General features: G+C 38.8%; 128 protein-coding genes, 7 tRNA genes and 2 pseudogenes (2 of these 137 only partly in view). 75 read left to right on the top strand and 62 right to left on the bottom strand.

Features of this window, described 5'->3' with window-relative positions; all coding sequences use genetic code 11:
• The 6 genes and pseudogenes from RE471_RS03255 to RE471_RS03230 form a co-directional block, all read right to left on the bottom strand.
• On the bottom strand, positions 1-12 hold the beginning of the coding sequence (locus RE471_RS03255) for an alkaline phosphatase family protein (RefSeq protein WP_309215353.1). The gene continues 1239 nt to the left of window position 1, outside the view; only the first 12 of its 1251 coding nucleotides appear in the window; the start codon lies at positions 10-12; the stop codon falls past the left edge of the window.
• A gap of 64 nt (positions 13-76) precedes the next feature.
• A complete protein-coding gene (locus RE471_RS03250; protein WP_309215352.1) occupies positions 77-1153 on the bottom strand; it encodes a glucose 1-dehydrogenase in 1077 nt (358 codons plus the stop codon).
• Between the two features lie 76 nt (positions 1154-1229).
• Positions 1230-1646 (bottom strand): annotated as a pseudogene (locus tag RE471_RS03245) (type II toxin-antitoxin system VapC family toxin); the annotation flags it as partial.
• A 30-nt stretch (positions 1647-1676) separates the two neighbouring features.
• Positions 1677-1895, bottom strand: coding sequence for an AbrB/MazE/SpoVT family DNA-binding domain-containing protein (locus tag RE471_RS03240; RefSeq protein WP_309215351.1), 219 nt, complete (start codon positions 1893-1895; stop codon positions 1677-1679).
• A gap of 70 nt (positions 1896-1965) precedes the next feature.
• Positions 1966-3105 carry a lactate utilization protein B gene (locus RE471_RS03235; protein WP_309215350.1) on the bottom strand — a complete coding sequence of 380 codons (1140 nt, stop codon included), beginning with the start codon at positions 3103-3105 and terminating at the stop codon, positions 1966-1968.
• Complete coding sequence (locus RE471_RS03230; protein ID WP_309215348.1) at positions 3102-3992, bottom strand: (Fe-S)-binding protein; 891 nt, start codon at positions 3990-3992, stop codon at positions 3102-3104. The genes RE471_RS03235 and RE471_RS03230 overlap by 4 nt, the downstream gene beginning before the upstream one ends.
• A gap of 122 nt (positions 3993-4114) precedes the next feature.
• On the opposite strand from RE471_RS03230, the gene RE471_RS03225 reads away from it, so the two are divergent.
• From RE471_RS03225 to RE471_RS03215, 3 genes are all read left to right on the top strand, one after another.
• Positions 4115-4256: transfer RNA gene (locus tag RE471_RS03225), tRNA-Trp, on the top strand.
• A gap of 389 nt (positions 4257-4645) precedes the next feature.
• Positions 4646-5824 (top strand): MFS transporter, encoded by a 1179-nt coding sequence (locus RE471_RS03220; protein ID WP_309215347.1) that lies wholly within the window; start codon positions 4646-4648, stop codon positions 5822-5824.
• Positions 5825-5847: 23 nt separating this feature from the next.
• Positions 5848-7113: an MFS transporter gene (locus RE471_RS03215; RefSeq protein WP_309215346.1), complete on the top strand. Its 1266-nt coding sequence runs from the start codon at positions 5848-5850 to the stop codon at positions 7111-7113.
• A 3-nt stretch (positions 7114-7116) separates the two neighbouring features.
• On the opposite strand, the gene RE471_RS03210 is transcribed toward RE471_RS03215, so the two are convergent.
• Entirely contained in the window at positions 7117-7308 is a 192-nt protein-coding gene (locus tag RE471_RS03210) for a hypothetical protein (protein WP_309215345.1), read from the bottom strand.
• Between the two features lie 97 nt (positions 7309-7405).
• Between RE471_RS03210 and RE471_RS03205 the strand changes: the two genes are divergently transcribed.
• A complete protein-coding gene (locus RE471_RS03205) occupies positions 7406-8038 on the top strand; it encodes a winged helix-turn-helix transcriptional regulator (RefSeq protein WP_309215344.1) in 633 nt (210 codons plus the stop codon).
• A gap of 5 nt (positions 8039-8043) precedes the next feature.
• Here the strand turns inward: RE471_RS03205 and RE471_RS03200 are convergent, their stop codons facing one another.
• The gene (locus RE471_RS03200) at positions 8044-9078 is read right to left on the bottom strand and encodes a tRNA (cytidine(56)-2'-O)-methyltransferase (RefSeq protein WP_309215343.1); all 1035 of its coding nucleotides are present in this window, start codon (positions 9076-9078) and stop codon (positions 8044-8046) included.
• Positions 9075-9575 carry an ArsR family transcriptional regulator gene (locus tag RE471_RS03195; protein WP_309215342.1) on the bottom strand — a complete coding sequence of 167 codons (501 nt, stop codon included), beginning with the start codon at positions 9573-9575 and terminating at the stop codon, positions 9075-9077. Before RE471_RS03195 ends, RE471_RS03200 begins: the two co-directional genes overlap by 4 nt.
• Before the next feature lie 81 nt (positions 9576-9656).
• Here RE471_RS03195 and RE471_RS03190 point away from each other — a divergent pair, with 81 nt between their 5' ends.
• A complete protein-coding gene (locus RE471_RS03190) occupies positions 9657-10037 on the top strand; it encodes a hypothetical protein (protein ID WP_309215341.1) in 381 nt (126 codons plus the stop codon).
• On the opposite strand, the gene cobS is transcribed toward RE471_RS03190, so the two are convergent.
• Together cobS and RE471_RS03180 are read right to left on the bottom strand one after the other, a co-directional pair.
• A complete protein-coding gene (cobS, locus tag RE471_RS03185; RefSeq protein ID WP_309215340.1) occupies positions 10023-10769 on the bottom strand; it encodes an adenosylcobinamide-GDP ribazoletransferase in 747 nt (248 codons plus the stop codon). The genes RE471_RS03190 and cobS overlap by 15 nt on opposite strands.
• Positions 10762-11274, bottom strand: a complete 513-nt coding sequence (locus RE471_RS03180) for a gamma carbonic anhydrase family protein (RefSeq protein ID WP_309215339.1) — start codon at positions 11272-11274, stop codon at positions 10762-10764. Before RE471_RS03180 ends, cobS begins: the two co-directional genes overlap by 8 nt.
• Positions 11275-11467: 193 nt before the next feature.
• On the opposite strand from RE471_RS03180, the gene RE471_RS03175 reads away from it, so the two are divergent.
• Genes RE471_RS03175 through fsa form a run of 3 tightly spaced genes read left to right on the top strand, consistent with a single transcriptional unit; the run spans position 11468 to position 13916 of the window.
• On the top strand, positions 11468-12295 hold the full coding sequence (locus RE471_RS03175) for a transketolase (protein ID WP_309215337.1): 828 nt from the start codon (positions 11468-11470) through the stop codon (positions 12293-12295).
• Positions 12295-13248: a transketolase family protein gene (locus tag RE471_RS03170; RefSeq protein ID WP_309215336.1), complete on the top strand. Its 954-nt coding sequence runs from the start codon at positions 12295-12297 to the stop codon at positions 13246-13248. The genes RE471_RS03175 and RE471_RS03170 overlap by 1 nt, the downstream gene beginning before the upstream one ends.
• Positions 13245-13916, top strand: a complete 672-nt coding sequence (fsa, locus tag RE471_RS03165; RefSeq protein WP_309215335.1) for a fructose-6-phosphate aldolase — start codon at positions 13245-13247, stop codon at positions 13914-13916. The genes RE471_RS03170 and fsa overlap by 4 nt, the downstream gene beginning before the upstream one ends.
• 19 nt (positions 13917-13935) lie before the next feature.
• On the opposite strand, the gene RE471_RS03160 is transcribed toward fsa, so the two are convergent.
• From RE471_RS03160 to RE471_RS03140, 5 genes are all read right to left on the bottom strand, one after another.
• Complete coding sequence (locus tag RE471_RS03160) at positions 13936-15309, bottom strand: APC family permease (protein ID WP_309215334.1); 1374 nt, start codon at positions 15307-15309, stop codon at positions 13936-13938.
• Positions 15310-15433: 124 nt separating this feature from the next.
• The gene (locus RE471_RS03155; protein ID WP_309215333.1) at positions 15434-17347 is read right to left on the bottom strand and encodes a beta-CASP ribonuclease aCPSF1; all 1914 of its coding nucleotides are present in this window, start codon (positions 17345-17347) and stop codon (positions 15434-15436) included.
• Between the two features lie 31 nt (positions 17348-17378).
• Entirely contained in the window at positions 17379-18011 is a 633-nt protein-coding gene (psmB, locus tag RE471_RS03150) for an archaeal proteasome endopeptidase complex subunit beta (protein WP_276935948.1), read from the bottom strand.
• Positions 18012-18148: 137 nt separating this feature from the next.
• Positions 18149-19762: a cation:proton antiporter gene (locus tag RE471_RS03145; protein ID WP_309215332.1), complete on the bottom strand. Its 1614-nt coding sequence runs from the start codon at positions 19760-19762 to the stop codon at positions 18149-18151.
• A gap of 112 nt (positions 19763-19874) precedes the next feature.
• Positions 19875-19974 (bottom strand) — tRNA-Tyr (locus RE471_RS03140).
• A 79-nt stretch (positions 19975-20053) separates the two neighbouring features.
• Here RE471_RS03140 and RE471_RS03135 point away from each other — a divergent pair.
• Together RE471_RS03135 and RE471_RS03130 are read left to right on the top strand one after the other, a co-directional pair.
• Complete coding sequence (locus RE471_RS03135; protein ID WP_309215331.1) at positions 20054-20977, top strand: acetamidase/formamidase family protein; 924 nt, start codon at positions 20054-20056, stop codon at positions 20975-20977.
• Positions 20978-21015: 38 nt separating this feature from the next.
• Complete coding sequence (locus RE471_RS03130; protein ID WP_309215330.1) at positions 21016-22764, top strand: ATP-dependent DNA ligase; 1749 nt, start codon at positions 21016-21018, stop codon at positions 22762-22764.
• 16 nt (positions 22765-22780) lie between these two features.
• On the opposite strand, the gene RE471_RS03125 is transcribed toward RE471_RS03130, so the two are convergent.
• The gene (locus RE471_RS03125) at positions 22781-23263 is read right to left on the bottom strand and encodes a single-stranded DNA-binding protein (protein ID WP_309215329.1); all 483 of its coding nucleotides are present in this window, start codon (positions 23261-23263) and stop codon (positions 22781-22783) included.
• Positions 23264-23383: 120 nt separating this feature from the next.
• On the opposite strand from RE471_RS03125, the gene RE471_RS09945 reads away from it, so the two are divergent.
• From RE471_RS09945 to RE471_RS03065, 13 genes are all read left to right on the top strand, one after another.
• Complete coding sequence (locus RE471_RS09945) at positions 23384-23575, top strand: tyrosine-type recombinase/integrase (RefSeq protein ID WP_375379261.1); 192 nt, start codon at positions 23384-23386, stop codon at positions 23573-23575.
• Between the two features lie 155 nt (positions 23576-23730).
• Positions 23731-23880 (top strand): hypothetical protein, encoded by a 150-nt coding sequence (locus RE471_RS03120; RefSeq protein ID WP_309215327.1) that lies wholly within the window; start codon positions 23731-23733, stop codon positions 23878-23880.
• A complete protein-coding gene (locus tag RE471_RS03115; protein WP_309215326.1) occupies positions 23877-24023 on the top strand; it encodes a hypothetical protein in 147 nt (48 codons plus the stop codon). The genes RE471_RS03120 and RE471_RS03115 overlap by 4 nt, the downstream gene beginning before the upstream one ends.
• Positions 24020-24271: a hypothetical protein gene (locus RE471_RS03110; RefSeq protein WP_309215325.1), complete on the top strand. Its 252-nt coding sequence runs from the start codon at positions 24020-24022 to the stop codon at positions 24269-24271. Before RE471_RS03115 ends, RE471_RS03110 begins: the two co-directional genes overlap by 4 nt.
• 2 nt (positions 24272-24273) lie before the next feature.
• Positions 24274-24432, top strand: coding sequence for a hypothetical protein (locus RE471_RS03105; protein WP_309215324.1), 159 nt, complete (start codon positions 24274-24276; stop codon positions 24430-24432).
• On the top strand, positions 24429-26432 hold the full coding sequence (locus RE471_RS03100) for an ATP-binding protein (protein WP_309215323.1): 2004 nt from the start codon (positions 24429-24431) through the stop codon (positions 26430-26432). Before RE471_RS03105 ends, RE471_RS03100 begins: the two co-directional genes overlap by 4 nt.
• Entirely contained in the window at positions 26429-26722 is a 294-nt protein-coding gene (locus tag RE471_RS03095; RefSeq protein ID WP_309215322.1) for a hypothetical protein, read from the top strand. Before RE471_RS03100 ends, RE471_RS03095 begins: the two co-directional genes overlap by 4 nt.
• A 250-nt stretch (positions 26723-26972) precedes the next feature.
• Entirely contained in the window at positions 26973-27524 is a 552-nt protein-coding gene (locus RE471_RS03090; RefSeq protein ID WP_309215321.1) for a hypothetical protein, read from the top strand.
• Positions 27525-27815 (top strand): hypothetical protein, encoded by a 291-nt coding sequence (locus RE471_RS03085; protein WP_309215320.1) that lies wholly within the window; start codon positions 27525-27527, stop codon positions 27813-27815. It abuts the gene before it with no gap.
• Positions 27816-28088, top strand: coding sequence for a hypothetical protein (locus RE471_RS03080; RefSeq protein WP_309215319.1), 273 nt, complete (start codon positions 27816-27818; stop codon positions 28086-28088).
• Complete coding sequence (locus RE471_RS03075) at positions 28085-28582, top strand: hypothetical protein (protein ID WP_309215318.1); 498 nt, start codon at positions 28085-28087, stop codon at positions 28580-28582. Before RE471_RS03080 ends, RE471_RS03075 begins: the two co-directional genes overlap by 4 nt.
• The gene (locus RE471_RS03070; protein ID WP_309215317.1) at positions 28579-29130 is read left to right on the top strand and encodes a DNA cytosine methyltransferase; all 552 of its coding nucleotides are present in this window, start codon (positions 28579-28581) and stop codon (positions 29128-29130) included. Before RE471_RS03075 ends, RE471_RS03070 begins: the two co-directional genes overlap by 4 nt.
• Positions 29127-29495, top strand: coding sequence for a hypothetical protein (locus RE471_RS03065; RefSeq protein ID WP_309215316.1), 369 nt, complete (start codon positions 29127-29129; stop codon positions 29493-29495). The genes RE471_RS03070 and RE471_RS03065 overlap by 4 nt, the downstream gene beginning before the upstream one ends.
• Before the next feature lie 44 nt (positions 29496-29539).
• On the opposite strand, the gene RE471_RS03060 is transcribed toward RE471_RS03065, so the two are convergent.
• The 3 genes from RE471_RS03060 to tnpA (RE471_RS03050) all read right to left on the bottom strand — a co-directional run bounded on the left by RE471_RS03060 (position 29540) and on the right by tnpA (RE471_RS03050) (position 30951).
• Positions 29540-30073: a transposase gene (locus RE471_RS03060; RefSeq protein ID WP_309215315.1), complete on the bottom strand. Its 534-nt coding sequence runs from the start codon at positions 30071-30073 to the stop codon at positions 29540-29542.
• Between the two features lie 213 nt (positions 30074-30286).
• On the bottom strand, positions 30287-30541 hold the full coding sequence (locus RE471_RS03055) for a hypothetical protein (protein WP_309215314.1): 255 nt from the start codon (positions 30539-30541) through the stop codon (positions 30287-30289).
• Positions 30538-30951, bottom strand: a complete 414-nt coding sequence (gene tnpA, locus RE471_RS03050) for an IS200/IS605 family transposase (protein ID WP_309215313.1) — start codon at positions 30949-30951, stop codon at positions 30538-30540. The genes RE471_RS03055 and tnpA (RE471_RS03050) overlap by 4 nt, the downstream gene beginning before the upstream one ends.
• 149 nt (positions 30952-31100) lie before the next feature.
• Here tnpA (RE471_RS03050) and RE471_RS03045 point away from each other — a divergent pair, with 149 nt between their 5' ends.
• Both RE471_RS03045 and RE471_RS03040 read left to right on the top strand, forming a co-directional pair.
• Positions 31101-31994: a glycosyltransferase gene (locus RE471_RS03045; protein WP_309215312.1), complete on the top strand. Its 894-nt coding sequence runs from the start codon at positions 31101-31103 to the stop codon at positions 31992-31994.
• Positions 31991-32341 (top strand): DUF3850 domain-containing protein, encoded by a 351-nt coding sequence (locus RE471_RS03040; RefSeq protein ID WP_309215311.1) that lies wholly within the window; start codon positions 31991-31993, stop codon positions 32339-32341. The genes RE471_RS03045 and RE471_RS03040 overlap by 4 nt, the downstream gene beginning before the upstream one ends.
• 316 nt (positions 32342-32657) lie before the next feature.
• Here the strand turns inward: RE471_RS03040 and RE471_RS03035 are convergent, their stop codons facing one another.
• Both RE471_RS03035 and RE471_RS03030 read right to left on the bottom strand, forming a co-directional pair.
• A complete protein-coding gene (locus RE471_RS03035) occupies positions 32658-33554 on the bottom strand; it encodes a site-specific DNA-methyltransferase (protein WP_309215309.1) in 897 nt (298 codons plus the stop codon).
• Positions 33554-35044, bottom strand: a complete 1491-nt coding sequence (locus RE471_RS03030) for a phospholipase D-like domain-containing protein (RefSeq protein WP_309215308.1) — start codon at positions 35042-35044, stop codon at positions 33554-33556. Before RE471_RS03030 ends, RE471_RS03035 begins: the two co-directional genes overlap by 1 nt.
• 392 nt (positions 35045-35436) lie before the next feature.
• Between RE471_RS03030 and tnpA (RE471_RS03025) the strand changes: the two genes are divergently transcribed.
• The 21 genes and pseudogenes from tnpA (RE471_RS03025) (at position 35437) to RE471_RS02920 (ending at position 51948) form a co-directional block, all read left to right on the top strand.
• Positions 35437-35850, top strand: a complete 414-nt coding sequence (gene tnpA, locus RE471_RS03025) for an IS200/IS605 family transposase (RefSeq protein WP_309215307.1) — start codon at positions 35437-35439, stop codon at positions 35848-35850.
• A complete protein-coding gene (locus tag RE471_RS03020; protein ID WP_309215306.1) occupies positions 35847-37232 on the top strand; it encodes a transposase in 1386 nt (461 codons plus the stop codon). Before tnpA (RE471_RS03025) ends, RE471_RS03020 begins: the two co-directional genes overlap by 4 nt.
• Before the next feature lie 69 nt (positions 37233-37301).
• A complete protein-coding gene (locus RE471_RS03015; protein WP_309215305.1) occupies positions 37302-37640 on the top strand; it encodes a hypothetical protein in 339 nt (112 codons plus the stop codon).
• Positions 37637-37921 (top strand): hypothetical protein, encoded by a 285-nt coding sequence (locus tag RE471_RS03010; protein ID WP_309215304.1) that lies wholly within the window; start codon positions 37637-37639, stop codon positions 37919-37921. Before RE471_RS03015 ends, RE471_RS03010 begins: the two co-directional genes overlap by 4 nt.
• Before the next feature lie 69 nt (positions 37922-37990).
• Positions 37991-39127, top strand: a complete 1137-nt coding sequence (locus RE471_RS03005) for a hypothetical protein (RefSeq protein WP_309215303.1) — start codon at positions 37991-37993, stop codon at positions 39125-39127.
• 1 nt (position 39128) lies between these two features.
• Complete coding sequence (locus RE471_RS03000; RefSeq protein ID WP_309215302.1) at positions 39129-39440, top strand: hypothetical protein; 312 nt, start codon at positions 39129-39131, stop codon at positions 39438-39440.
• On the top strand, positions 39437-39709 hold the full coding sequence (locus RE471_RS02995; protein WP_309215301.1) for a hypothetical protein: 273 nt from the start codon (positions 39437-39439) through the stop codon (positions 39707-39709). The genes RE471_RS03000 and RE471_RS02995 overlap by 4 nt, the downstream gene beginning before the upstream one ends.
• Positions 39706-40047, top strand: coding sequence for a hypothetical protein (locus tag RE471_RS02990; RefSeq protein ID WP_309215300.1), 342 nt, complete (start codon positions 39706-39708; stop codon positions 40045-40047). Before RE471_RS02995 ends, RE471_RS02990 begins: the two co-directional genes overlap by 4 nt.
• Before the next feature lie 50 nt (positions 40048-40097).
• Positions 40098-44741, top strand: coding sequence for a PKD domain-containing protein (locus RE471_RS02985; protein WP_309215299.1), 4644 nt, complete (start codon positions 40098-40100; stop codon positions 44739-44741).
• Complete coding sequence (locus RE471_RS02980; protein WP_309215298.1) at positions 44738-44875, top strand: hypothetical protein; 138 nt, start codon at positions 44738-44740, stop codon at positions 44873-44875. The genes RE471_RS02985 and RE471_RS02980 overlap by 4 nt, the downstream gene beginning before the upstream one ends.
• A gap of 5 nt (positions 44876-44880) precedes the next feature.
• Positions 44881-45144 (top strand): hypothetical protein, encoded by a 264-nt coding sequence (locus tag RE471_RS02975; RefSeq protein ID WP_309215297.1) that lies wholly within the window; start codon positions 44881-44883, stop codon positions 45142-45144.
• The gene (locus RE471_RS02970) at positions 45129-45308 is read left to right on the top strand and encodes a hypothetical protein (protein WP_309215296.1); all 180 of its coding nucleotides are present in this window, start codon (positions 45129-45131) and stop codon (positions 45306-45308) included. The genes RE471_RS02975 and RE471_RS02970 overlap by 16 nt, the downstream gene beginning before the upstream one ends.
• A complete protein-coding gene (locus RE471_RS02965) occupies positions 45305-45448 on the top strand; it encodes a hypothetical protein (RefSeq protein ID WP_309215295.1) in 144 nt (47 codons plus the stop codon). The genes RE471_RS02970 and RE471_RS02965 overlap by 4 nt, the downstream gene beginning before the upstream one ends.
• The gene (locus RE471_RS02960) at positions 45445-46281 is read left to right on the top strand and encodes a hypothetical protein (protein WP_309215294.1); all 837 of its coding nucleotides are present in this window, start codon (positions 45445-45447) and stop codon (positions 46279-46281) included. Before RE471_RS02965 ends, RE471_RS02960 begins: the two co-directional genes overlap by 4 nt.
• Positions 46282-46283: 2 nt before the next feature.
• On the top strand, positions 46284-47228 hold the full coding sequence (locus RE471_RS02955) for a hypothetical protein (protein WP_309215293.1): 945 nt from the start codon (positions 46284-46286) through the stop codon (positions 47226-47228).
• Positions 47215-48354: a helix-turn-helix domain-containing protein gene (locus RE471_RS02950; protein ID WP_309215292.1), complete on the top strand. Its 1140-nt coding sequence runs from the start codon at positions 47215-47217 to the stop codon at positions 48352-48354. Before RE471_RS02955 ends, RE471_RS02950 begins: the two co-directional genes overlap by 14 nt.
• Before the next feature lie 7 nt (positions 48355-48361).
• Positions 48362-48811, top strand: coding sequence for a hypothetical protein (locus tag RE471_RS02945; protein WP_309215291.1), 450 nt, complete (start codon positions 48362-48364; stop codon positions 48809-48811).
• Positions 48789-49184 carry an ASCH domain-containing protein gene (locus RE471_RS02940; protein WP_309213899.1) on the top strand — a complete coding sequence of 132 codons (396 nt, stop codon included), beginning with the start codon at positions 48789-48791 and terminating at the stop codon, positions 49182-49184. The genes RE471_RS02945 and RE471_RS02940 overlap by 23 nt, the downstream gene beginning before the upstream one ends.
• A gap of 576 nt (positions 49185-49760) precedes the next feature.
• Entirely contained in the window at positions 49761-50420 is a 660-nt protein-coding gene (locus RE471_RS02935; protein ID WP_309215290.1) for a site-specific integrase, read from the top strand.
• Positions 50421-50513: 93 nt separating this feature from the next.
• On the top strand, positions 50514-50825 hold the full coding sequence (locus RE471_RS02930) for a hypothetical protein (RefSeq protein WP_309215289.1): 312 nt from the start codon (positions 50514-50516) through the stop codon (positions 50823-50825).
• A 280-nt stretch (positions 50826-51105) separates the two neighbouring features.
• A pseudogene (locus RE471_RS02920) lies at positions 51106-51948 on the top strand (DNA-methyltransferase).
• On the opposite strand, the gene RE471_RS02915 reads toward RE471_RS02920, so the two are convergent.
• The 3 genes from RE471_RS02915 to RE471_RS02905 are packed head-to-tail and all read right to left on the bottom strand — an operon-like array spanning position 51924 to position 53919.
• On the bottom strand, positions 51924-52598 hold the full coding sequence (locus RE471_RS02915) for a hypothetical protein (RefSeq protein WP_309215286.1): 675 nt from the start codon (positions 52596-52598) through the stop codon (positions 51924-51926). The pseudogene RE471_RS02920 and the gene RE471_RS02915 overlap by 25 nt on opposite strands.
• 54 nt (positions 52599-52652) lie before the next feature.
• Positions 52653-53273, bottom strand: a complete 621-nt coding sequence (locus RE471_RS02910) for a hypothetical protein (protein ID WP_309215285.1) — start codon at positions 53271-53273, stop codon at positions 52653-52655.
• 13 nt (positions 53274-53286) lie between these two features.
• On the bottom strand, positions 53287-53919 hold the full coding sequence (locus RE471_RS02905) for a zinc-ribbon domain-containing protein (RefSeq protein ID WP_309215284.1): 633 nt from the start codon (positions 53917-53919) through the stop codon (positions 53287-53289).
• A gap of 104 nt (positions 53920-54023) precedes the next feature.
• Between RE471_RS02905 and RE471_RS02900 the strand changes: the two genes are divergently transcribed.
• From RE471_RS02900 to RE471_RS02880, 5 genes are read left to right on the top strand one after another with little or no spacing between them, the layout of a single operon-like run.
• Entirely contained in the window at positions 54024-54182 is a 159-nt protein-coding gene (locus RE471_RS02900; RefSeq protein ID WP_309215283.1) for an AbrB/MazE/SpoVT family DNA-binding domain-containing protein, read from the top strand.
• Complete coding sequence (locus RE471_RS02895) at positions 54179-54364, top strand: hypothetical protein (protein WP_309215282.1); 186 nt, start codon at positions 54179-54181, stop codon at positions 54362-54364. Before RE471_RS02900 ends, RE471_RS02895 begins: the two co-directional genes overlap by 4 nt.
• Entirely contained in the window at positions 54361-54555 is a 195-nt protein-coding gene (locus tag RE471_RS02890) for a hypothetical protein (RefSeq protein ID WP_309215281.1), read from the top strand. Before RE471_RS02895 ends, RE471_RS02890 begins: the two co-directional genes overlap by 4 nt.
• Complete coding sequence (locus tag RE471_RS02885) at positions 54552-54734, top strand: hypothetical protein (protein WP_309215280.1); 183 nt, start codon at positions 54552-54554, stop codon at positions 54732-54734. Before RE471_RS02890 ends, RE471_RS02885 begins: the two co-directional genes overlap by 4 nt.
• Positions 54727-55659: a tyrosine-type recombinase/integrase gene (locus tag RE471_RS02880; RefSeq protein ID WP_309215279.1), complete on the top strand. Its 933-nt coding sequence runs from the start codon at positions 54727-54729 to the stop codon at positions 55657-55659. The genes RE471_RS02885 and RE471_RS02880 overlap by 8 nt, the downstream gene beginning before the upstream one ends.
• Here the strand turns inward: RE471_RS02880 and RE471_RS02875 are convergent.
• From RE471_RS02875 to RE471_RS02860, 4 genes are all read right to left on the bottom strand, one after another.
• Positions 55641-55714, bottom strand: a tRNA-Ile gene (locus RE471_RS02875). The two genes, RE471_RS02880 and RE471_RS02875, sit on opposite strands and share 19 nt — an antisense overlap.
• 3 nt (positions 55715-55717) lie before the next feature.
• Positions 55718-55790: transfer RNA gene (locus tag RE471_RS02870), tRNA-Asn, on the bottom strand.
• Positions 55791-55911: 121 nt separating this feature from the next.
• A complete protein-coding gene (locus tag RE471_RS02865; protein ID WP_309215278.1) occupies positions 55912-56304 on the bottom strand; it encodes a hypothetical protein in 393 nt (130 codons plus the stop codon).
• Between the two features lie 40 nt (positions 56305-56344).
• Complete coding sequence (locus tag RE471_RS02860) at positions 56345-58213, bottom strand: ATP-dependent DNA helicase (protein ID WP_309215277.1); 1869 nt, start codon at positions 58211-58213, stop codon at positions 56345-56347.
• Between the two features lie 168 nt (positions 58214-58381).
• On the opposite strand from RE471_RS02860, the gene RE471_RS02855 reads away from it, so the two are divergent.
• Entirely contained in the window at positions 58382-59698 is a 1317-nt protein-coding gene (locus tag RE471_RS02855) for an MFS transporter (RefSeq protein ID WP_309215276.1), read from the top strand.
• Here the strand turns inward: RE471_RS02855 and RE471_RS02850 are convergent.
• Both RE471_RS02850 and rnhB read right to left on the bottom strand, forming a co-directional pair.
• Complete coding sequence (locus RE471_RS02850) at positions 59689-60351, bottom strand: glycosyltransferase family 2 protein (protein ID WP_309215275.1); 663 nt, start codon at positions 60349-60351, stop codon at positions 59689-59691. The two genes, RE471_RS02855 and RE471_RS02850, sit on opposite strands and share 10 nt — an antisense overlap.
• Before the next feature lie 33 nt (positions 60352-60384).
• A complete protein-coding gene (gene rnhB, locus RE471_RS02845) occupies positions 60385-61002 on the bottom strand; it encodes a ribonuclease HII (protein ID WP_309215274.1) in 618 nt (205 codons plus the stop codon).
• A 178-nt stretch (positions 61003-61180) separates the two neighbouring features.
• On the opposite strand from rnhB, the gene RE471_RS02840 reads away from it, so the two are divergent.
• The 4 genes from RE471_RS02840 to RE471_RS02825 all read left to right on the top strand — a co-directional run bounded on the left by RE471_RS02840 (position 61181) and on the right by RE471_RS02825 (position 65130).
• On the top strand, positions 61181-61714 hold the full coding sequence (locus tag RE471_RS02840) for a GNAT family protein (protein ID WP_309215273.1): 534 nt from the start codon (positions 61181-61183) through the stop codon (positions 61712-61714).
• 124 nt (positions 61715-61838) lie between these two features.
• Positions 61839-63515: a radical SAM protein gene (locus RE471_RS02835; protein WP_309215272.1), complete on the top strand. Its 1677-nt coding sequence runs from the start codon at positions 61839-61841 to the stop codon at positions 63513-63515.
• Between the two features lie 38 nt (positions 63516-63553).
• Positions 63554-64234: a DUF47 family protein gene (locus tag RE471_RS02830; protein ID WP_309215271.1), complete on the top strand. Its 681-nt coding sequence runs from the start codon at positions 63554-63556 to the stop codon at positions 64232-64234.
• Entirely contained in the window at positions 64231-65130 is a 900-nt protein-coding gene (locus tag RE471_RS02825; protein WP_309215270.1) for an inorganic phosphate transporter, read from the top strand. Before RE471_RS02830 ends, RE471_RS02825 begins: the two co-directional genes overlap by 4 nt.
• Here RE471_RS02825 and RE471_RS02820 read toward each other — a convergent pair whose 3' ends face one another.
• Positions 65131-65898: an SDR family oxidoreductase gene (locus RE471_RS02820; RefSeq protein WP_309215268.1), complete on the bottom strand. Its 768-nt coding sequence runs from the start codon at positions 65896-65898 to the stop codon at positions 65131-65133.
• Positions 65899-66000: 102 nt separating this feature from the next.
• Between RE471_RS02820 and twy1 the strand changes: the two genes are divergently transcribed.
• Positions 66001-66975 carry a 4-demethylwyosine synthase TYW1 gene (gene twy1 / locus RE471_RS02815; protein ID WP_309215267.1) on the top strand — a complete coding sequence of 325 codons (975 nt, stop codon included), beginning with the start codon at positions 66001-66003 and terminating at the stop codon, positions 66973-66975.
• An 11-nt stretch (positions 66976-66986) separates the two neighbouring features.
• Here the strand turns inward: twy1 and RE471_RS02810 are convergent, their stop codons facing one another.
• The 6 genes from RE471_RS02810 to RE471_RS02785 form a co-directional block, all read right to left on the bottom strand.
• The gene (locus RE471_RS02810) at positions 66987-67175 is read right to left on the bottom strand and encodes a hypothetical protein (protein ID WP_309215266.1); all 189 of its coding nucleotides are present in this window, start codon (positions 67173-67175) and stop codon (positions 66987-66989) included.
• 9 nt (positions 67176-67184) lie between these two features.
• On the bottom strand, positions 67185-68345 hold the full coding sequence (locus tag RE471_RS02805) for an ArsA family ATPase (protein ID WP_309215265.1): 1161 nt from the start codon (positions 68343-68345) through the stop codon (positions 67185-67187).
• A complete protein-coding gene (locus tag RE471_RS02800) occupies positions 68345-69337 on the bottom strand; it encodes a polyprenyl synthetase family protein (protein WP_309215264.1) in 993 nt (330 codons plus the stop codon). The genes RE471_RS02805 and RE471_RS02800 overlap by 1 nt, the downstream gene beginning before the upstream one ends.
• Before the next feature lie 81 nt (positions 69338-69418).
• Positions 69419-69691: a DNA-binding protein Alba gene (albA, locus tag RE471_RS02795; RefSeq protein ID WP_298274906.1), complete on the bottom strand. Its 273-nt coding sequence runs from the start codon at positions 69689-69691 to the stop codon at positions 69419-69421.
• Between the two features lie 54 nt (positions 69692-69745).
• Positions 69746-70135, bottom strand: coding sequence for an Lrp/AsnC family transcriptional regulator (locus RE471_RS02790; protein ID WP_309215261.1), 390 nt, complete (start codon positions 70133-70135; stop codon positions 69746-69748).
• 49 nt (positions 70136-70184) lie between these two features.
• Positions 70185-70439 (bottom strand): hypothetical protein, encoded by a 255-nt coding sequence (locus tag RE471_RS02785; RefSeq protein ID WP_309215260.1) that lies wholly within the window; start codon positions 70437-70439, stop codon positions 70185-70187.
• A gap of 87 nt (positions 70440-70526) precedes the next feature.
• Between RE471_RS02785 and RE471_RS02780 the strand changes: the two genes are divergently transcribed.
• From RE471_RS02780 to RE471_RS02770, 3 genes are all read left to right on the top strand, one after another.
• A tRNA-Leu gene (locus RE471_RS02780) sits at positions 70527-70611 on the top strand.
• 102 nt (positions 70612-70713) lie between these two features.
• On the top strand, positions 70714-72450 hold the full coding sequence (locus RE471_RS02775; protein ID WP_309215259.1) for a thiamine pyrophosphate-binding protein: 1737 nt from the start codon (positions 70714-70716) through the stop codon (positions 72448-72450).
• Between the two features lie 346 nt (positions 72451-72796).
• Positions 72797-72870, top strand: a tRNA-Arg gene (locus tag RE471_RS02770).
• Between the two features lie 216 nt (positions 72871-73086).
• Here RE471_RS02770 and RE471_RS02765 read toward each other — a convergent pair.
• Entirely contained in the window at positions 73087-73776 is a 690-nt protein-coding gene (locus tag RE471_RS02765) for a hypothetical protein (RefSeq protein WP_309215256.1), read from the bottom strand.
• 209 nt (positions 73777-73985) lie between these two features.
• On the opposite strand from RE471_RS02765, the gene RE471_RS02760 reads away from it, so the two are divergent.
• From RE471_RS02760 to RE471_RS02740, 5 genes are all read left to right on the top strand, one after another.
• Positions 73986-74936, top strand: coding sequence for a DUF5305 family protein (locus RE471_RS02760; protein ID WP_309215254.1), 951 nt, complete (start codon positions 73986-73988; stop codon positions 74934-74936).
• Positions 74933-76132: a signal peptidase I gene (locus RE471_RS02755; RefSeq protein ID WP_309215253.1), complete on the top strand. Its 1200-nt coding sequence runs from the start codon at positions 74933-74935 to the stop codon at positions 76130-76132. The genes RE471_RS02760 and RE471_RS02755 overlap by 4 nt, the downstream gene beginning before the upstream one ends.
• 39 nt (positions 76133-76171) lie before the next feature.
• Positions 76172-76810 carry a winged helix-turn-helix domain-containing protein gene (locus RE471_RS02750; protein WP_309215252.1) on the top strand — a complete coding sequence of 213 codons (639 nt, stop codon included), beginning with the start codon at positions 76172-76174 and terminating at the stop codon, positions 76808-76810.
• Between the two features lie 345 nt (positions 76811-77155).
• Positions 77156-77764 (top strand): winged helix-turn-helix domain-containing protein, encoded by a 609-nt coding sequence (locus RE471_RS02745; RefSeq protein ID WP_309215251.1) that lies wholly within the window; start codon positions 77156-77158, stop codon positions 77762-77764.
• 144 nt (positions 77765-77908) lie between these two features.
• The gene (locus RE471_RS02740) at positions 77909-78502 is read left to right on the top strand and encodes a hypothetical protein (protein WP_309215250.1); all 594 of its coding nucleotides are present in this window, start codon (positions 77909-77911) and stop codon (positions 78500-78502) included.
• A 68-nt stretch (positions 78503-78570) separates the two neighbouring features.
• Here RE471_RS02740 and argF read toward each other — a convergent pair whose 3' ends face one another.
• The 4 genes from argF to RE471_RS02720 all read right to left on the bottom strand — a co-directional run bounded on the left by argF (position 78571) and on the right by RE471_RS02720 (position 83818).
• A complete protein-coding gene (gene argF, locus RE471_RS02735; protein WP_309215249.1) occupies positions 78571-79476 on the bottom strand; it encodes an ornithine carbamoyltransferase in 906 nt (301 codons plus the stop codon).
• A 24-nt stretch (positions 79477-79500) separates the two neighbouring features.
• Entirely contained in the window at positions 79501-80466 is a 966-nt protein-coding gene (locus RE471_RS02730) for an FAD-dependent oxidoreductase (RefSeq protein ID WP_309215248.1), read from the bottom strand.
• A gap of 69 nt (positions 80467-80535) precedes the next feature.
• Positions 80536-82185 carry a thermosome subunit alpha gene (gene thsA / locus RE471_RS02725; protein ID WP_309215247.1) on the bottom strand — a complete coding sequence of 550 codons (1650 nt, stop codon included), beginning with the start codon at positions 82183-82185 and terminating at the stop codon, positions 80536-80538.
• Between the two features lie 79 nt (positions 82186-82264).
• Positions 82265-83818 (bottom strand): FAD-dependent thymidylate synthase, encoded by a 1554-nt coding sequence (locus RE471_RS02720; protein ID WP_309215246.1) that lies wholly within the window; start codon positions 83816-83818, stop codon positions 82265-82267.
• A 105-nt stretch (positions 83819-83923) separates the two neighbouring features.
• Here RE471_RS02720 and RE471_RS02715 point away from each other — a divergent pair, with 105 nt between their 5' ends.
• The gene (locus RE471_RS02715; protein WP_309215244.1) at positions 83924-84769 is read left to right on the top strand and encodes an NAD(P)H-binding protein; all 846 of its coding nucleotides are present in this window, start codon (positions 83924-83926) and stop codon (positions 84767-84769) included.
• Here the strand turns inward: RE471_RS02715 and RE471_RS02710 are convergent.
• Both RE471_RS02710 and RE471_RS02705 read right to left on the bottom strand, forming a co-directional pair.
• Entirely contained in the window at positions 84761-85228 is a 468-nt protein-coding gene (locus RE471_RS02710; RefSeq protein WP_309215242.1) for a DUF1940 domain-containing protein, read from the bottom strand. The genes RE471_RS02715 and RE471_RS02710 overlap by 9 nt on opposite strands.
• 49 nt (positions 85229-85277) lie before the next feature.
• Positions 85278-85350, bottom strand: a tRNA-Gln gene (locus tag RE471_RS02705).
• A 60-nt stretch (positions 85351-85410) separates the two neighbouring features.
• Here RE471_RS02705 and aroC point away from each other — a divergent pair.
• Positions 85411-86481 carry a chorismate synthase gene (gene aroC, locus RE471_RS02700; RefSeq protein WP_309215241.1) on the top strand — a complete coding sequence of 357 codons (1071 nt, stop codon included), beginning with the start codon at positions 85411-85413 and terminating at the stop codon, positions 86479-86481.
• Here the strand turns inward: aroC and RE471_RS02695 are convergent.
• The 4 genes from RE471_RS02695 to RE471_RS02680 all read right to left on the bottom strand — a co-directional run bounded on the left by RE471_RS02695 (position 86476) and on the right by RE471_RS02680 (position 90794).
• Positions 86476-88206, bottom strand: a complete 1731-nt coding sequence (locus RE471_RS02695) for a DUF2070 family protein (protein ID WP_309215240.1) — start codon at positions 88204-88206, stop codon at positions 86476-86478. The two genes, aroC and RE471_RS02695, sit on opposite strands and share 6 nt — an antisense overlap.
• Positions 88207-88309: 103 nt before the next feature.
• Complete coding sequence (locus RE471_RS02690) at positions 88310-89374, bottom strand: ATP-NAD kinase family protein (RefSeq protein ID WP_309215239.1); 1065 nt, start codon at positions 89372-89374, stop codon at positions 88310-88312.
• The gene (locus tag RE471_RS02685; RefSeq protein WP_309215238.1) at positions 89371-90075 is read right to left on the bottom strand and encodes an MBL fold metallo-hydrolase; all 705 of its coding nucleotides are present in this window, start codon (positions 90073-90075) and stop codon (positions 89371-89373) included. The genes RE471_RS02690 and RE471_RS02685 overlap by 4 nt, the downstream gene beginning before the upstream one ends.
• Positions 90076-90122: 47 nt before the next feature.
• Complete coding sequence (locus tag RE471_RS02680) at positions 90123-90794, bottom strand: HAD family hydrolase (RefSeq protein ID WP_309215237.1); 672 nt, start codon at positions 90792-90794, stop codon at positions 90123-90125.
• A gap of 213 nt (positions 90795-91007) precedes the next feature.
• Between RE471_RS02680 and RE471_RS02675 the strand changes: the two genes are divergently transcribed.
• Positions 91008-91727, top strand: a complete 720-nt coding sequence (locus RE471_RS02675; RefSeq protein WP_309215236.1) for a DUF92 domain-containing protein — start codon at positions 91008-91010, stop codon at positions 91725-91727.
• Between the two features lie 204 nt (positions 91728-91931).
• On the opposite strand, the gene RE471_RS02670 is transcribed toward RE471_RS02675, so the two are convergent.
• Positions 91932-93500 carry an APC family permease gene (locus tag RE471_RS02670; protein WP_309215235.1) on the bottom strand — a complete coding sequence of 523 codons (1569 nt, stop codon included), beginning with the start codon at positions 93498-93500 and terminating at the stop codon, positions 91932-91934.
• A gap of 146 nt (positions 93501-93646) precedes the next feature.
• Here RE471_RS02670 and RE471_RS02665 point away from each other — a divergent pair, with 146 nt between their 5' ends.
• Positions 93647-93958 (top strand): hypothetical protein, encoded by a 312-nt coding sequence (locus tag RE471_RS02665; RefSeq protein ID WP_309215234.1) that lies wholly within the window; start codon positions 93647-93649, stop codon positions 93956-93958.
• Positions 93959-93970: 12 nt separating this feature from the next.
• Here the strand turns inward: RE471_RS02665 and acs are convergent, their stop codons facing one another.
• The 6 genes from acs to RE471_RS02635 form a co-directional block, all read right to left on the bottom strand.
• Complete coding sequence (acs, locus tag RE471_RS02660) at positions 93971-95896, bottom strand: acetate--CoA ligase (protein ID WP_309215232.1); 1926 nt, start codon at positions 95894-95896, stop codon at positions 93971-93973.
• An 88-nt stretch (positions 95897-95984) separates the two neighbouring features.
• Positions 95985-96302: a DsrE family protein gene (locus RE471_RS02655; RefSeq protein ID WP_309215231.1), complete on the bottom strand. Its 318-nt coding sequence runs from the start codon at positions 96300-96302 to the stop codon at positions 95985-95987.
• 172 nt (positions 96303-96474) lie between these two features.
• Entirely contained in the window at positions 96475-97353 is an 879-nt protein-coding gene (locus tag RE471_RS02650; RefSeq protein WP_309215230.1) for an electron transfer flavoprotein subunit alpha/FixB family protein, read from the bottom strand.
• Positions 97350-98081 (bottom strand): electron transfer flavoprotein subunit beta/FixA family protein, encoded by a 732-nt coding sequence (locus RE471_RS02645; RefSeq protein WP_309215229.1) that lies wholly within the window; start codon positions 98079-98081, stop codon positions 97350-97352. The genes RE471_RS02650 and RE471_RS02645 overlap by 4 nt, the downstream gene beginning before the upstream one ends.
• 93 nt (positions 98082-98174) lie before the next feature.
• Complete coding sequence (locus tag RE471_RS02640; RefSeq protein ID WP_298276334.1) at positions 98175-98450, bottom strand: hypothetical protein; 276 nt, start codon at positions 98448-98450, stop codon at positions 98175-98177.
• Positions 98451-98502: 52 nt separating this feature from the next.
• Positions 98503-101913 carry an ATP cone domain-containing protein gene (locus RE471_RS02635; protein ID WP_309215228.1) on the bottom strand — a complete coding sequence of 1137 codons (3411 nt, stop codon included), beginning with the start codon at positions 101911-101913 and terminating at the stop codon, positions 98503-98505.
• Positions 101914-102137: 224 nt separating this feature from the next.
• Here RE471_RS02635 and RE471_RS02630 point away from each other — a divergent pair, with 224 nt between their 5' ends.
• Genes RE471_RS02630 through RE471_RS02620 form a run of 3 tightly spaced genes read left to right on the top strand, consistent with a single transcriptional unit; the run spans position 102138 to position 105686 of the window.
• Entirely contained in the window at positions 102138-102734 is a 597-nt protein-coding gene (locus RE471_RS02630) for a cyclodeaminase/cyclohydrolase family protein (RefSeq protein ID WP_309215227.1), read from the top strand.
• A gap of 45 nt (positions 102735-102779) precedes the next feature.
• A complete protein-coding gene (locus RE471_RS02625) occupies positions 102780-104390 on the top strand; it encodes a formate--tetrahydrofolate ligase (protein ID WP_309215735.1) in 1611 nt (536 codons plus the stop codon).
• Positions 104391-104444: 54 nt separating this feature from the next.
• Entirely contained in the window at positions 104445-105686 is a 1242-nt protein-coding gene (locus RE471_RS02620) for an MFS transporter (protein ID WP_309215226.1), read from the top strand.
• Here RE471_RS02620 and RE471_RS02615 read toward each other — a convergent pair.
• Genes RE471_RS02615 through RE471_RS02605 form a run of 3 tightly spaced genes read right to left on the bottom strand, consistent with a single transcriptional unit; the run spans position 105683 to position 108522 of the window.
• Positions 105683-106132, bottom strand: coding sequence for a Zn-ribbon domain-containing OB-fold protein (locus tag RE471_RS02615; protein WP_309215224.1), 450 nt, complete (start codon positions 106130-106132; stop codon positions 105683-105685). The two genes, RE471_RS02620 and RE471_RS02615, sit on opposite strands and share 4 nt — an antisense overlap.
• A gap of 1 nt (position 106133) precedes the next feature.
• Positions 106134-107402 (bottom strand): thiolase domain-containing protein, encoded by a 1269-nt coding sequence (locus RE471_RS02610; protein ID WP_309215223.1) that lies wholly within the window; start codon positions 107400-107402, stop codon positions 106134-106136.
• Positions 107383-108522 carry an acyl-CoA dehydrogenase family protein gene (locus RE471_RS02605; RefSeq protein WP_309215222.1) on the bottom strand — a complete coding sequence of 380 codons (1140 nt, stop codon included), beginning with the start codon at positions 108520-108522 and terminating at the stop codon, positions 107383-107385. Before RE471_RS02605 ends, RE471_RS02610 begins: the two co-directional genes overlap by 20 nt.
• A gap of 112 nt (positions 108523-108634) precedes the next feature.
• On the opposite strand from RE471_RS02605, the gene ilvA reads away from it, so the two are divergent.
• Positions 108635-109840: a threonine ammonia-lyase gene (gene ilvA, locus RE471_RS02600; protein WP_309215221.1), complete on the top strand. Its 1206-nt coding sequence runs from the start codon at positions 108635-108637 to the stop codon at positions 109838-109840.
• Positions 109841-109843: 3 nt separating this feature from the next.
• Here the strand turns inward: ilvA and RE471_RS02595 are convergent, their stop codons facing one another.
• Complete coding sequence (locus RE471_RS02595; RefSeq protein WP_309215220.1) at positions 109844-110110, bottom strand: acylphosphatase; 267 nt, start codon at positions 110108-110110, stop codon at positions 109844-109846.
• Between the two features lie 34 nt (positions 110111-110144).
• Positions 110145-110768, bottom strand: a complete 624-nt coding sequence (locus RE471_RS02590) for a helix-turn-helix domain-containing protein (protein WP_309215219.1) — start codon at positions 110766-110768, stop codon at positions 110145-110147.
• Positions 110769-110880: 112 nt separating this feature from the next.
• On the opposite strand from RE471_RS02590, the gene RE471_RS02585 reads away from it, so the two are divergent.
• Positions 110881-112347: a cytochrome ubiquinol oxidase subunit I gene (locus tag RE471_RS02585; RefSeq protein ID WP_309215218.1), complete on the top strand. Its 1467-nt coding sequence runs from the start codon at positions 110881-110883 to the stop codon at positions 112345-112347.
• Positions 112348-113403, top strand: coding sequence for a hypothetical protein (locus tag RE471_RS02580; protein WP_309215217.1), 1056 nt, complete (start codon positions 112348-112350; stop codon positions 113401-113403).
• Between the two features lie 89 nt (positions 113404-113492).
• On the opposite strand, the gene RE471_RS02575 is transcribed toward RE471_RS02580, so the two are convergent.
• On the bottom strand, positions 113493-114433 hold the 3' portion of the coding sequence (locus tag RE471_RS02575; protein ID WP_309215215.1) for a GTP-binding protein. 142 nt of this gene lie beyond the right edge of the window; the window shows 941 of its 1083 coding nt (coding positions 143-1083); its start codon lies off the right edge, out of view — the gene reads right to left on this strand; the stop codon is at positions 113493-113495.

Genomic DNA, 114433 nt, shown 5'->3' with positions numbered 1-114433 from the left:
ATCGTTAATCATTGCATTTATATTACTAAATTATATTAACGTATTACTAGAATAATTCCATCTTACACAGAAATTACTACCATTTGATAATTGATTTTATTTCCCCTTCCGGTTTTTTCAGGAAAATTTCAGTGTTTTCAGGGGAATATGTCCCGGTTATTAGATCACCGATCACGGAATTATGGGCATGGTTCCATTTCTCAATGTATCTCAAAGCATCAAGATAATGCTTTTTGGATCCATCAACTGAACCTACCATGCTTATGTTCCTCTCTATTATATAATCTATATCCTCTCCGTTAACCTGTGTTCCAGGAGCATTTCCCTTTGTTCCAAATAGTATTGCAACTCCGTTGTTATTCATCGTGCGAACAAATCTGAATATTGTGGCCGGATCCCCGCTTGTATCTATTAGCAGGTCTATACCCTTAAGGGGAATGCCGCTTGTATAATCAAAAAATATGCTTCCTGTTTTTTCCAGAATGGATAATTTTGATTCTTCGAGGCTATGCCTGTTTGTCATATATACATTAAACCTGTATTCATTCGCCATCATCGAATATAGGAATGCCTCACTTCCAGAACCGATAATAAGGCAGTTTTTTCCGATAAATGTGGAATCTTTATTCTGAAATATGGATCTTCTCGATACAGTGTCAAAGACCTCAAATGCCTTCATAACATTTTTTGCCGGTTCTGTGAGAACTGCTTCTCTCACCATGCTTCTATCATTGACCTTTACAAGATTCTCCGGCATATCAAAAAAATAATCCCGCATAAACCCATGAAGGCCGGTTATTCCTGCCTCGTTCTTCTTTCCATCAGAGCAATTGTCCTCCCTTCCTATTCTGCAGTTCACACACTCCCCGGGCCTTCTCACAACAGGGACAACATAATCACCGGTTTTTATCCCGTATTCATTTTCCTGAGCATCTATTACCTGGCACACAGCCTCATGCCCCAGAACCAGGAAATTATATCCAGGATGGTTGTATGCAAATGATAGGTTTCCATGAACCTCCCCACGATCTGTACCGCATATTCCAGTATACAGGGGTTTGAGCTTGACCTCAAAATCTTTCGGGTCTGAAATCTGTACATTATGGAATTCAATGCCACCGGATGGTGCATTTGTGGTCAAAGCATTTACCATAGAGGCGTAATTTCATTTTTGATATAGATTTTATGGTTAACACAATTTACATTACATTCAATTTTATTTTTAGGGTCTATAAGTTATTTATTATTTTCATTAGTTTGTTGGAGTTGACCACTTCGATTCCATAATTTGTTCTGTATATTATATCGGTATCACTGGAAACAAGGTAAGTTGATTTGCTCAGTATCGCTGTTGCTAAAATTATGGCATCCGGGAGCTTTATTTTGCCTCTAGATCTAATTTTGGCGGCCAGATCAGCAATTTCGTTATTAACAGGCATAATAATAAAACTACGTGATTCAATAAGAGATTCTTTTAACATTTTAGAGCTTTTAATATCATTATTCATATAAAAACCGGTTAGAACCTCAGATAATACAACAGTAGAAATTACTCCCTCTAATTCCCCATCAGATATTCTATTTAATAGTTGCCGGGATGAATAAAAAAATAATTCTTCTATGTTGATAACATTCAGAATTACATTGGTATCTAGGAAATCCTAATGCCACTCATTTCATATATTTTTAATTGATTCTTTTACATTAGCATCATATGGCTTTGCAGATGTGCTCATATCTGCTAATTTTTTACTGTAAGCCTTTTTTATTATTATTCCGTCTCTAGAAGATTCAAAGTATATGTGATCGCCCTGGCGTACATCCAGATATTCACGAATTTCTTTCGGTATTGTTACCTGACCTTTTACAGTTATACTACCAGTTTTAATTATCATTACAAAAATATAATATTATTATATATAAGTATTACTTTTCTACAAATTGCTATTGAATATTGATATATTTTTACGATTCATCCATGTACCGGAATTTTATTTTTTCTATCATTCTGGGTATATTTATATCCATAGGGCATACCTCCTTGCAGCCTCCAGAATGCATGCATAGCATAGACTTGTCATATTTTTTATTTGTTATTGCAGACCACATTATCCCGGTAGGCCCGGTGTAAGGGCTGTCTCCGAAGTCTTTTCCATAAAGCTTGTAGGATGGGCAGGAAAAATAGCATCTCCCGCATCTTATGCAGAGCAGTGATTCACGTATCTCGGAGTTGATTGCTTCCTTCCTTCCATTGTCCAGCAGTATTAAATGGAATTCTTTCGGGCCTGTGGCTGGTGATACCCTCTGGAGCTCTATATCTCCTGTAGCACTGGGACCCGACGTTACGTTTATATACGTTGGTGGGTAATATCCGGCGTATGATGCCTGTACTATGACCTCATTGAATGCATCCTTCAATGTGGGGACAATCTTATCTATGCCAGTTATGGCTATATGTGTTTGTGGCAGAACTGTATCAATCCTGATATTCCCCTCATTTTCTATTAGAAGAACAGAACCCGTATCCGCTGCAATGGCATTTGCACCTGTTATGCCAACATCAGCCGCAAGGTATTTCTCCATAAGAAACTTCCTTACCCTGCTCACCATTTCTTCAGCCGATGTGTTTTCATTTATGCTGCTATCAAGGTTTTCATTCAATAATTTACCGATTTTATCCTTTGTCAGATGGATTGCGGGGGCAACTAGATGCGATGGCATATCCTTATTGAGCTGAACAAGGTATTCACCCAGATCTGTTTCCCAGATATCCATGCCCTCATTTTCCAGTTCCTCCCTGAGCTTTATTTCATAAAGTACATTGGATTTAGAAACTACTATTTTTCTCTTTTCACCTAATATCTCCTTTACAATTTCCATAGCCTCTACGCTATCCTTTGCGATATGGACATGCCCACCAAGTTTTTCAACACTTTTTTGAGTTTTTGATATGTAATTGTCCATATCATCCAGCACCTTATTTTTAGTTTCCCTCAATTCTGATGCCACATCCTTTATGTAAGGATTTTCTTCAAGTATTTTATGAACTTTTGGTGAATTGTTCAGTATTGCCTTATTTATTGCAACATCCCATTCATAGGTCATGAAACCACCTCAGCCAGATCCTTTATATTGTTAATATATGGAGATAAATTTTCATAGCACAGCGGGCACATAACCAGAACATTTTTATTTACTGATAGAAGTTTATCTGCCCTTGCCCGTGATACCTCTTCACTGTCCTGTGCTGAAACAAGTGAGAGTGGGCCACCACAGCAGCTTCCCATTTCCTTACTTGTTATGAGATAATTTTCATCTATGGCAAGACCTGAATTATTTACCTTATTCCTTATGTCACCGTACATTCCCATGGCACGTGAATAAAGGCAGGAATCATGTATAACATAGTTCCCTGAGCCCTTGAAATTTACTATCTCTAGATAGTTCTTAACATCTATGTCGAAATCTATAAAATCCTTATATCGTTTCAGGGCGTTGGTGGTGTGCGGATCAACGGTTATGATATTTTTTACTCCTTTAGATTTAAAAAAGCTGTATAATTTTTCTCCATATTCCTTATACTCCTTTATGAAGCCAGATTCTAGGAGGAGTGCACCTGAATAGGGCTCCTGGTCATACAGGTATCCGAATTTTACTCCGGATCCAGACAGCATGGATGTTATGCTTTTAAGTATTCTGAATGCCCTTTGCAATTCTTCATCCTTTGGTTTTATAAGAAACTTCGATGCTGTCATCAGCCTTTTGGGTATATTCAGGCGGTATATTTTTGGGAATAAGGCTTCGTAACGCTTTAAAATACCAGAAATCTGGTACATGTAGGAAGTATAAATTACAGTGTCTCCACCGTCTGCAATGTTATTTGCCCATGATGAATATAATTTTGTGTCCAGTGGAAATGGCAGGTAGCTGTCCATCAAATTCTGGAAAATCAGGTCCCTCATTTTCTCTATGCGTTTTTTGTTGATATCCATAAAAATAAAGGCATTGATTGCTAATAAATTTATTTGCAAACATGTTTCAATCTTTCCAGCATTCCAGCAATTCCCCCTACTATGCTATAGATATTTATATCAAAAAATAATACTGTTAGTGAGGAAGCATGGGGTAGTCAGGTATCCTAGAGGGCTCCAGTCAGTTTGTGATTAGCTAAAGGTCATCTGAATATATGATGAGTGACTGGAACAATGAAACATGGAAGAGACCCTTAGATCTGGGTTCAAATCCCAGTGCTTCCACATATTCAAATGCATAATCCCTTTTAGATATCATATCAATTTTCTCAGTCATATACTATCTCCTCCTCGATTCGAAAAAATCCAGGCATTCGAACCCAGCTGTATAACTCGTATATATCCTCCTGGACAGCACTTGATATCATATGCGTGTACATGGTAGTGGAATGGATATCTGAAATGCCAATATGAATCTATAATCCCTTAGGGTATATTTTAAATTATATATTTATTTGGAAATACTTTACCTGTCACAATTTCTAAACAGTCTCCTGGATAAATGGCATGGTAATTCTAGAAAATAACTGCTACAGAAATACATTTATTAATTCATATATAATAACTAGGAAAAAGTGGTGCATATACCTAAATCAAACAGTTATTTATTCAAAATGAATGCAATCCATCTGGGCACTAATTATCTATGGATTTCCTATGAGTCATACATACTTCCAATAGAGTTATTATCGTATAACAGAAGTAGTTTATTCCTGGGAATCATAGCGTTTCTGGGAACCGCGCTGGGTGTGTCTATCGGCCTTTTCTTCGGTACGCTCAGTGATAAATATAATTTTGGGTGGGGTCGCCGGGGGCCATATATCCTTGCAGGTGCTGTGTTCATAGTGCTTGCAATCTTCCTGAATAAAATTCTGACAATTACCCTGGCAGGTGTACTTCTGGGGTATATAATGATACAGGTTTCCTCCAACATTGCGGTAGGCGCGTATCAGCCACTGTATGCAGATATCCTCAAGGAGGACGAACGGGGCGGGGGAACCGGAATAGGAGGTATATTCAGGCTTCTTGGGTCAGCCATGGGTTATGGAATAACAGGATTTCTCATTGATACCAGATACAGATCATATGTGCTTATTTTAATTGCCATAGTAGTTATGATAACTGCATCGCTTACTGCAAATACTATAAAGAAATCAGACGTTATAATAAAACAAACCAGGCCAGGAATAGGGAAATTATTCCTGGATATGTTCAATTTAAAACACGGCCTGAAGGATTATATATACGTCGTTCTGGGCAGCTTCATGGTTTTTTCCGGTGTAATAGGGCTATCTTTTTTCGAACTTTATTTTTTTAAATTTATTCTGAATTACAAAAATCCTGCTTACTATGTTTCTATTGTGGGCATAGCAGTTCTTATGACATCGGCGCTTGCATCCTTCATTTTTGGTATACTGTCGGATATAATCGGAAGAAAAAAAATACTTGTTTATGTTACAATAATTGGGGGAATAGCCATGGTTCTTATCCCGGAATTCGAAAAATTCGATTTTTTCCTGATTCTTGGATCTGTTATAGGCATGTCCTATGGGATATTTATGAGTGTTTCCAACGCACTTGCCAGCGATATGGCACCTGCAGGTGAATCTGGTAAGTTTATGGGTTACTATAACATGGCAACAGGTGGTGCTTCAACGCTTTCACCGCTGATTTATGGATTGATTTTATACTTTGCCAGTTCCTACTCCCTGGGATTCCGCTATGTCTTTTACATAGCAGGTATGTTCTTCTTCGTGGGATTTATCATGTTCTATAAAATACTGAAGGATTAATTTATAAGCCCTTTACGCATTTAATGGCAATGGGAAAATACTCATTAAAGCCTTTCAGGTATATTTTCGGGATGAATTCTGTATATCTCGGAAATAATTATCTATGGACATCCTTTGAATCATTATTTTTGCCCTATGAAATAGAGTTATTCCTTCCCCCTGCCCTTCAGACAGTTTATCTGGGCATCATAGCTTTTTCCGGCATAATGATAGGAATTACATTCAACTTTCTTTCAGGCACCCTGTCAGATAGGCTGAGTTCCCGGCTTGGAAGAAGAAGGCCCATGATACTTATTGGATCCATCATTGTTATTTTATCGCTCATGGCATTTATCTTTATAAGAAATGGCATTCCTGCGATATTTCTTATTTATATCCTCATTGAAATAGGTTCAAACATTGCATATGGATCCTACCAACCACTAATAAGGGATGTAATACCATCATCACAGAGGGGTACATCCTCAGGAATTGGGGGATTTTTTACACTGATAGGCTCCGCCTTAGGATTTGGGCTTTCTGGACTTTTACTTGGATCAGGAAGAATAGAAATGGCAGTAATTCTTATACTTATCACTGTGGCTGCAGGCGCATCTGTTACGGTTTTAACAATAAAGAAGGATGACTATATCAGCAATTCTGAAATTATAAGCAGGAGGATTCTGGGAACAATCCGCAGTGTGGTACGTTCAGGGAAATTCAAGTGGATGGCCACTGCAAATTTTTTTATTACTGTTGGCAGTTCTGGCCTGGTATTTTTTGAGTATTATTATTTCGAATATTCACTTGATTTGAAAAATGCAGCAATATATGTGGCCATAGCCGGCGTTACAATTTTAATGATATCCGCTGTATCAACAGTTGGAATAGGAATACTGGCTGATAAGGTAAACAAAGATCTTCTTTTATTAATATTCCCTCTTTTGAGTGGATTGAGCATCCTTTTCATTTCTTTTATCCATGCATTTTATATGTTCCTGATTCTCGGAGCACTTATAGGCATAGCCTATGGAAATTATTTTACGATCACGAACTCTTATATGAGTTTCATAGTCCCACATGGGAGTGCCGGCAAATACCTATCCATATTCCTGGTATCCACAGAGATAGGAGCGGCATTTTCACCGCTGATTTATGGTCTGGTTTTATTTGTTTTTAAATCAGCAGGGCCCCTGGCATATTCCAGGCTCTTCGAACTTTCGGCAGTGCTGTACTTTGTTGGGTTCATCCTGATACTATTGAAAGTTGTAGATAGGAATTCCATGATGGGGCATAGAAAGGTTGGATAATAACTATTTCCTACCTTTAATGTATAGGAAGAACCTCCTAATGAGCATAGGGTGTTTCAGGCGGTTATCCGCTGTTTCTCCTCTATTATATAAAAAGGAAATATCACCTTTATATTCATCTATTATGTATTTTTCTAGATCAGCATTCCTTTGCGGCCTTAATAGCCAGATATCCCTCGGATCTATAGGCATCATAATGTTAAAAGTGAATAATATTATATATAGATAATAATTTATAAACTTTATAAATTATAATAGATATTTATTTATAGTGATAGGTTATTATTAGATCATGGAAGAATACCCTACTCCCGTCAGGATAATACTCCTGTTAAAGAAAAATAATTATATGTCCCTTGAGGAAATGGCGTCCAGCCTGGGCATAACAAAGATGGCTGTTTTGAATCATATTACAGTTCTGGAACAGAATGGTTCCATTGGAAGAAAAACAGTGAAAAAGAATGTTGGCAGACCATCCTATGTTTTTTATGCAACAGAGAATGCGGACAGAAATCTCGGAAGTATTTCGGAAACAATGCTCGATGATTTTATGAATTATATGAAAATGACGGGGCGCGAAAAAATAATTGAAGAATTTTTGAAGGATCGTTATTCAAAGGTGAGGTCAGAATATGCTGCAGACCTGGCAGGAAAAGACTTTGATGCAAAAGTGAGGAAACTGGCGCTGCTCAGAGAGGGGTCGGGCTACTACCCAGAATTAAAGAAATCCCAGGAAAACTACGAGATGGTTGAATACAATTGCCCGATACTCGCCATATCAAAACATTTCGGCATTGCATGTTCAATGGAAACCGGAATGTTTGAAAACGTTCTTGATTCTGAGGTCAAATCAACACACAGGCAGGTAAATGGATACGGTGCATGCAGGTTTATAATATCAAGGAGGGAGGAGAACCACCACTGAATCATTTATAATTCCCTGGCTATCTGGTCAGGATCCTTTCCACATGCTTCAGAAAGCTCTTTGTGAAGTTTTTTGATTCTTTCAGCGGGCTCCTCCAGCCCCTGGCGCCGGTATCTCTCAACAGTTTCTTCCAGGGTTACTATGGTTTTTCCAGATACCAGGTTATCAGCCTGTGCCACTATTTTCTCCTCCAGCGTTTCAGGAATATAATTTCTATCTGGCAGTCCGAGTTTTTTTGCCTCATGGGGAAGTATGCCCGCACCTGTATGCCTTTCAACAATCCTTACAATGGATTCGTCTATGTTTCTCTCCCGCAAAATATCTGCCCCGGCAACGGCATGCCCAATTCCATTGGTTTTCGTTCTGCCGATATCATGAAGAAGGGAACCTGCTGCTATAACTTTCATATCTGCATTAGAATATCTGCCCATAGCCATGGCTAAATTATAAACTGTTGTAACATGGGATATTATTCTCTCATCCGCGCCTGATTCGTACAGAAGTTTCATTGATTGCTGTTCATCAGGGATAAATTTTACCAGTTTTCCGTGATCCATGGGAATAACATTCATTTTCCCTTCATATTTTTTTTCAAGCTCCTGTCCCCTATAGAAGCGGTCCAGGAATATGGCAAGCGCTGAGACCTCACTATGGGGTTGATTGGATACTGCAATATTGAAATCAGCCATATTGTATGCGTCTATGGGAACCTTTTCAGCACCCACAAGGATTATCATATTCTTCCCCTCAGAGGCTTTTCTTATCTCATCGATGCGGTTATCCACGTTTATGCCATACATTGAAAGATTTACCTTTATGCCACTGAAATCCCTGAATTCTTTTTTCCAGTTTACCCCGGATTTAATTGAAAAATTGCCCCCAAAATTTTCTGTTACTTTATTTATCGTACCTTCCAGCGTTTCATCCTTTTCATCCACAAGTATACGATCTGCCCCGAATGCCCTGGATACCAGTGCAACATGGGTTGTTATCCTTTTATCCCTGAAGGGCCTGTGGCCTATTCTTATTACAGTAATCATGCGCCGTTTTCCATCTCTATTCTGTAACCCTTTATTATAAGCACCGATGACCTGCTAACTATTCCCTTAAGAAGTGTTTGGGAAATACCAAGGGAATCTGCAACATCTCCTACAAAAACACCTCCGTTGGTCATCATTCCCTTTATTTTATCTTCATATTCCTGAAGCTGTTCATCGCTCAGGGTGGTGGCATATATAATATCTGAAAGGTCTGCCATGGAACCTATCAGGTTGATTTGAACGTTTGTATAATAGGTATGGTATGCTTTTTCCGGTCCCTTGTTACCGGTAATCCACTGGCTTTCTATCATTCTTATTTTATCGAGATAATGCAGTGATTTTTTACCTTCAACGCCGTATTTTTCATCGATCTGGGGCATTGTAACCCATCCTGTGGAAAGGTCTAGGAGTAGCTTCCGTTTAACATCGGTATCGGCAGCATGGAACATTGTAACAAGCTCTCCGACATCATTTATGACCTTAATCCTGTTAACCATTCTATACCCTATCACCAAATAAAATATAATAATTTCTAAGGGCAAAGAAAAACTTAATGTATAATCTATATATCAGTATTTGTGAAGAATTACAGCGGGCATATCATATTTGAGGATAATTTCCAGTGGAGAGACCTTGAGAAATATTTCCCGGATATATGGGAAATTGTTGAGAGCGAGTCAAAGCTCAATGCTGAAGAAAAACAGTATGATGACATACTTCTTGAACTGAACATGGAGGAGATCAGAAAGAATAAAAAACCCTTTGGCTACAGGAGGGAGAATACAAGGTTCAAGATGATTTTTCCACAGGATAAAAAAGAGCTGACCATATACAGAAACATAATATCCGAGGAAATCGAGGATCTGACAGAAAAGGTTGCCCATGAAATAAGGAATAAGAAGATTAAGTATACAATAGAATACGATCAGCTCCTATCATCAAAATTAAAGAAGAAATAGATTAAGGTGAAGTATAACAAATATGAATGACAGAAAATAAAACAGCGTTCTTGATATCTCACCTACGCTGCCAATCAGGTCTCCATTAATTCCACCATACTGTTTTTCCATTCCGCGTTTTATTGCGTATGCCGTGATAAGCACCCCCGATGCTATGCCTATATTATAAAGGTTAAAGAATGCGATTAGGGCTAGAGGTATTAGATTTAACAGTACTGACCATGTGCCAACCAGGGATATGAACATGCTACCTATTCCAGTTCCGAATGGCTTTGATCTGTACATGGATATTAGGGTTGCGTACTTTGACACCATCTCACCGGATATTATTACCATGAATCCGGATAAAGGATTGAAAAATGTGAGGAATGCGATAGCTGGCACGTATATAATGAAAACCATGCCAATTCCACCAGAACCGGTGTACCTGTCCTTTATAACTCTCTGTTTGGCCTCGGTGCCCCTCACCATGAAGGAATCCCCGAAATCCATAATTGAATCAAAGTGGTTGAATCCGTAGATAATTACTATAATAGAAACGGCAATGGCCGAGGCTATAAATGGGCTGTAAGGGCTTAACAGCAGGTATGGTATGCCCGCGATCAATCCTGTAACAAGCCCGGCAATGGTAAAGAAGTACATTGTATGCCTACTGATTTCATATTTTCCCCCTGCCGGAATCAGAGTAAAAAAAGAAATTGCGGATAAGAATCCCTCAATATATTTATTCATGCATGCTTCCTTTTACGATCTGGTATTTGCCTTCCCTGAATTCTTGGTTCAATCTGATGTATTCCATTGAATTGAGGTATGCCATGTTGAGGTATTTTTCACCCTCACGCTTTACCTTTCCCGGTATACCTGCAATCATGCAGTTCCCCTCAGATTCGAAATTTTCAGGTATTACTGTGCCTGCTGCAACTACTGTGCCAGATCTCAGATGGGCGTTATTCAGGACTATTGCCCCCATGCCAATTAATACTGTATCATCAACCGTGGCGCCGTGCACTATGGCATTATGCCCAATAGAAACATTTTTACCAATTTTTGTGCCATACTGGAGATTTACATGTATAGTCGCATTGTCCTGAATGTTTGTATTGTCTCCTATAGTTATGCTATTCTCATCCCCACGTATAACAGCAGAATCCATTATGGTTACATTGTCGCCGATAGTTACATCGCCTATGGCAACAGCGCTGTCCGCCATGTAAACACCCCTGCCTATTTTAATCATATAGTGTAATAATGCCTGCATACATAGACTTTATGCCAGTTCAGGATGTTCCTATGCCTAATGAAGGCGGGTTCTCTGGAAAGTAGAGTCTCTTCACAGCAAGAGAAAGTAACCCTAATTTGGTTTAATTTTAATATAGAATTTAAAACTGAAAAGATTTTTAAACATATAGTTAATACATTAATGAGGATGGATGGAAAGCTATACTGTTAATGACCTTGCACCTGTAGCAAGGCAGATTAGAAAAGAAATTATAAAAATGGTTTACAGTGCAAAAAGTGGCCACCCGGGGGGGTCACTGAGTATCACGGATGTGCTCACAGCACTTTACTTCAAGGAAATGAATATAAATCCAGAGAAACCGGATGACCCGGACAGGGATATACTTGTTATGAGCAAGGGACATGCTTCCCCTGCACTTTATGCAACTCTTGCCCTAAGGGGATATTTCCCTGTTGAACTTCTAGGTGGTTTCAGGTCCATAAATTCAAAACTCGAAGGCCATGTTCACAGGGGAATCCCGGGAGTTGAATCCTCAACCGGTTCACTTGGCCAGGGACTGGGAGTTGCCATAGGCTTTGCACTTGCATCAAAGCTTGATGGAAGAAGCAACAAAATCTATGCAATACTTGGAGACGGAGAGATGGAGGAAGGAAACATATGGGAATCCCTCCTTGCGGCTTCTAAATATAAGCTGGGCAATCTCACTGCGATACTGGACAGAAACCGTATACAGCTCGATGGATTTACCGAGGATATAATGCCGCTGGGAAATATTGCAGAGAAGGTTGCACCATTTGGATGGGATGTAATAACCATAAACGGAAATATCCTTAATGAGGTTGTCAATGCCATTGAACAGGCGAGAAAACCAAGGGAAAAGCCACTGTTCATAGTTGCAAACACAGTAAAGGGAAAGGGGGTCAGCTATATGGAAAACAATCCGAAGTACCATGGTTCCCCTCCTGCTAATGAGGAGGAATACAGGCAGGCACTGAAGGAAATTGAGGAGATGCAATAATGCAAACAACAGAAAAAATGGAAAGCCTGAGAGAGGCTTATGGGAAGGAACTGGCTGCCCTTGGAGACAAAAATAAGGACATAGTTGTTCTGGATGCAGATTTATCATCATCGACAAAAACAGGAATATTCGGTAAGAAATTCCCAGATAGGTTCTATAATATGGGAATATCGGAACAGTCCATGGTTTCAACAGCAGCCGGGTTGTCACTATCTGGAAAAACCGTATTTGCGTCTACATTTGCGGTTTTTCTTTCAAATACGTACAATGTAATAAGGCAATCGGTATGTTACAATGAGGCACCGGTAAACTTTGTTGTCACCCATTCTGGAATCACAGTAGGAGAGGATGGGCCCACCCATCAGATTCTTGAGGATGTGGGCATAATGTCCGGACTGCCAAATATGAAAGTTATAGTTCCTGTAGATTCGATTGAGACTATCAGTGTTACAGATTATCTTTCTGTTAAAAAAACATCACCATACTACGTGAGGCTTACAAGAGAAAAATTCCCTGTGTTGAATGACAATGATTATGAATTCCATGAGGGAAAATCGGTTACTTTCAGGGACGGGTCTGATATAACAATAATGGCATATGGCATAATGGTTTCCTTTGCACTTCAGGCTGCAGAGATATTAAAGGGAAAGGGCATAGACGCCAGGGTAGTCAACATGTCATCCATCAAACCCCTGGACCGTGCAGCCATAGTAAAGGCCGCAAGGGAGACAGGTAAGATTATAACTGCAGAGGAGCATTCCATATTCAACGGACTTGGATCAAGGGTTGCGGAGATTACAGGAGAGGAGTATCCCGTACCCATACTCAGAATCGGAATGCCAGATATATTCGGAAAGAGTGGAAAGGGAATGGACCTATTTGATTATTTTCATATAGGCGTAAACGATATAGTAGAGAAAGCAGACAAATTCTTCAAGAGGGATTACATATGAAAATATTTATAGATACAGCAAATATTGATGAAATTAGGGAAGCCAATGAGTTTGGGCTCATAGATGGAGTGACAACAAACCCGTCTCTGATGATGAAGGCCGCCAAGGGAGGGAAAAGTTTCAAGGAAATAGCCACAGAAATACTAAGGGCCGTGAATGGCCCTGTAAGCCTTGAGGTCGTGGCAGAGGATGCAGAAAAGATGGTGGAACAGGCACTTAAACTGCATGCGCTTGGAAGCAATGCCGTTATAAAAATACCCATGACCCTCCAGGGATTGAAGGCAATGAAAGTTTTGAGGGAGAAGGAGATAAAGGTCAACACAACACTCATATTTAATGCAATACAGGCCCTTCTGGCAGCAAGAAATGGAGCAGCGTTTGTCTCTCCATTTGTGGGAAGGCTGGATGACATAGGGGAGGATGGTATGGCCATAATAGACCAGATTAAAACTGAATTCACAAATTATGGATACAAAACAGAGGTACTTGTTGCCTCAATCAGAAATCCTGTACATGTCCTCAGGTCGGCTCTTATGGGTGCTGATGCCGTAACCATTCCCTATGATGTTATAAAGAAGCTGGCAATGCATCCAAAAACAGATGAGGGGCTAAACAGGTTTCTGGAAGACTGGAAAAAGGTTTCTCCGGATGGGTCCCTGCCATTATAATTTTATATATTTTAAAAATTTACGGTACATTTTCATGAACCAAGTATTTTCTTGATACGCCAGAATAGATCAAACCAACTATTACCCAGGCAATAAAGCTTATGGATGCTATAATGACAATTCTATCAATGCTTATGAAACTACCATAGAAAACAAAGGCAAGTATAACAATTGAAATCGCCGGGATAATTATATCCATTACGGTGTTAATTTTCAGTTTCATTTTGCGTACTATACCTGCTAATGATGCATTTGCAAACATGTGTACAAGAAGGGCGCTGAGTGTTGCGGCTATACCTGTATAAAGGAATGCATTGAAGCCACCAAGGGAAACAACTGATATGGCACCTATGGCGAATGCAATTATCACCATTAAGCCGGCAGCCACATGTGGTGTCCTCCTGCTTGAGTGTATGCTGGACAGTATTCCTGGAAGCACGTTATCCCTGCTCATGGAGAAAACAACCCTTGATAGGGAATTTGTGAAAACAACAGCATCTGTAAATAGGCTGTTCACGAACAGTACAGTGATGACTATTGCTCCGATTATCCCAAGATAACTTTTGGTAAGTATTATTCCAGGTACCAGTTCCTTTGAGTATTCCAGCATTCTCGTTGGACCCCAGCCTACAGTAAATGCGTATGATGCAAGAATAAAAAAGAGCCCGAGAACGATAACAGAGATCAGAACGCCGTGGCCTATTACCTTATTGGCATTCTGTGCCTCCTCGCCCAGCGGGGTTGCTGTCCCGAATCCTGAGAATGCAGTGTACATGAAGAGTACACCAAGCATAACTCCTGTGAAGCCATTTTTGGCATATACAGGTGTAAATACAGATACGGTGTTTATTGAGGGCTTTGCAGTGATTATAATTACGCTTATTGCCGCTATTATTATAACCTCGATGGTTGCCATCACCATTGCATACCTGACTGAATTCTTCACACCGGAAAATGATACAAAATAACCAAATGCAAGGATAACTACTAAGAGAAGAGCCCACGAATAAAATGGAATGGCAATTCCGAATATTTCCTGGAGCAAGGCTGGAAGGAATATGGCAACACTGAGCCCTATGAATGCCAGTGACATTATCTGGTACATGATATACATCCATCCTGTGAATATTCCTGCAAATCTGCCAAGTCCCTCTCTGCTATATGCATAATAGCCACCTGCACCTGCAACATGCCTTGAAATCCTGTTAATTATAAACGCATTGATGAGTACTATTACAAATGCAACAACTGCGGAGAGTGGAAGAGATCCAAGGGCGAATGCCGCTGATCCTGTCAGTGTTGCAACTGCAGCACCAGCAGGTGCAGAACCGGCCACGCCCTGAAAAATAACATTATAAAGGCTCAACGAATCTTTTTTAAGGCCTGTATTCATGATATCATATATCATTCTATTATTTAAAATTATCCAAAAAATCTATGATAATAGGGTGACTTTTCTGGAAATACTATATTATTGGTGAATATTTATCATATTATATAAAAATTATCGTAAAAAATTAGTATAACCTGGTTGTTTCCAGATTTTTCATTGAAATAGCCTCAACACCGAACTTTGTATGTATCAGCCGTGCGAAATCATAGCACTTATTCCCATCACCGTGGTTAATAAGTATTCTCTGCGGTTTTGGCTGCATCCCACCAACAAAATTCAACAGTTCCCTTTTTGTTGAATGCCCTGAAAATCCCTCGGCGTTTTCAACTGCCATGTTGATTTCAAATTTTGTGGATTTGCCCCCCTCAGAAAGAGTTATGCTTGTTGCACCTGATTGTATCCTTCTACCAAGTGTACCATCTGCCTGGTAACCCACGAATGCCAGCGTATTCTTGCTATCTGATGAAAGAGTTTTGAAATATTCAAGAACCGGGCCTCCGTTCATCATCCCTGCCGTGGCAAGTATAACCTTGCTCTCGGGAGAATCGCATATATCTATTCTTTGATTTCTTGTTTCAACACTGGTGAATATGGGGCTCAGAAATGGATTGGCACGCTTTATCATAATCTGATCCCTCAGGTCCCTGTTAAGAAATTCGGGATATGCCGCATGTATTGCGGTGGCCTCCATGATCATCCCATCGAGGTAAACCTTCGTGTTTTCTGGAATCATCTTATTCCTGTAGGCGTCCTCCAGAACCAGCATAACTTCCTGGCTTCTGCCCACAGCGAATACCGGAACCAGGACAGAACCCCCGCGGTCAAAGGTTCTGTTAACAACATCTATAAGGGTATTTGTTGCTTCATTCCTGGTGTAGGAATAATCATCCCTTCCTGCGTATGTGGATTCCAGCATAAGTGTTTCTACCCTGGGAAAACGGTTTACAGCGGGATTGAACAGCCACGTTTTTTCATATTTCTGATCCCCGCTTAGTACGACATTATATAAACCCTCACCTATATGCAGATGAACTGCAGCTGAGCCCAGTATATGCCCTGCGTTGTAAAATGTAAGCCGGATATCCGGTGTAATATCCGCAGTTTCATTGTATTTCAATGCTATTGTATGCTTGAGCTCGTCCCTTACGTGCTTTGACTCGTATGAAAGCTTGTGATTCTCACTGTGAGACACTTTCAGGTAATCATTCTGAAGCAATGCTGCCAGATCCCTTGTGGGCGCGGTGGAATACACAGGACCGTTGTAACCGTATTTGAAAAGCAGTGGCAGCAGACCTGAATGATCCAGGTGCGCATGTGTAAGCACAACAGCATCCAGGGATGTGAATGGCTGAATTTCCGGTGCATAAAGATATGGGGCTTCCTCCCATGGGTGTTCCGGGTCATTTATATTTATCATGCCACAGTCAACAAGAACTTTTGAATTGTTTGTTGATATCAATGTTGCACTTCTACCTACCTCCCTGTGCCCGCCCAGTGCTGTTATTCTGATCCATGTTTCGCCTGGCATGAGAGGGGTTGTGAGTTTTATACCGAGATTGTGGAGAAATTCCTTTCTTTCCTTCTTTACATCACGGAGGTACTCCCTAACCTCCTTAACTGTCCTTGAGTACATTGGAGGTGCCCTCACTATCCTGGGAGACCAGTTTGTTTCGGACTTTATTGCCTTTATGATTTCAGGAGTTGCAACAGTGGGCTCATCAACCTCTATTACTGCCTCGCCTGTATCAGGTTCAAAATATATATCCTGGAGCCCTGCATCTGCAGGAATGATTTCCCTAATCTTCCCATCTGCATCCTTCTCATCTGACATTATACTGGGATCAGGCCTTATGGCAATTCTTCTCCTTAATTCCTGGGCAATCTGCCTTGCCAGATCGTCCCGGTCCGAGAATAAATTCTGATCCTTAGTATATACCACTATGGTTGAACCTTCGTAATCTATCTCCGTTATCTTGTTATCCGGATAAAGCCTGTCAAAAATAGACCGGGCTTCGCTTAAATAATCTCGAAAAGACATATTATAACACCTTAAACATAAAAAAATAAATTTATAAAGTTAATTTTAATTTTTTAATCCTGGACAGTATATCGTCCTCGGAAAGATAATTGAATCCCTTTTCTGGATCTATAACACCTATCTGAAGCATGTTTCCAGATGCTGAGTCTCTCTGCTTTGCAACGCTTATGGCCTTTACAGCCAGATTAATGGCATCATCAAGCTTCATATTGGGCTGGTATTCTGCCTCAAGCACACCATAAACAAATGGAGAACCTGATCCTGTACTGGCATATTCATCCTCTACAGAACCACCTGCTGCATCTATGGAGAATATATGGGGCTTTTTGTCATATCCACCAACCAGCAACTGGACCATGTATGGATAGTACTTTGACTGGTTGAGCATATTGGATAGGAGTGTTGCAGCTGCCTCTATGGGCATGTTTATCTTTCTCTGAACCCTGTAAAGCTCCATTTCTGCCCTCATGTACCTTACCAGTGTCTGGGCATCTCCCACCAGGCCGGCTATTGTCATTCCGGCATATGTGTCTATTTTATAGAGTTTCTGAGCATTTTTATTTGAAATGAAATTGCCCATGGTTGCCCTGCTGTCGGTACCCATAATAACGTAATTGCCTGCTGTGATTCCGAGTGTTGTCGTTCCAGTTTTTAATACTTCCATATAATCCCTCTAAACAATTATTATTTCTAGATAACAAATAATATATTTAAATTTTCTACATTACCTAATTAACCTTATGTTTATATATTTTGTTATTTAATCATTTATTGGGAATAATGTAACAGGTAATCATATTCTCATGATTTTGCCGGTTTATCCGATTCCAGTATACTGGATATATGCTTCAGTATTTCCCTTTCCAGTATTGTCCCAACAAACTTCCCATTCTTGTCCACCACCGCAACAATCGGTGGATCTGATTCCCTGAATATGCTTATAAGGTGTGTGGCGGGAGAATCACAGCGTACTTTAATCGCAGGAATGATTTTTCCCTCATAGACAGAAAGTGTCCTCAACTGGTTATGCCCCAGTGTGACCATATCGCTCAGCATAAGCTCTCCCAGAACACGGGATTTTGAATCAGTAACTATCACAGCTCGTGCATTCAGATCAGTGCACATTTTAAATGCGAGGCTAATAGGATTCTTGCTGTTCACGGAAACAGACTGGAAAGAATTTGCAATATCGCATGCCTTGAGGTTTTTAAACTCTGCATTGACCATTTCCCAGACATACTTTGATTTTTTTGTCTGAACCACAGGAGCCCGTATATTGAACATGAGGGGTATTACCAGGGTCAGCAGGGTAATTGCTATCATGATAACAGAGTAATCGTACCTGCCAACAAGCGTAAGCCCTAGGGCAACTACAAGCAGTGCCGCATCTACACCGCCATTAACTGAGGTGCCAAGGGCGTTTTTGAAAGAGTCTACGTGTATAAACCTGGAAGAAATAAAACCTGCAATAGGCTTAAATACAAGGGCTATTAGAAATATTGCAATGCCCAGCGCCAGTATGGTAATATTGATTCTTACAAAATAAAGCCCCAAGCCTATAAAGAACAGTGGTTCAAAAAAGCCATAGGTTATGGTGGAAACCTTTTCCGCCACCAGGGGGCGTTCCCCTATAAAATCACGTAGCATTATCCCTATAAACAGTGCAACTATGGCAGAATTGAAACCGTACAGCTGTCCTATAAACCCCAGAAGAAGTACGAACCCCACTATTACAGCGATTACGGTTTCATGGGCCCTGGAACTGTAATCAATTTTTACCAGGAGCCGGGTAAGAACATATCTTGAAAACAGTATTATGGCCACAAGTGAAATAATAAGCTCTGCCGCTATTTTAAAGAGAATATAAAATGTGATTGCCTTTCCATGCAGGTCGCTGAGGAATGAAAACAGTATAACTGCAGATATTTCTATGGTAACGACCTGCTGGAAAATCTTATTTCCCTCTTCGGTATTGTTTAATCCTGTATCGCTGAGAAGCCGGGTTAAGGGACCTGCACTGCTCATGCCTGTGACAATTCCCACAACGAGGGCTATGATAAAGCTATGGAATATATAATAAACTGCAAATGATATCAGGCCGAATGGCAGTATGAATTCCAGTATCCCAAGAATTATATTGGAAGGTTTGAGCAATTTTTTTGTCTCAACGCCCTTAAATTCAAGCGCCCCACCGGTGAACAGGAGGAAGTTTATACCCAGTGATATGAAAAGAGTTATATTTGGGAGTATTTTAATGAAACCCAGTACCCCGGGCCCTATTAATATTCCTATGCCTATGGCTGCGACATATGGAACAAGCCTTAGCTTTTCAAATATTTCCTCTCCGAGCTTTGCAAGAAGTAATAGCACACCTAGAAATAGAAGTGCAAGAAGAGAGTCGGCTATTCCATACATTATGTTATAATACATGGTATATATATAATATTTTTGTCAAAAATACGTTATTTTTTGTTTTTTATTTAACATAATTAAGAATTTTGCAATGATTAATGTTCCATAACAAAAATCCCGGCTTCCGGATTCGAACCAGAGACCTATGGATAACTGCGTTTTCTGGCAGTAGTTCACTCTACAGTCCATCGCTCTACCAACTGAGCTAAGCCGGGTAACAGATAATTCTTACAACGGATATAAATTTTAACATTTTTGCCGTAATATTAATATGTGGTGTATATTTGTCTGTGCATGAAGATATTGGACGGATATCAGGAAAAGAATTTACATTTCAAATGGTCGCCGGAAAATAAGCCGGTCATGGATATAGACCCGGGAGAATCAGTTATTATAAGGATTCCAGACTCCTCAACGATGCAAATAAAGAGGGATTTTACATCATCAGATATGAAAAATATAGACAATTCCAGGGTAGACGCAGCAGTAGGGCCGATTTATGTCAAAGGTGCGGGGCCAGGGGATGTGCTGAAGGTCAAAATTGAAAAACTCACGGCAGGGAACTGGGGATGGAGTGCCATAATAGATAACTTCGGAGTACTGAGCAACGAATTCCAGGAAAGACTGGTCATATGGAATCTTGATAAAGACAAAGCAGAAACACGGGATCCAAAATTTCTGGTTGGTGTGAAAATCCATATTGAACCATTTTTGGGTATAACAGGAACGGCCCCGGCAGAGGGTTCCTATGGGATGATACCACCTCAAAAATTCGGTGGGAATATGGATAACAGATTCCTGAAAGAGGGCTCTGTTCTATATCTGCCTGTGAATGTAGAGGGAGCTCTGGTTTCATTTGCCGATCCACATGCTGCCCAGGGGGATGGAGAGGTTTGTGGAACTGCCATAGAAACCTCCTGTGAGGCTACAGTAAATATTGATTTAATACATGGAATGGATATAAAGTATCCACGGCTGGAGTCATTCGAATCAGTAAAATCTGATTATATAGTTTCAATGGGTATAGGAAACAGCATGGAGGGAGCAGCCAGGGATGCTATAAGGGAAATGATCGCCATTCTTGGTGACCATGGGTTTTCGGCTGAGGAAGGGTATATACTGTGTAGTGTTGCCGGAAAGCTACGGATTTCTGAAATGGTGGATATGCCAAATTTTGTTGTATCCATGGCCATGGATAGGGATCTTATAAACAGATAGACAACAAAATATTATAATCAGCTTTATTATCATTATACATGCAATTTTCCGAAGTCAGTAAAAAATTCATGGAAATGGAAACCACCACCAAAAGGCTTGAACTTACTTCCATCCTGGGTTCACTCCTGAGTGATGCAGGTGAAGACCTGAAAGAGCTTGTTTATTTAATACAGGGAAAACTTGCGCCTGATTATGAGGGCATAGAGTTCGGTATTTCTGGCAAATTAATAGTAAAATCGCTGGCTACCGCCTCAGGCCGGAGTGAGGAGGAGGTTAATAAACTCTTTTTTAAAAATGGAGACCTTGGCACCACTGCGGCAGAGTTGAGGGAAAATATCAGACAGGCCCCACTGGTAAGTGAGGAGCTCACCTTACATTATGTTTACACAAAATTGCTTGACCTTGCAAACTCATCAGGACACGGAAGTGTGAAGGGAAAGATTGATATATATTCTGACCTGTTTATGAACTCCAACCCAAATGATATAAAATATATCACAAGGATAATAATGGGAAAACTCAGACTCGGAGTCGCAGATTCAACCATTCTTGATTCCCTCGTAAGTGCATTTTCAGAAAAAAAGTATGCAGATATTATAGACACTGCGTATAACTTCCACCCAGATATAGGGCTTATAGCAACATTGCTTCAGAAAAGGGATATAAAAAGCATAGAAAACATAGGGCCAGAACCACTTGTCCCTTTCAAGGTAATGCTGGCTGAACGTCTAAAATCCATAGATGACATAAGGGAGAAAATGAACCACATGGCCGCTTATGAATACAAATATGATGGACTGAGAACAGAACTGCATAAAAAAGGGGAAAAAATCAAAATATTTTCCAGGGGCCTTGAGGAAACCACGGATAATTTCCCTGACATCGTTTCAAATTTCAAAAAGAATTATAATTTTGATTCTATAATTATCGATGGTGAATCCGTACCCTATAATCCTGAAACCGGGGAACTATTTCCCTTTCAGATGGTCTCAAAACGGCGGGGGAGGAAATATGAGCTTGATGAGAAATCACTGGAAATCCCACTTGTCATGTTCATTTTCGATATACTTGAACTCAACGGGAAATCACTGGTGAACACTCCCTATCAGGAAAGAAGAAAAATACTGGAAGAAAATTTTAAGGATAATGAATATTTCAGGCTGGCCACAAGGTTAGTCTCTGATGATAGGGAAGAAATAAACAAATTTTTCGAAAAAAGTATTGAGGATGGATGCGAGGGAGTCGTTGCAAAAAACACATCCAGCGAATCTGTTTACCGTGCCGGTGCAAGGGGCTGGCTCTGGATCAAGTTCAAAAGAGATTATCAAAAGGAACTTGCAGATTCCATGGATCTTGTTGTAATCGGCGCCTTCAATGGCCATGGAAGAAGGGCTGGTGCTTATGGGGCACTTCTCATGGCATCATATAATGAGGAAACACAGGAATATGAATCATTTACCAAACTGGGAACAGGATTCTCTGACGAGGTTCTTTTTTCCCTGCCAAAAATGTTTTCAGAACTAAAGGAGGATCACAAACCTGCTATGGTTAACTCAAAAATGGTTCCGGATGTCTGGTTCTATCCGGAAATAGTAATGGAGATACAGGGGGCTGAAATTACAGTTAGCCCAATACATACATGCGCTTACGGCAAAATTGAGAAAGACTCCGGACTTGCACTGAGATTTCCCAGACTGGTTAAAATCCGTGATGATAAAAAAGCTGATGACGCAACAACCACAAATGAAATTATAGAATTATATAAAATGCAAAAAAAGACTAAGTGAAAATAATGAAGAGATCTTACTCTTCGTTGTCATCATTTCTGTTATAACTGCTTCTTCTGTTATTGTTTCCATAGCCACGGTTTCCGTTTCCACGTTCTCCATTTCCACGGTTTCCGCCGTATCTGTTGTTATAATTGTTATACTGGTATTCGTATTCCTTCTCACTCATATCCAGCTCTTCGTTGGGCTCTATCTCCTCATCAGACTCTGCCATTGAACCGTACTTTCCGACGTTCAATCTCATATGCCCTCTAAGAAGTGAAATGTAACCGTTATCGATTTTGAGTGTTTCTCCGTCTCTTATATCCTTTGTCTGGTCATCCCAGAGTGTAAGGGTAATTTTACCGGTATCATCAGCTACAATAACTTCGCTGACTGATTTGTCTTCTCCAAATCTGGTTTTTATCTCTTTTGGCTCTCCTAGTACTACTACCTTGCCTACAACGTTGACACGTCTTGAGGAAGGTGTTAAATCCTTAATTTTGGTTATTTCGTCCATATTATTACTTCCTTTAATCCTTTCGGACCCATAATAATAATTAAGGTGTATTTAAACATGCGCATTGGTTTTGCCTGTGCATTTAATTTAATCGGAAGTTAGGATTTTCTCCTGCCAGGCATGGCAATAGCATGGGGATATAACTTAGGTGGTTGGAGTCAGCACCGGGCCTTAAAGTTCCATGCACATAGTGCAGGGCATTACTGCGCAACGGCTCTACTGCTAGCTGGCATGGACATCAGGAGAGCCCAAACCTATCTCTGTCATCGTGCCTTGAGATCTACCCAGAGGTACACGCATCTATCCAGTTGAGAGGTGGCAAAAGATATGAAAATAAAGCTTGAGGAACTTTTTCGGGAAGATCAGAGTTTGAATAAAAAGGTTCAAAAAATGCCCGAACCTGCACATATACTTAATGGGGCTGGCCGGAGTTGCATATTTTTGTACGAATCGGGGGTGGCTTGCCCATGCTGAAAACTGCCTTCTCAGATTTATTCGAGGAAACAAGAAGATACGGGATAAATGACGGGCTTGTTTCCGAGCTGATAGAGGACTATGAGGAAGAATATGGATCTGCCCCGAGAAGCTATGCAGACTTGCTGGAGGTGCTGGAATGAAAGCCGTTAAATCATTCCACAATGATGAGTTATCCGGGATCAAACTGAGCACATTGAGCAGGATTGTTGATGCCGTCACAGTTCCCGAGCTGAAGGCAACGGAGAACGATGTGAAGCGGGTGTTCAAGGGGTGGGGGAAATGAATAATCAAATTTTTGATAATAAGAATTTCACCACATCATCATATGACATATCTTCCTGCTTTTCTGCTTCCAATCTGAATTTTAATTTTTTAAGTTCAAAATATGTTGATTTAGAAACACGGATCTGCGGGAAAGATGTGGACGGTGTAACCATGGTCTACAATTCAAAAGAAAATAATAAAGGTTATGTCACGTTTGTGTATCATGTAGATGACATCGACATATTTATTAGGAAGGATGTGATATAATCATGTCAACTAAATCGACGGAGGGGAAAATAATGCAGATAAGAGTGCATGAAAAAACATACAAAGCATTGCTGGAAGCAAAGGCACAAGCCGAAAAGATCAAAGGTAAAAGTGCATCTTTTGATGATGCTGTACAGTATTTACTGGAGGCTTCACAATGATATCCGATCTCGAGCTGAACGATATCCAGAAAACGGCAAAAGACTGGGTGTGGGAAAACAAGGAGAAATATATGCTCATGATGGATAAGTACATCCAGAGAATTGATTTCCGCTTCCCCCTGGATATCAAGGATCTCCATGATATATCAGAACTCAATCCCGCAGATGTGGAGAGGAATTACCAGGCTATTTACAGGGAAGTATTCAAACTCCAGGCGAAAGAGAAAATCAAGGCGCTGGATCAGCTAGATCCTAAATATACAGCTGAGGCACACAGGGCTTCACTGCATGGCATAGCCTCGGATATTCTGAAATTCCTTGAAGAGAAGCCTGAAGAAATGATCCAGGCATTGAATTCTATTTTATATGACCTCATGGTCCAGGCAGGAGATGAAGAAAAAGAGGACTTTTACCCGCCGGAATTCACCCTTGTCAATTTCAACAAAAAGGTCAAGATATCAGACCTTGAGCCATCAATGATAGGGCGGATGAGGCTGTTTTCGGGATGGGTTGCATACTTTTCAAAAGTCACAATCGAATATCTGAAGAAAGTATTCAAATGCCCGGCATGCGGAGAAGAGGAAGAAGGCGAGGGAAAAGTTTGCCCTCAATGTGGATATAAAGGCAAACTACAATTTTTAGAGGAAAAATCAACCGGCAGGGCTGTCCAGACTATCGGGTTGATGGAAAATTATGAAGAATCCAGGGGGAATCCTTCCATCCTGGATGTCCGCATATATGGGAAGGATATCAATGCATTCTTCCCCGGCGATAGGGTGCAGATAATTGGGATAATAGATACAGAAAGCAAGAAGTCTCAATCTGGGTTCAATATTTATTTTGTTTTAAGGTCAATGGAGGTCTCCAAAGTAAAAGAACAGTATCTTCCTGCTGAAGTCCGGGAGAAATTTATTAAATCCCCTATTCCGCTTGAAAAGCTCACTGGGGCATTTGCGCCTGATATCATAGGCCCTTACTCAGATATAAAGAAAGCACTTTTATTGCAGCTGGTAGGTTCTGACAATGTCAAGAGGAATAATATACATATATTATTAATAGGAGACCCTGGTCTTGGCAAATCAGAGCTGTTGAGGTTCTCAGCTGAAACGTCTTCCAAAGGGATGTATATCAGCGATGCATCAAGTGCCGGCTTGACTGCATCCATAATGGATATCAACGGGAACAGGGCTATGGTTCCGGGAGTCCTTGTGCTTGCAAACCACGGCATTGCATGCATAGATGAAATCGAGAAGATGAAGAAGGATGACCGTGAGGGCATCCATCCTGCTATGGAGCAGGGGCAGTTCACAAAGAGCAAGGCAGGGATAACCCAGACATTCGAGACCAAGACAGCCATTCTTGCAGCAGCAAATCCGGTTGGTTCAAAATGGGATCCTTCCAGAACCATAGTAGAACAAATAAGCATTGAGCCTTCCCTGCTTGACAGGTTCGATGCCATATTCATCCTGGAATCACGCATGATAAATGAGATTGACCCGGCAGATATGCTCAGGCAGGATCATAAAAACCAGGAACTGCCATTATACATAAAGGCAGCAAGGGAATTCAAGACAAAGATGCCGGATGGCATATTCAGGGAAATTTCCAATCTCTACAAGGAAATAAGGAAGATTTCCGGAGACCTGAGCATAAACATAAGGACTTTTGAATCCATGCTCAGGTTCACTGAGGCATGCGCCAAGCTTGCCTTCCACCCTGAATGCACTTATGAGGATTTCGTTGAAATGAAGGGGGTTATGGATTCCTGGCTGAAGCAGTTCAATTACAGCACGGGAAATATAAAAGGAGAAAGCCCGTCATCCGTCAGATGGATGCAGGATGCCTATTCTGTGCTTAAGAAGGCAGGCCATCCAATGAAAATTGACGAGCTCAAAAAAGAGATAGCCATTGACGAAGAAAACTGGAAGAAGGTCAGTGCATTGATGAGGAATTCAGGGGAATTCTTCTTCCCTGATGACAAGAGGGTGGCGATAATATGATAAGTATAAAAAATAAGGTTGGTAGGCCATTAAAAATTGATAAAGAAATCAAAATAGCTGAGCATTTTATGCTCTCGCAGGAAACAGATGCAGCATTAAGAGGATATGCAAATACCCGTGGAATTCCTATTTCAGAGGTGTTAGAAGAGAGTGTTAAGGCCTATGTTGGTGATCCAAAATCTGAGAAGAGATTGGAAATAGAGAAACAGATGCTTGATTTTAAAATGAAAATGCTGGATTTAAAAAAAGAGCTTGATAAAATCAACAAAAATGGTGGTAAATATGAGTAAGGTATCAGTAAATAATTTCTTTGTATCAAAGAATTTTTTCGGAAATTTAGAAACCATTGAAAATACTGGATTTGTAGATGGTAAAAATTTTAATAATTTTTTGATACAAAGAAATTTGATACAAAGAAATTTTTTGAGCCAGTGTTTTCAAGAGTTTAAAAAAATTTTAGAATTAATTTATATATATAATTATATACAAAATATTTTTTTATACATATTTTCAAAAATACAATAATAGGAGGAATATAAAATGACAGCAGGAAGGCCTAAAAAAATGGTATCCATAGCAAAGGTTCAGGAACATTTCCTGACCGATACGGATCATGCGCATGCATTTGATGAGACAGCGGAAGAATACGGAATGACAAAGGTAGAGTTCTTCAACTTTCTCATAGATATGGTAAATCAGAATGACAAGCTCAAGACGGCAATGTCCAAGCTTGACCTCCAGAAGAAGGCAATAGAAGCACAGAAAAAGGCAGATGAGTACAGGTCACAGCTTGCCCAGATTGAATTCGAGGAAAGGCAGAGGGAGGAAATAGCAGCGCAGATTAAACGGACAAATGCCTATCTTATTTCTGCATTCGAGGCAGTTGCAGGGAAAGGCAGGGAGATAACGATGTATCCTGATGCAATAGAAAAGCTATACGGCATTTCCCTGGACATTGACAAATACAATAGGAACAGGCAATCGGTCATGGAGATGGATGAGCAATCCATCATCCGGTACCTGGGAATAAAACGTGTGGCAGGCCATGCAAAAAAAGAGGAAGAAATATTAAGAAAAATAGGAGGAATCTAAATGAAATCTGAAAAGACAGTCATAACTGGTCTCTGGCACAACCCACTGGACAATGTAATGGAAAAGTATGATGGTATGAGTATCCTGGCGACCGATATAATGTTTGAGAGGGGCATAGACGGTGATCCAGTGCTGGCAGAGCAATACCTTGAGAACTGGATGAAAAGGCATCCTTCTAATTATTTCTTGGTAGGAGACCGGGTAAAAATTGTAATGACCAGGAAAAGTGAAGACAAACAAAATAGGAGAATCCATGAAATGAACAGCAGAAAATGGAGGGTGAGAAAATAAATGTTATCGTTATATAATAAGGAAAAACTAATCGAGAGATTAAATCTTATAAAGTATGAGGAAAATGTTTACAGGCCTGAAAAAATAATATCAATCAGGAACGGGGAAAACTATAAAACGGTTTTCGAGTCACAATTCTTATATCTGGATAATCAGAGAATGTTTATCTTAAACAGCATATTTGATTCTCCAGGTCCATATAATTTCATATGCTGGTTCAGGGATATAAGAGACGTTTTCAACTATACTGTTTTGGTTGGTGATGATGAATGATATTATATTTTCAAGAGCTTCAGGATCTCGGAAAATATAAAATAGAGAAAGCGGAAGACTATGACGATGCAAAGAAGGATGGCTTAGACACCTCTTTTTACGAAATGATACGAGTAAGGGGATCTAAATCCGAGCAGGGATTTCCATCGCCATCGGCGGTGTCAAAATACTCAAATGACAGTCTAATCTTATATCTGAAAGATCATAAAAGGTACTGGGGCCGTATTTCAAGAATTTTGAATCAGGAGATAGATCTTGATGGAGAGGAAGCTGTGTTTGTATTCCCATACCAGAAATTCTACCAGATCGATAAAATATTACATTTTGTCCGTAAGAGATCCAGGCAAACCGAGATGACTATAGATGAGAAGGAAAAAGCCAGGCAAAACATGGCTAAAATTAACTCAAATAAACGGCACATAATTGAGAATTTTAATCAAAATTTAAACGAAAAGAGACTGGATGATTATTTATGCGTTGAGGTGGAAAAATGAGGGTGCTTGATCTTTTCTGCGGACTGGGCGGATGGGTTCAATCATTCCCAAAAGACTGGGATATAACAGGTTACGATATTGTTGATTTTTCTCGTGAATATCCTGGAAAGTTTGTTCAATGCGATTTATTAAATTTTAATGATTTCCCAGATAATATAGATATAGTGGTAAGCAGTCCACCATGCACTGAATTTTCTAAAAGTTCACTGCCAAAATCCTGGGCATGCAACAGGAAAAAAGAGCCGGATATAGAAACGGCATTAAAATTATTCAACAGGGCAAAACAAATAATCAACCAGGTAAAGCCAGAATACTGGGTAATCGAAAATGTAAGGGGGGCGCAGAAATATGTGGGAAAAGCAGATTTTCATATCGGGAGCAGATATTTCTGGGGCAATTTTAAATTTGAATACACAGGCAACGGAAATGACGTATATGGAAAATACAAACTTCCACCAGGAAAAAATAGACCTGCAATAAGAAGCAAAATACCGAAAAGTATCTCGGAAGACCTTATGAGGATTATAACGGTTGAGGTGGAAAAATGAGCATGAGGACAGGCACAGCATACGAAAGCAAGGCAATCAAGGAATTCCGGGAATGGGGCATATACGCAGCAGGTCTGCAGCCCAACTCATCACCTGATATAATACTCCCCAAATTCAACATCGGTATAGAGGTGAAATCAACTTCAGGGAACAAATACTACGCCTCAAAGAATCCGGAACAATATGAATATCTCAAAAACCAATTTGCAGAAGACTTCCCCGGATGGTCAGCATACTATATGATATATTTCCTTAAGAAGCATAACTGGCAGATATTCTCAATTACCTCTAAATCGCCGTTTAAGGTATCTGCAGGCATATCCATATATGATTTTATATCAGGTCTGACATACTCTCCTCGCTAAAGCATCGGAGGTTCTAAGGTCGCTATCACTCATAACGTTGCCTCTCAAGGGATATCAGTGTTCCCTTTGCACGCATCACTGTCTACATGCAATCGATCTATGCCTTTCTCAAATGCTGGACGCAACGCTATGTTGAATGAAGCGTTGGCATCGGCATGATCAACGTGCCCACACTGCGAACACTCAAAACTCTTACCTGAACGGTTGCCTATCTGCCTACATCTCGAACAGTCTTTCGATGTATTATATGGGTCAACATAGACAACGGGTATTCCAAGTAGTCTGGCTTTGTATTCTATCATCTGTTCGAGCTGATAGAATGACCAGCTATTCAGGGAATACCTGAAATTCCTGCCCGATTTTGCTTTCCTTATGCCTTTTAGGTATTCGAGCTTGATTCCCATTCCATTCTGTTTTGCTTCCTGCACTATTTTTTTCGAGACCTTGTTATTGATATCTTTCTCTATTCTACTTTCTCTTCTCTTTGTCTTCTTCACCTTCCTGTATTTACCACGCTTCTGAAGATTCCTTCTAATGCTCTTATATTTCTTATGAACATGTTCAAGCTTGTTTTCCAAGTTTTAACACTTTGCCTGTTTTGGGGTTGCCTACTACGGCAATATGACTCGTGGCGTTCCGATCAATGCCAAGGTAACCGACCGGTTCGATCATGGCTTTCTCTGGAATTAATACCGAAACGTATGCAAAATCCCTGTCCAGTTCAATCTGGCTTATTTTCTCAAAATCGTTCCTGAAATAATAGCCCAGTTCCAGTCCAAGCGAAGTTATTGTTATTGTCCTGTTTCTATGATCGAACTTAATCCCTGTGCAGGTACTGTGAGTTTTACCGATTTGACCTTTTTTGCACGAAAGTTCCTGCTGTATTTCCGGAGAATCTGGTTGGCTATAACGGATTTAAGTCCAAACTGCTTGACATTCTTTGAGGAGAGTGTTCTGTGCTCTATTGCATACTGTGCTACCTGTTTCGCTTTATTCAGTTCATCGGAGAAATCCCTGTTATGCTTAATTTTAAATGTTAATATCATACCCCTTTCTGCTCCTCTATGTATTTTTTTACAACCTCAAGTGTTACTGCACCCACGGAAGAAATGAATTTCGAATGTGTCCACAGGGTTGGAAGCTTTCTCTTAAGTTCTGGGAACTCATTTCGCAGGACGAACGAACTGTACCCCTTAATCTGATTGACAACGTGATATACACCACACTTTGGATTGATGTCTATCAAGAGATGTACATGATCGGGCATAACTTCCATTTCAAGTATCTTGTACTGGTATTCATCCTGCTTCTCCATAATTAGCTCTTTTAGTCTCAGATCGATGCCATCCTTCAGGACGCTTCTTCTGTATTTGGGACAAAATATTACATGGTATTGACAACTGTACACCATATGCGACTCATGATGATATTCCTTTTCCTTATTACTTATTTCCATCTATCAAATATGATATACTATTCTTGTTAAAATACTTATCGCAATTCATCTCCTCTCTAAAGATCGGAGCTTTCTTGCTCATAAATTTGTAATTTTAACCCCTGAAATCGTTTATATAAACACAAAAAATAAAAATGAGGTAATAAAAAATGAATAAAATAAGTGTAGTTTTGATGGTTTACAACAGGAAGGAATATTACAGAGAGGCACTGGACAGCCTCAAAGAACAGACAGACAAGGATTTCGATGTGGTTATAGTCTCCAATATCGAAATAGAATATGATTTATCTACATTCAGGAATGTGCTGATTATCCCTGCACCTGTGGATATTCATGAAGAGTATATAGATGGAAAAGCCCCAAGCAATCTTCTCGAATCATATATTTACGGCCTGCATGTATGCAGTGGGGAAGTGGCCGCCTTCATGGACGATGATGACAGATTCATTCCAGAGAAGGTTGCATATCTCAAGCAGAAGAATATCGAAGGATATTACCACAACGATTATTTCGACTTCGGCTCACAAGAGCCACATAATAATGGCAGGGGATTCAACGCTTCCTGCATAGCAGTCAATAAATCAGCATATAAGGAGATATTGGCGTTCGTGGAAGAGCATCCCCTTCTCGGCTACATGCCCGATTCAGCAATATACTGGTATGCCCTTGAACATAATCTGCCTGTCCTAATAGATGATACGAAATTAACTTATTACAGGCACAAACCATTGAAAAAAATGTATTCCAACCTCCTTGATTCTCTGAATAGCCGGATGTCTGCACTGGGTGAAGCCGAAAAAGCATTCAAATCGGATGAGGTTAAGGACATTATCAGGGAAGGCAAAATCCAGAACCAACTCTATCTCAATACGCTGGGGCATTATCGCCATATACCTATCACTGATATGCTCTGGCTGATGAAGAGGCCTGTAATAAGCAAGGGGAAAAAGCTCATGTCGTATTTTCTCTCATTCCCTGTCTGGCGTGGAATTGGATTGAAGCTCATGGCTAATTTCAGGGCAACGAAGGAGGTGGAAAAATGATTCTGGAGCTTAAGATCCTTCCGGAGTATTTCAACGCAATAAAATCCGGTCAAAAGACCTTCGAAATTAGATTCAATGACCGTAACTATCGTCCAGGAGATGTTTTACTCCTCAAAGAATGGAATGGCATTTTCAGCGGGAAAGAAATATTTGTAAGAATAACTTACATAATTGATAATTTTGACGGGATAAAACCAGGCTTTGTGATTATGTCCATAAAGAAAATCAAAAAGAAAATTTATATATCTTATTGCGACAAATATTCCACAAATTCTTATATATTTCTTCTTTACATAGTTCCGATTATGCTTTTAAATTCTTGCCTTAAAATTATAAGACATCCATAGTCTAAAACCGGTTAAATGTAATCTGATTATATACGGTCATACGCTTCGAGAATGCCATTATTTTAATCGAAATATGGTTCATGGTAGAATTATGCCTTACGGTTAAGAATCAACTATAAATTTCCACTTTTAATTTTACATAAACACATAAATGATAAACTGCCTATGGTTGATATGCCTTAAACGATGCCAGAATGCCATTATTTTAATTCAAATTGATATCAATGCATAATTATGTCATTCATACCTTTTACGTTAAATATGGCACAAAAACAATATTTTTATACATGGTAATCTCAAAACCAATTTTTTAACTTCAATGTGATACTAAGTTATCATCCGACTCTTCATTAAATAAAAAACCTTCGTCAATTCTTTTTTCCTTTGAATGCCATATTTTATCAAGGTTCTCAGTAAAAATATAGTCCTTGCGGTATTTCTCTATGTTATCGCTATTTTTTAATTTGCTCAATCTATTATTTATCGCTTCAACGTTTTTAGGGTCAATTTCTACCCCTAGATACCGTCTCGATAATTGTTTTGCAACTATTAACGTTGTTCCAGTTCCAGCAAAGGGGTCAAAAACCAAATCTTCATCATTAGTAGAAGATAAAATTATCCTTAACAATAGGGCTATGGGAGCCTGTTGTTTGTGGAATCTCTCTCCATTTTCCATTCTTAACGCTTCATCACCTGCAAAATATCCAGAAGTTAACTCTCTTATATCATCCCATACATCGGTAACATACATTCCATTTTTCCTTTCATATTTCTCTGTTACCAGTAGTGGCGGGTTTATCCTCAGTTTGTTAAAAACTCTTGGCTTGTTTCCCTTAGTAGCAAATACTATTACCTGGTAGTGCAATCCAAATCTATTATTCTGTGGAACGGCGGACGATTTCTTTTTCCATATTATTAGATTTTGATATGTCCACCCTGCTTTTTCAAGAACGTCCATAACATGCTTTGCATTTTTCTCTCTCTGCATAAAATATATTGCTCCGCCATCAGAGGTTCTATTGTAGATTAATTTACAAACTCTCTGCATGAATGCCCAGTACTCATCTTCCGGCAGATTGTCATCGGCACTTCTGTAATCCTTACCCTGGTTGAAAGGCGGGTCTAAAAACGATAAGTCTATCTTAAGATTTCCTTTCCTGGTCTTTTCCAGGTATTTTATGCAGTTTCCCTCTATTATGGCATTCTCATTCATCATAATTCACCCAGCAATGTTTTCAGGTCCAATTTGAAAAACTCATCTTCTTTTGTTATCAGTTTAAATTGCAATAGCTTATCAAGTATGCTTCCAGTATCAATTATGGAATATATTTCAGATATTTTTTCCTTAAGCTCCGGTGCAGTATGTTTCCTATCAGATAAATAATAAAGAACCATTGCACACAAAAAATCAGAAGTTTCAACAATCGGTTTTCTTTTGTTAAATTTTGTAACCAGTATTGAAGCGTATTTGCCTATCTGGTAAAGATTTCTTTTTAATTTTATATCGCTCTTTACAATCACATGGCTAAATAAATTCTTTACATTCTTATCCGGCTTTACACCATATACGGCAAATATTGATACTGCGTAATTTTCTTCCTTTTCAGATAAGTAATTTACCAGTGGAATAGAATTGTTAAAAATTTCATCATAATCTGCTTTAGCTTCTGCAATGGCGTTTTTATTAGACTCAACAAGTATGGTCTCTGTGTTTGCTCTCCATAGAGCCTTAGTGCCGGCAAATCCCAGATTCATTTTATTGAGATTTACGGAGCTAACAACGAGTCTCTTCTCCGTAATTAAAAGTTTTGCATGAAGGGGGTGTTTTGGTTTAACCATCTCTATGCCATTTGCCAGCAATCTTGGGTACAGCTCTCTAATCTTTACATCGAAGTCCTGGCTTTCACTTCCAGTGAGTATTTTTATCTTTTTCCCCTGTATAGAATTAGCAATTAAAAATGGCATTATATCAGTGTCTGTAAAGCTCTCTGTGGATATGTAAACATATTCGGTTGCTTCCGTTATTATCATTTCCCAGAGTTTTCTCGCCATGCATTGAATAGGAGAAATGTAAAGCCTATTTTCAATATCTGTAATGTTTCCACACATTTCTACAGGATAATCCCGAATCCAGTGTGATGCAACATCCGGTTCGGATATGCTCTTGGGTGCAGTGAATAGTTTTTCCTTATCTGGATATGCCGTTTGATTTACCATGTTCTTTATGCCATCTCTTCCAAATAAATCCAGCAAAAACTCAAACTCCTTATTGAATTCGTTTATTTTCTCCTGTTCCCTGTATAATAGCATGGCATCTAATTCTGACTCTTCTGTGAGGTTGGCAGAAAGAGATATTGCCACACTTTCGGTTACTAAAATTTTGCCATGTAAAGAATACCATCTACCCACTGCAGTTGTTGTTCTCTGGGGATCACCTATCCCCCATTTTGAAAAATATACTATTGCTCCATCTGCCTTTATTCTCTCAATCCTTTTCTTTACCCTTTCTCTAACGTTCTCATTGATACTATCATATGGCAGAGTAAGAATTTCCACTGAAATACCATTTTCTAAAGCATACTCAATAGCATCATATACAGTATCATTATGAATTTGAAAAATGGCTATTCTAACGTATTTCTTTGCATCCTTAATCTTTTGAACGACGGTCTCGATTACACCCATGTTAAACATAAATTCCATATACTATCCCTCTCGTATGGCAGCATATGTTAGTTAAATATTTATCTTGCCTATATTTGATATTCATTAACTATTTATTTGCCCACTAAAATAGTATGATTCTATATTACATAAAAGTAACTATGAGATAAACGTTAAATCTATTTTTTGTTTTTAAAATGATTAGTAATTACAAATCTATCTACCAGAAAGAAAGCCACTGAGTTTACGACGTGGATGAATTTCTGGAATTGTTAAATATTCAATAATTAGTTAATATTTAAACAATTTTCAAATCCTATGAATGGCATATTTTTTAAAACAACAATAAATTAAATATTTTTAAGATAATTATAACAGAGAGCCATATATAGCAAATGTTATATAATAATATTATATACTTTATTTGATATATGGAAATAACACAGTATAAGAAAGAATACAGAGCATACGATCATCTGGTGTTTTCATGCCAGTATCATGTGATATTCACACCTAAATACAGAAGAAAGGTGTTAATAAACGGTATAGATGAAAGGCTGAAGGAACTCATAAGGGAAAAAGAGGAAGACTACGGATATAAAGTGATTGAAATGGAAGTGATGCCAGATCATGTGCATTTATTGATCGATCTAAAACCTAGAATAGATGTTATAAGATGTGTTAATTTAATAAAAGGCTCCACATCACATATATTGAGAAATGAATTTCCAGAATTGAGAAGAAAAATACCAACATTATGGACAAGGTCAAAATTTATAGCAAGTGTTGGTGCAGTAACACTTGAAGTGGTTGAAAAATACATAGAGGAACAGAAGAAAGTATGATAGAAACAAAGAGAAATAAAATTAAAAATTCATTAAGAATAACAAGAGAAAGAAGAAAAACGCAGGATGTAATAATACTTAAACTAAAAATAGACAATGATAAATTAAATAATAATACTATAAAGGCATTAAACACAATTTTTTTAGAAGCTAAATGGCTATATAATTATATTTTAGACAAAGAATTCAACAATGATATTTTTAATATAGACCCTAAAATAAAGAATGTAAATGTATATGTAAAAGACCATTATGAAACAAGGGAATTAACATATTTATCATCACAGATGAAGGAGGAAATTATTAACAGGGCAATGGACAATATAAGAGGCCTCCATAAATTAAAAGAGAATGGCTTTAAAGTTGGAAAATTGAAATTTAAATCATTTATAACATCAATACCATTGAATCAATATACTATAACATATAAAATAATAAATAATAATTATATTAAAATACAGGGCATAAAGCAGTTATTAAAAGTAAATGGATTAGATAATTTAGAATGCTATTATGAACCGGCAAGTGCATTGTTAATCAATAAAAACAGTGATTATTATATCAACATAACAGCATACAAAAACAAATACATTTTAGAAAAACCTGTTAATAATCAAAAAATAATATCATTTGACTTAGGAATAAAGAACCAGTTGACATGCTCTAATGGCTCAATATTAAACTATAATATACCAAAATCCAAAAAAGAAATAAGATTGCAGAGGTCATTATCAAGAAAAGCTGAATATGTGGAAGGTTCTAAGAATAAACTCAGTAAAAAACAATCCAAGAACTATTATAAAAATAAAAACAGATTAAACAAAGAACAGAATAAGACAAAAAACAAAAGAAAAGATACTATAAACAAAATAGTCCATTATCTGACATCTAATTATGATATAGTAATAACACAGAACGACAATATATCCGGATGGAAGCATCTCTTTGGCAAAAGGATAGAATCTACAGGTATAGGTGGGATAATAGATGCACTTAAACATAAGGCATCAACACTTATACTTATAGATCGTTTCATTCCTACAACAAAGGAATGTTCTAATTGCCATAATAAATATAATATAAAATTGGATGAAAGAATATATAAATGCCCTAATTGTGGTTTTATTATAGATAGGGATTATAATTCTGCATTGAATATGATTTATTATGGAATAATAAAATTAAATGAATTATTAAAAATTAAAAATAGAAAATTAAATAATTATTTTAAGAAATATAATATAAATTTAAATGTACCTATGGAGCGTAGGGAACTAACGCCTGTGGAGATTATTGCCTCTGGCTTTGAAGGGCTTAATATAAGCCCCTATGTGAAGTTAAGCATGGTCAATGAAGCAGGAAGCCTCTATGCTTTAGCATGAGGTAGTTCACCATCTGACTCATTGCCAAGAATGCAGGCAGATACGTAAGGATTATGAGGATGATCACAAATGACATCACGACGTACCTGGAAGATAAGGGAGGGAAAGATAGCAAAAGACTTCGGGACAAAGAGGAATCCGTTATCCGGATCAATGTCAGGCCACTCATCATCTGATTCATTGTCAGATACATTTTACTTAGAATCAAAGTTAAGGGCGAATCCTCCAGGTTGGAATTTATTCCTTGACACAAGGGACAAAGCGAAAAAAGAGAAGAAAATCCCCATAGTTATCCTATCAAAGAAGCACCAGAAGGACAAGATCGCAATGGTGGATTATGATTTTCTTCTTGAATTGTTGAGCAAATCAGGATATTTGAAAGAAAATTTGGAGGAGGTAAAAAGATGAAAGAAAAGATAAAAATACCAATTATGTGCGAACTTGATGATATAGATTTAGAGCTTTTATCGGTTCTTAAGAAGTCCGGTGCGCCTCTTTCAATCCACCAGATTAAAGTTATTTTAAGATTCCACCATATAGAAATTTCATCAATGAAGATATGGGTAAGGCTTTCAAATTTATTTATTCTGGGCCTGGTTAAGAAAGATGAAAAGGGCAACGTTTACGAATATTATGTTGATTCTGATGAACTTGAAAGTTTAAATAAAATTCTTACACATATTATGTAGACTATTTATATACCCTGCCTTGCAATCCTGCTTTTATTTATTTTTATTTTGCTTATAATATTGAGCATAATGGTTAAGACAAAATTAATAAAAAATAAGAAGCATTCAAAGCGCTGGGCAACAATTACAGCAGGTTTATTCCTGTTTTTCCTGCTCTTGATTACATTTTTATCACGCCCGGTTCTGTCGAAGGTTCACGGAGAATTTTTAATCTCACAGGGAATTTTATTCCCTGCTGTTGTCATGAGTGCGGTTTTCTGGGCATTAATTGAACTCTTTACACCTCCGGGAAGGACATACACCGATTTATTGGTCAGGTATATTCCCGCTTTGATCATTGGATTGATAGTCGGCGGTGCACTCGGTTATTTCTTCAACTTCGGCGAGCTTGTAATAGTTCCTGCTTATAATGGCAATATAGATGCAATATTCTTTTTGATAATCGCATTTTTATCAGGAACTGGAATCATAGCCGATGCGGTCTGGGAGCACGATAAAGGATTTTTAGGCCAGCACGGAGCACACATAAAAAAGACAAATTACAATGAATCAGGAAAATCAAAGGGCCGTAGGCTCATAATTGTATCAATCATACTCTTTGTATTCATATTCATAGCACCTTTTATCGGTTCATCAATAGGCCATGACCTTGTATCAATTCATGATAATAATGAGGTTTTGTCCTCATCATCCGGCGTTGTCTATGTTTACACAAATTCAGGAGCGGTCCCATTTGCGGTTTCGAATAATACAGCAACATACGATGCAAACTCATCAACAGTTCACATTGTTTCAGGAATGACACTAGCACAGATGAACCAGTATGCTGTTTCCCATATTGAACTGAAAACATCATTTTCGAAATATAATCTAACACTAGGAACCGGAACAGACTCCTCTTTTTCACCTCTTGCCGAATTCCATGTGAATTCAACATCGTTCAATATCCCAATATCAGAATCATATTTAACAGGCAACCAGAGCAATCATTTGGTATTAAAAATCCAGACACCTGTAATAGAATCAGAATCGATTTCAATAATGGCATACGGGGATTCATCCGCAGGATCCCTGTTCGGCCCTGCTGTTCTCCTTGATGGAACATACATAGTCGGTGGAATTATAGCAGGGTTATCAACAATCTTCGGGCTTGGTTTTGTCGATATAGATATATCGAGGATAAAGCCTAAAAGGAGGGTGAACTAAAATGATATTAATATTTATTGCATTTGCATCGCTTGGGCTTACGGATCTGTTTAAGGGGATAATATCTCTTTTGCTCAAATTCCTGGGCGTTATAATGTCAGGAATATCAGGGATGTTCGTTGTTATCTTCGGCGGCCTTGGAAATTCCGTTGTGATAATGCTTCAGAGCTTTGGCTTTTCAACAGCGCAGTACGGAATTCTCGGTCCTATGGTCTTCGTTGCAGGCCTGGGCGGTGCTTTTCTGGTCGGCTACTTATTCCTTGTGCCAACAAGGGCAGAGGAGGATGTGGTTCAGGCTGAAGATGACATATGAGAATGATAAATTTTTCAATTTTATCAACAATCCTCTCGATTTTTGTATCTGCCCTGGCCCAGTTCCTCTCAATTATAGAGGGGAACATCACATATTTAATGAATTATACGGCATACCAGATTTATTTCTTAGAGTATTCCTGGGCCTCATCATTCCACGGCATCTGGGGGCCTGTAATATTCTTCGCATCATCAGGTGCGGCCATGATTGGCATATATGCAATATTTGATCTGACAAGCGGTGCGCATGTTGTGGAGGAATCATTATGATATTATCATATCTAATAGTATGGTTTAGTTTATCCGAGTTAAATCCACTTAACTGGGGGAAGGATTTAAAAAACTCATTCATAAAAAATTTTGAGAATGCTTTCTTTTATTTCCTATCATTATTATTAGAGGAAATTTTATCAGCATTTTCAGCACTATTCGGATTATTTGATAGTGGATATATGCAGGTAGTTTCATCAATAGTATATTCTGTTTCATTGTTAGGGCCTGCGTCCTTCCCTATATTCATTGTGATTCTTACAGCAATATTTGCCGGATTGTTCCTCCTTCTCGGATTGGTAAAGGATGCGCCTGTTGTAGGTGCAATTGTCGGGTGATTTAAATAATTAATAAGAAAAAAACAATAGCATATACATTCGTTGCGATAATGATTATTAGTGCATTCGCAGGCATAGCTTCTATAATCCCATCAAATGGGTCAAACACTAATATTCATATTACCAGTGCAGACGGCTCTGGCTCATCTGAAACAGTCAGTGCCACAATACTATCTAGTAGGCTTGAGAACAAGGCAACAGGCTCTGTCCCCCATTCAACCTACGATGTTGGGCAGCAAATTACATTCAGTCTGTCTTTTACTGGTTCTGGAACTGCCTATCTCTATGTTGATGGCTCACAAGTTACATCAACAGGTGGAAGTGTAACATATTCATGTTCTCCATCATCTACTGGGACAATATCATGGTATGTTGAGCTTCAAACTTCATCAGGAAGCACAAAAGACTCCTCAACAGATGACATTACAGTAAACTCAGACCCATCAGTATCCGTATCATCTTCACAGAGCCCTGTGGATGCTGGCCAGTCTGTATCATTTACCTCAACCGTCTCAGGTGGCACAGGTTCGTATAGTTATTCATGGACAATTTATGATGGTAACTCAAGATCGGATTCCGTACTGGAAACAAACACATCATCATCATTCTCATATTCCTTCTCCCTCTCCTCATCCGGGTCTTATCTGGTTTATCTTACTGTTACTGATGGTTCAGGCTATTCATCATCGGCATCATTGACGCAGGCAGTAGACCCTGAACTGACCATATCCATATCGGCAACCCACAATCCAAGCGATGTGGGCCAGGATATAACCTTTGACACCTCTGTTTCAGGTGGCAGCGGCGATTATACCTCATACTCATATGTACTCTATGACGGCACATCGACATCGGATTCACAATTAACCTCGGGATCAACATCATCATTTTCATATACTTTTGATTCAACAGGCTCTTTTCTCCTTGACTATTCAGTTACCGATAGCAATGGATATACAGCATCGACATCACTGGCAGAAACAGTAAATCCTGATACCACAGTGGGAATATCAAGCTCACAGAACCCAACGGATGCTGGAAAAACGGTAGAATTTAAATCAAGTGTATCAGGAGGCACTCCTCCAGATAACTATACATGGACTGCAAATGGAAATACGTACTATTCAAAAGATATCAACGTAACATTTTCATCATCGGGTTCATATACAATAGACCTTACAGTTCGTGATGCTGCAGATTACTCGGTATCCACATCAATGTCAGAGACCGTTAATAGCGATCCTGTTGTTTCAGCCTCATCAAATGTATCCAGTGCGGATGTGAATTATCCGATAGAATTCTGTTCAACGCCAAGCGGAGGAACCGGACCATATAATGAATCCTGGGCCCTGAATGGAAATGTAATATCGACATCGCAGGATTTCTCGCATTCATTTTCATCATCGGGGTCATACACTTTAACTGTAACCGTGACAGATGGTGTTGGTGTTACATCATCGGCATCGGTAACTGTGACAATAAACCCGAATCCATCCGTTACGATATATTCAAGCCAGAACCCAACAGATTCCGGAAATTCTGTTACATTCACCTCATCGGTATCGGGCGGTACAGGAGCAGATACGTATAACTGGACAGTGAACGGTGTTCAGGAATCCACAGCGTCATCATTTCCCTATTCATTTTCAACTTCTGGAGTGTATTATGTAAACCTCACTGTAACCGATAGCGACGGTCATACAGCATTTTCTTCTTTAAAGGAAACTGTAAATCCTGATCCTTCAGTATCAATAAAGGTAATTCATAACCCAACAGATGCATATGTATGGGCAAATTTCTCCGCAGTAATATCAGGAGGTACCGGCCCATATAACAAGACATGGACCATAAACGGAGAAAATTTCTATTCTGATTATGTGAATTATACCTTTACATCCCCAGGAACCTTTACGGTTTCACTAAAAATAACTGATGCAAATGGAAATACCGCATCCGCATCAGTAAGTGAGGTTGTAAATCCTGATCCCAGTGCCAAAATAAATTCCGAATTCAATCCTGTTGACCAGGGAGTTAATGACACATTGACAGCAGTAATATCAGGAGGTACCGGCCCATATAATACAACATGGTCTGAGGGCTCAGAAATCCTAAATTATTCCTCTTCCTTCCATATGGCTTTTTCCAGCACGGGAACATATGTTATAAACCTCACCGTTGTTGACTCACTTGGGGAATCATATAAAACATCAATATCTATAAAGGTCATTGAAAAACCATCTGCACTTATAGAAGGGCCTAATGAAACAGATGTTTCCACAGAGACATACTGGGAGGCCTTCGGCTCATTCGGTACTGCCCCATATGATGATTACTGGTATATTAATGGTGTTAATACAAGCTCGGGCCTGTATTTAGAATATGCTTTCCCAAATACCGGGAAATTCAATATTACCCTTCTTATAGTTGATAGCCAGGGTGCAAAGGCCTATACTTATCTTAATGTAACTGTAAACCCTCTTCCAAAGGTCTCCATATCAGTATCATCATCCACTACAGATACCGGTCTCCCAGTGGCGATATCCGGAATTGTGTCAGGCGGGACAGGCCCATTTAATTATTCGATTTCAGTCTCATCAATAGGCATAGTGGGTTACTCCAGTTCACTGGATTATGAATTCCCCTCAGGACAGTATAATATTACAATAACAGTTTACGATGCAGACGGCAACAGTGCCCATGCATCTATCTCAATAATAGTAAATTCACTTCCTTCCGTATCGATAACTTCAAAATATCCAAATATAGATGTAAACACCACAGACGTCTTCAATGCAACAATTTCAGGTGGCACGGCGCCATATGTAAAGGCTTTATGGTATATCAACAATTCATACCTTGAAAACGGGACGTCAATATCATACTCATTTTCATCACCAGGAGTGTACTCTTTAAAAATAATAATATATGATTCATTGAATGTATCGGCATCAAATATAATAGATATAACTGTTGTAAAATATCCCGAATCATCGATAATAGCATCGCATAAAAATATAGATGCACATGTCCCAGATTCATTCAGGGCCGAGACCTCTGGAGGAATAGGCCCCTACAAAGATGAATTCCTGATAGCCGGACATATATTTTACAATTCATCAATACCATATTCATTTACAACTCCTGGAACTTATACTGTTGAGTTAATAGTTTCAGATTATTTTGGCAAGGATGCAAATTCATATATAAACATAACCGTTTATCCAGATCCAGAAATAGATGTTTACTGGAACGGGACGCCAACAGTATCAGAGGGTTTCAAATTATACTCAAATGTAACTGGGGGCATAGGTCCGTACTCTGTATCCTGGATATTTTCTGACCAGGACGAGTCAGGATTTAATGTATCCCATATATTTTCATTGTCAGGACCCAACACCTTCGAGGTGAAACTATCTGATTCGTCAGGCTACACTGTAACAAAGAATTACACAATATATGTGAATTTATATGTCTCAATAGCGGCTAATACCACAAGAGGCCTTGGTCCACTATCAGTCCAGTTTTCATCCAGTGTTTTAGGCGGCTCAGATTATTCATTCAACTGGACGTTCTCTGCCGGGCATTACTCACTCGAACAGAACCCGCTTTATACATTCCCGGCAGGAAATTATACGGTGCATTTCACAGTGACATCGGCAAACGGTGCGAAAGGCTATGCCAATATATCAATATTCAGCCTTCCACCTCCAGTATCAATAACTTACAGTACTGACAGGAATATAACTCAGTATTTCTATTTCAACGCCACAGCAAACTGGGACGCAAAATCTCCCTTCAATATGACATGGTTTATGCCAAATGGCCAGAACATTAATGGAATAGATATAAAATACAAATTCCCCGTTTACAATGAATTTAACACAATTGTGGCCACATTTTCCTACAGCAATAAAACCTACACTGAAACATTCACAGTAAGAATGATACCGGCAATTCCGTCGATAACATTCAATCCGTCCAGGGAAATAGCAACAGGCACGCTTTTGATACTTAATGCAACTGTAACAGATCCGGATAGCAGTTCCTTCACATATCTATTTAATGTGAATGGAACAGATTATCCAGGAAATGATGCCCAGGTATTATTCAACAATCCAGGAACATATCCTGTAATTTTGACCGTTACTGATTCCCTGGGGGCATCAGCATCTGTTGAGAGGAATATAACAGTGTTAACTCCGGGCCATTCATCAACGATAACAATATCTATATCAAAAGCAACATCAGGGCCTTATATAGACTTTTCAGTGCATGTCCAATCCCTAGTTCCGGTATCATACGCAGAGGCCTATATAGACAATTCACTTGTTGATATGAATCTTGTAAAGGGCAACTCAACAAACGGATATTATAATATATCGGTTGATCAGCGTGATTATTCCGCAGGCCTTTATTCAATGAAAATAGTTGTCTTCAATTCAAATGGTGGAAGCAACTCAGCAAGCACACAATTTTCAGTGTCATCCCAGTATGCAAAATCCTCGTTTAATCTAATAGCATTTTTCGGGGGCATAGATGATTTCATAACGATAATCCTGACAATAGCAGGAATAATCATAACATACCTGGTTGCAAGGCCCAAGCCCACAGACATAGATATAGATGGAACAACCCTCGTCGGCAGGCCAGGAAAGCCACTTGTATTGAAAAAAGGAAAGAAGGTGAAAAAGTGAATGGAAAAATAGTTGGAAAAATAAATGAAAAAAGAAAGCCAGGGTACCTTTACTACGTAAAGGGTGAGAACGTGATAAGGAAGCCCATGAGTTGGAATTCTCATAGGGCTAAAAGTAAAAAGGTGAAAAGGTGAAAACAATGAGTATAAAGAATAAAAAAGGAAATAGCATAAATAGAAAGGCTGCAAAGAATAAACCGGTTGACTGGGAAAAGGGATTAAAGAAAGGTAGAGTAAGAAGATACATAATGAGGAAGGACGGCAGTTCAGGATTTAATAAAAATGGGACCTTAAAGGTATCGGCAATAAAAAATGCAATGAAGAATACAAGGGATAAGAGCATGAAGAAAGCTTTGGGTGCCGCTCTGGCATTAAAGAGAATCGCATCATGGAGGAAAAAGTGATAAAAATGGGGAAAATTCTTGATATTGTTGCAGCAGTTATTGTTGTATTATTTTCAATTTATATATTTACAAGAATGGGCATAACACTCGGGGATTTGGTTCATGATATAAAGCTCTTTATCTACGGCTCAAAGTCATCTTTCATTTTAGGAGGATTTCTATGAAGAATATAAGGCAGATAATAGAAAGGGAGATACATATAACAGAAATAGAGCTAAAAAATCTTAAGAAGGGTGAAGCAAAAAAAATCCAAAAACTTCAAAAACTGAAGGAGGAGCTCTCAAAACTGGAGGAAACACAATGAAATATTTAATTCTTGTAATAGTATTTCTTATGATTTTTTCGATTGTTTCAGAGGTTCCTGCCAATTCTGCATTTGAACCAGACTCAACGGCACCACCTGCTTTATCTGTAACATCGCATATAGGCCATGAAATTCTAGAGCTTCCCGAGAATTCATCTAATTTGGATATGTTTTATATCTGGAATATAACAATATTTCAAAATAAAGCATTTATTATATCTGTAAATGGAAAAACAGTAAGCACAGGTGCAGGGCCTATTACTATATCAGAAAACATGTCTAAATATACAGAGGTAAACGTAACCATAAAAATTGGATCCATAATATATTCATATTCTAATATATCAATAATTGGTGTGCCGCCGCAGATAGGAATATACAATGTTGTTGTTACATCAACATATCCTGGCCAGGACCAGATACTGGCACTCCAGCCGGGTAAATCGGGAGAATTATCATATCCGGAATGGAATATATTGCTTGAATCATCAAACAATGAATCATACAATATATATGAAAATGGACTTAAGGTTGCATCCGGGAATGTCCTGGGTTCAAAGGCAGTATATTTGAATGTTACAGGAAACACAACATCGGTTATTGTAAGCCTTGGAACACATGTATTCAATTATAAAGATGAATTGGTTGCGCATATACCAATATCTCAGTATTACAAGCCGAAGCCACCACCCTTGGTCGCCACCGCACTGGATGTCGCAATTTCATTTGTCCGTGGTATAGTGATAGTGTTCCTTGCGATATTATCCGGTATGATGCTTTCAAGGCGCTATATCATGGCCAAGAAGGATATGGAGCCCCAGAGGAGGTGGTAAATATGTTTGAGAAAAGGAAATTGAAAAAACTTGAAAAACTCCGTGAGATTGAAAAGGAATTATCCGCAATTCCTGTTGAAAGGCAGGATGATGAGGACAGGCCTGAAAAAATAATTTCAAGGAAAAAAGAGAAGAGGAGGAGGATCCTTAGATCTGTTGCACCTGGATTAATCATATCAGCAGGCCTGGGATTCATAATATATTATATATCATCACCGTTAGGTGCAATTGCAGCCATAGCAACAACATTAGGTGTTTTAATATCCGGAAATGTAATCATGTATGTTTATACGAGCAGGATATATATCCCTCCTGGAATAGATTTTTTGCAGTTCGGGCCACTGGACCCGGATGATGAGAATTCCCCAGATTCCTTTGGAAGATGGCGTGTTCCTATGTCATTGATAGGAAATATCAGAAAGGATTTGCCGGTTCCATTAAAGAGCATACTGGTTGTTCCTGCAAATGAGAATGAGCCGAATTGGCATTACTTCCAGTCGGTAAGGGATAAGGATGGGCACGAAATAAAATTATATTACAATCAATCGGAATTAAACAAAATGGAAACTGCAGTATCAGGAGGCGAGATGATGTACGAGGTTAATAGCTTTTACTGGGATGGGGACACCGGTGAGATATTTATATCTCCGACATTATTCTATGGGAAGGGAGCTGCAAATACAAAGAAGGTTGTATTTTATGAACTCCAGAAGGATATTTATCATCTGAACAGGGCATACACATTTTTAAAGATGAAACTGCCATTATTGGTTGAGAAAAGGATCAGGGAATTAATGCCCAATGCAATAAAAAGGATGATGAATGCAAAATATGACGAGCCGGAAAATTCGGATAATGATTTAAGCGAGGCAGAAAATGAGATATTAAACGAGGAAAGGCAGGTCTCAAAGAATGTAATGGGGGATGATGACCATGGACAGCGATGAGGCAAGAATAGCGAGAGCATTAGCTGCGGATGTCGGTAATCAGTATCTCAAGAGAAGAAGGGAGAGGGATGAGCCCGGGAATGATCCGAGCCTTTTCGGTGTAACCGACTGGGAGACGGAATATCTCTTTGAAGATTTAGCCATAATGGATCCTGGGCTATCAAATAATAAATACTTCAAACATTTATATGGAACTTTCAGGGATAAACAGGTTTCAACGTTTTTACAGAACGGCGGAAAGGATTCTCTAGGCGGTCTGGCAATATTATATACAAAAGAGATCCAGGAAAATTACATGAATATTATTTCATTCTGGGACTATTTAAGATTGAAGGGGGCTGAGAGGCAGGGCGATGTCATGGAGATATTCGGCCCAATGGGTGCCGGAAAATCAAATTTCATGGTCTGGCTCATGAAGACATCGGAGCATTATGGATTTTACATCCTGTCAAACATAAAGCTCTTTAATCCTTTTGAGAGATATAAGGAGGTGCATTCATTATCTGAGGTGCTTTTAAATCTTTCAATGATTAGAAAAAAAGACAGAAATGCAATGATTCTAATAATGATAGATGAGCAGGCTGCCTCAAGGGGCTCATCTACGAGAACAGCAACGACAAGGGAGACAAGGTGGAGCGATAAATTTTTAACGCTTATAAGGAAATTCGGTGCATCTCTGTGGAGGTCCAGGCAGTTTGATTCCAGGATTAAGGAGCAGATGGTATTGACAACAATAGAATTCACAAAGGATTCATCGCATCTGGACCAGGCCCACGGCGAAATAAAGCAGGGGGTATATTCAGGAACAGAAATATTCTTTAATAATATAAAAAACATGAAAAATGAATATGATACAAATCAGATATCGTCCTTCAGCTTCGATATTGATATGGAGCTCTTTGATGCTATGACATCGAGGCTTGAGGGAAAAATTTCAGATAAATATTCAATGGAGGATATGGTTATTGACATAGTGAAAAAAATGAAGAAAAATGAAAGCAAGAAAACTCCGGATCATGTCCTGGAACTGGCTGATCAGGGTCTAACTCCAGAGGAAATAGCGAATAAAACAGGATATTCCAAAATGCAGGTCTACAGAATCATTAATCAATATACATCAGATTAATTTATTTGTGCAAAAAAATAATATACAAACGCTGATTACTGAATTTTCTGGTGAACCAATAACAGAAAAAAATACAATAGAAAAAGCATATATTTCAAATTCAAGAATAAAAAACATAAATCCTGGAGATGTAATAATGTTTTATCGTTCTGAGGATAAAAAGAGTTTGTTAAATATTGGTATTGTTGAAAAAGCATATAGACTTAATAATAGTGATGATATTATAAAAGTGATAGGAAAGAGAAGCGTTTATAATAAAAAAGATATTAAGAATGGAAATCAGCTAGTTATTATGTTTTTATATAATTTTACATTTAAAAAGGGTTTAGATTTAGATTATTTGATCAAAAATGAAATATTAAAAGGGGCTCCGCAATCTATAATGAAAATAAACAATGAAAAATATAATAAAATAAAAAAGCATGTAGGTATAGATGGATGTTATACTTTCAATTAAGCCAAAATATACTAAAAAAATTATAAAAGGTAAAAAGAAATATGAATTCAGGAGAAAAATTTTTAAAAATAAAAATGTAAGATATGCAATTATATACTCTTCAAGCCCGGACAAAAAAATTATAGGATATTTTATAATAGGAAGTATTATTAGTAAAGAACCGAAAGACCTTTGGGCAGAACTAAAAAAAGAATCTGGAATATCCAAAAAAGAATTTTTTAGTTACTTTAAAGATTCAGAAATTGGCTACGCAATTAAAATTACAGATTTACAATTATTAAGCCAGCCAAGAGCATTTAATGAGATATGCCTCGGTTCTAGACCTCCACAGTCATATATGTATGTAGATAATTTATTAACCTTAACTGGCTAATTCTTAGGTAATATGTCCATGTTTATTAACATTTTAGTAACATAATATGTATTAGTCTATAATTTCAAAATCCTTTATTTTTAGTATTTTTGTATAAATTAAAATTAGGAAAAATAACATTTTAAGATGGGTATGGCCCAAAGGGAGAGAGGTATTAGGAATATCAGGATCGGACAATTTTCTTTATAAAGTATTTAAATAGAGAAAATCTTTAAATTTATTGTAATATGGTTTAATGGATAATGATAAATTGAAATCAGTATTATTTTACGCTCTTACTGGAATAATGTTTTCCATCCTTATTCTGCTTGTTTTTTACAATGATTATAATTATGGCATGACCGCCCTCATAATATTTATTTTAATTATTATCCTGGCCACTTCTTCAGTTTGGATCTCTATTTTGTACTGGTAGATAGTGAGAAAGGAGAAATAATATTCAAATCCATTGCTTAACAAAACAGAGTGGATTGCAATATAGTTTTAAATACCCTATTTTTGAATTGAATTTTAATCCAGCATGAAGGAATAAATTTATATTTAAAAATGACTAACATTATACACAGGTGTAAAGAAATGTCTGAAATAGAAAATAAAAATTTTAAAAAATTCCAGGAGGTTATGAGGGTGAAGGATGAATATGACCTTCCACCGCATATAAGCTATAATGATTACCAGTCCCTGTTGAATACAATAGACAACGAGGAATACCGCCATTATTTGAATAAAAAGCTAGTGCCTTTCTTAAAGGCAAGGGATAAACTTCTTGTAATGATGATGTGGGAGCTAGGAGGCAGGGTATCAGATATTATCAGCATTCAAACAAAGGATATCGATTTTTCAAAAAAGGAAATTGTCTTAACAGTAAAGAAAAGGCACGGGTATATTAACAGGATACCAGTATCAGATTCATTATTGCTTGAGGTCTCCAATTTTCTAAGGATGTTGAACATTAATTCAGGTCCGATTTTCTTTAAAATGGATAATCAGAATAAAGATCCTATAACCAGGCAGAGGGCATGGGAGATTGTAAGCAGATATGGCAATAAAATCGGATTAAAATTGCATCCGCATATGTTCCGCCACGGATTAGCCATATATTTATTGCAGCATGGGGTAGATGCAAAGATTATAGCCAGGAGACTTGGCCATTCAAGTGCTGCAACCACATTAAAATATTATCTGGTGATTACGCCGGAAATTGAAAGGGACGCCTTAAAGGGAATATTATTATAATTTCCATAATACTATTTTATATAATTTTACTTACATATTTCTAAAATAAGAAAGATATAATAATAAAGTCAAAATATATATTTAGTGGTATAAATGGTAGGAGAGCGTGAAAAAATATTGTACAAGGGATCGTTGGAGGAAAAATTTTGGGAGAATATGAATTTACGAGAAAAATACAAAAACTGCACAGATTTTATAAATGAGATTGTACATGGATATGAACATCTTAAAAGTATGTCGAATTGGGATAAAGAACATTGGAAAGAGAATGATAATGAATTTACGGTATGGCTTACTAATGAGTTAAAAGATCCAGAACTTCGGCAATGTTACGAAAAGAGTGAAAATAAGAAGTTAAAAGAAGTAAATATTCCAATTGCTATCTATATTTTTACGTTCTTCTAAATTGTCTACAGACATGAAAGTTAACTAATAGAAGTATTTAAAAAATTGCATGAAATCGCTTATAATTTATTGGAATTATTATTTATATCGTTTTGTTATTACTAAATTTTATAAAGTAATTAATAATGCTATTATAATATGATAAAAATACTAAAATTAAATTTAGGATTATTTAATATGGTAAGAAATAGAAGATTAAGTAATTATACATTAGAAATGAAAAGCAACAAGTTAATACAGAATAGATTAAAGAGCAGGTTTGGTATAAAGGAGTGATTAAATGGTAGAAAATCAAGAACAAAAAAATGATTTTATTAACAAAATTTATAATACGGATTGCATATCAGGAATGAACTCTAAAATTACAGATAACAGCATCGACATATTTATTAGGAAGGATGTGATATAATCATGTCAACTAAATCGAGCTAATTACCATAGAACACAATCATCAGTTATGGAAGGATATAATGAAGTAAAAAAGGAGGATTATTATGAATTTACTTATAAATGGATGAAAGAGGCATATAGAGTTTTAAAGGACACTGGAAGCATGTATGTTTTTTCTGGTTGGAATAACCTTAAAGATATATTAAACGCATTAGATGATATTGGATTTATAACTGTAAACCACATTATATGGAAATATCAATTTGGAGTTGTTACAAAAAATAAGTTTGTAACTTCTCATTATCATTGTTTATATGTATGTAAAAATCCGAAAAAACGTGTATTTTATCCTTATTCAAGATATAATAAAGGTATGGTAGTAAATAAAAGGGATTTACGTTATCATGATATAGAAGATGTATGGGAGATTAAAAGAGAATATTGGCATGGTATTGCTAAAACTCCAACAAAATTACCATCAGAATTAATAATAAAAATATTGCAATATTCAAGTAAAGAAAATGATATTATATTAGATCCATTTTTAGGTTCAGGACAGGTAGCAGTAGTAAGTAAATTATTAAACAGAAATTTTACAGGATTTGAAATTTCAGAAGAATACTATAATTTTATACAAGAAAGGCTTAAAAATAATGATTATAAAATTAATTTTAATAATAATCAATTAGATCTATTTGAATTAACAAATCAACAAAGTTCAAAGCAAGAATAATGTTCAAATGAATTTATATCATTTAAATCCAATTCATATTTTGGCATTCGCTCATTACCATTAGAATTACGCCCTTGCTTATATATTCCTAATTTGTCTAATTCTTCATTTGATATTTTTATAAACAATATGTCATTCAAATCAAATGATACTTTTCTTAATCTTGAACTTGCACCTCTTTCTATTCTTTCTATTTCATACTCACTTTTCCCACCTTTTAATTCTTCAACCCATTTTTGAAATGTCCTATTTTTATCATTCCATTTAGCATAGCCTACTCCTATTATTAATCCAATATATCCATACTGCTTAATAGCATTATCAATGGCCGCTTTATCATTAATTATTATAACTGTTTTTTCATTTCCATCCTTATCATTTTCAATATGACTTTTGAAATCCCATGGAACATTTTTAAAAGCATCAAAGGTTACATTTCCATATCTATTACCTGGAATTTCCATTAAATCTTGTAAATTTTTTTCACATAAAAATTGAAAATACCAACCTATCCATTCCATCTGCTTCCATTGATTATAATTCTGATTTTTCATTTCTAATATAGAAGTTTTACCATCCCATTTTTTATTTAATAACTTTAATTTACAAGCAATTTCTTTTGCAGTATTTTTAAATTCGTTTTCCTCCATTTATTTCACCTTTTTATTCCAGCTTCGCCCCGCAATTATAAAATAAACAAAATTTCATTCTTTATACCTCTTGATTTCATCTGCGGTTATTGCTATTGCCCTGGCATTATCTGATAATATGAATACCATATTATCTGAATATTTTCCATCGTTTAACATTGTTTTTAGTGTTTCTAAAAGAATGTTCATGGGTTTATATTCATAATAATTACCTGGATATCTGGTCATATTTACTATTATTACAATTCCGTTTACCGGAACCAGATTATTATAATCCATAAGATTCTGCAACTTTTCGATATCCTCATAAAGATATTTTTTAACATTATTGGTGGATATAAAACTTTCTGATTTATATTGATATCCAAAGGTCTTAACTTCACAAATAAAATCTTCCATCTCATTTTCCCTGAAAACGTTTTTTATTACAAAATCTGCACTTAAATCGTCATTTGGATATGGATACTCCATATATATATCATTAAAGGAAAAATAACTATCAGATACCAATTCATGGTATATCATAGCATTTAAGAAATTTTCATGTTGAAAATTTCTAGAATTGCTGTTTTCCTTATTTTCAGCCATTATATTTTGATCATTTATTACAATAATCTTCTTTGTAGCTATCTCCACCGCATTCCTTATTTTTTCTATTGCCATTTTTTCTTCCATTCATTCCACCTATTTATTCTAATTTAGCCCCGCAGTTCATGCAGAATTTAGCATTTTCCGGATTCTCAAAATGGCATACCGGGCATATTTTTGTTTTTCCTTTATAACGCATCATCATTGCCTGGACCTGAGGATATCCCCATGCCGCACGGACATGCCAGCAATCATAACTATTATCCTGCTCGCACCATAATCTAAAATTACCGCCGCCGTTCTGTTTTATATAAATATTGAAAATCCTCGGATTTTTACCTGGAACAACCTCCTCAACTGTTATATGGTCATCGAGGACATTGACATGGAACAAAAACCTGAGATTCTTTGATTTTTCTATTTCCTCCGTGGATAATTGAATGTTTATCTCATCATCGCCGTTTATCCTTATTCTTCCCTCGGAGACTTCCTCAGCATTTTTAAGATTCTGTGCTACCTCTCTGCCTTTCTCAGTTAACGATACAACATATTTTCTATTATTGTCTCTAGATTCTGTTTTAGTGATATAGCCTGAACTTTGCAACTCCAGTATATTGTATCTTAAAACATCATAACTAGAAATTACACTCTTTAATTCAGTCATCATTTTTGGGCCGGATAAAAGAAAAACTAAAATTTTCCCTTTTTTTGTTCCAAGTAAATTTTCATTCATTTAATCCATATTAATAATAAGGAATGAATAAAAATTTCTATTATTCTTAATTCCATATATGGAATTATAATAATATTTATATATTATAATGTATTATTCCATATATGGAAAGAGTAATAAATAAAAAAATAATTCAAAAAGTAGAGCAAAATGGAAGGATAACTTTCCCTGCTGATTTTAGAGAAAGATTTGAAATCTTAAAAGGCGACTATGTGGAGATTACAATCAATAAAATAATCAGATATGACGAGGTGTCGGCATGATATCAGCATACGATGTTGATGAGAAATATAAAAAATTTTATGACAGGCTTAACAAGGACCTTGACGGCATGGCAGACGCACTCGTATATTTAATCGAGGATATGGATGACAATGAAATATATGATTTTAAAAGCGAGTTAAGACAGAAATATAATGAATTAAAGGAAGAGGGCGAATTATGATAGTTCACTGGAATGGCCATAAGTATTACATATACTTAACTGCAGAGAAATACTTGGAAATTGAAGAGCATAATTCAGCTTACAATGATACAATATACAAATGCATACAATGCAAAGTAGACGGAACAAAAAAAGAGATTATAAGGCACATAGAGGAGTGCCATAAAAATAGTCTGAGGTTGATAGAATGAGTGAAAAATTTAAGGGTATTGACAATCCAAAAATTGTATTTCCTGTTATAGGACTTCTTGGCTTAACAGGGCTGGCCAGGATAGCAGGAATACCAGGAACAGGCTATCTTGCAGGATTATTCGCAGGCATTCTTGTTTCATTCATTTTCAGGCATGCATTGGAGGTGAAACATGAGTAACAATAATGAACTTGAAAACAAATTATTAGAATACGAGCAATGGGCCCTTACACTCGGCGGTTATTCTCCGTCAACAACAGAAAGGGCAATAAGAAGGATGCGCTTTATGTCAAAGAAAATAAACGTTTTAAATCCGGACCAGAGGGAGATATTAAAATTCTTTTCCAGGGAGGTAAAAAACGGCAAAAAGGCCTCTGCGTTAAATGACACAGCAAAGGATCTCAGATCATGGTTCAGGTTTCTTCATATAGATGTGCAGGTACCGCATTTCAAGGAGCCGCCTGCACCTGAGCCTTTTATTCCGAGTGACGAGGAGGTGAGAAAAATAATAAACACAGCTGGAAGTTATAAGAATAAGGCAATAGCCTCAAGAAATAAAGCCATAATGGAGATATTATTCCAGGGCGGCATAAGAATCGGTGAATTGGTAAGAATAAATATCGAGGATGTTTCCGATGATGGGATAAAAATAAGGTCTGAGAAAAACGAGGCGCCTAGAATAATATCACTAACGGATTCGGCAATGAGGAATTTAAATGATTATATAAAATACTACAGGCCTGCAACAGATGCTTCAGCTTTGTTTACAACGACACATGGAAGGATGACATATCAATATCTAAGGAATACAATAAAGGAAATAGCAAAGGAGGCAGGGGCCCCAAAGTTCCATGCCCATTCTGCAAGGCATTACTGCGCAACCGCTCTTTTACGTGCCGGCGTGGATATCAGAAGGGTGCAAACCTATCTGGGCCATAGGTCCTTAAGATCAACCCAGAGGTACACACATTTATCAAATATGGAGGTGGCAAAAGATATGAAAATAAAGCTTGAGGAACTTTTTCGGGAAGATCAGAGTTTGAATAAAAAGGTTCAAAAAATGCCCGAACCTGCACATATACTTAATGGGGCTGGCCGGGTTTGAACCGACGACCACCTGGTTATGAGCCAGGCGCTCTACCTAGCTGAGCTACAACCCCTTGCGCCGTCAGTCGGGCTTGAACCGACGACCGCTCGGTTAACAGCCGAGTGCTCTACCAACTGAGCTATGGCGGCTTACTACGGTTATTGCATTTTTGCTTTTAATATTTTGCCTAACCGCAATATCATTAGCAACAACAAGCGCATCTTATGCAATACAAATTAAGATAAATATTTTATGATTTTAAGGCCGAAATTATTGCGTGATTTCAATATTTTCCCCTACTGGCTTTTCTCCAATGCTGAATATCTCCAGCCTTATTCTGTACTTTTCTGGAATAAGTGAATGCGCATCAAGTGCCCTATATGCCAGCCTGGAAAAGAAAATGCCATCGTTTGGGCCACAGCCAGCCGGATTCAGGTAAAGCCTCACAGTCATACCATCAAGGTCTCTCAAATCATCGGTATTGAGATAGTCTTCAGTACCAGTGACCTTCAGTATGCGGGCTTCCATTTCAATTTCATGTTCGAGTCCCAGTTTCCCGGAAAATTGAAGGGACTTAACCGGAAGGTAATAATTTGAGGCATCAGGATTAACGGGTTTTACAAGTTTTTCGTTTTTCAATAATGAATCGATTACAGCAACCATGATGTTCAATAGGAATAAGGCTTATAAATATTTTATAATTTTAATGTTGATTATTCTCCAGCAGGTTATCCCGCCAGAACCTATCATTAAACCTATCATCACATAACCAGATATTTGATTCGTCCTGTGGCGACCGGGTGGACCGTCCGGCTGCCTGCTTTATTTTTATGAGTGCAAATTCAAAGTAAAGCAAATTATATGCATTTCTTTTCAGTGTTTTTTCAAGGTATTTTATCTTGTCCCTTCTGTAGTCATCAAGCGGTATCAGAGGAAGCCCGGCTATAATTACATCGCTGATCAGGCTCTTTCCATTGCTTACCAGCTGGATTCCCTCCAGAAGCCTGCCCCCATGAACAGAGAATATGATAATCTTACCCTCAGTGGCCCTTTTCTCTATATAAGAATATGAAATTTTCTTGCTCTCAAATATGCTTTTTGATCGCATGCTCTCAGGAAGGAAATTTGCCAGGCCCGGAACTTTTGTATAGGTATCACCGAAAATTATTTTATATGATGGGACGGCGACAAGCACGCTCTTTTCTGATTCAGAATATTTTTTTATAACAAACTGCATGTATTTTTTCAGCATCAATGCCCATTCTTCTACGTTATCACGGTAACGGCCGAGGGTTGTGTATCCTTCAACTATCCGGTAGTTCTTTACACCCCCTGCATTGCTGAATATACTATCAACCTTAAGGTACAGCACGTCCTCCATATTCCATACCTTTGATATATGGTCCACCGATGGAAGTGTGCCGGACATGAATATAACCGGATTGGGTTTTAAGAAGGAAAGATAGCCAGAGGTATCATAATACATGAGCTTTAATTTAAGTTCTTTCTTCTCTGTGCTATTAATCGTGGAATATATGGCGCCGTTCTCCATCCTCTGGTAATCATAAAGGAAATTATAGACAGTCTCAAGATAATTCCTGCTCCTCTTTTTCAATGGCCGGTTCTCGTTTTTCTTCTCAAATTCATCACTAAATGTTTTCAAGGGTTCCAGGTCTGATATTCTGGACTGAAAATCATTTGAAAATTTAAATGATTTCAGGTTTTCTGTCCCCCGTGTTGAGCTCATGTTGGAAAGCAGGTTTTCCAGTATGAGGTTAGCCTGGACTCTCTCATATGAATTATAGCTTTCTATGGGGAAGTCCTTTACAAGGAGGTCTATAGCCTTTTCAACTGTTTTTATCTGCAGGGTTCTGCCAAAGTTTTCAATCACAGAATCCAGATTATGTGCCTCGTCAAAAACTATATAATAATCATCAAGGTGGATCATTTCTTCCCCATCAGTGCCCTGAAATACATTGAAACGTATGGATGGATTCAACAGGTAATTGTATGTCATGGCAATAATCTGGGCATCCACCATGCTGGCCCGTACGGAATAATATGGACAGTAGGATTTCATATTTTCCTTCTTTATGGCGACAAGGTTTCCCTTTGTATCTCTTCCCAGAGCCTTTGAAGCAATATCTTGCCTTATAAGCTCTGTGGAATCCTCTTCCATATCTGACAGAAAATCCTCCGGACTCCTTATGGACTTTAGTTCCAGTTTAACGGTTTTATCCTTGAGCGGGCACCCCTTGCATACGTTCTTCTGACCATCCTCCTCTGAGTCGTACCAGCGTTCCTTGAGAGGACACAATTTGTTTTTCCCGAACATATACAGTGTTGGTATATGGAAATATTTCTCATTGTCCTCATAAAGCCTTGTAAATTCATTATGTGTCCTGGTAAGATAAATAAGTTTTTTTCCAGTAAGTAATGCCAGATAAAGTATGAAACTGGTTTTTCCTGACCCGGTTGGGGCTTCCACTGCAATTTTATTTTTTTCCTCAAGGTTTTCGGATACTGTGCTGATTAGGGCATCCTGCCATTCCCTGGGGGTAAATTTTTCCATCATGTTATATTGATAAATTGTATAATTATGTATTCATTTAATTTTTATTTAATAATTGCCATATCTGCGGGCACCCTGTGTTAACAGGAGAATTCCTGTGAGACGCACACCCTACTTAGGTTATTAATCCAGTTTTATAAACATTCAAACAGTAAAATAAATATACACATGAAACATAACGAATTTCAAAGTGGTTGCACGGACAATAGATGGTTTATAGGCTATGTTTTTTCAAATCTTGCAGCAGGGCTTACCACGCCACTGATCCCATTATTCATAGTATTTTATCTGAAAAGCAATGTAGAATTTGTTGGGATTGTATCTGCCATATCCTCACTGGCATCCGTGCCTGCACTTATAATGTGGGGAAACCTATCAGATAAAGTCAAAAGAAGAAAAATATTTATTATAATAGGATTCATGGGATCTTTTCTTTCTCTACTAATGGTGCTTTTTGTACACAACATGCCATCCTATATATCCATGCTAATAATGTTTCAGATTCTTGCAATGGCCAGTGTACCCGTTTCAACACTGCTAATCCTTGAAAATTCTGAGCAATCGGCTTGGCCAAAGGTTATGGGAAAATTCAACAGCTACAGTGCCGTAGGAACAGTAATAGGGCTTGGAGTGGGTGTGGTGATACTGACTCTGTTCAGTGGAATAGGGGATATTCTGATGCCATATCTTTATGTTATTGCCGCCTGGTTTTACCTGATTGCCGGGGTTATCTCCATAATAGTCCTGAAAGAGCCAAAACAGGAAATAAAGAGGGAGAAAATAGGCTACCTGTTTGCCCTCCATGTAATAGAGAGGGTACGTTATTTTCCAACCCATCTTGTCCATATACCGGGAAAGGAAAACAAAATAAAAATACCGGGCCACCTGAAACTGTATTTAATTACCACGCTCATCTTAATGATGGGATTTCAGTTATTTTTCATTCCATATCCAGTGTTTGTTATCAAAAAAATGAATGCTAGCGAGAATGACATATATATTATGTACCTGCTCAACAGCCTCTTCTCTGCAGCAACATTCATACCCGCAGGCAAATATATCAATTATATAGGTTCAAATAGAATGCTTTCTATTTCCACCTCCATAAGGGTTATACTGTTTCTTTCAATGGGGATATTATCATTTTTTGTATTTGATACAGTGGGATACCTTCTGTTTTTTATATTAATGTATGGTATCTTCGGAGGCATATGGAGCTTCATAGGAATAAGTGAGGTCACCAGCATTTCAAATATGGCCACGTCTACAATAAGGGGAAAGGTTATAGGATATTACAACTCACTCAATGGTGTTGGCCAGATACTTGGTGCAGGGCTTTCAGGTTTCATTGCGTACGATATAAGCTATTCATTTGATTTTATACTGGCTGCTATTATTGTACTAGCAGGGTTAATGATTATTGTTTATTCCAAACCTCCAGATATACAGTATTCCCAGAAAAAGACTGTAAGGATTCAGTCCTGAATTCTCTTTATAAATAAATGAAAAAGATTTCTGAAACCGTCATTCCATGTCTTTAACTTTGGTTTGCTTATCCTTATTCCGTATTTAATTGGGACTTCTATGAGTTTTCCGAGCCTGACAGCATCTATTTTTATATCCTCAGAAAATGACATTCCATAACTTAGATTACCCATCTTCCTGTAAAATTCTCTATAAAAAATCCACATTCCACTCTGGGAATCGTTGAGGTTTATCTTGAACAGGAGCCTCATTGTAAAGTTAAGTACACTGTTTCCGATATAATGGAGAGATGTGTAATTATGCTGGGTTCTGAGTGTCATGCGATCGCAGGATATAAAGTCCACAGCATCCATCTGAATTATATCCAGCAGAGGCCTGACTATATCTGTAGGATAAGTGTTGTCACCATCCATGCATACTATAAGATCACCGGTTGCGTGTTCCAGGCCCGTCTTATATGCACGTCCATATCCTTTCCTGCTCTCATTTATTACAATGGCACCCCTGGCAGCTGCTATCTCCTTTGTCCTGTCAGTGGAATTGGTATCCACCACAATTATTTCTATTCCATTTACAGCCTGCTTCAGGCCATCTATCACTGTTCCTATTGTGCCCTCTTCATTTATTGTGGGGATAACCGCGGTGACATTCATTCATGGATAATGGCACTACATATTAATTATTTTTTAGTATCTAAGTTTACTATTAAACATATTTTTGTATGTTTTCCACTCATGCCTAACTATACTGTCTATATTTACATGATCTTTAATTGCATTTTCCACAAAACGTACTGTCCGGGGATCTGAAGGATAACCAGATCCAAAATTTCCGAATTTATCATGCAGTTTTTCTATTTCACTGTCCCTTATGACTTTTGCCACTATGGATGCAGCAGAAACCTGTGGGTAGGTGTCGTCTGCGTGGTGCCTGCATATTATTTCCCTTCCTGAAGCTGACCGTAATTTTGATTCCAGCCTGGATTCGTCAACGTCAAAGCTATCTACATATACGACGGAGTCTGCAGGCAGCGAAGATACGAGGTTGAGAGCATAATGCTCTTCCATAACATTTAATTTTTTGTCCCTGACATATCTATCAATTTCAGCCGGAGGTATTATTACATGGTTCTGCACGAATCCGGAAAGTTCCTTATAAATGAGTTCCCGCCTCTTCGGGCTCAATTTTTTTGAATCAGCAACTCCAATACGCTCTAGCTCACTGCTATCACCACAGACCACAGCCATTACCATCGGGCCTATCAGGGGTCCCCTTCCGGCCTCATCTATTCCGCATTTTGCCATCTTTATGGCATACTTACTGTAATTAAAACTGTTTGTATATTTTTAACTTAAAAATGGGAGACCTTTGAATTGCAGTGGATCAAGTTTTTAGGAATTCGCCTCATCAGCAGATGAAATCTGATAGCACTATATATTTAATTATAAAATTTGAATGTCCTATCCAGGGAGGATAAACTAAATGGACAGTTATTCGCTAAAAGATGGTGAAATAGAGATTACAAATGAATTCCCAGATGGCCATATGGATGAGTTTCTACAGGGTGCCAATGACAGTGAAATGGGTTTCCGCCTGATGGCACATAGCTTTCCATATCCATACACAGAGGAGGATGCACTTGCATTTATCAATAAGAACCGTGAATCAGGAAATGAAATGTTTGAGATCGATTTCTATATTATGTACACAAACAGGTTGGCGGGTGTTATTGGACTGTCTGACATAGATTATGAAAATTCACGGGCACATATAGGATACTGGATAGCAAAAGATTGCAGGAATAAGGGGGTGGGCAGGAGGGCACTGAGTCTTGCAATACAGTTCGCAGGGGAAAAACTGAAATTAAACAGCCTCTACACAAAAGTGTTAACATTTAACATCCCGTCAATAATTATACTCACCAGGAATGGATTCACAATTGATGGCATCTCCCGTTACTGTTTCAGATATGAAAATAAATTTTATGCTGCCTTTATTTTTTCTTTATTGCTTTAATATTTAGTAGTTATAATAAATTCACAAAAAACCCTGTTATTACTAATGATCTGGATGATGTTAATTTAAATATAATTCTATTTATGGCAATATTTATAAACAATAATTCTATAAGTCCTTTCATATGACGAAATACGTTTTAGTTTCGGACTCTACCTTGAGTTACGACTACAGAAATTTCCCGTTGCTGGATTTTTTACCATGCGCTCCGGGAAGCAAGGTACCCGGAAGAGTATACAGATTCTTAAGAGGACCATCTCCTGAGGCATTGCCAAATGGAGAGGCCAAAAATGCTCCATATGCTATAAGAAAAATAGAGGCGGGGCTTTTAAGGGACAATCCTAAAAAGGATGTTGCAGTTGCCCATATGGACTATCTTTCAAATTTTATCACAGATGATACTGAAATCATCGGAGTATCCACAATGGATCCCCTAGGTATCGGTCCGACAACCATGTCATACGCTGCATTATTTGGAGGAGCACTTGATTCATGGGTAAGACGTGAGTGGGATATACTCATGGAGAGAATCAACCAGATAAGGAAAGGCAAAAAGGCCAAACTGGTAATAGGTGGCCCCGGTGTCTGGGAATTTACAGTCCTCAGGGATGAAATCGACAAATACCACTTTGATTATGTGGTTTCCGGGGAAATGGATGATATAATATCAGATCTTTTCCGTGGAATAGAACATGATGATATTGATAAGAATATGTTTACCAGGGGATACATGACATATGATGACCATTTCAGGAGGGTTGTGAAGAATGATGACCTCTTTGTTGGAAGGGGTACCGGAATAAGGGCATATCCATCACTTGAAGATATACCAGAAATTGTCAATCCTGCATCAAAGGGAATGGTAGAAGTAATGAGAGGTTGCGGTGTTGGATGTGATTTCTGTGAGGTTACACTTAGGCCATTGAGATATTACTCCCTGGACAGGATAAAGAGGGAAATAGAGGTAAACGTAAGGGGTGGAAATGACCATGCATGGCTGCATTCCGATGAAATATTTGAATACAAGCATGAAAAGATGTTCACACCGAACCAGGATGAAATGGTCAACCTGATGAAAACTGTAATGTCAATAAAGGGTGTAACAGGATCAAATCCCACACATGGCAGGATATCCATACCCGCTGCATTCCCTGAACTCATAAAAAAGCTCAGCGAAATACTGAAGGCAGGCCCGGACAACTGGATAGGAATCCAGACCGGAGTTGAAACAGGAAGCGACTCACTTGCATTAAAGCACATGCCCAATAAAACAATGCCGTTGAGGATAGGGCCGGACGGTTCCTTCCATGAAATAGTATGGGAAGGCGTTTACAATGAGACCAAATATTACTGGAGGTCAGCCTTTACAATACAGGTTGGGCAGCAGGAGGAAACCGATGAGGATAACTGGGACTCCATTGCAATGATTAACCAGCTCAGCCATTCTTACGTTGATGGAAGGCCCTTTGAATTCACTGTTACACCGCTGGTAAATGTTCCACTGGGGAGAATCAAATCCAGAAGCCTCAACTCCATGCTCAACCCGACACAGCTCGGTGTTTATTATGCATCCTACAGGCACCTTGCAAAAATGGCAGCCAGGGACGGGTTCCGTGACTCCCATGGCAATATATTCGCCAGGGCGGGGACAGGAACAATACTCGGCGTTGGCGGTGAAATAATGCTCAAGGTTGTGGAAAAAATCGCCAAAAAGAATGGTGTTGATATAGATAAGGTAAAGAAATGGGGAATAGAAAATTCAAAAGAGATTTCCTCATTGAGTATGCTCTCGAGAGCATAAATCTTTAAAGTATTTATACATATTTTTTATAATCTGCCATGGTAAATTACAATTTTTTAAAAAGAATACTCGTTGTTGGAGAAAAAAATCTTCTCTCAAGGCTGTCAGAATACCCTTTAATGGGCATAGAAAATTCCTCAAACTTAATCTTAATGCTTAAAAATGCCCCCGCCGATATAGAAACGTACAATGAAAAGGTCAGAGAAATGGAGAAGAAGGGGGACGAAATGAATATAAATTTCAGGCACGAGGTCACAAGTGGGGCAATCAGTTCCAGCTTAATGGACAATCTGCTCGACCTGATAGAAAAATGCGATGATATACTTGATAAAACCTATTTCGTAAGCAGGGAGCTAAATAGATTCAATATAAATTATTCCATGTCCCCTGATGAAAAGAAAATAAGGGACAATTCCTATACGAATTTCATCCAGATACTGGAATCGAACAAAAAGGCACTGGATTATGTCCACAGCATACTCAATGAAAATGACCTTGGGGAAATGAGGTCTGACAGAAAAAATATTGAGGCCATAGAGGAGCAGGTAGACGAGATCAAGGATAATATCATTGACTATACATATAAAAACTCCGGGAAAATGTCATACCTTGTATTCGAGCACCTGAATACACTTGCCCATAAGCTGGATGACCTTCTGGACGATTGTGAGGATATCTCAGACCTGGTATTCACAATAATGCTTGCGGTGACAAGTTGATATTTTTTATATTCTCACTCATCTTAACATTCTTTCTCACACTGCTTGTATCAGGCAATAATCTTTCTGCGGCGGTTGGTACATTGATAGGGTCACGGATAGTAGAAAGATACATAGGGATTTTAATCGGTTCTACCGGATTTTTTATGGGGCTTATAATAGAGGGAAGATTCCTTCACGGGGCTTCCCTATCACTGGTTCCACATTCATATATGTATATTACCTATGCGTTTCTTATATCGTTCCTCATATTTTTCTTTGCAAATCTCGGAAGGGCACCATTATCACTCACCATGGCACTGGCAGGCACAGCCCTTGGCATTGATATCCGTATAGGCTATGCCATAGATTATAAATTTGTCATGCTGATGATCGCCTTCTGGATAATTGCTCCTGTAATATCCATAATCGTTTCATATTTCACAGAAAGGGGAGTTTTCCACAGGAATTTTAAAAACGTCTGGAGCGTTGCAAAATGGTTAAAACTGTTAATACTTATTTCATCATTCCTGACGGCGTTTACACTTGGTGCCAACACACTGGGATTCATAGCAAACGTTGAGGGATTTAATGTTACAACTATTCTTATTATGACATTTGCCATATTTGCAGGCTCATTCTTCCTGAGCAGCGGTGTGATAAAAAGGGTTGGGGAGGAAATGTATTCCATGAGGTACTCCAATGCCCTTGTCTCCCTGGTAGTTTCATCCGCCCTGGTTGAAATTGCCACATTGTTTGCTGTGCCGCTTTCGAATACACAGACCCTGACATCCAGCGTATTTGGTGTGGGCATTTCCTATAAATACAAGGCAATATATATGAGGCCATTCCTGATTATTATACTTACATGGGTGCTATCACCGTCCCTGGGATTTATACTGGGCTATCTGGTTTGATTAAAGGCTATGGGTCAGATTATCTATTCTTCCTCCATCAACCACAAGGACCTGCCCATCCATATACTCTGATTCCCTACTTGCAAGGAATAAAGCTACATCGGCAATATTCTCAGGTTTCCCGGTCATGTTTAGCTCAGTTTTAGACCTGAAGGACCGCCTGAGATTTTCAGCCTCTTCCTGGCTCTTTCCACCAAGTGTCATATCCGATTCTATCCATCCAGGAGCTATGGCATTTACACGGACATGCCATTCCATGAGATCAAATGCCAGTCTCTTTGTAAGCATTGTAATTGCGGCCTTGGTCATTGAGTAGAATGTCGTGCCTTTAGCTGCAGTTCCCACCCCTGCATTTGATGCCATATTGATAATAATTCCATGGCCTTTCTTAAGATCATCCAGGCATTCCTTCACAGTGTATATGGGGCCCATGAGATTAATATCAAATATTTTCTTTACCATATCATCATTGAACTCATCCCATGAAAATGCACTGAGTATGCCTGCATTGTTGACAAGTATGTCTATAGTTCCCATCTTACTGTGTATATCATTTATCATACGGGCCACTGAGGCATGATCTGATACATCAGCCTGAAAAATTTCTGAACCGGTAAGTTCCTTTTTCAATTTTTCTGCGGATTCCCTATCATGATTATAATTTATGGCTATCCTTGCTCCCTCTGCTGCAAATTTTCTTGCTATTGCCCTGCCAAGTCCCCTTGAGGACCCTGTTATCAGTACTATTTTATTCTCAAGTTTTGCCATAATTAATAATGTGTACAACTTATAAAAAATTTAGCGTGTATCAGGGAATTTCAAAATCACCTGTCTCGCAAATGTTAAATATCCTTATTAAATGGCTTAATAATGATCAACAATTATGAGGCTGTCTATAAAAAACAGCATTACGGGCTGGTTGGCAGCCATTCTGCTGTAAAGGTTTGCCACTGGACAAAAAGTGAGCTGCTGGGCAAGGCCCCATGTTATAAAAACACATTTTATGGAATAAAGTCACACCAGTGCATACAGATGACCCCCGCCCTTAATTCATGCTCTGAAAACTGTGACTTCTGCTGGAGGTTCCAGGGATTTGACTCCATGCACATAGACAAGGAGGACGATCCGGAATTTATACTGGAGGAGAGCATCAAGGCGCACCTTAAGCTTATATCTGGCTTCAAGGGAAATCCGAAGGTAAAGAAGGAATTATTTGAAGAAGCTTCACATCCCAGGCACATGGCCATATCTCTTACAGGGGAGCCAACTCTTTATACAAGGCTCGGGGAACTCATAGAGGCGGCCACCAGAAGAGGAATAACAACCTTTGTTGTAACTAATGGAACAATGCCAAAGGTACTGGAGAACTTAAATCCGTTACCTACCCAGTTATACGTAACCGTTGCTGGTCCAAATAAGGAAATATTCAACGATGTGCTCCATCCTTCCATAGGAAATGCCTGGGAAAACTTCAATAAAACCCTGGATCTCCTGCCATCCCTAGATACAAGAAAGGTGATAAGGCACACAATGGTCAAAAACGTTAATTTCCCATATTATGATGAGTACGAGGCCATGGACAGGCGTGCCGATCCGGATTTCATAGAATCCAAGGGATATGTTCATGTGGGTCAATCAGCTGGAAGGTTATCGTATGAAAATATGCCGACGCATGATGAGATTATGGAATTTTCTGGAGAACTGGCCAGAAGGCTGGAGTATGTTGAATACGCGGATAGATTTGAAAGCAGGGTTGCGATGATAGCCAAAAACCCTGACATGGCAAAAATAGATGTTGATGAAGAAATACAGAAAACCCTTAATAAGCTTGATCCCAGGCAATAAAAATTAATTGATTATTTTATTTCTATTTTATTGAGCTTTTTTTGCGGTTTTTCTTCCGTTGAGATATTATTACTGATTATTCTGGTTCCAAACCTTAAAAGCTCCATGCCTCCATCGAAGAATTTTTTTCCCTCCTGAAGTGCAGTTCCCACAATATGTGGAACCTCTATATTTATCTGTATAACAGTTTTTTTATCCATATACAGTAATTAACTTAATGTTATATATAGATAACCGTTTTTCAGCTCTGCACCGGTGGGTTGCATATTTGCCATTGTTTGGGGGAGGTAGAGTATGCGTTTCCAGTTTTTCACCTCTACTATCAATTCCCCTGCACGGTTATAAAGGTTTAAATTTTCTTTATCCGCAAAGGGCAATTTCATCTTAACTGCAGTCTTTCCGTTTTCCCGTGTAAATTCTATTGGCTTCCCCTTATAGAATACAGAGTACGGATCTTCACCACCGTATAGGTCCTGGCCGAACTTGAGTACCTTATCCTTGCCCATGAGTTCATAATTTTGAAGGTAACTTCTGAAAACTTTTATTTCTGGGAATGATGCATCTATTTCACCCAGGATTTCCGCCTGTGTTGCCCTCCAGTTGCTGAAGAAGTCTCCTGTATCCTCTGGATATATCTTATTTGCTATCAATGCATCCACGGGATAACCATAGAGAAGCAAATAGGTAAATGCCCTTTTTGTTTCGTTGAAAGACATCTGGTCGGCGTTTGTTACAAGCCTTATGGATGTAATATCGGGGTCCTCCAAGATTTTGTGTATTTCCCCAAGGTCATCGTAAAGGGTTTCTGCACTCTGGAAAACCTTGTCGTTTGGCATCGGTATTCCAGAGAATGGGCGCATTATGGGCCTGGCGATCTTGGCAGCTGTTCTGCTTATGGGGAACACCTTTTCCATGTACCAGCGCATGACCTCGGGGAATGAAAGCATCCTCAACGCCTCTCCGGTAGGTGCACTGTCCACAACTATTACATCATACTCATTATTCTTTATGTAATCATTTATATATAACAGATAGGTAGCTTCCTCGAATCCAGGAAGTATGGCTATTTCATCTGCTGAAATTGGGTCAAGCCCCTGGTACTGGAAGAGTGCTGTAAGGTATTCCCTGAGATCTTTCCAGTGCGATTCTATTGCATCGTTAATATTTATTTCCTGTGCATAGAGGTTCTCAGAAATTTTTGTTGCCTCTGATTTAACTTCCACGTTTAGTGAATCACTGAGGCTGTGTGCCGGATCCGTTGACATCACTATGGTTTTTTTATTGTTCTTTGCCAGCATTGATGCTGTAGATGCTGCCACGCTTGTTTTTCCAACTCCTCCTTTTCCTGTGTATAATAATACTCTTGTCATTATATTACCCCTGATTCATTAATTCTGTCCACCACAATAAGTGCCAGGTCCATAAGCAGGCCCAGATCATCAGATCTTCCTATGCCATTCAAATTCGCAACTGACTTAAGGATATAATCCTTGGCTATTTTGAAAGCATATTCCAGAGAACCTGTTTTAAAAAGGATTTCCCTGAATTTTTCCTTATAATCTGGACCATTGTATTCTCCTTTCAGTATGCCTACCAGCATTTTTTTATCCATGGAGTTAGCATTTGAAAGTGCATGTATAATAGGAAGCGTTACAACATCATGGTTAAGGTCAACCATTGTCGGTTTCCCCATTTCCTGTTCATTGCCGACTATATCAAGTATATCATCTGTTATCTGAAATGCCATGCCCATATTAAATGCAAAATCACTTAATTTCTGTCTTACTGTTTTGTCAGCACCGGCAGCCATTGTGGCGCCCTCTGCACATGCAGAAAAAAAGTATGCTGTCTTATTTTTAATAATGTTATTGTACGTTTCAATGTCAAGTGACAGATTTCCTATATTCAATGCCTCTATAATCTGGCCCTCTGCAAGATGTGATGAACCATCCGCCATTACCTTTGAAACCTCCTTTCCATATCTGGAACCAAGCTCGTAGGCCTTTGCGAAAAGGTAATCCCCAACTACTATGGCATTGTCCACTCCATCACGGGAATAAAGTGTTTCCCTACCGCGCCTGTATTTTGATTTATCTATTATGTCATCATGTATGAGGCTCGCAGTATGTATCAATTCATAACCTGCTGCAAGGTCAAGAATTTTATCATAGGGTTCGCTGCAGGATATTTCATATGACAGTATCGTTAGAAGTGGCCTAAATCTTTTACCTCCGGCATCTATGGTATATTTTGCCATATCAAACAAATATTTCTGGTCCGTTTCTATAGATTTCAGAAGCCTTGAATTAACTTCATTAATCTTATCCCGGAGACCATACTGCCATTCATAGAAATTTTTCATTGAAACACCAAATTATAATTATGTATTGAAAATTATGATTTAAGGTTTTGTAGAAATTTTTTTTATGCAATATAAAAAGCATTATTTTGCAATTACTATTTCTATGGATGAAACATTGGAAGGACCATTTTCTCCTTCTAGAGTTTCAGTATCGAGTTTTATGCTTTCATATCTGGCTGTCTGGATAAACTTGTGTTTAGTGATTTCTGCAATATCCACGGCCTTGCTTATAGCCTTTCCTCTGGCTTTTATTACTATTCTGCTTATATCAGAGTTGTTGAACTGAGTCACAATAGCAAGTACATAGTTCATAGTTGGTTTTTTCCCCACAAAGATTATGTTTTCTTCAGACATGTAAATTACCCAACTGTACATTTATTCAGAATATATAATAATATCGTTAACTTTTCATTTAAGTCTTACCATTGTATCAGTGTTTATTACACCACTGATTTCCCTGATTTTATCAACCTCCATGTTCAGTTCATCTATAGTACTTTTGATTATTCTCACTGCAACATCTATTCTGCCAGAAAATTCATAAACATCCCGGTAAATATTTTTAAGAAGTTTTATGGTTGCTGACGCCCTTCTTGAATCAAGTTTTATTAAAACAATCCCCTCTATGGAAATGGCGGTTTCAACAGTGAATTTCTGGATTATCCCAGAGTCTACCATATTGAGTATGCGCTTCCGTATTGTTCCCTCGGAAACGTTCAATTTTCTTGCTATTTCCATATTTTTTTCTCTTGAATTTTCACGTAATAACTCCAGAATTCTATAATCCATTTCATCCATTTTACTCTATTTCAGCAGATAATTTAAATTTATTTGTACGAATATTTTTCTATCTGTACAGTCCCTTATCTGATTCTGTTCTCTTTTTTACTGATTCCCGTGGAACCTTCATCATCCTGATCATGGGAGCAGCATTTATGCTATACTGTGGAAGCCCTGTATTCGGGTCATTTCCAACTTTCATTATAGACATAATTTCCGTTTTAATTTCCAGCACCGTGCCATCCTCAAGGGATACACGTATCCACTTAGGCTCTTCGTCCAGCTTAAACCCCATAACAGCATTATTATTTTCTTCGTCCATAATATCTTAGTAATATATCTTATAAATATTATACTATCAGTGCGCATACTTAAAAAAACTTATTAATTAAAAACATATTACCGGAATGCAAGGGTAACTAAGCTTGGCCAAAGGTGTAGGACTTAAGATTCTATCTCGAAGGAGTTCGCGGGTTCAAATCCCGTCCCTTGCATCATATTGATTATTTGTCCCGGTATCTAATATGGAAATTAATATTTTAAATCTGGCAAAAATTCATCACAAAGGCTTAAATTCATAAATATGATTGATTTTGATGGAAGAAAATTATAAAATCAAAACACTTGCACAGGTATTAATAAAATCCCTGAAACTCTATGGGAACAATTTTATCTTCGGGACAACCGGCGCAGGAATGGCCGAGATTCAGGATGCAATATCTGTCGAAAAGGGCATTAAATGGATACAGGCACTGCATGAATTTACTGCAGTAAGCTCGGCTGAAGGTTATGCACTGGCAAAGAACAGAACCGGAATTGCCCTAGTGGATAGAATAGTGGGCACCCAGAATTCCATAGGAGCATTATATTCATCATACCTAAATATGGCCCCACTACTGGTGCTGGCATCAAGGGATATTCCAGGAACTCACCTTCTGAATGACCCCACAAGCCATTATTCTTCAAAACACCTTGATATCATTGAGCCATGGGTCAAATGGTCCAATAATTCACAATCAGAGGAAATGATGGAGGAAGACCTTTCCAAGGCTTTTTTTATAACACAGCTAGAACCTAAGGGAATATCATTCCTCACATTGAGGCATGACCTCATGCAGAAGCCCTATGATGGGATGGCAATAAGAACAAAGAAATTTTATTATAATAGAAGGTTGCCGGATAATGATACTATTAAGATTATAGGGGATAAAATACTTTCATCAAGTAATCCAGAAATCTTTGTTTCCCATGCAGGGAGAAATATGAACTATGTGAATACAATGGTTAAATTCGCTGACAGGTTTGGGATGGGTGTTAAGGAACGCCGCTATTTCATGAGCTTTCCACTTAATAATCACATGCACCTGGGTTTTGTTCCAAGAATGTATGTACCTGAAACAGAAAATGATGACCTACTGCTACTTTTCGAATTTGGAATACTCCCAGGGAATTCATTTCCAGTGGATAGGGATATTATAGATTTTTCCACTGAGTTTGTAAGGCGCAGGGACATATACAGTGGCGGTGATTATGGCTCATCCAATTTATTCAATTCCATTGACATAGAATGTGATCTTGGCCCAACACTGGATCTAGTAATGAAAAAAACAGAAATTAGCCACAGGGAAAATGAGATAATTGAAAATCGCAGGGCTTCTGTTATTGAAAAGCATGAAAAATTAATGAAAGAGATACAGAATATGGCGGCCAGGGATATCAAAAAAGGATTACTCACTGACAATTCCATTGGATATGTGCTCAATGAGGAATGGCAGGAAGGAATGGCACTGGTAAATGGAAGTATCAAATCCTACAATGGATTGAACCAGCAGATAAACCTCGACACCCCGGGAACGTTTTTCAGTAATCCAAGCGGTCATTTGGGGTCTCCGGTGGGCATGGCCTATGGCACATTTCTGGCCAGAAATGAGGATAATTACCTTTCCGGAATAATGGATTATAAACCGGTAGTGTGCATTACAGGAGATGGGGATGCGATATTCGGCAATATTACGTCTGCACTGTGGAGTGTGAAACATTATGGCCTTGGTGTAATATACATTATTTTGAATAATGGATCATGGGCTATAGAATGGCCATACTTTGAAAACACGACAGAGAAATATATTAAAAATTCGAAGGATATGCAATTTATAGATATTGATAATCCCCGGATTGATTTTGCTACCATGGCTAAGGCATTTAATGTGGATTCCTACATAGTAAGGGACCTTACGGAATTAAGAACTGCATTTAAAAAATCTATAACTGGTGCTGTTAATGGAAATCCATCACTTATTGATATTATGCTGCCGAAATTCAGGGGAAGTTAATTTTATTTGTAACCATGATACATTTTAGTTATATTCAAATTTTACTCTGATCTTAAAAGAATGGCATGATGATAATATTCCTTTTATTTTACTGCGATAAATCAATTTTACCCATCATACTTCATTTTCAGGTTCCAGTTATTTTAGTACAATTTCAAAGTGGATTAGGATTTAGAATGGCTGTGCTGAAAGGATTAAGATAAATAATCAGTTAATAAATATATCACAAAACGTGCTGGAATGTGGTTCTGAAAGTCTGTTTAAAATTTGATTCTTTTATTACATATTGTTAGCCCATATAATCAAAAAATTATAAAGTTAAAATATGTATAAGCCATACTAAAAAGCCCGTGTGGGGTAATTTGGATATCCTGAAGGCCTGCGGAGCCTTAGATTCGGGTTCAAATCCCGGCGCGGGCGCATTAATAAGTATTTAAATCCGTTATAACAAATAAGTGAAATACCATACTTGCGTTTTTATTCGATTTTTCATATGCGATAAATCTACTGTTTAACTGACTAACATAATGAGCCGGCATGCAAAATACCTTAGTATTCCAGAGAATAAAATGAATAAACGTTTAAAATACATTTATAAATAAAACTTAATTTAAAAATAAAAAAATAAAATTATTTTTACGGGTCTGATACAATGCTAAGGTCTATGTTCAGTGAGAAGTCTGATCCCTGGTAGTGATTTACATCATGTCCATCACTGTTGCCAAGTCCAACCCATATCTCCATTACAGCACTTCCCTCTGGACTGAGAGATGTGTTGAAACCGGAGACAGTTGTTACGTTGTATATGTAACCTGTTGAGCTCTCAAGATCGCCCATAAAGCTGCCCTGTGAAACCTGTGCTGCGTTTATAGATGCATTTGCTGAGTTGTATGTTGCGTCAGATGAGGTTGTTATTGTTGGCGCGTGTGGAGCTACCATAAATCCAACAGTTCCGTTATTGGTTATAACTGCCAGAAACTCGACATATTCACCAGGAGCGAAGTTCGTCACATTTACTGTATACTCTCTTCCACTTGTAGCTGTATCATATCTCTGTGTTCCAAGGTATAGCTTGTACATACCGCTGGAATGATAGTATGGTTCAGACACTCCTATTGTGTAAACATTCCCGTTTGGACCCACAGCTGTTAAAGGCGTATTCTGGGCGTTTGTTTCGACTAGGGTCAGATTATTCTCCCAGGTCAAATGACCTGCTGTTCCATTAATGGCAACGCTAGAACTCCCAGAGAATGCAGAGAAAGCAAATGTTCCTCCCATTGCTATGAGAATTGGCACTACCAATAATACGGCTAACTTTTTATTCATTTAGTCACCAGAAATAAATCTGTCATTTGTAAATAATAAAACAGGAAATTAAAATATGGTGCATTAGTTAAAACAGTTAGACCATAAGATAGATAAAAAACAATAGTTTGTACAATACATAAGTATATAATGTACTAATATTAAATAAATACCACAACTCAGTACTTTTAATAAATAAAGATTAAACTAATTACATACATCCAATTTATATGAATAGAAAACTGCATCTGGCAATTATAATAATTCTGGCAGTCGCTATTATTTTTTCTTCATTTATTATACTTGAGCCCAGGGAGCATAGCAGGGAAATCTCTGAAACCAATTTCATATCAAGCGCGCAGGTAAACCTTGAGGCCAATATAACAAATAATAGCCTGTATAGTTCTAATCACCTTTACAATCCAACCGTTATATATGAAAAACTGCTGAAAAATATGACAGTATATATAACCGCAAATTTTCTGTCTTCCAGTAAACAAACAGTATTTATTGACTATTCCATAGGTGTAATATCATCAAGCCCTTCATGGTCCAAGCTATTCAGCTCAAACAGTTCAACGCTGGAATTCAACGGAAGCCGGACTATTTCAGGCATGGTGATTCCTTTAAACCTTTCATGCCTTTATAATCAGTCGGCTGAAATAGATAGCCAGCTTGGATATACAGGAACAAGCCCTACAGTTGACATAAATATAACTGTCCAGGATCCTGTAAGTGGAATTTCCTCAAGCACCTACCTTCTGATAAGCCAGGGAAACCATTACTATTCGGTGAAATATGGCAGCCCGGCCAGCATGACTGGAACAGCAGATATAAAAGATGCCTACGGCAGCAAGCCTATAATAGGCCTGCCGGTTTTATATGGATATATAATAATAATTCCATCAGCCATACTTTTTGTTTTCTTGGCTGTCACGTACATTGGTTTTCCGAAAAAGAAAAGCAAACTGGATCTGAAACTTCAGGAGTTCGGGGACCGGATAATAGATGTGGAAGCAATGCCGAAGGGTATTGTAACAAAGGTGGATACATTTGATGAACTGGTTAAATTATCGGATGCCTACCATGAACCATTATTCTATATAAAAAAGAGTTCACTTTTCTTCGTGTCCCATGATTTCAAAAATTATGTCTATTCCTACAGAGGGGTTGAGAAATGAAAAGAATACTGTCACTTGTACTGGCATACATAATAGTGTACCAGCTATCCTTAGCTTATCTGAAAAATACATGGATAACAGTGTTGCTATCACTTATTCCTCTTCTTCCAATGGTTTTCAATATAAGGCTGAACATTAACATGGATATAGTAAAGATGGCAGCCATGGGAATATTTATGGAAATTTTCCTGCTGGAGCCGGGAATAGCCTTCCATAAAATTACTTTCCATTTCTATGCTGGTGTTCTTCCCTCAACACTGGCATATTCTGCTATTACCGCATTTTCATTATACCTTGTACTGCTCTGCATTGAAAAATCAGGAATAAAGAATTTTGCCATTGAAGGATTAATATTCGGGTCCACAGTCCTATTATTTTATTATCCATATTATGTCCTGATTGACACAAAAACAATATTTTCTATTGCAGTTTTCAACATAATTTTCATATTCTTCCTGGCATTGACAGTGCTGTTTATTTTCTATAAATCAGGATTCAATTTTGCAGGAATTCTCAGTTTTCTCTTCATATTCATGGTTTTTACATCACTTTCTATCAACATTGATGTTTCTAAATACTACTATCTTATGTGGGAAATGATTACCCTTTCCCTGGTTATATTTATCTCAGATTTTATAATGAAATCCTCATTTAATTTCAAAAACGTGTTTTCCGGAAACAGAATCAATTTGAAAAAGGCACTTAAGAACTCAAAGTGGCTTATTGTTATAGTGGTTATTGTGAGCATAGCATCAATAGCAATAGCGCCGGGAATTTCTGATCATAGTTACTTCGTTATAGGCGATCCAACAGGGAGCATGTATCCTGTTATAAAGCCTGGATCCATACTTTTTGTGGGGCCAATAAAAGCATCCTCAGTGAAAGTTGGTGATATAATAGTATTCAATGCTCCATGGGAAAATGGTACTTTGTTTGCCCACCAGGTGATAAGGATATGCTATATAGGGGGGCATGAGTATTTCAGGACCAAGGGTGTGGCCAATCCATCACAGGACCCGGACCCGGTGCCGACCTATGATGTTAGGGGGCATGTCCTCTTTTCTATTCCATATCTTGGATATACTTTGATTTATTCAAAGATTATACTGGCAATTGTTTTTGTAGGGATTGCAGGCATGCTTCTGTATCCGGGGAGAAAGAGCAAAACGTGGAAAACGAAAAATGTTAGGTGGTAACAATGGTATGTGTAGAAAATTTAAGAGAAGTGGTTTAATATGGTAAAGAATTCAACTATAGTTTTTGACAGCAATGAATGGGAAGAAGTGTATAACGGAATAGTCAGCAGTAGGGGGGATATATATAAGGTGGACCTAATCCTTCGCTCAATAAAAACAGGAGAAGAAGTTCCAGTGGTTATGCTCAGGGGAAGTTCTGATAGCAAGATAAAGAAAATCAAAGAATTTACAGAGAATGTATCAAGGAATCAGTATACCAGAAAAATTGCAATATATGGAGGTGTGATTCCCCCGGAATTGCGTGAAATATCACTTAAATTTAATATTACCCTATGCCACAAGATAATACTGAACCATACAAATATGTCAAAGATAATTGAAGTGCCTGCGAGCCAGGTGGAAAAGCCACTACAGCAACCTGAGAATAAATATGAAAAAATACAGCGCCGTGAGAAAATATTTATAATCAAGGAAATACTGGATACAGTCAATTCCAGTGAGGGGATAAATATTACAAAGATAATATACAAATGCAACCTAAATTACCAGTATGCCATAAAATTGCTTGAAAATCTTATACAGAAGGGTATGGTGGATGTTATGGAATATAAGAACGGTATTAAATATACAATAACTTCAGAGGGGAAAAATTACCTGAATGAGCTTAAGTCATTATAAAAGGAATATGGAATAATATAATGCTAATCGAGGTCGGGCTGCCTGTATGAATTTATACAATATTATTGATGAATTATTAATCATATTATAATATAAATATGACATAATATGACAATATTTAAATACCATAAATTTAAATTACTACATCCATTAATAGATACGTATTTTGATAGTAAAGTTTACCTACTTATTACGATATTCGTTCATGAACTGGAAATAAAAATATATGGTTTGTATAAAAGGTTTATTTTACAGTGTTTATATGTGGCACTAACTTCAGTATATTATATTAAATTTATTCGGCACTATAAGAAAAGTTTAATATTAAGGATTGAATTAATATTTATGGTCAGGAATAATGATGAATATGCATTTGAACTTGAAAGCTGGTGTATTGGGGCTCATGGTACAGGCAATAACTATTCAAAAATAGTGAAAGACTCCACAGGACTTAAGATATTTTTATTGTTTCTGCCAGGTACCATTATTGACAAGATTAATATTTTAAAAAATGTAAGTATACCGGAAGAGATAGAGCGGGAAAACAGAATTGCAGTTTATTCTGGCATGGTAGATAGCAATATCAAAAAACTGGCAGATTCTATTAACATACAGCTGGTTAAATCATTGCGATTTAATTCTGGTCTTTATAATATTATTGTAAGGGTTAACAACTATGCCGTAAAAAAACCATTCCTGAGTTCCAGAGCCAAAAGATCCAAGGTTGATATACAGAGGGAAATACTGGAATCCATAATATCAAACCCGACCACGTCCATAACTAAAATCGTGTACAGATGCAATTTAAATTATAGATACTGTACAAATTTAATAAGCGAAATGTTAAAGTTGAGTTACCTGCAGATGATTGAGGATGGATCAGGAATGCGGTACACAGCAACCAGTAAGGGCATTAAATATTTAAATAATTTAAGAAAATTGAATCCGAGTTAGATCCGGTCGCTTGAGAAGGTTGGAATTTATCCCCCATGAAAGTGGAGCCCACGCCTGATAGTTAAACATTAAAACACAGGCAAATGGATTGATTTGTAACAATTATACATATACATTTAATAGCCCGTATTCCGGTTTATAATTATGGTGCCAGGATTTCCGGGCCTTATAGTGGTTTATATTATAATCGCATCAGTACTAATAATGTACTTCGGCAGATTGATTGCAACCCTTTTCAGAGATATCGAGAGGAAAAAGAATATAACGGACCTTCTTTTCCTGAAGCTATTGCTTGAGTTTATTTATTCAAATGACCTCATGGATGAACTGGAAAAAACCATATCAGGCATCAGGATAACTGGAGAAGGGAATGTTTTGGAAATATTCAGGAAAATAATACCAGAGGCTGAGACTGAAATCGAGGCTGTTTATGAGCCACTTAATGAATACAATGAAATAAAAAATGATTATGACCTGCTACATGAAAACTACAGCTGGCTGCTTTATTTTACAGTTATATATGGGACAATCGAGGCGGTTATTTACATTCTATACCATATACAGATTATAGGTGGATACCACACCTATTATTTTCTATCAATATTTCTTTATTCTGTATATATTATTGCCACTGTCACATCTACAGTGATTGTTGCATCAATATTCTGGCTTATAGTCAGAACAAGGAGGAGAATGCAATTGTGGGATTCTGTAGGGGTGGGCAAATTTACAGAGTAGATGAATATTAAAAGTTTAGGATGGGTATCTTGATAGGTAAATTCAAGTTTGATTGTGCATAAAATAAATCATGAGAGCACAGTATATATTACTCCCTTTTCACTGTAAAGCCTGTTTTCAGCCTCATCGAATACAACGCTGTGTATACCGTCTATTACACCGTCGGTAACTTCTAGGCCCCTTCTGGCAGGGAGGCAGTGCATGAATATATAATTACGATCTGCAAAATCTACAAGGTCCTCATTGACCTGGAAATTTTTGAAGGCTTTTTCCTTTTTTTCCCTCTCGCTTTCCTCTCCCATTGAGACCCATACGTCTGTGTACACTATATCTGAGGAATCCACTGCAGTTCTTGGGTCTCTTACTATCTCTATCCTGCTTCCTGTTTTCAGGGCTATGTCCCTGGCCCTGTATAATAGATCCTGATCCGGATCATGGTGTTCCGGGCACGCAACTGATATATCCATGCCTGTTATGGCAGCACCTATAAGAAGTGAGTTTGCCATATTGTTTCCATCGCCTATGTAAGCCATTTTAAGCCCTTCAAGCCTGTGCTTTTTCTCCATTATGGTCATAAAGTCTGCAACAATCTGCATGGGATGCTCCCTATTGTCCAGTGCATTGAGTACCGGTACCGTTGAATATTTGGCCAGTTCCCTGACATTCTTATAATCGAATGCACGATATGAGATCACATCAAGAAACCTGGACATTACCCTGGCGGTATCAGCTATTGTTTCACCGTCACCAAGGTGCATATCCTTCGGGCTCAGGTAAATAGCATGCCCATTGAGCTGCTCCATTGCAGCCTCCAGTGATATCCTTGTTCTTGTACTTGGCTTTTCAAAAATCATTCCAAGAATTTTTTTTTCAGAAAATTTAATTGTCCTGTCCTTCTTGAGCTTTATGGATAAATCTATTATATCTTCAAGGTCGTTCTGCATATCAGCAACGGAAAGTATATCCCTTTTCATAAATTCCATAGAAAAAGAATAAATTTAAAACTTTTTATTTATTAAATCAGTATAGAGTGTTATTGCGGCCTTACTTCCATCTCCTACTGCGGTTGCTATCTGTTCCTCACTGCCGGATAGAACGTCTCCTGCCGCGTATATTCCAGGAATGTTTGTCCTTCCCTTCTCATCACCAATGATAAATCCGTGGTTATCGAGTTTCACACCTATGTTTTTAAGGAAGGATGTCTGTGGAATCACACCTATGTAAACAAATACACCATCCAGTTTCACAGTCTTCTCCTCACCGGTTTTCAGGTCTTTATACTTTAATCCATTGAGTTTCTTGCCATCACCCAGAAATTCTTCGGTTTCAGCATTCAGTATAAAGGGGATTTTCTTTTCATCTATGGATTTTATGTAGGCATCCTCACACTTTTTAATTTTTGAGTGTGCTATAATGGATACATTTTTGGCTATTCCATCAAGGTACAGGGCTGATATGGCTCCTGAATTGCCGCCGCCTATAACTGCAACGTCCTTGCCCTTGAATAAATAGCCATCGCATGTGGAGCAGTATGATATCCCTTTTCCGTAATATTCATCCTCACCCTTTACGTTCATTTTTCTGTGGGTTGTACCTGTTGTAACTATAACAGCCCTGGCTGTGAAATCAGAACGGTTCGTTGTGATTTTGAATTTATCTCCTTCCTTTTTGATATCCCTTACATCTATCTCAGTAATTATTTTCCCGTACTGTGCATAGTGCTTCCTGAAATTTTCTGCAAGGTCAGCACCCTCTATGGCCGTATATCCCAGATAGTTCTCAACAAGCGGGGACACTGCAGTGTTTCCTCCTGGCACCGATTCACGTTCCATAATGGCAACGCTCATGCCCGATCTTTTTATGTACACACCTGCAGAATAGCCTGCTGCACCTGCACCTATTATAATTACATCATAATCAGTTTCATAATCTCTTTCTGTAGAACTAACATTAAACTGCATCATTGTATGTCACCGTTAAAACATTATTAAATAATATTTATACTTTTTAAAATATGGAAAAAATTAAAAAAATCAGTATCCGCCCATTCCACCGGGCATACCGCCGCCCATGCCTCCTGGCATGCCACCGGCTCCTCCGGCAGGTGCTGAAGATTTTTTGCTGGCAATGACATCATCTATCCTGAGTATCATTGTGGCTACCTCCACGGCGCTTTCTATTGCATGTGTCTTTACACGGAATGTATCAAAGACACCAGCCTCAAGCATGTCGCTGATTTTATTTGCTTCCATGTCAACACCGTAGTTTTTGTTCCCCTTTTCGTGCTCTGATTTCAGTGATATAAGGGTGTTTATTGGATCCATTCCTGCGTTTTCAGCCAGTGTTCTGGGGATGATTTCCAGGGCCTTGGCGAAGGCTTCTATGGATAGCTGTTCCCTTCCGCCTACGCTGTTGGAGTATGATCTGAGCTTCATTGCAAGCTCGGCCTCTGTAGCACCTCCTCCAGGAAGGTATCTTCCGTCCTCCTTTGTTATTGCAACGACCCTTATTGCATCATTGAGTGCCCTTTCTATCTCATCCACAACGTGCTCTGTCCCGCCCCTGATAAGTATGTTTACGGCTTTGGGATTTTCGCAGCCAGTGACAAATGTCATCCTGTCATCGCCTATTTTTCTCTCTTCCACGGTTTCAGCCTTTCCCATTGTTTCTTCAGAGATATCGTCAAGGTCTGTTACCATCTTTGCACCGGTAGCCTTTGCAAGTTTTTCCATATCGCTCTGCTTTACCCTTCTTACAGCGTATATTCCATATTTTGCAAGGTAATACTGGACTGTATCATCAATTCCCTTCTGGCACAGAACCACGTTTGCTCCTGATTTCTTTATTTTTTCTGCCATTTCCTTCAGGGTGTCACTTTCCTGGTCAAGGAAGTCCTGTATCTTGGACGGGTCTGTTATCTGGACCTTGGCATCTATCTCTGTTTTCTTGATTTCCAGAGCAGAATTTATCAGGGCTATCTTGGCATTTTTTACAACAGAAGGCATCTTTGAATGGACCTTTTCCTTGTCTATTATAAGCCCGTTTATGAATTTTGTATCGGCAGCGCTCCCACCGCTCTTCTTGTCAACCTTTATGTTGGCTGTATCAACCACGGTTTTCTTCCCATCGGTTTCTGAAACTGCATTTATGGCGTTAACCACAAGGTCTGCAAGGAATTCAGCACTGACACCGGTGTTTTTTCCTGAAAGTGCAGTTATTGCTATTTTCCTGAGCATCTTGTCATCATTAGCGCTAACAGACATGGCTGTGAGCTGTTTTCTTGCCTCTTCTGCCCCCAGGTGGTATCCATCAGCTATAATGGTAGAATGGACTCCCTGGTCAAGCAATGCCTCAGCCTGCTTCAGAAGCTCACCAGCCAGTACAACCACTGTTGTTGTTCCATCGCCTACAGCTGTGTCCTGTGATTTGGATGCTTCAACAATCATTTTTGCAGTTGGATGGTCTACATCCATTTCCTTCAGTATGGTTGCACCGTCGTTGGATATAATTATATCACCGATGGAATCAACCATCATCTTATCCATGCCCTTGGGGCCAAGTGTTGTCCTTACTGCATCTGCAATGGCTTTGGCGGCCTCAATGTTATTCTTCTGGGCATTTTTGCCCTGCTGCCTTTCTGTACCTTCCTTTAATATCAATATTGGGGTTTGACCTGACATCATAACAATCGATTCATAAATATGTTCTTCAATATAAGCTTTTCTAAAATTAAAATATTAAAATTAAAGGACTGGAATAATTTTAATCCGATGTCCCTGAAAGGCCTTTTTTCTTTGTTTCTTTTCTAACCTCTGCAGGGAGGCGGCCCAGGCGGTAATCTCCCTGATCTAAAAATTTTATCAGTGTTACTAGCCTTGGATGGACCCTCTTTATTTCATTATAAATATCAAAGGCAACCCTCCTGAGGTCGGGGTGCACCTGGGGATTGGACCGCAATTCAATAAAGTATGTAAGCTCATTTAAGTTTGCGCTGAATACCACCGGATATCTATATGCATAGGGTACTGTGTACTGTGCCAGTTTTTCCCCATATTTTTCCCTAATTCTCCCATATAGTGTAGCTGCTTCCTGCATTAATCTATCATATCTATCCCTCAGGTCCGGTATCCCTGCCAGGTTTTCAGGCACGTCGTATCCATAGTAAGTACCCAGAGGTTTCCTTATGATGGAGAAGAAACGGTGCCTCTGGAATTCCCTGAACGCACCATAATTCATATTTATCTCAAAGGTGTAATTTATTGATTCAAATGCCCTGCCGATCTTATGCCTCCTGTTTGCCCTGATCGATGCAAGTTCATTAATTATGGATTCTTCCTGCTCAGGTGTCAATGATGCACCGCCGTATGCGCCTGTATTCTGGTAAATGATCATTTTTGTGGCCATATCAATTGCAGCACCTTCATCCATATAATTTATTAGCCTTATCCTGCCTGGCACTAAACTATTATACTGAATATTCTTCCCCAGCGAATCCCTGGAGTTTATATAATCAACCTGGGCCTTACCATGTGATGTCACTGCATCATCAATGAGTTCTGGAAGTTCTGGCTCCAGCTCACTGTATATCATATCTGCATATTTCAGGCTCTCCGGGGTCCCATAGGCGTTTAGCCTTTCGATAAGTGAGATGAACGCCCTTCCATTGCCGGATAAACCCATATTGGTAAGTGTGGATGCCGGCAGAACGGACCTTATCTCATCAAGTACAGCAGACCTGAGGGATGACCTGTAGGATTTTTCAATAAGATCGCTATCCTGTGATTTTAAATCTGCATAGGTGTAATTTTTACCGCCAACCTGGAATATGAAACTCTCAATGGGATTGTTTTCTTCCATATATTTCATCATAACCGGATAGGATTCAGAATAAAAATCAAAAAGGTCTGTACACATTTTGTTATACTCATCTTCCATTTCAGGCATTCCTGCATCCCTCCCATGCAGGTAAAGATAGCTGCCATTTACCTTTCTGTTATATTTGACATACCTTGAGGACTTTTCAAGGTATGACAGCCCTATCCTGGGCTCTTCTATTACCTTGGACAGCACATTGGAAATGTTCTGGATGCCAAGCTGTGCTGTTGTAAGCTCCGCCACGGATTCGTCACCGTAATCCAGGAATATTCTTTTATAGAAACTGCTGGCCCGTTCTGGATTGTTTTTGAACTCCCTTTCATAAACATCCCGTATATCAAGGTTCAGGGTCCTGCTGTACCGTGACATCAATGCACCACGATCAATCATATCTGTTTTAATAAGAAATACATCCCTGTTCCTGTTGGAAAAATCTGTCATGCTGATAGTAATTATAAGATAGATAAAAATATAACGCCGCCACCGCACCATTTAGTTACAAATATGATTGTATAAGATTTTTATATACATAGCCCATACAGTACCATGAAATTAATAGTTCTGGGAGGATCAGGATTCGTTGGAAGCAACATCCTGAAGCAGATGGATGCCGAAGAAAAGGCTTACTTTTCAAGAAATAATTCACAGGAGCTGGACAGCCTCGGTATAAAATATATAAAAGGGGATATAAGAGAATATGAGGATGTTAAGAACGCTATTGAGAATTATGATGTTGTAGTGCATGCAGTTGATGTACTGGTAGAAAATGAGGAAACCCATGAGGATTTATCATTAAAGGGCATGAAGAATATAGTCCAGGCAATGCAGGAATTGAGGGGAAACAGGAAACTCATTTACTTTTCCGCAATAAATGCAGACAAGGGTAAGACAGATTATTTCAGGTACAAAAGGCTGGCGGAGGACAATGCAAGTTTACTCAAAACTTCACTTATAATAAGGCCATCAACAATGTTTGGGCCAGGTGATAAATTTACAAAAATGCTTATAAAAGCCGCAGGGGGACGTGTCCCCTATCTACCGAGAAGTGGAAATATGGCTCCGGTCCACATAAATGATGTGATTACCGTAATTAAAAATTCCATGGAGAGGTCAGGGGTAATAGATGTATGCACAAGGGAAAGGGTATCCTTCGCGGATATGTTCAATGTAATCCGTGCCAAACTGGGAATGCAGCCTGTAAAAGAGGTAACTTCCACAATATTCAAGCCATTCATCGGGTCCCTTGAAAAGAGAGGGGTCCTGACAAAAGAACAGTTCTACATGCTGCAGCTTGACTACTATAAGGAGAATACTTCATTATATAGATATGTAACAGAGCCCATAACCTATAAGGATTATATATCTTCTACAGACATTGAAAAATTAAAGTAAGACATTTCCCACGGCCTCATTATTTATCATATTTATCAATTTTTGCATATATTCTATTGGGTATTCCCCTATATGGCCTGAGAAATCAGCATCCGCACTCAGTGAAACCAGATAGGATAACGCTATTCTCAGATTTGAGGAGGCGAGAATAAGATATGCCGTATATTTATCGCCATTATCCATTTTCTGTTCTATGTCAACCCATTCCTTTTCCTCCCTTCTCAGGGATTTTCTAACATTATCAGGGAGAACCGTATCATTATCGTAGATATTTTCATTCAGGGTGTCCAGTATATCCAGCATCTGCCTGATTTTCTCTATATTCCTTGCCTCTGATATGGCCAGCCCCAGAAATGACTGCACAATTTTTATCTGTGATTCATAAAGAAAGAACTTATGATCCACAGGCAAATTTTTTTCTATCAGCTCACAGTATTCAAATAAAAGTTCATCTTCCATGGAAGTAAATTTAGCTCTCTTTAATTAAATTATTCGTTTTTAACGGTAGTAGCTCCGGGCAGATTCGAACTGCCGTCTGCTGGTCCAGAGCCAGTAATGCTTGGCCACTACACCACGGAGCTATAATAAGTCATTACATTGTAATATAAAAATATTAATAAATTATCATCACATCATAACTGATGTTTTCACTGGGCAATGAAATAAGACTCACAGTTTTCGGGTCATCACACGGCCCATACATAGGTGGTATAGTGGACGGACTGCCTGCCGGGACGGAAATCAGCAGAGAGTATATCCAGAAATGGCTTGACAGGAGAAGGCCAGGGCAGAGCCTTATTACCACACAGAGAAATGAGGAGGATGCCATAGAAATTATTTCAGGTTCCAGGAATGGATTTTCTGACGGGTCTCCATTTACATTCCTTTTTAAAAATAAGGACTATATCGATAAACATTATGACGAACTGAAAAATAACCCGAGACCGGGACACGCGGATTTAACAATGTTTTACAAGTATGGTGATTTCAGGAACTATGAGGGCGGTGGCTTTTTCTCTGGGAGGATGACGCTTCCCCTTGTTGCTGCAGGTGCACTGGCCATGAGCATACTGGATGTCTATGGAATAAAAATTGTGACCTACATTAAATCAGCCGGAGGCATATCAATGAAATCTGAACCACCTTTAGAACCTGAGGATGTCTATGCATACAGAACCAGGATGCCGGATAAGGACATGGATGAATTGCTTTACAGCAGGATACTGAAAATAATAAAAGAGGGGGATAGCCTCGGAAGCATTATAAAAACATCTGTATATAATGTTCCTACAGGTGTCGGGGAACCGTTTTTCAATTCTGTGGAAAGTGAAATATCCAGGGCCATGTTTTCCATACCCGGGCTAAAGGGCGTGGAATTCGGTGCAGGGTTTAATCTCGGGGGCATGAGGGGATCTGAGGCAAACGATGAATTTTATACTGATGGGAAAAAAATTATGACAAGGACAAACAATTCTGGTGGCGTTCTTGGAGGAATTACGGATGGTATGCCAGTTGAATTCAGTGTGGTGATGAAACCCACATCCTCAATAAGAATACCGCAGAAAAGTGTTAATATAGCAACAATGGAGCCATCAGAGGTTAGGGTTACGGGAAGGCATGACCCTTTCATATCATTCAGGGCCGTTCCTGTTATACAGACATTAACTGCATTTGTTATACTTGATCTGATGGCATCAGGGAGGAAATTATAGGTGTAGAACAAGATACCTGAATGAGAACACTGAGATAAGCATTGATATGAGAAGGACGAAACCTATGGAGTATTTTGCCGTGCGCAGCGATGCAAGAACTGTCTGAATAAGATTGTGGAAGGCATTTTCCTCGCCCATGGTTACGTTCACATATTCAGTATACATACCAACCATTGCAGGGGCGGCACAGTCAATTGCCTCGAGAACAGTTTTATTTATGAGGTTTGCAACTGATTCCGCATCACAGTGCATTCCCAGCGGGTTTATGTCAAGCTGCCCAACATTGACAACATGATTGTCCGTTGTATATATATCCATATTCCTGACCCGGGGATCTGAACCTCCCCTTGCCATCTTTATTATGTCCCTGCTGATGTTATTTGAATCAGTAAGTACTATGGCGTTGTAATAGTCCTTTATCTTTAAAACCAGTACCTGGACACCCATAGATGCTAAGCCATCGATTTTCTGGTAATTCCTTGCATAGCCGATAAAAGCAGGATATTCGGATTGTACTAGGTTGAAGTTTTTTATCAGGGGATCTATGATCATATCACAGTTATGGAGTTCCTCAGCATCCTTTGTGAAACTGTTCTGGGCATCAAGAAGTGCAAAATGGCTGGCTCCATTTTTCTGAAGTGCGTCCATAACCTTCAAACCTGATTCCAGTGAGATATCATCAAAGGGCCTGCCATATGGTATAACTGTTGAAAATCCTGAATTCCCGAATTTCTGGAGGGATACATCATAACCGTCAACATTGAATTTAACAAAATCTGAAACATAATCTGCATATTCCATGTTTTCTAGCGACCTTTTTATTGAATCGGCGATATTTTTTATATCATCTTTTCCGCTGCAGTTATTGCTGTTTGTTGTAGCTGTATGGAAGACCATTATATTGTCCCTTCCCAGTTCATTTGCAAGTTTCAGTGGAAGATTGCTGGTGCATAAATTGCCGAAGGGGCCGGGATGCACAAATGGAAACACCAGTGTTACAAGGTCCCTGTTTTCGGCTTTTACATTGGCAGTCACAACAGGGACGCGCCTCTTCCTGTTGTAGACATGATTAAAGAACTTCTCCCCTATTTCACCATCCGTGTCTCTGTTAAGAAAGAACTCAATAAGCTCTGATGGTTTTGATTTGTATTTTTTGGTAAATTTTATGGTGGTTAATTTTAAGAACAGATATGAGAATAAAATGTAAACTAGTGTAGCCACAATCATGGGTATAACAAATTTCAGGGCCACACTGGATACATGGTAAAAGATCAGCGATGATGCTATATATGAAAAAGTATAATTTGCAGAAAAGACAGTGGCCGTTCCAATATTTGCCGGATAATATATATAGAGGACGAGGAATCTCAGGAATGCAGGAAATGCTATTCCCAGTGCAAGAATATAATAATATGGCATTGAAATAAACGGATTTAGGAGTATGCCCACCCAGAAGAATAATGTTGCCATGCCTATGGAAATAAAATCCAGATAGGCTATGCGGTTAAAATTGAATCCTTTATTTGTTAATCTTATTAATGTAAAATCCACTATAATCAGGATAAAAAATGGTATTATTAGTATGACAAGTAGATTCCTGATATGCCCCAGTATTAGATAATCTATTATGAATATTATGAGTAACGGCACCACAAAATAGTACCATTTTGGTGATTTCTTTGCATACCTTGAGAGGCCTGCAAGCGTCTTTCCCTTTTGCACCATAGGGAATTGAAACTTAAGATATAAAATATTGCAGTCTGTTTTATCCGGTATATGCGTAAATAATAGTTTAATAAATTTGTAATCCGGTCCTTAATAGATATAATTAATCTTTAAGTTTCATTATTCTGTACTGCCCGTAGCCGGTAAGAACCCTTACATATTTTGGGACTGCAATATTGTCTGTATTGATATCTATGGACAACCCATCCAGGTCTGCTATCTTTTCTCGGGAGGATATGACACATATATTTTCAAAACCTATTGATGCCAGAATTCTGTGTGATATTTGCTGATTTCCACGGCCCAGAAGGAAACCCTGACCACCTATGATAGATATTATTATTTTTGCCCTACCAGTTGCCACGAAATGATAAATTTGATCCTCTCCTGCATCGGCTGATATTAATTGTTTACCTTTAATAACGTCAAAGCCCAGCATATTTGTATGCATGCCCATGGAATTTATCAATGCCTTGCAGGTACTTCCTGGGCCGATTATATAATATGTTTCTGGGTCCATATTATCTAGGAGGTATTCTGCAATATCAAACACTGATGATTCTGGGTATTCTGCCTTGGATGAAATTACCACACCAGCGGTGTCAGGAACCATCAATTCACCGAATTTTTTTACCTCCAGTATGCCTGATCGGTATTTTTCCTCATTAATATCGTCCACTTCGGCCCTTATATAGCTTATGTCCTGATTGCATACCCTGTTAAAAACTTCTACAGCATTCCTTATATTCATTGCAAATACAGAGCTGTACATTTTTACCCCTGAGGGAATGCCAAAAACCGGCAGGTCAGTACCTGCAGTAAGGATGTCTCTGGCAGTTCCATCGCCGCCCACAAAACAGATGAGATCTGTCTCCTCTGCAGAATGGACAAAATTAATGGTATCTTCTCTGGATGATGGCTCCCCGGGATAATAGGAAATGCTGCAGGTTATCCCAGCCTGATCCATCTCCATTGAGCCCATTGGGCCAGAAGGTACTATGAATTCTATTCCCTTACTGTTGATTCCTTTAAGAAACTCAATAGCACGTTTGACTGATACTGAATCACTGATGTTTTTTAAGGACAGGTTGTCTGAGCCCTTGTTATTCCTGATTCCACCGTAACCCGCCAGGGGATTGACAAAAAATGCCACTTTTTTCACAATCATATATTATACACCTCTCCTTCCACTGGCACAATAAAATTATTGCTATGTATAGATAAAACCTGCTTAATTGATTCGCTGGACATATGTGTTGGCATAAAAATTCTGGACCTGCTGGCACTGAATGCGAGTATGGCTTCAGAAACTGTTGAATGCCCGTATTTCTTTGCCTCATTCTCCATTCCATCCTGGTATGTTGCCTCATGTATGAAAAGTTCAGAGTTTCTTCCGTTTTCAACTGCAGCGTCAGTGTATGATGTATCCCCAGAATAGAACACAGTTTTTCCAGAGGATTTGAACCTGTACATATATTCTTCAACAGTGTGCTTTCCTAGCATGATATTTAATCCAGGCTCATTTTCATTAAATGTAATCCCTCTCATCATGAAAGCCGGGGTATGGTAATATTTCAAGATTCCAGAAATGCTTTTTGAAAGTTCAGGGGGACCTACGATGTTTACTTCTGTATCTACACCATGCAGGGCCCTCTGCCAGATAAATTCGGAAATGCCTCCGGCATGGTCAAGATGCAGGTGTGTAACCAAAACTCTCTTTATTGCGTCAAGATTAATACCCTGATTAATTAAATATCCCACCGTATGTGGACCGCAGTCCAGAAGCGTACTATCATCAATCAAAAAGGATGTATTTCTTTTTTTTGGCACAAGCCCTGCTCCCCATGTACCGATGGCCAGAATCTTCATTGGCTTATATTGAACGAAAATATTAAAAGCTTGATACTGCAAAACCTTTAGTGCCCAGTCAGCCTGCTGATTATATCATATAGATTGGTTGATTCAACAGTGAAATCTGAATATTCAAGTGTCCTGTAACTTGCAGTATTGAAAGCAACGAAGTATCTGGATTTCCTTTTCATGGAAAGATCCATAAACGAATCCCCAACACTCAGTGTTTCCTCCGGAGACACACCCAGAATGGACTGGATATTAGCAACATTTAGGTCTTTTTTGGCGGGGTCAACATTTTTGATAAATTTATGCGCCGTGGTATCAACCTCGTTTCCTATGTAATAATCCATACCCATGAGTTCTGCAATGTATTCCGCAAATATATGGGATCCTGCAGAAACAATTGCAGTTTTAATCTTTCTGTGCCTGAGGTATTCAAGGGTTCTCATTACATTCGATGTCATATCATTTAGATTGATGTATGTCCTTATTTTGGTCTGGGTAAGGTTTGCATATAAATGATCAGGCACTCCGTTTCTGTGGAGATAGTCGAAAGTATACACCATTTTCCCTTCATTACTGTGTTTTCTCATTGCCCTGTTAATTATTACGTCCCATGAATTTCTATTTTTCAGTAATACCCCATCCATATCAAAGGTCACCAGTTTTATGCCCTCCAGGTAGTCCTTTCCAGGAGTATTATATATTTTATTTGCTTCTTCTATTTCTATCATTAAATATATATTTAGTCTTTATATTAAGTATTTACTATATATATTTTATAATTATATATATTTTACTGGCATTTTTATCCTTCCGTATATTAGTATTTATCATATCAGCATAAATAATTTATACCCAAGAAACATATGACATCCAATGTCGGATGCTCCAGTTCTTTTTATTTTCAATAAAACCAGAAATGATTTAATATCAGGTACCGGGTGGTGCTAACGACCATTTATTACATCATTGCGTCAGCAGTGATCCTTATAGCCTTATTTATAGGGGCTCTGAAATTCCGTATTTTCGATTTTAAAGGTACGGTTGCAGCCCTTATAGTCGGAATAATAATTGTTGTGCTTGGATCCCTTTACTGGCTTATACTGATGCTTATCTTTGCCATTACGGCACAGGTGGCAACAAAATTCAGGATTAAGGATAAGGCTAGAGAAAAATTACAGGAAGGTGAAAACGGAGAAAGGCACGCATCAAACGTGATTTATGCTGCATTGATAGGCGTTGTTATTGCAGCTATGAATGGGCTTAGGATTGATGGTTTTCCATATTTTCTTATTTTCGGTGTTTCATTTGCATCCGTAAATGCAGATACCTTTGCCTCCGAAATAGGAGTATTCGATAAGAATGTGTATATGATAACAAGTTTCAAAAAGATAAAACCAGGTGTTAATGGAGGTGTATCCTTATTGGGGGAAGCAATGGCGCTCCTGGGGGCATTCATAATAGGAATTGCATACATTATACTGGATTTTCAAGGTTTTGCGATAGTTCCCCTTATTGTGATTACACTTTTAGGATTCACTGGATGCCAGGTGGATAGCCTGCTGGGTTCACTGTTTGAAAACCGCGGTAAGATGTCAAAGGGACAGGTAAATGCGTTTTCAACGCTGATTGCTGTTGCCATAGCCTTTTTGATATATCTTTAAACTGATTCTATGTTAATTATTCCAGTCCACACTGATAATTTTATGTTATCTGGGAGGGATACAGCGAACTAAGATATGATATCTCCATTATTTGGCATGCTATCAAAATGGAATAATTATCCTGTCCAAACACCGGATTTTTATAGTTTTCATAAGATTCCAACATTTTATAAAAAAATGTTAAATACAGATTTTCAATAAAAATTATTTTGATCCACCACTTAATTTTTCCTCGGCAACAAGGTTAACCGTTAATCCAGCATTTTTGACCTTATCGGGTTTTGTCTTCTTCAGATAAAGTGAGTAGCCTATTGCAAAAATAGAGTAGAGAGCTATAATTACGATTCCGTCGGTGATAGGGTAAACCGGTGGTACCACAGATTCGTAGAGAACGAATATGAAAATAACAGTGGCTATGCTTGGAAATACATAATGCTCTATAGGATGAATGATCTTTTTAATGCCAGTATGCTTTTCCTTAAGCCTGTAAAACATTGTCATTACACTAGTATTGAGAAGTATATGTGTGATTATAAGGCCCCCCAGTGCCAGGGTTGTGAGCAGGTCAAATGAGTCAGTAAGTGCTGTTACCACCATAGATGAGTCTGCGTTTCCACTTATGATATCCTTTACAGGAATTCCTGCCCCGTATGTCACAAGGAATGTAACACCTACTGCAAGTATAGAGGCCATGGTGGCAACAAATATTAATGCGTTTGAAGGGGTCTGGTATTTTTTATGTATCTTTGAAAAGAATTGAGGTAGTATATAATCACGGCCCATGGCGTAATAAACCCTCCCCCCATTTGACTGCATGGCAACAGAATCTGAAAAGGCCGAATTGAAAGCTACCAGTGAGAACATTATGCCCCCTATAGCTCCGGTATATAAAGTAGCAGTAATAACTCCTGGAATAGCACTGCTTGTAAAGGATTGCATCAATGGTATCCCCCATCCCACTATCTGTGCATATGAAACCTCTGTCAGGGTTATCCCGGTAATCAGAAGACCGAACACCAGGGACCTGGTAATGGCTTTTGGGTGTGTTGCCTCTTCGCCCAGGGGGGCTGACCCACCATAGCCAATAAAACTGGTAAGACCAAAAACCATTCCTAGGCCTAATCCTGCAATTGGGCCTCCCTCTGCAGAAAACCATGACCTGTACTGTGGGAAACCGTATGGGTTAAAAACGTTCACTGTATTATCAGGAGCCTTAATTATAATTATGGTGGATAAAACAATCAGAAATATAATTTCAAAGAAGGCTGCCACCCTGATATATTTCATCTGGGGTCTGATTCCAACTATTGCAATTATTATGGGTACTATGATGAAAACAAGGATAAATGGTAACCATATCCATGCAGGCATCCCAACATGTATAAAATACTGCACAACGCCCGGAAGAACAACACCTGCAACGAATACAGGAATTGCAGCTGTGCTCACGATCTGGTAAAATGGGTACATTAGTCCGGAGAATATTGCAGGGGTCGGTCCGAAAGCCGTGGCAACATATCCATAATAACCACCGGCACTTGCATGCCTCTTGGATAGATGGTAGAGGGTATTAACCTCAAGAAACATTGTCAGCGTGGCTATGATAAATGACAGAGGAGTCAAGAAGAATGCAAATGCTGCTGAGGCAACGACAAATGCAATTGAATCGCAGGCTGGTGCCATGGCAGAGATTTCTTCTGCAATAGCCCCAAAGGTACCTACCTGGCCTCTCCTTAGAGTTTTAGGGAAATCTTTAGATTTATTATTATCCATAGGAAGTTAGTATTATACTAATGTATATAAATCTTTTTAGTGTACGCAGGCACCGTACTGGATGTAAATAGTATGGAAAAGTATGTTATACAGCTGGTGAATATATAAAATAACAACGGTTAAATAATATTTCTATTTCTATAATTATGTTTGATAACTGGAATTCTGCATGCGCCATGGCCATGGCATTCGGCAAAATTGATCTGCCTAAATCCATTGGGAGTCCAATGAATTCTGGAATTTTCTATAGATCTGTTGGTAAAATGAGGGGCCAGATTAGGGATTACAGGGCAAGCGTGGATGGAGCGACTTTCGGGATACATGTGGTGGAATTTCTGGATAGGTATGAGGTACATGTTGACAGGTTTGATCCCTATAAGAAGCCACTGGAACATCTTATTGTGGATAGCCCGGATACGCTTATGAAGATTCCAATTTTAATAAGGATTTTAAAATGAGGAAGGATAGCATTAATCGCCTGTCCCTTTCCTTATTATGTCCATTGCCCTCTGAATCTCTTCAACTGATGCCTCATTTTCCAGGGTGCTGACATCACCTGTTACCTGGTTTAGATATACTGCCTTTATTACACGCCTCATGATTTTTCCAGACCTTGTTTTTGGAAGCGCATCAACTATGTGTATTTCCTCCGGAACCATAATGGGGCCGAGTTCAGTCCTCATGCGCTTTTTCAGGGAATCTATCAATTCACTGCTTTTTTCATAACCCTCTTTTAGGGTTACAAAGGCAACTATTGTATCTCCCTTGACGGTATCCGGCTTTCCAAAGACTGCTGCCTCTGCAACCTCTTTCATGGATACAAGGCCATCCTCGATTTCTATTGTTCCGATTCTGTGGCCTGAAACCTTCAGTACCTCATCGCTTCTTCCCAGGAGCCAGTAATAGTCGTCCTCGTCCTTTATGGCATAATCACCCATGAGGTATTTCCCCGGATATTTAGAGAAGTACACATCAACATATCTTTTATCGTCATTATTTACTGTAAGCATGAGCCCGGGCCACGGCCTATCAATTACTATATATCCTTTCTCCCCACTCTTTGCAGGTGTCCCGTCCTCTCTGAGTATTTCAGGCATTATGCCTGGCATGGGGAATGTGGCAGAACCGGGCTTCAGGTCAGGCATTCCAAGTGCCATGGATGGTGCTATGGTGAATCCTCCTGTTTCTGTCTGCCAGTATGTATCTATTATCGGGCACCTGCTCTTTCCAATTTCTTCATAGAACCAGTGCCATGCTGCAGGGTTTATGGGCTCTCCAACAGTGCCCAGCACCCTCAGGGATGATAGGTCATGCATAAGTGGATATTTCTCCCCGTACTTCATTAATAATCTTATTGCGGTTGGGGATGTATAGAGCATATTTACACCGTACCTTTCCACAATGTCCCACATCCTGTCAGGTTTTGGGTAATCTATTGCACCCTCGTACATTATGGATGTTACACCCAGTAACAATGGGGCAAACACAATATAGCTGTGCCCTGTTATCCACCCTATGTCTGCTGCACACCACCACCTGTCCTCCTCTCCGGGGTTGAATGCCCACCTCATTGTATTTGCAACCCATACAGGGTATCCACCATTTCCATGGACTATTCCCTTGGGCTTTCCTGTGGTTCCTGATGTATAAAGTATGAATAATGGGTCACTGGAATCCAGCTCCTCTGGCTTAACATAGGAGTCCTCGACAACATCATCGTAATAATAATCACGCCCTGATTCCATTTTTATGCTTTCCTTTGTGTTTTTAACAACAATTACATTATCTACGCCCCTGCTCAGATCTATTGCGGCATCTACTATCTTTTTCAGATGGACTGTTTTTCCCTTTCTGTATCCGCCGTCTGCTGTTATGATGGTCCTGGACCCGGAATCATCTATCCTCTGTGCCAGCGCCTCCTCACCGAATCCTGAGAATACAACATTGAATACGGCTCCGATTCTGGCACATGCCAGCATGGCTATGGGTGCCTCAAGTATCATGGGAAGATATATTGTAACACCGTCACCCTTCTTAACTCCAAGGTTCAGAAGGGCCTTTGCCAGTGCATTTACCCTTCTGTATAGACCAAAATATGTTATTACTTTCTCCTCTCCATGCTCCGGAATCCAAATGTATGCGACCTTGTTCCTTTTTTCATTATTAATATACCGGTCAAGACAGTTGTATGAAACATTAGTTTTTCCGTTTACAAACCACCTGTAGAAAGGCTTTTTAGAGTCGTCAAGAACCCTGTCAAAGGGCTCAAACCAGTCTATTACCCTTGCCTTCTCTTTCCAGAAGCTTTCAGTATTTTTAATTGATGCTTCATATTCCTGAAAATACTTTGTCATGTGGATTCTGTATTTCTCATCTACAGGAAGTGTATCTTTCATAATAATTGAGAACAAAATGTTATTTAAATTTTTATTCCCGGAGGATAAAATTTCGGTTATATTTTAGAATTCTTTATAATCCGTATTTTTATAAAACAAGATAGGTATATCCTTCCTGCTGCCTTTTTATAATTTCCTTCAGGCTTGCAGGAACATAAACTACTCCAGGGGCCAGTTCATCCTTTTCGATGCTCCTTGCCTGCATTGATGTTCCACATGCAACAACCTGTACTTTTTTGTTCTCAAGCATGGGCTTTATCCTGTTTCTTTCAACTACTGCCGCTATTCCACCGTTAAGGTATACCACTTCCACAAGATCGGTACCCTCCATTTCTGAAAGGTGCTCTGCTGCGGTGATAGACATGGATATTTTTTCCTCTGAATCTACTGAAAGTATTATTTTCATAATAAAAGAATTACAGTTGTTTATTTACTAATATCTAAAATAGGGAATGTTTATATACATTATCATCTAATTCAAAGTTCGTATCTTTTTAATTCCTATATACAATTCTAAATTATTTGTTTTTAAAATAAAGCATAGAAACATATTCTGGTATAATAAAAATATTAAATACTTATTTCAGTTTCTCTACCAGTTCCGGAACAATTGTAAAAAGATCCCCCACTATACCGTAGTCACACTCCTCGAATATAGGAGCGCTCTTGTCCTTATTTATTGCTATTATTGTTTTGGACCCACGTATTCCCGCTATATGCTGTATCTGCCCGGATATTCCCAGTGCTATATAAAAATCTGGTCTTACTTTTTTACCTGAAAGCCCCACCTGCTTATCCTCACTTAGCCATTTATAATCCAGGCAAACGGGCCTTGAACCTGCTATTTCAGCATGAAGTTCCTCCACAAGTGGTTTAATTTTCTCTATGTTCTCCTGGCTTCCAAGCCCTCTTCCTATGGAAACAATAACCCTGGCGTTTCTTATATCTGTTCCTGCAGTGTTTTTACTCTTCACATTAACTATTTTATAATTGCTCTTATCCAGGGTCATGTTTTCAACCTCAGACTTTTTATCAGATTTTTCTGCCTCACATATGCCTGGTGATACAGTGAACATATGGAAATTACTTTCTTCTTCAACAACAGTTTTACCGCCATGGAAGAACCTCTTTGTCACTGTTTTATCACCCTGTTCAAATGAGAATATTTCAGGCATGCATTTCATTTTAAGCCTGTAGGATAGTATGCCTGCAAGCTCTCTTCCAGTGTTGGTGGAAGAAATGAATATAAAATCATACTTATTTTTTGACAGATAATCTACGAGGAATTTGCTGAGATTATCTATAAATCCATCCCTGTAGAAATATACTTTCTTGGCACCATATTCAGGCAATTCCTTGTCTTCGGCTGATATAACATCTATGTCCATCTTTCCACGCAGGTATGTTATTATTTCCCTGGCATTTTTTGGTTCATCTGAGAATACTAATGCTTTCATTTGACCACCTTCAGGATTTTCGCAATTTCATCTATTCCCTTCCCGTCCTCATATATAATTTTCTTTCTCTGGCTTTCCGGAGCTTTATCTGATAGCACCCTTGAATCGTCCTTGTAATCAGGTTTCCCTTCTATGATATTAATGTTCTTCTTTCCAGCCGCCATTATTTGCATAACCTTTGGAAGCCTGGGCTCATTTATTTCCTGTGCCACAGAGACCACCGCCGGAAGCTCAGTTTCAACTGTTACATCCTCACTTTCTGATTCTACCGTAACATTTGCTGTTTTATCCTTTATTTCTATATTAATAGCATTTGTTATGACATTCAATCCCAGTTCAGAGGATAATATGCCCGCCAGCAATCCGGAATAGGAGTCTGAAGATTGGTCGCCCAGTACGATAATATCGTATTTTGATTTCTTCAGTTCCTCCCCAAGAATGGCGCCTGTAACAGCAGGGTCAGATTTCTGGTATCCCTTTATGACAGTGCCGTCATCAACCCCCATGGCATAGGCTTCCTTCATGGTGGATGTTGACCTCTCTGTTCCGAATATAAAGGCCGTGACCTTACCTCCATACTTCTCTTTAAGCTGTACCGCTGCTTCCACAGCATTTTTACTGAGAATATCCATTTTCAATGGAAGGTTGTCCATTATTGGCTCATTATTATCATTTAATTTTATCTGATCCATATCTACTGTCTGCTTAACAAGGACTGCTATATCCATAGGAGTTTATCTTAAAACTATATTTAATATTTTCAATAAAGAAAATAACACCTGTATGGTAGAAAATTTATCATCTGATAATAGGCAGGATTTTTATTTTTCCAGTGTCTCTATAAATTCACCTGACCTTCTTTCTATGATCTTTATTATTTCATCTATATCCTCTTCCTTCAGCATAAAATTCTTGTTTATGGTTTTGTTTTTATCTATTACTCCCATAGTAAAACTCCCGAAGATATATCCCTTTAAAAAAGCCACGAACTCAGATTCGTTTTTAAAATTCCATAATTTATATGCCTCCTTGCTGGTATCCTTCAGCTCATCAATAAAATTTTCAAGATCTCCCCTTTCCTGAGATTTAAGTGCCATGTATATTACAATATAATATAGAATAAATATTTTATGTGTTTTTCAATAAAAATTACAGGTCACATTTTCCTGTCGGGCATGCAGGGTCAAATGTGGCATCCAGCTTCAAAAGCTTATCAGGCATCTTCATGGTGAGGTCAATTTTTTTTTCCTCATCGCTCTTTTTCTGGCCTGTACCTGCATAGAGCACCTGCTGGCTCTTGCTTCTATCCCTGTATACTGTTATTCCCTTGCAGTGGAGTTCCTTTGCAAGGCGGTATGATTTGGCAATATCATCAGGAGTTGCCTCGAAGGGCAGGTTTATTGTCTTTGAAACGCCGGAATCGCAGTATTTCTGGAATGTTGCCTGCATCAGTACGTGCCAGTCCGGATCAATTTCCTGGGCCGTTACGAAGAGTTTTTTTATGTCCTCAGGCAGGTCAAGATTTCCCAGCTTGCCGGTTTCTGCTATCTTTTCCATGATTTCCTGTGAAAACAGGTTTCTGGATTTCAGTGCATCCTCCAGTAACGGGTTGACCTCCAGAAGTTCCTGCCCATTCAGTACGTGCCTTACGAATGCTAATGCAAACAATGGCTCTATTGAGGAGGAGCATCCTGCAATTATAGATATGGTTCCAGTAGGAGCTATTGTTGTTGTGGTTGAGTTCCTCATTTTTATTCCCTTCTCCTCGTATTCAGAACCATACCATCCTGGAAAAACGCCTCTCTCTTCTGCAAGTCTCTGGGATTCAAGGTGTGATTCATCATTAAGTGTTTTCATCACCTTTTCACCGAATTCTAAAGCCTCATTGCTGTTGTACGGTATGCCCAGCATTATAAGTGCATCGGCGAATCCCATTATACCCAGTCCAATTTTTCTTGTCTTCCTGGTCATATTCTTTATAGATTCAACCGGGAATTTATTTGCGTCAACAACGTTTTCCAGGAATCTGGTTGCAACATCGATTGTATTCCTGTATCTGTCATAGTTGAATGTTCCATTCTCGACAAATTTTGCAAGATTTATCGAGCCAAGGTTACATGATTCGTAAGGCAAAAGCGGCTGCTCACCACAGTTGTGTACGACAATTCCATTGGCTACAAATGAGTGAGTGGATGGTTCCACAAGATCATATACATCACTCTTTCCTGAATATTCTATTGTGTTTATTCTGGCGATGAAAGATGTTTTGTAGGGCCCCCTTGTATAACTTTTTATTATTTCATTTAACCGGGCATTTTTCCTTTCAGATATAAATCCTATCAAATTCGCGTAACTTACTAAGTCCTTCCCTGAGATGTTCAGTTCATGGAAATCATGTACAGTGTATAGTCTCATATTCCTGCTACCATCTGGTAGCATTTTTATGCCTGCCTTTTTACGGGATTGATAAATAGTACTGAATATGCCGAAGTTTAATAGCAATGTCTGAACCTGTTTCAGTAAGTCAAGGCTTATAGATCCAAGCCTGATGGCATATCTGGACTTTCCAGCTTTTAATACTGTTCCATCAGCCTCAAATAATGCCTGTAAAAAGCCTTTTTGCATTTCCATTGTACCGGCAAAAACATTATCTGGAACCTTAAGTTTCTCCTCTACTAAATCATAGGTGGCTGCGAATTCTTTGAGTCTTTCTGATGCTATTGTTATGCAGTTTCTGCTTTCAATATTCACCATGCCTACATGGTAGTCACGGTTATTGATAGATGGCCTTATTATGTTATTTACATAGCTTTCAAATTCAGGAGCAAATACCCTGTCCTGATCATAGAAAGAAAGAGCAGCACGTTCGTTATTGTTTCCTCTATTTACATGTCCATCCCCTACAAGCCATCCAAGAACCCTGCCTTCCTCCAGGTTTCCATGAGGCCCAAAGGATCCGCCCTCGTTTAATATCCTAATTTTTTCCCCTACTTTAAGTTTCAATGCCTCTATCCAGCCCCTCTCTTCACTGTATATTTTGTGGTCGCCTGTAACAGTTATATCAAAGCCTTCACTTGTTGTTATTCTGTATACATCCTTGAATCCTGTATAAATAACGTTTGAGGACTGTTTGAAACTGCCACCGAATCTACCATCAATCTTTACGTTTAAACTTTCTCCCTCATCGTACAGCTGTTTGGCAGTTTTTATTCCTTCTGATGTATATATTCTGGTGTCTCCTGTGACACAGGGGTTTGTTGATTCTATATATCCTATGTTCTTTACCGGATTTTTCTTGTTGATTTCGTCGAGGAATATCATTCCTGGATCACCGGTGGTCCATGCATGGTTTATTATAGAATTCCACAGGGTCGATGCCTTTACCCTGTTCATTACCTTGCCGTCCCGCGGGTTGATAAGGTCTATATATTCATCGTTGTCAAGCTTCTCGAAAAATTCATCATTTACACCAACAGATATATTGAAGTTGCTCAGTATTTTGTTCTCTGCATCTTTGCTTGTTATGAAATCCATTATATTTGGATGGTTGTAATTGAGAATTCCCATATTGGCTCCCCTTCTCTTTCCACCCTGTTTTATTACATCTGTGGTAACATCGAATATTCTCATGAATGATACAGGACCGGAAGCAACGCCCTTGGTTGATGCCACTATATCATCGCTGGCACGTAACCTGGTGAAAGAGAACCCGGTTCCGCCACCGGATTTATGTATTTCTGCTGTTGCCTTAAGCGTGTCAAATATAGAATCTATGCTGTCATCCACAGGCAGCACAAAGCATGCGCTGAGCTGCCCTAGCGGACCCCCGGCATTCATCAGGGTAGGTGAATTTGGCACATATTCAAGTTTGGTCATCATGGTTTCAAATTTATCAATCCAGTAGTTTACCATGGTTTTTTTGGTCTGCATGAAATCCAGGAATTCCTCATAGGTGCCATCTACGCTTTTCTCCTGCCTGAGTTCATTGAATGCCCTTCTCAGTTCTTCGTCCTGGGTTTTGGTTATCCCGGAATATACGGTCCCATTTTCAGGGAGCTTCCCCGTTTTCCTGTATGATATATAATCATAAAGCCCCTGTATGATCCCAAGATGCACTGCCACACGGTGAAACATCTGCTTTGGGGTTTCTATAATCTTTCCATCTGAATCCTTGAAAAGGTACCTGGCCTCAAGCACCTTGACTGCATTTACGCTAAGTTTCAGGTCATCTTTTACACCGAGAAATTCCTTCTCCTGCCTTACTGTATTCCTCTTTTCCCTGTAAAGTATATAGGCCTTTGCCACAGATATGTATGAGGTGCCATTTATTTTATGTGTCATAAGTACATTTTCTACAGTATCCTGTATTGTCTCAACTGTGGGCTCTTTTCCCATGCCTTCCAGTTCCTTTGTAACATAATCTGCAAGCTTATTTGCCTCCTCCATTGATCCGGTTTTTACCGAGAGCATAGCCTTGAATATTGCCATTGCTATCTTTTTCTTGTCGAACGGGACGCTGGAGCCGTCCCTCTTTATAACATTATTTAAAACATTTATCATTTTACATCACGGGTGTATAACAAAAACACATGAAAGAATTTAAAACTTTTTTTTACTTGGTCTTTAACCACGATAAAGGTATATTTGATCTATTTAGAATAAATATATATGACCTAAATAGGTAATAAATTAAATATATATTTATTGAAAATAGGTATGAGTTAAAGATGGTTTGCAACTATAAAGAATAAGAAAGTTTTTGAAAGCTACAATAATATCATAACATGGACCTTGATGAATATATATCAAAACTGAAAAGTGAATCTGCGACGCCAGGTGGTGGGTCTGCTGCTGCAATTACATCCATGTTTTCTGCATCACTGAATTCAATGGCCTCCCTTTTATCACTTGGCAAAAAAAAATTGGAAATGCACAGGGAGAATTTTGAAAGCATTTCAGTAGATTCTGGAGAAATAATAGAAAAGCTCAGGAAGCTTAGTAATGATGATGAGGATTCATTTCAGGGCATAATGGATGCACTGCACATTGATAAATCCGATCCGAAAAGGAGAAATACCCTTGACACAGCCATTAAAAAAAGTATATCTGTATCATGGAGAATAGCCGGTGTCTCCATGGAAAATCTAAATAATGCATTATTTCTGTGTGTTTATGGAAATAAAAATCTTATCACGGACACTATTTCTGCTGCGTATATGTCATATACTGCCATACACACATCTGTGAACAATATAAAGATTAACCTGAAACTCCAGAAAGATGAAGAATACAGGTATGAGGAAATGGCAAGGCTGAATCTTTTCATGGAAACAGTTGAGGATTCTATGAACTCTATCCGGGAAATTGAAAGGAGATTATAGCCGGAGCAAAAATCTTTACTATCAATAATGTATGTTGCAGTTATGTTGAAAGATATAACTGAAATTATAAAAGATACTGGAATAACTGATTATGAATTATATGGCAGATATGCCGCCAAGATCGGAATTTCAAATGCAATTCCTGGGAAAAAGCGCGGAAAAATTATATTAATGACAGCAATGACCCCGACACCAGCAGGAGAGGGAAAAACCACAACTGCAATAGGCCTTGCACAGGCACTGAAAAGGATGGGCAAAAATGTTGGCATAGCAATAAGGGAGCCATCCCTTGGCCCATGTTTTGGTGTAAAGGGAGGTGCAACCGGTGGCGGAAAATCCACTGTAGAACCAGCAGATAAAATTAACCTTATTTTTACTGGAGATTTTCCGGCAATATCAGCGGCACATAATTTGCTGTCGGCCATGATAAATAATCACATATATTTTGGAAATGAATCCGGAATAGACCCGAAGAAAATATCATTTCCCAGGACCGTAGACATGGATGACCGTTCACTTAGGTCAATTATTGTGGGAAATGGGCCGAAGTCCAATGGGGTTCTTGCCAACGATTCCTTTGTGATAACAGCAGCATCAGAAATAATGGCCATAATGGCATTGTCAAAGGGCTATGATGATTTAAAAGAAAGGCTGGGAAATATAATTATAGGGTATACAGCAAAGAATAGGCCTGTTTTTGCAAGGGACATAAAGGCAGAGGGGGCCATGGCTGCACTGCTTGCTGACGCACTAAAGCCCAATCTTGTGCAGAGTGCGGAAAACGTTCCGGCAATTATACATACCGGGCCATTCGGCAATATAGCCCATGGCACATCAAGCATACTGGGTGATTATGCTGCAATGAATCTTTTTGATTATACAGTTACGGAGGCAGGATTCGGTTCGGACCTGGGCTTCGAAAAGTTCATGGACATAGTTACCAGGGAAGCCGATATAAACGTTGATGCAGCAGTAATCGTTGCCACAATAAGGGCAATGAAACACCATGGCGGGGCTAAGGACATAGATGTGGAGAATATACCGGCCATGGTAACCGGAATACAAAACCTCTTCAGGCATATTGAAAATGTTAGAAACTTTGGAATAGAACCAGTTGTGGCCCTGAATGTCCACCCTCTGGATACGGATAATGAAATAAAGAAGGTATCTGAAATGCTAGAAAGGAAAAATATAAAATTTGCAATTTCCAGGGTATACTCTGATGGCGGTGAGGGAGGCCTGGATCTGGCAAATGCTGTGCTTGATTCCATAAGTAGCAACAGGATAAAATATACATATTTGCTGGATGACCCTGTCAAAACAAAGATAGAGAAAATAGCAACAAAAGTATACGGTGCTGATGGTGTTGATTTTTCTAAGGAGGCATTGCTGGATATAAAACATGCTGAGGAGAACGGTTTCGGAGGATTTTATATATGCATGGCAAAAACACAGGCTTCTATTTCAGATAACCCCGGACTCCTGAATTCTCCGAAAAATTTCAGGGTAAAGGTGAATTCTGTGATGGTTAACGGCGGGTCGCGCTTCATTATTCCGGTACTGGGAAGCATCATGACCATGCCAGGGCTGCCCAAGCATCCTGCAGCAGAGAATATAAATATCGATGGTGAGGGGCACATAACCGGCCTTTCATAAATTTTCAAATAGTTGACTACTGAAAGTTTATTTAGGTATACCTAATTATCCTTGGTGAGGAGCCAGAAAAAACTTAGCAACGCATACTATATTTCCATAGGTGCCATAAGCATATTTGTGGCGAGTTATAATATAGCCATAATTTCAGTTGCCCTGAAGCCCATAGAGAGGGCATTCAATGTTAGTTCAGGCATAGTATATTTGCTGGGTGCACTTATCTTCGTCGGCGCAATGATTGGTGCAGTGGTAAGCGGGGTATTTTCTGACAGGTTCGGCAGGGTAAGCATCCTTGCCATAGATATTGTAACATTTCTCCTGGCAGGAATAGGGAGCGCCTTATCAACAAACATTGCAATGCTGATGTTTTTCCGGACGCTTGTTGGGGTTGGTGTTGGCATTGATTATGTTGTCATATTCACCTATATTTCTGAAATAGTCGCAGGAAAGAATTCCACGAGGAATCTTGCGCTCATAATGTTTTTCGCCAACTTTGGGATCCTTTTCTCCTACCTTATAGGGGGGTCTCTTTTAACCCTTGGACCCACAGGGTGGAGATATGCATTATTGTCAGGTGCCTTATTTTCAATAGTTCCCCTGATCATGCGTGCAGGGATTAAAGAATCATCACTGTGGAAATTTAAGAGAATAAAATCTATGAAGGCTATAATAAAAGATGTTACATCCAGAGGAAACAGAAAATATCTTTACAGGTTTTCAGTCCCTTGGTTTCTATACCAGATAGGAGACCAGAGCCTTACAATGTTTCTTCCATTTATACTGATCACGGCACTGGGGGTCTCTGCTGTCAGTGGGGCTTTTTCAGCCGTGATAGTGAAAGCCTTTACAATACCGGCTTCTATTCTGGCATTCCTGATCATACAGAGGCTAGGAACAAGAAAATTGCAGGCAGCTGGATTTATCATAAGGTCTGTATTCCTGGGTATTCTGGGATTCGGCATATACTTTGCACTTAGAATGCCCGGCATCGAAATAATTATACTTCTGGGGCTTGCATTCTTTTTCGGGTCCATGGGCCCGGACAAAACAACGGTAATAATGCCTGTGGAAAATTATGACGAATCCATAAGGGCCTCAGGTCAGGGCTTCAATGAAATGGCTGGCCGTTTCGGTGGATTGATAGGCATACTTGCCTTCTCCCTCTTCGGGCTCGCGGGCATAGACATAGGATTGATATTCCTTTCAATAACATGTATACTGGGCTTTTTCTTTACCATAGCATACAGGGATAAACAACATACCGAAAAAATATCAAAAAAGGCTAATGAAATAGATTAAGCCGGAACAAAATAAACATCGTTGACTGTAAAAGTCTGGAACTTTTTAAACCGTGCAACTACCTCCATGCCAATTTCCGGTTTTTCTCCCTGCTCCATGAAAAGCCTTGACATGAAAAGGGAGTCGATTCCAGGGAACTCCACAAGTACAAGTATGTAAGGGACATCTCCACGGAAAGTCTCCCCTGAATAATAGCATGTTGTAAATGAGTGGACTTTTCCCTTAAATGGAAGATCCATATCCTCGGTCTCTGATCCGCAGTACATGCAGTATTTCCTGTATGTCCCGTATTTGAATCCACAGGATTTGCATCTGGACCCCAGGAGCTTACCCCTGCCAAGTTCTATAAAAAATGGGGAATCTTCTGCATAGCTATGCCTGTATTCAGTTGTATAGTTCCATTCAACCACAAGCGGGTCTATCTTTAACAATTTTCCGTATCCCATTTTAAACCGCCTCCATAACCGTCACTGCCTCATATGCTCCTGTTCCGGCATGACTGTGTATAATCCCCAAATGCGGGTTTTTGACCTGAAGCCTGTTATTGCCCATGTGCCTATGCACTGTCCCCTGAAGCTGCCAGAAAGCGTAAACTGCCTGCATAATTCCCGTTGCGCCTATTGCATGCCCCGAGGCCTGGAGGCCACCCTCCATGTTGACAGGTATATCCCCATCCAGCATTGACTTGCCCTCCTCTATGAATTTTCCACCCTGCCCGTATGGACAGAATCCCATATCCTCATATGCCTGTATTTCAGAGGATGTGTAGGCATCATATAACTCCGCAAAATCTATTTCTTTCTGAGGATTTGATATGCCCGCCTTTCTGTATGCCATTCTGGCTGCAAGCCTCCCGGCGCGGAATGAGTGGACTCCAGGATATTTCAGGTTTTTATACATATCAGGGGTCTCGTTGGGCAGGAGTGGTACCGTGCCGAAGGGTCTGTCCGCCAGGCGCATGGTATCGCTGGAAGAACCTATGGATTTTATCAGCACAGGCTTTCCAGAATAGGATCTGGCGACCTCTTCCGATGCCAGTATGGCACATGCGGCACCATCTGACATTAGGCATATGTCCAGCATTTTTATGGGGCTTGAAACCACAGGAGATTTCAGCACATCATCAACTGTAATGTCCATTGGTGCCTGTGCATATGGATTATGCATGGCGTTTCCATGATTCTTCACAGAAACCATGGCCATCTGTTTTTCTGTGGTTCCGAACTCATACATATGCCGTGTGGCCATAAGAGCGTAGTATGCAGTGTAGAATCCTCCCAGTGGATAATCAAAGCTGGCATCACTTCCCAGAGCAATGATATCGTTTCCACGCCATGTTCCCACATGGGACATATTTTCAAATCCATATGCAAGACAGGTATCCATTGTGCCTGATGCTATTTCCTCATATGCGGTCTGGAATGCGAGCCCACCTGTTGCACCGCCACCCTCAATTCTCTTAGATGGCTTTCCTGCCAGTCCAATGAAGTCGTTCGACATTGCGCCTGCTATGAGCTGCCCCTGGAGATGGTCAGAAAAGTACGCCGATACTGATCCATCTATGTCATCTATTTTCATCCCGGAATCCTTCAGTGCGTAATCCAGTGAATGCTTTACATTCAGCCTGAAATCCTCATTGAAATTTGTTTTTTTAAACTGTGTCAGGCCACCTGCAATCATGTAAACATTTCTATGGCTATCTGCCAATATTATCACCCCTGTATTTTTTTACCAGTGCCTCGCTTATTACCTTTTTCCTGATTTCGTTGGTTCCGGCACCGATGGTCAAAAGTATGGAATCCCTAAAAACCCTCTCTATTTCAAAATCCTTTATGTACCCGTAGCCGCCGAAAATCTGCAACGCTTCCCTTGCTATGTATTCAGAGGCCTCCGATGCATAGAGGATGGCTGATGCTGCATCCAGTGAATCCATCCTGTCATTCTGCACCCTGTTAAGCGCCTCTATTGCAAAAAGCCTCGAGGATTCGAATTTTGTGTACATGTATGCAAGTTTTTCCTGAACCAGTTCAAAATCGCTTATAGGCCTCCCGAACTGCTTCCTTTCAGATGCATATGATACTGCAAGGTCAAGGGCCCTTCTGGCTATGCCAATAGAATTGAATGCCAGTACTGCCCTTTCAAGATTTAGCCCGCTTAGCAGAACCTTCTTACCACCATTCAGGTCACCAACAATCCTTTCATGCCCAAGTGTGATGTCATTGAAGAAAATCGTACCTGTGGGGGAACCACGCATGCCAGTTTTATCGAATTCCTGCCCTCTTGAAAAACCCCTGTCACTGGATTCCACAACAAATGGGGTTATATCACTGCCCGTGCGTGCATATATCAGGAATACATCTGCATATGGTGCGTTGGTGATGAATGTTTTGCTTCCATTAATCTTAAAATTTCCAGAATCTTCCTCTGCCGTGGTTTTCATGGATAGCGCATCTGAACCTGATGAGGGCTCTGTCATTCCCAGTGAACCTATAGTTTCACCTGAGCAGAGATGCGGTACATATTTTTCCCGCAAAAATTCTGAGCCATTCCTGTATAGGTTGTCCAGGCACAGGTTGCTGTGGGCGCCGTATGAGAGTCCCATAGAACCTGAAGCATAGCTTATTTCCTCCTCTATGATTGCCTGGGAAAGGTAATCAGATCCTGATCCACCATACTCCTCGGGGACCGTGACCCCGAGGTATCCCTCCCTGCCCATTTTCCTGAACAGGTCAGCGGGGAAGAAATTTTCCCGGTCCATTCTGGCTGCAACAGGCATAATTTCTTTTTTTGCAAACTCCCTTGCACTCTGCTGGATCATTAGATATTCGTCCTTCAACTATACACCCATTAAAAATATGGCTCCAATATATATAAATATGCAGTGACAAGAAAAATATCTCCAATTCTCCATTTCAAAGCATATATATGCGTAAAGGCAATTCAATTTCATGTTAGATTACAGCAGGATTGAGGATGCGGAGAAGGAGATCAGTGGAAAACTTCATAGAACCCCATTGTTCCATTCCACAACTTTCAGCAAAATGTTCTCATGCGATGTTTATTTCAAAATGGAAAATTTCCAGAAAACAGGGTCATTCAAGTCCCGGGGGGCGATGGTAAAATTTTCCAGGATTACAGATGATCAGAAGAAGATGGGAGTTATAACAGCCAGTGCAGGGAATCATGCCCAGGGGGTTGCATTCGCCGCAGCATATTACGGCATCGATGCAAAGATTGTAATGCCCGAAACAACACCACCGACAAAAATTAACGCTGTCCAGTCCTATGGAGGAAAGGTAATATTGAAGGGGAACAGCTATGATGAGGCCCATGAATACGCAACAAAGATTTCCGTTGAGGAAAAAAGGGAGTTTATTGAGGCGTATAATGATGAGGACATTATAGCGGGCCAGGGGACAATAGGACTGGAAATACTTGAGGATGTCAAGCCAGATATCGTTATAGTTCCCATAGGCGGGGGTGGCCTTATTTCAGGAATATCATTTGCCCTAAAATCCTCTGACAAAAATATCAGGGTGGTGGGCGTGGAATCTGAAAAGGCAAATTCCATGGATCTTTCATTGAAGGAGGGTAAGATAGTGCCATATACCAGCAATGATACCATAGCAGACGGTATTGCAGTGAAGTATCCTGGTAATATAACCTTCGAACTTGTGAAAAAATATGTGGATTCTGTTGTGACCGTATCTGATGAGAATATTGCATATGCATTATTCAAATTGCTGGAGAGGGAAAAGGTCCTGGTTGAACCCTCCGGTGCGGCAGGGCTGGCGGCTTTATTTGAAAGCAAAATAGAAGTCAGGGGGAGGAAGGTGGTTATTGTGCTATCAGGCGGAAACATCAATTTCCTTCTGCTCTCCAATATAATATACAGGGCGATGGAAATGGAGGATAAGCTTTTAAGACTTGAGTTCAAGATACCTGACCACCCCGGAACCATGGAAAAAATAGTCAGTGCAATCTCATCCTCAGGGGCAAATATATATCATGCCGAGGTTGACAATCTTAACAAAGATACACCCATTGGATACCAGTATCTTCTATTTACAATAAATATACTGGACAGGGAAAGAATTGAAGAATTGCTTGGAAATCTGGATAAGCTGGGATATAAATATAAGATTGTTGGATGATCTTTATTTCAGGATTTCAAAGGTTTCAAATTTATCGTTATCTGCTGGGGCCGCATCTACAGATGTTATTTCTGATAATGGAATTTTCCTGCAGTATGCCTCCAGTATGGAGATCATTTCAGGGTCTCCAGAAAAAACAGCTTTTACGGAGCCGTCCTCCATATTTTTTACCCAGCCAGTAATTCCCAGTTCAGAGGCTTTCTTTTTAACATGTGCCCGGAAGCCGATTCCCTGTACATTCCCGTGAAATACATACTCCACACTTGCCATAATTTATTATTGCTTATACAGATAAAAAATTTACTTATAATTTACTTTCTACATAGTCCTTTACTATTTTTCTCAATGTTTTCCTCAGTATTTCAGAAAGGGCTGCAGTAGAAATACCCATCTGCTCGGCAATCTGTGTGAGTGATAGCTTCCTTTCCGGGTCAAAATACCCATACTCATAGAGCAGAAAAATAATCTCCTTTTCCCTGTCCGTTATGGCATTTCCCTCGTCAAATGAAATATCAGAAATGGAAAATTCCATCCCCTCCCTCTGCAGATTACGCTTTAAATCCATAAGTTTTGAGATACCAGGGAGAGAAACGCGGTATGACAGGGATTCTGGATTAATAACCCTGCTTCCCAGTATTACAGCCTCTGAGTTGCCAATTACAGAGCAGGCACTACAACATGAACCCTTTGCCCATACTATTCTTTTTCCTGTTTTAACTGTATCAATGGTTATCTTCTTTATTTCAGGGAGTGCAGAATCGGCATCCTCATCTGACCTGAAAGATATTCTATGTGTAGTTGTTTTCCCATCAATTTTAAGGCGTTCAATACTGGCATCTGGAAATGTCTGAAGTATGTAATTTGTGATCTCACAGTCCTTCCTCCTTACCGTAATGACTGCGGTGATTTCCCTGCTGGATTTAGACACGTGATGGTATGCGATTTGTATTTAAAACTATTTGCCTTTGTATAAAAGCAGGGTACCTAACATGTAAGGTAAATGTAATAAATACCATTTTAAAATGTTATATTCGATTAAGATGGGAATATCATATCCAGTCTGGGACAGTGCAATGTTCGCATATACGATTTCAGCGCATATCATCATAGTAGGAATCACGCTGGCAATGGCGCTTTTAATAACTATCGCAGAATATATAGCACTGAAAAGGAAGAACAAATACTATGAGGCTCTTGCCCATAAATTGAGCATAGCCCTGGTAATCAATTTCGCCATAGGGACTGCATCAGGAGTTTTCATGGCGGTTGAATTGATGCTGTTCTGGCCTGTATTCATGAGGCTTGTAGGGGCTGTTGCAATGCTGAGTTTCTATGCCGAGGTTTTTGCCTTCCTGGTTGAATCAATAACACTTATGGTTTATGTATACTTCTGGGACAACTTCAAAAACAGGTGGAACCACTGGCTTGTATCCTGGGGAGTTTTATTTGGCACAGGTGCTTCGGCCTGGTTGATTACCAATGTAAATGCATGGATGAATACACCCACAGGGTCATTCAACATAGCAAAATATATCAGTTCAGGGGGTGCTGTTATAACCGGTGTAAATCCATTGAAGGTCTTTGATGAGCCATCAACAGGCCCGGAGTTATTCCATATGTTCATGGCAATGTACTTCGCAGGATCAATGGCACTTTTAGCCTATTTTGCATACAAATATTTGAAATCAAGGAATCAGGAAGAGAAAAAAATCGACAGGTCCGCAATGAAGATACTTTCTGCGATCGGAATTGTAGACATAATTCTTATAGGTATAAGCGGTTCTATCGAACTCTCAACTCTCTTAGTGGTAGAGCCACTGAAATATGCAATGCTTGAACTAAATATGCATCCCGTAATGTCCGGTGCTCCCGAGCATATATTTGGATTTATTGTGAACGGAAAATCTGTAGATTTCATTCCACTGGCCGGAATACAGTCCCTGTTAGCATATCCTCTCACAAAGGGCAATGCCGGATACATACCGGGGCTTTCCTCATACCCATCCTATACATGGGCGCCATCTGTTATACATGACACACTGGATCTCATGGTAGGTTTCGGGTTGCTAATGGGATTGTTCTGGTTTATTGTTCTTGTGCTGAGGCTGATGAAAAAAGATATATTCAACATGAAATGGGTTCTCTACGGCTTCATAGGCATGGGTTTCCTTGGAATGTTCACCATGGAAGATGGATGGTATACCGCAGAAGTTGGAAGGGTCCCTTATATAATACTGATGCCATACAATTCAGCAGGGCAGCCAATAATAGCAGGGCATTATGGTGTGATGACCATAGCAGAGGCTGCATCCACGTCCACAATCGTTTGGTATCTGGGGATAGTGATAATTCTATTCTATCTGATAATAATACCTTTCACATTCTATTTCAATGCCAAGGTACTGAACCTGGCAAATGTGGATGATGAACTTAGAAAGGCTGAAAAGGATCTAAATATTAATAGTTCGGGTCAGGATATAAACAGTGTAAATGTGGGGGCGAGATAAATGTCTTTTTCTTATCTTAATGCAGATGGAGTGTTTCTGAAAATAGTAATTGCCGCAATGGTAACATTCCTATTTTCTGAATTCATAGCAGTGTTTCCGATATTCAGCAACTATGAAAAGCATAAAACAGTTGTACTAAAGCATATAGTGCCCATATGGGAGATAACCGGCACAATGATTGTATTCTTTGTGGTGGAACTTGAGCTGATATACTCCGGGCTTACACCAATAGCCTCATACCTGTTTATACCGGTAATAGGAACCTTTGTTGCTTTATTAATACTGAGGAATGTTGCCATAATATATGCAGAATTCATATGGAAAAAGGTTGACAGCAGGCCATTGATGATGTTTTACTCAGGTGCAACTTTCCTTATGGTAATCGGGTTTGTCACAGCTGTTGCAGCACTTCTGGTAGGAAATAGTGTATCTACAGCAATACCATCGCTCCCACCACTGCTCCATCTGAATACTGTAAACCTGTCAAAGTCATATGTGGATTACACTGCGCTCCTTACCTCTCCTGTTTATTCTGCTGTATACTGGGAATTCCTGTTCGGCACATTATTTATAGCATACGGAATGTCACAGGTATTTTACAGGCTTGCAAAGAGAACAAGCTGGGTTCCACTGCTTACCATAATATTCGGGCTATTCCTCAATGTAAATGCATGGAATGTTGTGGCAACACTGGCAGGAGCAAAGTCTATAGGATACTATATGATACTGCCTGTTATAATAACCCTTGCAGTACCACTGCTTTACATGGCTAAGTCTACAACAAATCTGGCATCATATAAACCATTCTGGTTTGTTGCTGTTACAATTTCCGTGCTGTTCCTGGAGCTCCCCATAACAAGAATTGCAGGGAATGCTTATTCGATAAATGCCTTTGCCTCACCAAATTCAATGCAGGCTGCAAATTTCTGGCTAAGCATAATAGGTGGAATTCTATTTGTACTGCTGATGATAATGTATGCTTTTGTATATAACAGCGGTAAGATATCATTCAATCCTGAAAAAATAGAAAAGAGTAAACAGGAAGTCCCTAAATAAATTATTATTTTTATTTTAAAATTAAATCTATTTCTGATTTATTTTTAATTTTTCAAAAAGTAAAGGATGTATTCTGCTATATTTTAACTTCAATACTTGCTTATCAGTGTTACTACATCCTCATCATTCACTTTATAATCGAGCCCAACCCTGGCTTCTATTCTCCTTGATGGCCCGGTTATGATTGCGTACCTGAAGGTGGAGATCATTTCCCGGCTGATCTTCCTGCAGACGTCCCTGACCGTGGCGCCCTCGCTCAGTATTAATGGCCTTTCATAATCTACCTCGCCCGCCTTATTTCTCATATAAACACGGACCATATCCAGTGATTTATAAATCATATTCTTCATATTTTCCAGATTATATCCAGTTTCCGCTGAAACCTCTATATAATTGCCAAAATTTTTTAGGTGTTTTTTCAGCTGTTCCTCATCATGTGGCATGTCTATTTTATTTACAACCATGAAAGATTTTATATAAACTATATTGCCCTTGAAAAAATCTATGAGATCATCAATATCTATGCTTTCCCTGATATATATATCTCCGTTGACAATCTTGAATTCCTTGGCTATATCCCTTATATCATTGTTATCTATGTCCACATTTCTGGGCTTATGTATCCTCAGGCCACCGTAATTTGTTCTTTTGAACGATATATCCTTACGCTTCCTGTTCAAGACTATCCCGGCTTTATAGAGTTCTGCAACTATACGATCGAGTCCCTTGAGCTGTATGTCAGTTACCATTACTATAAGGTCTACGTTACGTATTGTGCTAATTATCTCCCTGCCACGCCCTGCCCCAAGTGCAGCATTGTCTATAATACCTGGAAGATCAAGTATCTGTATCTGTGCCCCATTATAATTCAATGTCCCCGGAATAACAGTAAGGGTGGTGAATTCAAAGTTCCCAACGGTGCTTTTTTTATTTGTAAGTGCATTAAGTAGAGAGCTCTTGCCCACATTTGGGTACCCTACCAGTGCCATTGTTGCATCTCCACTTTTTGAAACGGAAAAACCATAGCCCC

This window comes from Ferroplasma sp. (assembly GCF_031200575.1).
GTDB lineage: Archaea > Thermoplasmatota > Thermoplasmata > Thermoplasmatales > Thermoplasmataceae > Ferroplasma.
Note: the sequence above shows the minus strand (reverse complement) of the source record. Positions and strands in the feature narration are given on the sequence as shown.

Excerpts from the sequence above, each read along its gene's own strand:
- RE471_RS03250 (WP_309215352.1), bottom strand. The coding sequence starts at position 1,153 with ATGGTAAATGCTTTGACCACAAATGCACCATCCGGTGGCATTGAATTC.
- RE471_RS03240 (WP_309215351.1), bottom strand. The coding sequence starts at position 1,895 with ATGATAATTAAAACTGGTAGTATAACTGTAAAAGGTCAGGTAACAATA.
- RE471_RS03235 (WP_309215350.1), bottom strand. The coding sequence starts at position 3,105 with ATGACCTATGAATGGGATGTTGCAATAAATAAGGCAATACTGAACAAT.
- RE471_RS03230 (WP_309215348.1), bottom strand. The coding sequence starts at position 3,992 with ATGGATATCAACAAAAAACGCATAGAGAAAATGAGGGACCTGATTTTC.
- RE471_RS03220 (WP_309215347.1), top strand. The coding sequence starts at position 4,646 with ATGAATGCAATCCATCTGGGCACTAATTATCTATGGATTTCCTATGAG.
- RE471_RS03215 (WP_309215346.1), top strand. The coding sequence starts at position 5,848 with ATGGCAATGGGAAAATACTCATTAAAGCCTTTCAGGTATATTTTCGGG.
- RE471_RS03210 (WP_309215345.1), bottom strand. The coding sequence starts at position 7,308 with ATGATGCCTATAGATCCGAGGGATATCTGGCTATTAAGGCCGCAAAGG.
- RE471_RS03205 (WP_309215344.1), top strand. The coding sequence starts at position 7,406 with ATGGAAGAATACCCTACTCCCGTCAGGATAATACTCCTGTTAAAGAAA.
- RE471_RS03200 (WP_309215343.1), bottom strand. The coding sequence starts at position 9,078 with ATGATTACTGTAATAAGAATAGGCCACAGGCCCTTCAGGGATAAAAGG.
- RE471_RS03195 (WP_309215342.1), bottom strand. The coding sequence starts at position 9,575 with ATGGTTAACAGGATTAAGGTCATAAATGATGTCGGAGAGCTTGTTACA.
- cobS (WP_309215340.1), bottom strand. The coding sequence starts at position 10,769 with ATGAATAAATATATTGAGGGATTCTTATCCGCAATTTCTTTTTTTACT.
- RE471_RS03180 (WP_309215339.1), bottom strand. The coding sequence starts at position 11,274 with ATGATTAAAATAGGCAGGGGTGTTTACATGGCGGACAGCGCTGTTGCC.
- RE471_RS03175 (WP_309215337.1), top strand. The coding sequence starts at position 11,468 with ATGGAAAGCTATACTGTTAATGACCTTGCACCTGTAGCAAGGCAGATT.
- RE471_RS03170 (WP_309215336.1), top strand. The coding sequence starts at position 12,295 with ATGCAAACAACAGAAAAAATGGAAAGCCTGAGAGAGGCTTATGGGAAG.
- fsa (WP_309215335.1), top strand. The coding sequence starts at position 13,245 with ATGAAAATATTTATAGATACAGCAAATATTGATGAAATTAGGGAAGCC.
- RE471_RS03160 (WP_309215334.1), bottom strand. The coding sequence starts at position 15,309 with ATGAATACAGGCCTTAAAAAAGATTCGTTGAGCCTTTATAATGTTATT.
- RE471_RS03155 (WP_309215333.1), bottom strand. The coding sequence starts at position 17,347 with ATGTCTTTTCGAGATTATTTAAGCGAAGCCCGGTCTATTTTTGACAGG.
- psmB (WP_276935948.1), bottom strand. The coding sequence starts at position 18,011 with ATGGAAGTATTAAAAACTGGAACGACAACACTCGGAATCACAGCAGGC.
- RE471_RS03145 (WP_309215332.1), bottom strand. The coding sequence starts at position 19,762 with ATGTATGGAATAGCCGACTCTCTTCTTGCACTTCTATTTCTAGGTGTG.
- RE471_RS03135 (WP_309215331.1), top strand. The coding sequence starts at position 20,054 with ATGAAGATATTGGACGGATATCAGGAAAAGAATTTACATTTCAAATGG.
- RE471_RS03130 (WP_309215330.1), top strand. The coding sequence starts at position 21,016 with ATGCAATTTTCCGAAGTCAGTAAAAAATTCATGGAAATGGAAACCACC.
- RE471_RS03125 (WP_309215329.1), bottom strand. The coding sequence starts at position 23,263 with ATGGACGAAATAACCAAAATTAAGGATTTAACACCTTCCTCAAGACGT.
- RE471_RS09945 (WP_375379261.1), top strand. The coding sequence starts at position 23,384 with ATGGCAATAGCATGGGGATATAACTTAGGTGGTTGGAGTCAGCACCGG.
- RE471_RS03120 (WP_309215327.1), top strand. The coding sequence starts at position 23,731 with ATGCTGAAAACTGCCTTCTCAGATTTATTCGAGGAAACAAGAAGATAC.
- RE471_RS03115 (WP_309215326.1), top strand. The coding sequence starts at position 23,877 with ATGAAAGCCGTTAAATCATTCCACAATGATGAGTTATCCGGGATCAAA.
- RE471_RS03110 (WP_309215325.1), top strand. The coding sequence starts at position 24,020 with ATGAATAATCAAATTTTTGATAATAAGAATTTCACCACATCATCATAT.
- RE471_RS03105 (WP_309215324.1), top strand. The coding sequence starts at position 24,274 with ATGTCAACTAAATCGACGGAGGGGAAAATAATGCAGATAAGAGTGCAT.
- RE471_RS03100 (WP_309215323.1), top strand. The coding sequence starts at position 24,429 with ATGATATCCGATCTCGAGCTGAACGATATCCAGAAAACGGCAAAAGAC.
- RE471_RS03095 (WP_309215322.1), top strand. The coding sequence starts at position 26,429 with ATGATAAGTATAAAAAATAAGGTTGGTAGGCCATTAAAAATTGATAAA.
- RE471_RS03090 (WP_309215321.1), top strand. The coding sequence starts at position 26,973 with ATGACAGCAGGAAGGCCTAAAAAAATGGTATCCATAGCAAAGGTTCAG.
- RE471_RS03085 (WP_309215320.1), top strand. The coding sequence starts at position 27,525 with ATGAAATCTGAAAAGACAGTCATAACTGGTCTCTGGCACAACCCACTG.
- RE471_RS03080 (WP_309215319.1), top strand. The coding sequence starts at position 27,816 with ATGTTATCGTTATATAATAAGGAAAAACTAATCGAGAGATTAAATCTT.
- RE471_RS03075 (WP_309215318.1), top strand. The coding sequence starts at position 28,085 with ATGATATTATATTTTCAAGAGCTTCAGGATCTCGGAAAATATAAAATA.
- RE471_RS03070 (WP_309215317.1), top strand. The coding sequence starts at position 28,579 with ATGAGGGTGCTTGATCTTTTCTGCGGACTGGGCGGATGGGTTCAATCA.
- RE471_RS03065 (WP_309215316.1), top strand. The coding sequence starts at position 29,127 with ATGAGCATGAGGACAGGCACAGCATACGAAAGCAAGGCAATCAAGGAA.
- RE471_RS03055 (WP_309215314.1), bottom strand. The coding sequence starts at position 30,541 with ATGATATTAACATTTAAAATTAAGCATAACAGGGATTTCTCCGATGAA.
- tnpA (WP_309215313.1), bottom strand. The coding sequence starts at position 30,951 with ATGGAAATAAGTAATAAGGAAAAGGAATATCATCATGAGTCGCATATG.
- RE471_RS03045 (WP_309215312.1), top strand. The coding sequence starts at position 31,101 with ATGAATAAAATAAGTGTAGTTTTGATGGTTTACAACAGGAAGGAATAT.
- RE471_RS03040 (WP_309215311.1), top strand. The coding sequence starts at position 31,991 with ATGATTCTGGAGCTTAAGATCCTTCCGGAGTATTTCAACGCAATAAAA.
- RE471_RS03035 (WP_309215309.1), bottom strand. The coding sequence starts at position 33,554 with ATGAATGAGAATGCCATAATAGAGGGAAACTGCATAAAATACCTGGAA.
- RE471_RS03030 (WP_309215308.1), bottom strand. The coding sequence starts at position 35,044 with ATGGAATTTATGTTTAACATGGGTGTAATCGAGACCGTCGTTCAAAAG.
- tnpA (WP_309215307.1), top strand. The coding sequence starts at position 35,437 with ATGGAAATAACACAGTATAAGAAAGAATACAGAGCATACGATCATCTG.
- RE471_RS03020 (WP_309215306.1), top strand. The coding sequence starts at position 35,847 with ATGATAGAAACAAAGAGAAATAAAATTAAAAATTCATTAAGAATAACA.
- RE471_RS03015 (WP_309215305.1), top strand. The coding sequence starts at position 37,302 with ATGACATCACGACGTACCTGGAAGATAAGGGAGGGAAAGATAGCAAAA.
- RE471_RS03010 (WP_309215304.1), top strand. The coding sequence starts at position 37,637 with ATGAAAGAAAAGATAAAAATACCAATTATGTGCGAACTTGATGATATA.
- RE471_RS03005 (WP_309215303.1), top strand. The coding sequence starts at position 37,991 with ATGGTTAAGACAAAATTAATAAAAAATAAGAAGCATTCAAAGCGCTGG.
- RE471_RS03000 (WP_309215302.1), top strand. The coding sequence starts at position 39,129 with ATGATATTAATATTTATTGCATTTGCATCGCTTGGGCTTACGGATCTG.
- RE471_RS02995 (WP_309215301.1), top strand. The coding sequence starts at position 39,437 with ATGAGAATGATAAATTTTTCAATTTTATCAACAATCCTCTCGATTTTT.
- RE471_RS02990 (WP_309215300.1), top strand. The coding sequence starts at position 39,706 with ATGATATTATCATATCTAATAGTATGGTTTAGTTTATCCGAGTTAAAT.
- RE471_RS02985 (WP_309215299.1), top strand. The coding sequence starts at position 40,098 with ATGATTATTAGTGCATTCGCAGGCATAGCTTCTATAATCCCATCAAAT.
- RE471_RS02975 (WP_309215297.1), top strand. The coding sequence starts at position 44,881 with ATGAGTATAAAGAATAAAAAAGGAAATAGCATAAATAGAAAGGCTGCA.
- RE471_RS02970 (WP_309215296.1), top strand. The coding sequence starts at position 45,129 with ATGGAGGAAAAAGTGATAAAAATGGGGAAAATTCTTGATATTGTTGCA.
- RE471_RS02965 (WP_309215295.1), top strand. The coding sequence starts at position 45,305 with ATGAAGAATATAAGGCAGATAATAGAAAGGGAGATACATATAACAGAA.
- RE471_RS02960 (WP_309215294.1), top strand. The coding sequence starts at position 45,445 with ATGAAATATTTAATTCTTGTAATAGTATTTCTTATGATTTTTTCGATT.
- RE471_RS02955 (WP_309215293.1), top strand. The coding sequence starts at position 46,284 with ATGTTTGAGAAAAGGAAATTGAAAAAACTTGAAAAACTCCGTGAGATT.
- RE471_RS02950 (WP_309215292.1), top strand. The coding sequence starts at position 47,215 with ATGGACAGCGATGAGGCAAGAATAGCGAGAGCATTAGCTGCGGATGTC.
- RE471_RS02940 (WP_309213899.1), top strand. The coding sequence starts at position 48,789 with ATGGATGTTATACTTTCAATTAAGCCAAAATATACTAAAAAAATTATA.
- RE471_RS02935 (WP_309215290.1), top strand. The coding sequence starts at position 49,761 with ATGTCTGAAATAGAAAATAAAAATTTTAAAAAATTCCAGGAGGTTATG.
- RE471_RS02930 (WP_309215289.1), top strand. The coding sequence starts at position 50,514 with ATGGTAGGAGAGCGTGAAAAAATATTGTACAAGGGATCGTTGGAGGAA.
- RE471_RS02915 (WP_309215286.1), bottom strand. The coding sequence starts at position 52,598 with ATGGAGGAAAACGAATTTAAAAATACTGCAAAAGAAATTGCTTGTAAA.
- RE471_RS02910 (WP_309215285.1), bottom strand. The coding sequence starts at position 53,273 with ATGGAAGAAAAAATGGCAATAGAAAAAATAAGGAATGCGGTGGAGATA.
- RE471_RS02905 (WP_309215284.1), bottom strand. The coding sequence starts at position 53,919 with ATGAATGAAAATTTACTTGGAACAAAAAAAGGGAAAATTTTAGTTTTT.
- RE471_RS02900 (WP_309215283.1), top strand. The coding sequence starts at position 54,024 with ATGGAAAGAGTAATAAATAAAAAAATAATTCAAAAAGTAGAGCAAAAT.
- RE471_RS02895 (WP_309215282.1), top strand. The coding sequence starts at position 54,179 with ATGATATCAGCATACGATGTTGATGAGAAATATAAAAAATTTTATGAC.
- RE471_RS02890 (WP_309215281.1), top strand. The coding sequence starts at position 54,361 with ATGATAGTTCACTGGAATGGCCATAAGTATTACATATACTTAACTGCA.
- RE471_RS02885 (WP_309215280.1), top strand. The coding sequence starts at position 54,552 with ATGAGTGAAAAATTTAAGGGTATTGACAATCCAAAAATTGTATTTCCT.
- RE471_RS02880 (WP_309215279.1), top strand. The coding sequence starts at position 54,727 with ATGAGTAACAATAATGAACTTGAAAACAAATTATTAGAATACGAGCAA.
- RE471_RS02865 (WP_309215278.1), bottom strand. The coding sequence starts at position 56,304 with ATGGTTGCTGTAATCGATTCATTATTGAAAAACGAAAAACTTGTAAAA.
- RE471_RS02860 (WP_309215277.1), bottom strand. The coding sequence starts at position 58,213 with ATGGAAAAATTTACCCCCAGGGAATGGCAGGATGCCCTAATCAGCACA.
- RE471_RS02855 (WP_309215276.1), top strand. The coding sequence starts at position 58,382 with ATGAAACATAACGAATTTCAAAGTGGTTGCACGGACAATAGATGGTTT.
- RE471_RS02850 (WP_309215275.1), bottom strand. The coding sequence starts at position 60,351 with ATGAATGTCACCGCGGTTATCCCCACAATAAATGAAGAGGGCACAATA.
- rnhB (WP_309215274.1), bottom strand. The coding sequence starts at position 61,002 with ATGGCAAAATGCGGAATAGATGAGGCCGGAAGGGGACCCCTGATAGGC.
- RE471_RS02840 (WP_309215273.1), top strand. The coding sequence starts at position 61,181 with ATGGACAGTTATTCGCTAAAAGATGGTGAAATAGAGATTACAAATGAA.
- RE471_RS02835 (WP_309215272.1), top strand. The coding sequence starts at position 61,839 with ATGACGAAATACGTTTTAGTTTCGGACTCTACCTTGAGTTACGACTAC.
- RE471_RS02830 (WP_309215271.1), top strand. The coding sequence starts at position 63,554 with ATGGTAAATTACAATTTTTTAAAAAGAATACTCGTTGTTGGAGAAAAA.
- RE471_RS02820 (WP_309215268.1), bottom strand. The coding sequence starts at position 65,898 with ATGGCAAAACTTGAGAATAAAATAGTACTGATAACAGGGTCCTCAAGG.
- twy1 (WP_309215267.1), top strand. The coding sequence starts at position 66,001 with ATGATCAACAATTATGAGGCTGTCTATAAAAAACAGCATTACGGGCTG.
- RE471_RS02810 (WP_309215266.1), bottom strand. The coding sequence starts at position 67,175 with ATGGATAAAAAAACTGTTATACAGATAAATATAGAGGTTCCACATATT.
- RE471_RS02805 (WP_309215265.1), bottom strand. The coding sequence starts at position 68,345 with ATGACAAGAGTATTATTATACACAGGAAAAGGAGGAGTTGGAAAAACA.
- RE471_RS02800 (WP_309215264.1), bottom strand. The coding sequence starts at position 69,337 with ATGAAAAATTTCTATGAATGGCAGTATGGTCTCCGGGATAAGATTAAT.
- albA (WP_298274906.1), bottom strand. The coding sequence starts at position 69,691 with ATGTCTGAAGAAAACATAATCTTTGTGGGGAAAAAACCAACTATGAAC.
- RE471_RS02790 (WP_309215261.1), bottom strand. The coding sequence starts at position 70,135 with ATGGATGAAATGGATTATAGAATTCTGGAGTTATTACGTGAAAATTCA.
- RE471_RS02785 (WP_309215260.1), bottom strand. The coding sequence starts at position 70,439 with ATGGACGAAGAAAATAATAATGCTGTTATGGGGTTTAAGCTGGACGAA.
- RE471_RS02775 (WP_309215259.1), top strand. The coding sequence starts at position 70,714 with ATGGAAGAAAATTATAAAATCAAAACACTTGCACAGGTATTAATAAAA.
- RE471_RS02765 (WP_309215256.1), bottom strand. The coding sequence starts at position 73,776 with ATGAATAAAAAGTTAGCCGTATTATTGGTAGTGCCAATTCTCATAGCA.
- RE471_RS02760 (WP_309215254.1), top strand. The coding sequence starts at position 73,986 with ATGAATAGAAAACTGCATCTGGCAATTATAATAATTCTGGCAGTCGCT.
- RE471_RS02755 (WP_309215253.1), top strand. The coding sequence starts at position 74,933 with ATGAAAAGAATACTGTCACTTGTACTGGCATACATAATAGTGTACCAG.
- RE471_RS02750 (WP_309215252.1), top strand. The coding sequence starts at position 76,172 with ATGGTAAAGAATTCAACTATAGTTTTTGACAGCAATGAATGGGAAGAA.
- RE471_RS02745 (WP_309215251.1), top strand. The coding sequence starts at position 77,156 with ATGGTCAGGAATAATGATGAATATGCATTTGAACTTGAAAGCTGGTGT.
- RE471_RS02740 (WP_309215250.1), top strand. The coding sequence starts at position 77,909 with ATGGTGCCAGGATTTCCGGGCCTTATAGTGGTTTATATTATAATCGCA.
- argF (WP_309215249.1), bottom strand. The coding sequence starts at position 79,476 with ATGAAAAGGGATATACTTTCCGTTGCTGATATGCAGAACGACCTTGAA.
- RE471_RS02730 (WP_309215248.1), bottom strand. The coding sequence starts at position 80,466 with ATGATGCAGTTTAATGTTAGTTCTACAGAAAGAGATTATGAAACTGAT.
- thsA (WP_309215247.1), bottom strand. The coding sequence starts at position 82,185 with ATGATGTCAGGTCAAACCCCAATATTGATATTAAAGGAAGGTACAGAA.
- RE471_RS02720 (WP_309215246.1), bottom strand. The coding sequence starts at position 83,818 with ATGACAGATTTTTCCAACAGGAACAGGGATGTATTTCTTATTAAAACA.
- RE471_RS02715 (WP_309215244.1), top strand. The coding sequence starts at position 83,924 with ATGAAATTAATAGTTCTGGGAGGATCAGGATTCGTTGGAAGCAACATC.
- RE471_RS02710 (WP_309215242.1), bottom strand. The coding sequence starts at position 85,228 with ATGGAAGATGAACTTTTATTTGAATACTGTGAGCTGATAGAAAAAAAT.
- aroC (WP_309215241.1), top strand. The coding sequence starts at position 85,411 with ATGTTTTCACTGGGCAATGAAATAAGACTCACAGTTTTCGGGTCATCA.
- RE471_RS02695 (WP_309215240.1), bottom strand. The coding sequence starts at position 88,206 with ATGGTGCAAAAGGGAAAGACGCTTGCAGGCCTCTCAAGGTATGCAAAG.
- RE471_RS02690 (WP_309215239.1), bottom strand. The coding sequence starts at position 89,374 with ATGATTGTGAAAAAAGTGGCATTTTTTGTCAATCCCCTGGCGGGTTAC.
- RE471_RS02685 (WP_309215238.1), bottom strand. The coding sequence starts at position 90,075 with ATGAAGATTCTGGCCATCGGTACATGGGGAGCAGGGCTTGTGCCAAAA.
- RE471_RS02680 (WP_309215237.1), bottom strand. The coding sequence starts at position 90,794 with ATGATAGAAATAGAAGAAGCAAATAAAATATATAATACTCCTGGAAAG.
- RE471_RS02670 (WP_309215235.1), bottom strand. The coding sequence starts at position 93,500 with ATGGATAATAATAAATCTAAAGATTTCCCTAAAACTCTAAGGAGAGGC.
- RE471_RS02665 (WP_309215234.1), top strand. The coding sequence starts at position 93,647 with ATGTTTGATAACTGGAATTCTGCATGCGCCATGGCCATGGCATTCGGC.
- acs (WP_309215232.1), bottom strand. The coding sequence starts at position 95,896 with ATGAAAGATACACTTCCTGTAGATGAGAAATACAGAATCCACATGACA.
- RE471_RS02655 (WP_309215231.1), bottom strand. The coding sequence starts at position 96,302 with ATGAAAATAATACTTTCAGTAGATTCAGAGGAAAAAATATCCATGTCT.
- RE471_RS02650 (WP_309215230.1), bottom strand. The coding sequence starts at position 97,353 with ATGAAAGCATTAGTATTCTCAGATGAACCAAAAAATGCCAGGGAAATA.
- RE471_RS02645 (WP_309215229.1), bottom strand. The coding sequence starts at position 98,081 with ATGGATATAGCAGTCCTTGTTAAGCAGACAGTAGATATGGATCAGATA.
- RE471_RS02640 (WP_298276334.1), bottom strand. The coding sequence starts at position 98,450 with ATGGCACTTAAATCTCAGGAAAGGGGAGATCTTGAAAATTTTATTGAT.
- RE471_RS02635 (WP_309215228.1), bottom strand. The coding sequence starts at position 101,913 with ATGATAAATGTTTTAAATAATGTTATAAAGAGGGACGGCTCCAGCGTC.
- RE471_RS02630 (WP_309215227.1), top strand. The coding sequence starts at position 102,138 with ATGGACCTTGATGAATATATATCAAAACTGAAAAGTGAATCTGCGACG.
- RE471_RS02615 (WP_309215224.1), bottom strand. The coding sequence starts at position 106,132 with ATGGGATACGGAAAATTGTTAAAGATAGACCCGCTTGTGGTTGAATGG.
- ilvA (WP_309215221.1), top strand. The coding sequence starts at position 108,635 with ATGTTAGATTACAGCAGGATTGAGGATGCGGAGAAGGAGATCAGTGGA.
- RE471_RS02595 (WP_309215220.1), bottom strand. The coding sequence starts at position 110,110 with ATGGCAAGTGTGGAGTATGTATTTCACGGGAATGTACAGGGAATCGGC.
- RE471_RS02585 (WP_309215218.1), top strand. The coding sequence starts at position 110,881 with ATGGGAATATCATATCCAGTCTGGGACAGTGCAATGTTCGCATATACG.
- RE471_RS02580 (WP_309215217.1), top strand. The coding sequence starts at position 112,348 with ATGTCTTTTTCTTATCTTAATGCAGATGGAGTGTTTCTGAAAATAGTA.